This is a genomic window from Gordonia sp. SMJS1 (genome assembly GCF_029866425.1).
GTDB classification, from domain to species: domain Bacteria; phylum Actinomycetota; class Actinomycetes; order Mycobacteriales; family Mycobacteriaceae; genus Gordonia; species Gordonia hongkongensis.
The window spans coordinates 4890011-5005353 of record NZ_CP123381.1; the positions used below are offsets into that span (position 1 = coordinate 4890011).

The 115343-nt window shown below is 68.0% G+C and carries 98 protein-coding genes and 8 pseudogenes (2 of these 106 running past the window's edge); 41 read left to right on the forward strand and 65 right to left on the reverse strand.

Annotated elements, in window-relative coordinates:
• Together QAD21_RS22145 and QAD21_RS22150 are read left to right on the forward strand one after the other, a co-directional pair.
• Positions 1-593, forward strand: the 3' portion of a protein-coding gene (locus QAD21_RS22145) for an ATP-binding cassette domain-containing protein (protein ID WP_065630304.1). It extends 442 nt beyond the left edge of the window; only the last 593 of its 1035 coding nucleotides appear in the window; its start codon lies beyond the left edge, outside the window; it ends in the stop codon at positions 591-593.
• Entirely contained in the window at positions 593-1438 is an 846-nt protein-coding gene (locus tag QAD21_RS22150; protein WP_058252273.1) for an ABC transporter permease, read from the forward strand. Before QAD21_RS22145 ends, QAD21_RS22150 begins: the two co-directional genes overlap by 1 nt.
• A 36-nt stretch (positions 1439-1474) precedes the next feature.
• Here QAD21_RS22150 and QAD21_RS22155 read toward each other — a convergent pair whose 3' ends face one another.
• Positions 1475-2638, reverse strand: coding sequence for an ROK family protein (locus tag QAD21_RS22155; protein ID WP_068971425.1), 1164 nt, complete (start codon positions 2636-2638; stop codon positions 1475-1477).
• Between the two features lie 677 nt (positions 2639-3315).
• Here QAD21_RS22155 and QAD21_RS22160 point away from each other — a divergent pair.
• Positions 3316-4392 carry a sigma-70 family RNA polymerase sigma factor gene (locus QAD21_RS22160; RefSeq protein ID WP_065630303.1) on the forward strand — a complete coding sequence of 359 codons (1077 nt, stop codon included), beginning with the start codon at positions 3316-3318 and terminating at the stop codon, positions 4390-4392.
• A 27-nt stretch (positions 4393-4419) separates the two neighbouring features.
• Here QAD21_RS22160 and QAD21_RS22165 read toward each other — a convergent pair whose 3' ends face one another.
• Positions 4420-4836 (reverse strand): glyoxalase, encoded by a 417-nt coding sequence (locus tag QAD21_RS22165; RefSeq protein WP_065630302.1) that lies wholly within the window; start codon positions 4834-4836, stop codon positions 4420-4422.
• 83 nt (positions 4837-4919) lie between these two features.
• Here QAD21_RS22165 and QAD21_RS22170 point away from each other — a divergent pair, with 83 nt between their 5' ends.
• On the forward strand, positions 4920-5630 hold the full coding sequence (locus QAD21_RS22170) for a histidine phosphatase family protein (RefSeq protein WP_068971415.1): 711 nt from the start codon (positions 4920-4922) through the stop codon (positions 5628-5630).
• 240 nt (positions 5631-5870) lie between these two features.
• Here QAD21_RS22170 and QAD21_RS22175 read toward each other — a convergent pair whose 3' ends face one another.
• From QAD21_RS22175 to QAD21_RS22195, 5 genes are all read right to left on the reverse strand, one after another.
• Positions 5871-6617: an SDR family oxidoreductase gene (locus tag QAD21_RS22175; RefSeq protein WP_280360265.1), complete on the reverse strand. Its 747-nt coding sequence runs from the start codon at positions 6615-6617 to the stop codon at positions 5871-5873.
• Positions 6618-6677: 60 nt separating this feature from the next.
• Positions 6678-7694, reverse strand: a complete 1017-nt coding sequence (locus tag QAD21_RS22180) for a phosphotransferase family protein (RefSeq protein WP_280360266.1) — start codon at positions 7692-7694, stop codon at positions 6678-6680.
• A complete protein-coding gene (locus QAD21_RS22185; protein WP_280360267.1) occupies positions 7691-8923 on the reverse strand; it encodes an acyl-CoA dehydrogenase family protein in 1233 nt (410 codons plus the stop codon). Before QAD21_RS22185 ends, QAD21_RS22180 begins: the two co-directional genes overlap by 4 nt.
• A gap of 133 nt (positions 8924-9056) precedes the next feature.
• The gene (locus tag QAD21_RS22190) at positions 9057-9704 is read right to left on the reverse strand and encodes a TetR/AcrR family transcriptional regulator (RefSeq protein WP_171011686.1); all 648 of its coding nucleotides are present in this window, start codon (positions 9702-9704) and stop codon (positions 9057-9059) included.
• Positions 9705-9732: 28 nt separating this feature from the next.
• Positions 9733-10434: a TetR/AcrR family transcriptional regulator gene (locus QAD21_RS22195; protein ID WP_058252281.1), complete on the reverse strand. Its 702-nt coding sequence runs from the start codon at positions 10432-10434 to the stop codon at positions 9733-9735.
• 86 nt (positions 10435-10520) lie between these two features.
• Here QAD21_RS22195 and QAD21_RS22200 point away from each other — a divergent pair, with 86 nt between their 5' ends.
• Entirely contained in the window at positions 10521-11474 is a 954-nt protein-coding gene (locus QAD21_RS22200) for an oxygenase MpaB family protein (protein WP_165629426.1), read from the forward strand.
• Between the two features lie 102 nt (positions 11475-11576).
• Here the strand turns inward: QAD21_RS22200 and QAD21_RS22205 are convergent.
• Positions 11577-12857: pseudogene (locus QAD21_RS22205) on the reverse strand (alpha-hydroxy-acid oxidizing protein).
• A 58-nt stretch (positions 12858-12915) separates the two neighbouring features.
• Positions 12916-13209 (reverse strand): hypothetical protein, encoded by a 294-nt coding sequence (locus tag QAD21_RS22210; protein WP_205333657.1) that lies wholly within the window; start codon positions 13207-13209, stop codon positions 12916-12918.
• A 105-nt stretch (positions 13210-13314) separates the two neighbouring features.
• Here QAD21_RS22210 and QAD21_RS22215 point away from each other — a divergent pair, with 105 nt between their 5' ends.
• Genes QAD21_RS22215 through crtI (QAD21_RS22235) form a run of 5 tightly spaced genes read left to right on the forward strand, consistent with a single transcriptional unit; the run spans position 13315 to position 18661 of the window.
• Complete coding sequence (locus QAD21_RS22215) at positions 13315-14457, forward strand: polyprenyl synthetase family protein (RefSeq protein ID WP_165629425.1); 1143 nt, start codon at positions 13315-13317, stop codon at positions 14455-14457.
• Complete coding sequence (locus QAD21_RS22220) at positions 14454-15170, forward strand: monooxygenase (RefSeq protein ID WP_165629424.1); 717 nt, start codon at positions 14454-14456, stop codon at positions 15168-15170. The genes QAD21_RS22215 and QAD21_RS22220 overlap by 4 nt, the downstream gene beginning before the upstream one ends.
• Complete coding sequence (locus QAD21_RS22225; protein ID WP_165629423.1) at positions 15167-16048, forward strand: carotenoid biosynthesis protein; 882 nt, start codon at positions 15167-15169, stop codon at positions 16046-16048. The genes QAD21_RS22220 and QAD21_RS22225 overlap by 4 nt, the downstream gene beginning before the upstream one ends.
• On the forward strand, positions 16035-17168 hold the full coding sequence (locus QAD21_RS22230) for a glycosyltransferase (RefSeq protein WP_165629422.1): 1134 nt from the start codon (positions 16035-16037) through the stop codon (positions 17166-17168). Before QAD21_RS22225 ends, QAD21_RS22230 begins: the two co-directional genes overlap by 14 nt.
• Complete coding sequence (gene crtI / locus QAD21_RS22235) at positions 17165-18661, forward strand: phytoene desaturase family protein (RefSeq protein WP_165629421.1); 1497 nt, start codon at positions 17165-17167, stop codon at positions 18659-18661. Before QAD21_RS22230 ends, crtI (QAD21_RS22235) begins: the two co-directional genes overlap by 4 nt.
• A 26-nt stretch (positions 18662-18687) precedes the next feature.
• On the opposite strand, the gene QAD21_RS22240 is transcribed toward crtI (QAD21_RS22235), so the two are convergent.
• The 8 genes from QAD21_RS22240 to QAD21_RS22275 all read right to left on the reverse strand — a co-directional run bounded on the left by QAD21_RS22240 (position 18688) and on the right by QAD21_RS22275 (position 25895).
• On the reverse strand, positions 18688-19137 hold the full coding sequence (locus QAD21_RS22240) for a nitroreductase/quinone reductase family protein (RefSeq protein ID WP_165629420.1): 450 nt from the start codon (positions 19135-19137) through the stop codon (positions 18688-18690).
• A 384-nt stretch (positions 19138-19521) separates the two neighbouring features.
• Complete coding sequence (gene crtI / locus QAD21_RS22245; RefSeq protein WP_137810709.1) at positions 19522-21126, reverse strand: phytoene desaturase family protein; 1605 nt, start codon at positions 21124-21126, stop codon at positions 19522-19524.
• Positions 21123-22061 carry a squalene/phytoene synthase family protein gene (locus QAD21_RS22250; protein WP_068970297.1) on the reverse strand — a complete coding sequence of 313 codons (939 nt, stop codon included), beginning with the start codon at positions 22059-22061 and terminating at the stop codon, positions 21123-21125. Before QAD21_RS22250 ends, crtI (QAD21_RS22245) begins: the two co-directional genes overlap by 4 nt.
• A 44-nt stretch (positions 22062-22105) precedes the next feature.
• The gene (idi, locus tag QAD21_RS22255; RefSeq protein WP_165629419.1) at positions 22106-22675 is read right to left on the reverse strand and encodes an isopentenyl-diphosphate Delta-isomerase; all 570 of its coding nucleotides are present in this window, start codon (positions 22673-22675) and stop codon (positions 22106-22108) included.
• A 98-nt stretch (positions 22676-22773) separates the two neighbouring features.
• Entirely contained in the window at positions 22774-23517 is a 744-nt protein-coding gene (locus tag QAD21_RS22260) for a CDP-alcohol phosphatidyltransferase family protein (RefSeq protein WP_165629418.1), read from the reverse strand.
• On the reverse strand, positions 23501-24367 hold the full coding sequence (locus QAD21_RS22265) for a YhjD/YihY/BrkB family envelope integrity protein (protein ID WP_058252292.1): 867 nt from the start codon (positions 24365-24367) through the stop codon (positions 23501-23503). Before QAD21_RS22265 ends, QAD21_RS22260 begins: the two co-directional genes overlap by 17 nt.
• 208 nt (positions 24368-24575) lie before the next feature.
• Positions 24576-25202: a LysE/ArgO family amino acid transporter gene (locus tag QAD21_RS22270; RefSeq protein WP_165629417.1), complete on the reverse strand. Its 627-nt coding sequence runs from the start codon at positions 25200-25202 to the stop codon at positions 24576-24578.
• Positions 25203-25271: 69 nt separating this feature from the next.
• Positions 25272-25895, reverse strand: coding sequence for a TetR/AcrR family transcriptional regulator (locus tag QAD21_RS22275; RefSeq protein WP_165629416.1), 624 nt, complete (start codon positions 25893-25895; stop codon positions 25272-25274).
• A gap of 93 nt (positions 25896-25988) precedes the next feature.
• Between QAD21_RS22275 and QAD21_RS22280 the strand changes: the two genes are divergently transcribed.
• Positions 25989-27050, forward strand: coding sequence for an ABC transporter permease (locus QAD21_RS22280; RefSeq protein WP_165629415.1), 1062 nt, complete (start codon positions 25989-25991; stop codon positions 27048-27050).
• A 58-nt stretch (positions 27051-27108) separates the two neighbouring features.
• Positions 27109-27999: pseudogene (locus QAD21_RS22285) on the forward strand (LysR family transcriptional regulator ArgP); the annotation flags it as partial.
• Positions 28000-28080: 81 nt separating this feature from the next.
• Here the strand turns inward: QAD21_RS22285 and QAD21_RS22290 are convergent.
• From QAD21_RS22290 to QAD21_RS22300, 3 genes and pseudogenes are all read right to left on the reverse strand, one after another.
• Entirely contained in the window at positions 28081-29328 is a 1248-nt protein-coding gene (locus tag QAD21_RS22290) for a hypothetical protein (protein WP_165629413.1), read from the reverse strand.
• Positions 29329-29441: 113 nt separating this feature from the next.
• Positions 29442-30774 (reverse strand): annotated as a pseudogene (locus tag QAD21_RS22295) (MFS transporter).
• 71 nt (positions 30775-30845) lie between these two features.
• Positions 30846-31856 (reverse strand): Ku protein, encoded by a 1011-nt coding sequence (locus tag QAD21_RS22300; RefSeq protein WP_165629411.1) that lies wholly within the window; start codon positions 31854-31856, stop codon positions 30846-30848.
• 72 nt (positions 31857-31928) lie between these two features.
• Between QAD21_RS22300 and QAD21_RS22305 the strand changes: the two genes are divergently transcribed.
• The 3 genes from QAD21_RS22305 to QAD21_RS22315 all read left to right on the forward strand — a co-directional run bounded on the left by QAD21_RS22305 (position 31929) and on the right by QAD21_RS22315 (position 35920).
• Positions 31929-34298, forward strand: a complete 2370-nt coding sequence (locus QAD21_RS22305; protein ID WP_277243555.1) for an ATP-dependent DNA ligase — start codon at positions 31929-31931, stop codon at positions 34296-34298.
• 33 nt (positions 34299-34331) lie between these two features.
• Complete coding sequence (locus tag QAD21_RS22310; protein ID WP_165629409.1) at positions 34332-35087, forward strand: dienelactone hydrolase family protein; 756 nt, start codon at positions 34332-34334, stop codon at positions 35085-35087.
• A 146-nt stretch (positions 35088-35233) separates the two neighbouring features.
• Positions 35234-35920 (forward strand): hemerythrin domain-containing protein, encoded by a 687-nt coding sequence (locus QAD21_RS22315; RefSeq protein WP_068970287.1) that lies wholly within the window; start codon positions 35234-35236, stop codon positions 35918-35920.
• On the opposite strand, the gene QAD21_RS22320 is transcribed toward QAD21_RS22315, so the two are convergent.
• Genes QAD21_RS22320 through QAD21_RS22335 form a run of 4 tightly spaced genes read right to left on the reverse strand, consistent with a single transcriptional unit; the run spans position 35898 to position 42311 of the window.
• Positions 35898-39212, reverse strand: a complete 3315-nt coding sequence (locus tag QAD21_RS22320; RefSeq protein WP_068970286.1) for a BTAD domain-containing putative transcriptional regulator — start codon at positions 39210-39212, stop codon at positions 35898-35900. The two genes, QAD21_RS22315 and QAD21_RS22320, sit on opposite strands and share 23 nt — an antisense overlap.
• A gap of 32 nt (positions 39213-39244) precedes the next feature.
• Positions 39245-40114: a DUF998 domain-containing protein gene (locus QAD21_RS22325; protein ID WP_205333660.1), complete on the reverse strand. Its 870-nt coding sequence runs from the start codon at positions 40112-40114 to the stop codon at positions 39245-39247.
• Complete coding sequence (locus tag QAD21_RS22330; RefSeq protein WP_068969815.1) at positions 40111-41814, reverse strand: MDR family MFS transporter; 1704 nt, start codon at positions 41812-41814, stop codon at positions 40111-40113. The genes QAD21_RS22325 and QAD21_RS22330 overlap by 4 nt, the downstream gene beginning before the upstream one ends.
• On the reverse strand, positions 41811-42311 hold the full coding sequence (locus QAD21_RS22335) for a MarR family transcriptional regulator (RefSeq protein WP_058252302.1): 501 nt from the start codon (positions 42309-42311) through the stop codon (positions 41811-41813). The genes QAD21_RS22330 and QAD21_RS22335 overlap by 4 nt, the downstream gene beginning before the upstream one ends.
• 359 nt (positions 42312-42670) lie before the next feature.
• Here QAD21_RS22335 and QAD21_RS22340 point away from each other — a divergent pair, with 359 nt between their 5' ends.
• The gene (locus tag QAD21_RS22340) at positions 42671-43423 is read left to right on the forward strand and encodes a metallophosphoesterase (protein WP_068969814.1); all 753 of its coding nucleotides are present in this window, start codon (positions 42671-42673) and stop codon (positions 43421-43423) included.
• 120 nt (positions 43424-43543) lie between these two features.
• On the opposite strand, the gene QAD21_RS22345 is transcribed toward QAD21_RS22340, so the two are convergent.
• Positions 43544-44368, reverse strand: coding sequence for an alpha/beta hydrolase (locus QAD21_RS22345; protein ID WP_068969813.1), 825 nt, complete (start codon positions 44366-44368; stop codon positions 43544-43546).
• A gap of 78 nt (positions 44369-44446) precedes the next feature.
• Here QAD21_RS22345 and QAD21_RS22350 point away from each other — a divergent pair, with 78 nt between their 5' ends.
• Entirely contained in the window at positions 44447-45022 is a 576-nt protein-coding gene (locus QAD21_RS22350; RefSeq protein WP_058252305.1) for a TetR/AcrR family transcriptional regulator, read from the forward strand.
• Positions 45023-45132: 110 nt separating this feature from the next.
• On the opposite strand, the gene QAD21_RS22355 is transcribed toward QAD21_RS22350, so the two are convergent.
• From QAD21_RS22355 to QAD21_RS22390, 8 genes are all read right to left on the reverse strand, one after another.
• Entirely contained in the window at positions 45133-46122 is a 990-nt protein-coding gene (locus QAD21_RS22355; protein ID WP_068969812.1) for a YdcF family protein, read from the reverse strand.
• 116 nt (positions 46123-46238) lie between these two features.
• Positions 46239-46697 (reverse strand): DoxX family protein, encoded by a 459-nt coding sequence (locus tag QAD21_RS22360; protein ID WP_068969811.1) that lies wholly within the window; start codon positions 46695-46697, stop codon positions 46239-46241.
• A 118-nt stretch (positions 46698-46815) separates the two neighbouring features.
• Positions 46816-48207: an HNH endonuclease signature motif containing protein gene (locus QAD21_RS22365; RefSeq protein ID WP_277243559.1), complete on the reverse strand. Its 1392-nt coding sequence runs from the start codon at positions 48205-48207 to the stop codon at positions 46816-46818.
• 217 nt (positions 48208-48424) lie between these two features.
• Complete coding sequence (locus QAD21_RS22370; protein ID WP_068971055.1) at positions 48425-48859, reverse strand: nitroreductase family deazaflavin-dependent oxidoreductase; 435 nt, start codon at positions 48857-48859, stop codon at positions 48425-48427.
• Between the two features lie 175 nt (positions 48860-49034).
• A complete protein-coding gene (locus QAD21_RS22375) occupies positions 49035-50561 on the reverse strand; it encodes an NAD(P)(+) transhydrogenase (Re/Si-specific) subunit beta (RefSeq protein WP_068971056.1) in 1527 nt (508 codons plus the stop codon).
• A 20-nt stretch (positions 50562-50581) separates the two neighbouring features.
• Entirely contained in the window at positions 50582-50887 is a 306-nt protein-coding gene (locus QAD21_RS22380; protein WP_058253806.1) for an NAD(P) transhydrogenase subunit alpha, read from the reverse strand.
• The gene (locus tag QAD21_RS22385) at positions 50887-51975 is read right to left on the reverse strand and encodes a Re/Si-specific NAD(P)(+) transhydrogenase subunit alpha (protein WP_058253805.1); all 1089 of its coding nucleotides are present in this window, start codon (positions 51973-51975) and stop codon (positions 50887-50889) included. The genes QAD21_RS22380 and QAD21_RS22385 overlap by 1 nt, the downstream gene beginning before the upstream one ends.
• Before the next feature lie 352 nt (positions 51976-52327).
• A complete protein-coding gene (locus QAD21_RS22390; RefSeq protein WP_068971057.1) occupies positions 52328-53911 on the reverse strand; it encodes a molybdopterin-dependent oxidoreductase in 1584 nt (527 codons plus the stop codon).
• 140 nt (positions 53912-54051) lie between these two features.
• Here QAD21_RS22390 and QAD21_RS22395 point away from each other — a divergent pair, with 140 nt between their 5' ends.
• Entirely contained in the window at positions 54052-55524 is a 1473-nt protein-coding gene (locus QAD21_RS22395; protein WP_068971058.1) for an FAD-binding protein, read from the forward strand.
• 86 nt (positions 55525-55610) lie between these two features.
• On the opposite strand, the gene QAD21_RS22400 is transcribed toward QAD21_RS22395, so the two are convergent.
• The 6 genes from QAD21_RS22400 to nadB all read right to left on the reverse strand — a co-directional run bounded on the left by QAD21_RS22400 (position 55611) and on the right by nadB (position 62550).
• Positions 55611-57899 carry a heavy metal translocating P-type ATPase gene (locus QAD21_RS22400; RefSeq protein WP_068971059.1) on the reverse strand — a complete coding sequence of 763 codons (2289 nt, stop codon included), beginning with the start codon at positions 57897-57899 and terminating at the stop codon, positions 55611-55613.
• A gap of 180 nt (positions 57900-58079) precedes the next feature.
• Positions 58080-58286, reverse strand: coding sequence for a cation transporter (locus QAD21_RS22405; protein ID WP_010843166.1), 207 nt, complete (start codon positions 58284-58286; stop codon positions 58080-58082).
• Between the two features lie 52 nt (positions 58287-58338).
• Positions 58339-58632 (reverse strand): metal-sensitive transcriptional regulator, encoded by a 294-nt coding sequence (locus QAD21_RS22410; protein WP_004020389.1) that lies wholly within the window; start codon positions 58630-58632, stop codon positions 58339-58341.
• A 166-nt stretch (positions 58633-58798) separates the two neighbouring features.
• On the reverse strand, positions 58799-59629 hold the full coding sequence (locus QAD21_RS22415) for a hypothetical protein (RefSeq protein ID WP_068971061.1): 831 nt from the start codon (positions 59627-59629) through the stop codon (positions 58799-58801).
• Between the two features lie 179 nt (positions 59630-59808).
• Positions 59809-60846 carry an alpha/beta hydrolase gene (locus QAD21_RS22420; protein WP_068971062.1) on the reverse strand — a complete coding sequence of 346 codons (1038 nt, stop codon included), beginning with the start codon at positions 60844-60846 and terminating at the stop codon, positions 59809-59811.
• A 54-nt stretch (positions 60847-60900) separates the two neighbouring features.
• A complete protein-coding gene (nadB, locus tag QAD21_RS22425; RefSeq protein WP_068971063.1) occupies positions 60901-62550 on the reverse strand; it encodes an L-aspartate oxidase in 1650 nt (549 codons plus the stop codon).
• Positions 62551-62745: 195 nt separating this feature from the next.
• On the opposite strand from nadB, the pseudogene QAD21_RS22430 reads away from it, so the two are divergent.
• A pseudogene (locus QAD21_RS22430) lies at positions 62746-64270 on the forward strand (FAD-dependent oxidoreductase).
• A 44-nt stretch (positions 64271-64314) separates the two neighbouring features.
• Here the strand turns inward: QAD21_RS22430 and QAD21_RS22435 are convergent.
• Positions 64315-65163 (reverse strand): SDR family NAD(P)-dependent oxidoreductase, encoded by an 849-nt coding sequence (locus tag QAD21_RS22435; RefSeq protein ID WP_083229381.1) that lies wholly within the window; start codon positions 65161-65163, stop codon positions 64315-64317.
• A gap of 298 nt (positions 65164-65461) precedes the next feature.
• On the opposite strand from QAD21_RS22435, the pseudogene QAD21_RS22440 reads away from it, so the two are divergent.
• From QAD21_RS22440 to QAD21_RS22450, 3 genes and pseudogenes are all read left to right on the forward strand, one after another.
• Positions 65462-67061: pseudogene (locus tag QAD21_RS22440) on the forward strand (NAD(P)/FAD-dependent oxidoreductase).
• A 15-nt stretch (positions 67062-67076) separates the two neighbouring features.
• Positions 67077-67511: an SRPBCC family protein gene (locus tag QAD21_RS22445; protein ID WP_058253794.1), complete on the forward strand. Its 435-nt coding sequence runs from the start codon at positions 67077-67079 to the stop codon at positions 67509-67511.
• A gap of 39 nt (positions 67512-67550) precedes the next feature.
• Positions 67551-68156: an NAD(P)H-dependent oxidoreductase gene (locus QAD21_RS22450; protein WP_058253793.1), complete on the forward strand. Its 606-nt coding sequence runs from the start codon at positions 67551-67553 to the stop codon at positions 68154-68156.
• A gap of 59 nt (positions 68157-68215) precedes the next feature.
• Here QAD21_RS22450 and QAD21_RS22455 read toward each other — a convergent pair whose 3' ends face one another.
• The 5 genes from QAD21_RS22455 to QAD21_RS22470 all read right to left on the reverse strand — a co-directional run bounded on the left by QAD21_RS22455 (position 68216) and on the right by QAD21_RS22470 (position 72028).
• Positions 68216-69322 carry a hypothetical protein gene (locus QAD21_RS22455; RefSeq protein ID WP_280360268.1) on the reverse strand — a complete coding sequence of 369 codons (1107 nt, stop codon included), beginning with the start codon at positions 69320-69322 and terminating at the stop codon, positions 68216-68218.
• 33 nt (positions 69323-69355) lie between these two features.
• Positions 69356-69565: a hypothetical protein gene (locus tag QAD21_RS22460; RefSeq protein ID WP_058253814.1), complete on the reverse strand. Its 210-nt coding sequence runs from the start codon at positions 69563-69565 to the stop codon at positions 69356-69358.
• A gap of 87 nt (positions 69566-69652) precedes the next feature.
• Entirely contained in the window at positions 69653-69754 is a 102-nt protein-coding gene (locus QAD21_RS25420; protein ID WP_311199286.1) for a DUF6766 family protein, read from the reverse strand.
• 10 nt (positions 69755-69764) lie between these two features.
• Positions 69765-70898 (reverse strand): hypothetical protein, encoded by a 1134-nt coding sequence (locus tag QAD21_RS22465; protein ID WP_259935408.1) that lies wholly within the window; start codon positions 70896-70898, stop codon positions 69765-69767.
• Positions 70899-70984: 86 nt separating this feature from the next.
• Entirely contained in the window at positions 70985-72028 is a 1044-nt protein-coding gene (locus QAD21_RS22470; protein ID WP_280360269.1) for an NAD(P)-dependent alcohol dehydrogenase, read from the reverse strand.
• 196 nt (positions 72029-72224) lie between these two features.
• On the opposite strand from QAD21_RS22470, the gene QAD21_RS22475 reads away from it, so the two are divergent.
• Together QAD21_RS22475 and QAD21_RS22480 are read left to right on the forward strand one after the other, a co-directional pair.
• Positions 72225-73592, forward strand: a complete 1368-nt coding sequence (locus tag QAD21_RS22475; RefSeq protein WP_280360270.1) for an AarF/UbiB family protein — start codon at positions 72225-72227, stop codon at positions 73590-73592.
• A 99-nt stretch (positions 73593-73691) separates the two neighbouring features.
• Positions 73692-75044: a DUF3068 domain-containing protein gene (locus QAD21_RS22480; protein WP_065630252.1), complete on the forward strand. Its 1353-nt coding sequence runs from the start codon at positions 73692-73694 to the stop codon at positions 75042-75044.
• 870 nt (positions 75045-75914) lie between these two features.
• Here the strand turns inward: QAD21_RS22480 and QAD21_RS22485 are convergent.
• On the reverse strand, positions 75915-76880 hold the full coding sequence (locus QAD21_RS22485) for an alpha/beta hydrolase family protein (RefSeq protein ID WP_065632259.1): 966 nt from the start codon (positions 76878-76880) through the stop codon (positions 75915-75917).
• 439 nt (positions 76881-77319) lie between these two features.
• On the opposite strand from QAD21_RS22485, the gene QAD21_RS22490 reads away from it, so the two are divergent.
• From QAD21_RS22490 to QAD21_RS22515, 6 genes are all read left to right on the forward strand, one after another.
• Positions 77320-78798, forward strand: coding sequence for an amidase family protein (locus QAD21_RS22490; protein WP_280361842.1), 1479 nt, complete (start codon positions 77320-77322; stop codon positions 78796-78798).
• A 75-nt stretch (positions 78799-78873) separates the two neighbouring features.
• Positions 78874-80547 carry an FAD-binding dehydrogenase gene (locus tag QAD21_RS22495; RefSeq protein WP_280360271.1) on the forward strand — a complete coding sequence of 558 codons (1674 nt, stop codon included), beginning with the start codon at positions 78874-78876 and terminating at the stop codon, positions 80545-80547.
• Positions 80548-80645: 98 nt separating this feature from the next.
• The gene (locus QAD21_RS22500) at positions 80646-81650 is read left to right on the forward strand and encodes a Dyp-type peroxidase (protein WP_280360272.1); all 1005 of its coding nucleotides are present in this window, start codon (positions 80646-80648) and stop codon (positions 81648-81650) included.
• A gap of 58 nt (positions 81651-81708) precedes the next feature.
• Positions 81709-82518, forward strand: coding sequence for a family 1 encapsulin nanocompartment shell protein (locus tag QAD21_RS22505; RefSeq protein WP_058253785.1), 810 nt, complete (start codon positions 81709-81711; stop codon positions 82516-82518).
• Between the two features lie 171 nt (positions 82519-82689).
• Positions 82690-84423: an ABC transporter ATP-binding protein gene (locus QAD21_RS22510; protein ID WP_280360273.1), complete on the forward strand. Its 1734-nt coding sequence runs from the start codon at positions 82690-82692 to the stop codon at positions 84421-84423.
• Positions 84420-86339, forward strand: a complete 1920-nt coding sequence (locus QAD21_RS22515; protein ID WP_280360274.1) for an ABC transporter ATP-binding protein — start codon at positions 84420-84422, stop codon at positions 86337-86339. The genes QAD21_RS22510 and QAD21_RS22515 overlap by 4 nt, the downstream gene beginning before the upstream one ends.
• 369 nt (positions 86340-86708) lie before the next feature.
• Here the strand turns inward: QAD21_RS22515 and QAD21_RS22520 are convergent, their stop codons facing one another.
• Positions 86709-87281, reverse strand: coding sequence for a YdeI/OmpD-associated family protein (locus QAD21_RS22520; protein ID WP_280360275.1), 573 nt, complete (start codon positions 87279-87281; stop codon positions 86709-86711).
• A 45-nt stretch (positions 87282-87326) separates the two neighbouring features.
• Here QAD21_RS22520 and QAD21_RS22525 point away from each other — a divergent pair.
• Positions 87327-88024 (forward strand): annotated as a pseudogene (locus QAD21_RS22525) (hypothetical protein).
• 14 nt (positions 88025-88038) lie between these two features.
• On the opposite strand, the gene QAD21_RS22530 reads toward QAD21_RS22525, so the two are convergent.
• The 3 genes from QAD21_RS22530 to rnhA all read right to left on the reverse strand — a co-directional run bounded on the left by QAD21_RS22530 (position 88039) and on the right by rnhA (position 90237).
• Positions 88039-88830, reverse strand: coding sequence for an SDR family oxidoreductase (locus QAD21_RS22530; protein ID WP_065629429.1), 792 nt, complete (start codon positions 88828-88830; stop codon positions 88039-88041).
• Between the two features lie 76 nt (positions 88831-88906).
• Complete coding sequence (locus QAD21_RS22535) at positions 88907-89818, reverse strand: D-isomer specific 2-hydroxyacid dehydrogenase family protein (protein WP_065629430.1); 912 nt, start codon at positions 89816-89818, stop codon at positions 88907-88909.
• Positions 89815-90237: a ribonuclease HI gene (gene rnhA, locus QAD21_RS22540; RefSeq protein WP_280361844.1), complete on the reverse strand. Its 423-nt coding sequence runs from the start codon at positions 90235-90237 to the stop codon at positions 89815-89817. Before rnhA ends, QAD21_RS22535 begins: the two co-directional genes overlap by 4 nt.
• A gap of 130 nt (positions 90238-90367) precedes the next feature.
• Here rnhA and QAD21_RS22545 point away from each other — a divergent pair, with 130 nt between their 5' ends.
• From QAD21_RS22545 to QAD21_RS22555, 3 genes are all read left to right on the forward strand, one after another.
• The gene (locus QAD21_RS22545; RefSeq protein ID WP_280360276.1) at positions 90368-91135 is read left to right on the forward strand and encodes a methyltransferase domain-containing protein; all 768 of its coding nucleotides are present in this window, start codon (positions 90368-90370) and stop codon (positions 91133-91135) included.
• Between the two features lie 200 nt (positions 91136-91335).
• Positions 91336-92625, forward strand: a complete 1290-nt coding sequence (locus QAD21_RS22550; protein WP_280360277.1) for a DUF4185 domain-containing protein — start codon at positions 91336-91338, stop codon at positions 92623-92625.
• On the forward strand, positions 92622-93149 hold the full coding sequence (locus tag QAD21_RS22555) for a DUF1697 domain-containing protein (protein ID WP_068971456.1): 528 nt from the start codon (positions 92622-92624) through the stop codon (positions 93147-93149). Before QAD21_RS22550 ends, QAD21_RS22555 begins: the two co-directional genes overlap by 4 nt.
• 284 nt (positions 93150-93433) lie before the next feature.
• On the opposite strand, the gene QAD21_RS22560 is transcribed toward QAD21_RS22555, so the two are convergent.
• From QAD21_RS22560 to QAD21_RS22575, 4 genes and pseudogenes are all read right to left on the reverse strand, one after another.
• Entirely contained in the window at positions 93434-93910 is a 477-nt protein-coding gene (locus tag QAD21_RS22560; protein ID WP_065629435.1) for a hypothetical protein, read from the reverse strand.
• Between the two features lie 13 nt (positions 93911-93923).
• On the reverse strand, positions 93924-95195 hold the full coding sequence (locus QAD21_RS22565) for an acyl-CoA dehydrogenase family protein (RefSeq protein WP_137811003.1): 1272 nt from the start codon (positions 95193-95195) through the stop codon (positions 93924-93926).
• Positions 95196-95232: 37 nt separating this feature from the next.
• Positions 95233-96633: a phosphotransferase family protein gene (locus QAD21_RS22570; RefSeq protein ID WP_137811004.1), complete on the reverse strand. Its 1401-nt coding sequence runs from the start codon at positions 96631-96633 to the stop codon at positions 95233-95235.
• Positions 96634-96736: 103 nt separating this feature from the next.
• Positions 96737-96976, reverse strand: a pseudogene (locus QAD21_RS22575) (DUF4440 domain-containing protein); the annotation flags it as partial.
• On the opposite strand from QAD21_RS22575, the gene QAD21_RS22580 reads away from it, so the two are divergent.
• Positions 96966-97337, forward strand: coding sequence for a LysR family transcriptional regulator substrate-binding protein (locus tag QAD21_RS22580; RefSeq protein ID WP_223258956.1), 372 nt, complete (start codon positions 96966-96968; stop codon positions 97335-97337). The pseudogene QAD21_RS22575 and the gene QAD21_RS22580 sit on opposite strands and share 11 nt — an antisense overlap.
• A gap of 105 nt (positions 97338-97442) precedes the next feature.
• Here the strand turns inward: QAD21_RS22580 and QAD21_RS22585 are convergent, their stop codons facing one another.
• Positions 97443-98519 (reverse strand): IS110 family transposase, encoded by a 1077-nt coding sequence (locus QAD21_RS22585; protein ID WP_068971204.1) that lies wholly within the window; start codon positions 98517-98519, stop codon positions 97443-97445.
• 557 nt (positions 98520-99076) lie between these two features.
• On the opposite strand from QAD21_RS22585, the pseudogene QAD21_RS22590 reads away from it, so the two are divergent.
• Positions 99077-100295 (forward strand): annotated as a pseudogene (locus QAD21_RS22590) (IS110 family transposase).
• A gap of 81 nt (positions 100296-100376) precedes the next feature.
• Here QAD21_RS22590 and QAD21_RS22595 read toward each other — a convergent pair.
• From QAD21_RS22595 to QAD21_RS22605, 3 genes are read right to left on the reverse strand one after another with little or no spacing between them, the layout of a single operon-like run.
• Positions 100377-101162: a hypothetical protein gene (locus QAD21_RS22595; protein WP_068971664.1), complete on the reverse strand. Its 786-nt coding sequence runs from the start codon at positions 101160-101162 to the stop codon at positions 100377-100379.
• Between the two features lie 16 nt (positions 101163-101178).
• Complete coding sequence (locus tag QAD21_RS22600) at positions 101179-101604, reverse strand: CoA-binding protein (RefSeq protein WP_058252786.1); 426 nt, start codon at positions 101602-101604, stop codon at positions 101179-101181.
• Positions 101605-101632: 28 nt separating this feature from the next.
• A complete protein-coding gene (locus QAD21_RS22605) occupies positions 101633-102220 on the reverse strand; it encodes a TetR/AcrR family transcriptional regulator (RefSeq protein WP_068971665.1) in 588 nt (195 codons plus the stop codon).
• Between the two features lie 117 nt (positions 102221-102337).
• Here QAD21_RS22605 and QAD21_RS22610 point away from each other — a divergent pair, with 117 nt between their 5' ends.
• Both QAD21_RS22610 and QAD21_RS22615 read left to right on the forward strand, forming a co-directional pair.
• Positions 102338-103471, forward strand: coding sequence for a phosphotransferase family protein (locus tag QAD21_RS22610; RefSeq protein ID WP_065629442.1), 1134 nt, complete (start codon positions 102338-102340; stop codon positions 103469-103471).
• Between the two features lie 4 nt (positions 103472-103475).
• Entirely contained in the window at positions 103476-104621 is a 1146-nt protein-coding gene (locus tag QAD21_RS22615) for a hypothetical protein (protein WP_065629443.1), read from the forward strand.
• 7 nt (positions 104622-104628) lie between these two features.
• Here QAD21_RS22615 and QAD21_RS22620 read toward each other — a convergent pair whose 3' ends face one another.
• From QAD21_RS22620 to QAD21_RS22635, 4 genes are read right to left on the reverse strand one after another with little or no spacing between them, the layout of a single operon-like run.
• Complete coding sequence (locus QAD21_RS22620; RefSeq protein ID WP_065629444.1) at positions 104629-105297, reverse strand: response regulator transcription factor; 669 nt, start codon at positions 105295-105297, stop codon at positions 104629-104631.
• Entirely contained in the window at positions 105294-106790 is a 1497-nt protein-coding gene (locus QAD21_RS22625) for an ATP-binding protein (RefSeq protein WP_254661167.1), read from the reverse strand. Before QAD21_RS22625 ends, QAD21_RS22620 begins: the two co-directional genes overlap by 4 nt.
• 34 nt (positions 106791-106824) lie before the next feature.
• Positions 106825-107232, reverse strand: coding sequence for a hypothetical protein (locus tag QAD21_RS22630; RefSeq protein WP_254661168.1), 408 nt, complete (start codon positions 107230-107232; stop codon positions 106825-106827).
• 57 nt (positions 107233-107289) lie between these two features.
• Positions 107290-108393: an alpha/beta hydrolase gene (locus QAD21_RS22635; protein WP_083207253.1), complete on the reverse strand. Its 1104-nt coding sequence runs from the start codon at positions 108391-108393 to the stop codon at positions 107290-107292.
• A 153-nt stretch (positions 108394-108546) separates the two neighbouring features.
• Here QAD21_RS22635 and QAD21_RS22640 point away from each other — a divergent pair, with 153 nt between their 5' ends.
• Complete coding sequence (locus tag QAD21_RS22640) at positions 108547-109116, forward strand: type 1 glutamine amidotransferase domain-containing protein (protein WP_058252794.1); 570 nt, start codon at positions 108547-108549, stop codon at positions 109114-109116.
• A gap of 17 nt (positions 109117-109133) precedes the next feature.
• On the opposite strand, the gene QAD21_RS22645 is transcribed toward QAD21_RS22640, so the two are convergent.
• Positions 109134-109745, reverse strand: a complete 612-nt coding sequence (locus QAD21_RS22645) for a maleylpyruvate isomerase family mycothiol-dependent enzyme (protein ID WP_065629448.1) — start codon at positions 109743-109745, stop codon at positions 109134-109136.
• Position 109746: 1 nt separating this feature from the next.
• Complete coding sequence (locus QAD21_RS22650) at positions 109747-111741, reverse strand: oligopeptide transporter, OPT family (RefSeq protein ID WP_065629512.1); 1995 nt, start codon at positions 111739-111741, stop codon at positions 109747-109749.
• A 247-nt stretch (positions 111742-111988) separates the two neighbouring features.
• Here QAD21_RS22650 and QAD21_RS22655 point away from each other — a divergent pair, with 247 nt between their 5' ends.
• Positions 111989-112627, forward strand: a complete 639-nt coding sequence (locus QAD21_RS22655; RefSeq protein ID WP_058252797.1) for a TetR/AcrR family transcriptional regulator — start codon at positions 111989-111991, stop codon at positions 112625-112627.
• Here the strand turns inward: QAD21_RS22655 and QAD21_RS22660 are convergent, their stop codons facing one another.
• Positions 112628-114229: a GMC oxidoreductase gene (locus QAD21_RS22660; RefSeq protein ID WP_065629449.1), complete on the reverse strand. Its 1602-nt coding sequence runs from the start codon at positions 114227-114229 to the stop codon at positions 112628-112630.
• A gap of 433 nt (positions 114230-114662) precedes the next feature.
• Between QAD21_RS22660 and QAD21_RS22665 the strand changes: the two genes are divergently transcribed.
• On the forward strand, positions 114663-115343 hold the 5' portion of the coding sequence (locus QAD21_RS22665) for an SDR family oxidoreductase (RefSeq protein WP_065629450.1). 156 nt of this gene lie beyond the right edge of the window; only the first 681 of its 837 coding nucleotides appear in the window; its start codon is at positions 114663-114665; the stop codon falls past the right edge of the window.

The window sequence follows — 115343 nt, forward strand, 5'->3', positions numbered from 1 at the left end:
AGGTCAAGTCCTACTCCGGCGGAATGCGCCGCCGACTCGACCTCGCGGTCAGCCTGCTGGCCACGCCACCGGTGCTGTTCCTCGACGAGCCGACCACCGGCCTCGACCCGCGCAGCCGTTCCGAACTCTGGGACGTCCTGCGCGATCTGGTCGCCGACGGAACCACGTTGCTGCTCACCACGCAGTATCTCGAGGAGGCCGACCAACTCGCCGACGACATCGTCGTCATCGACAAGGGCACCATCATCGCGCACGGCACGTCACTGCAGCTCAAGGAGCAGGCCGGTTCGGCCAGCCTGGTGCTGACCGTCTCGCACGCCGACGACCTGACGGCCGCCGAGTCGCTGTTGCGCAAGAACGGGGCGGAGGTGTTCGTCGACGTGGCGGCCCGCCGGCTCACGACAGCCGCGGCCGGCCTGGGCGACCTGCCCCGCGTCGCCGCCTGGTTCGACGAGAGTGGCATCTCCGTCGACGACTTCGGACTCTCCCGGCCGAGCCTCGACGACGTCTTCCTCTCCCTCACCGGCCACCGCGCCGAGGAGTCGAGCAACACCGACGACACCGACAACACCACCGACGAGGAGCGTTCCTGATGACCACCACGGCACAGACCCACGCTGTGGTCGCGGACAAGCCGCGGATCCACCCCACCACGATCTGGCAACAGGCCTGGATCATGGTGAAGCGCAACATGATCCACACCAAACGGATGCCGGAGATGCTCTCCGACGTGACCATTCAGCCGATCATGTTCGTGCTGCTGTTCGCGTACGTGTTCGGCGCGTCGATCCAGACCGACTCGGCGTCGTACAAGGAGTTCCTGCTCCCGGGCATCATGGGTCAGACGATCGTGTTCACCGCGTTCATCGTGTCCACGGGTATCACCGCCGACCTCGAGAAGGGCATCATCGACCGGTTCCGGTCACTGCCCATCCAACGATCGTCGGTGCTGATCGGCCGCAGTATCGCCAGCCTGCTCCACAGTTCGATCGGCATCGTCGTCATGGCCGTGACCGGCCTGGCCATCGGCTGGCGGATCCGGGGCTCGTTCGGTGAGGCGGTCCTCGCATTCGCGCTGCTCCTGCTCTTCGGCTTCGCGATGATCTGGTTCGGCATCCTCATCGGTTCGTGGCTGCGGACGGTCGAGGCCGTCAACGGCTTCATGTTCTCGGTCCTCTTCCCGATCACGTTCCTGTCGAACGCGTTCGTCCCGACCGAGCCGATGCCCACCTGGCTCCGGACGATCGCCGAATGGAACCCGATGTCGTCACTGGTCCAGGCATTGCGTGTGCTGTGGGGTAACGGCCCGGCATTCGGTCCGGATGCGGCTCTCCCGCTGCAATATCCGGTCCTCGCCACCCTGATCTGGACGGTCGCGCTGACGCTCATCTTCGCGCCGTTCGCGCTGCGCGCCTACAACAAGCGAACCTCGGATTAGACCACCACCCGACCGAGGTTCGTCGACGCGACCCGCTCAGGCAGTCAACGTGATTGCTTGCAGCGGGTCGCTGTATATCGCGTCGAGAGACACCGCGCCGGCGGCCTGCTGCTGCACGGTCGCTCCCGAATGTGACACGCGCACATCCCGTTTGCTCACGATCGAGGTCTCGCGCACGGCCTTCGCGACCGTCGGCAGGCCGGCCGCGTAATCGGTGAACGCCTGTCCGCCGAGGATGATGTGATCGGGATTGAAGATGTCGGCGATCAGTCCGACCGTACGTCCGAGCACCTCCGCCCGCTCCTCGAGCAGACGACGTGCCGTCACGTCACCGTTGCGGGCCAGCGCATGGACATCCTCGACGTCGGTTACCGAGAGGCCAAGAGCTCGAGCCGCTTCCACGACCCCGGTGTCGCTGACCGCGGGCTCCAGGCGCCCCGTCCGGTTCGGGTCGAGCAAAGTGGTCGATCCGGTCGGGAAGTGACCGATCACCGGCGGTCCCGCGGTCGGCGTGTGCACGGTCCCGCCGACGCTGAACGCGATGCCGAGCATCTCGCGCGCGTAGAAGTACAGGAAGCTCGACTGCTGGTCGTCGGGGTTGAGCACGAGCTCGGCGGCCGCCATGGCCTCGACGTGGGACGCAACCGACACCGGCAGTCCGACGGCCTCGGCGATCGTCCGGCCGACCGGCGCGCCCTCCCAGCCGAGTCGGGGGTGGTCGACGATGCCGCCCTCGGCCACACGGCCACCGAGCGCGACACCGACCCACAGCACCCGCCGGCCCGTCCAGCGCTCGGCGAAACGCCGTGCGCTGACACCGATGGCGGTGAGTGCTTCTTCCGGTGAAACGGCATGCGGGGTAGGGATCTGGATGGCCCCGACGACACGATGCAGCAGGTCATGGGTGGTGATCGCGGTGACCTTGTATCCGATGTGGATACCGAGGGTGAGGAACTCGGAGATGTTGACCTCGAAAGGCAACCGCGGCCGCCCGATGGCGCCCGAGGGCGCAAGGTCGGCCCGTTCGCGGATCAATCCCGCCTTCAACAGCGCACTGACCTGGCGATTGACCGTGGAGATGCTGAGCCCGGTGCGCTCGGCCGCATCGTCGCGGAACAGCGGGCCGGACAACCGGGCGGCCCGGAGGACGAGCGCCGCGGGTTTGGTCGACAACTCCAGGCGCGGCGTTGCGACGTGCACCCGCTGGTCCCCCTTCACTGGTCCGCGTCGGTCGGCGACCGGACCCGGGGTCCGAGTCGGCGGTACGGAAGTCAACGGTACGGGCTGGCGCGTGCCCTGAGGAGCACGACGCACCGCGCGGGTGACCGGCTGACGCCGGACAGGAGAGGCGGGGGCGTTGCGCAGGGTACGGGTGGAGAGTTCGGGCAGTGTGGCGGTCATGATCGTCCTCGTCGAAAGACCCCGCGGATCGCGGGGCGGAAGCCGGAAGCTGGTGCTCTGAGAAGAGACTCGAGAAGCGACGCCCCGGGGAGGAGATTGACTCGGCGGGGTCGGTCAGCGCATTCGACGACAACAACAGAGAACGCGTGCAAGCGGCAGACGACAGCCCAGCGCGGTGGTCACGTAGGTGACCTCCGTGAGCCTGTGGTCGGCACTTGTCATGCGGATCAAGCTAGCAACGCGGCCCCGTACCGGCAAGCCCGTCCGACCCCTGGTCACGGGCACCGACGACCGGTCGCACACGCGTCCACCGGCGAGAATAGGCCCGTGGCGCGACGCGGACACGGGTTGCACTCACCCTGATCCGAACTCGTTCGACGTCCGGTCGCTCGACCTGCGACCCGATGGAGAAGCGGACCGTGGTCGGCTTGGCCACTCGGGTCGAGGCTGTCGGTGCACCCCGGTAGATTGTGAGCATGACCACAACCAGCCCCGCGGCTGAGTCCAGCGCCGCGACCGACGCCGAGTTCCTCGAGGTCAGCGAGCCTTTTCGACGTGAGATCATCGCGCACTGCTACCGCATGACCGGATCCCACCACGATGCGGAAGACCTTGCCCAGGAGACCTTTCTCCGCGCATGGAAGGGCTATGCGAAGTTCGACCACCGGGCGTCCGTGCGCACGTGGTTGCACAAGATCGCGACCAACACGTGTCTGACCGCTCTGCAGAGTTCACAACGACGCCCCCTCCCCTCCGGCCTCGGTGGCGACGCCTTCGACCCGACCGACGACCTGCTGCAGAACCACGAGGTGCCCTGGCTCGAGCCGTATGCCGGCACCACCGACGACATCGCGCCCGGTGACGACGCGGACCCCGCGTACGTGGTCGGCGCGCGCGAGTCGGTACGACTGGCGTTCATCGCGGCACTGCAGCATCTACCCGAACGGCAACGCGCAGTCCTCATCCTGCGCGACGTGCTGCAGTGGCGCGCCGCCGAGGTCGCCGACACCATCGGTGTCACCACCGCCACCGTGAACAGTTTGCTGCAGCGGGCCCGCGAGCAGGTCAAGACCGCACGCCCGCAGCAGGATTCGGTCGGAGTCGATGCCGCGACGACACTCGACGACGCCGCGAAACGGGAGCTGCTGGCCCGCTACGTGTCGGCCTTTGAACGCTACGACGTCGACGCGATGGTGGAGCTCTTCACCGACAAGGCGATCTGGGAGATGCCGCCGTTCACCGGCTGGTACCAGGGCGCAGAGAACATCGGAACCCTCATCCGTCGCAACTGTCCGGCCGAGAAGGCGGGCGATCAGATCATGCTGCCCACCACAGCCAACGGGCAGCCGGCCTACGGGCTGTACATGCGCGAACCGGACGGTGTCCACCGACCGTTCCAGCTCCAGGTACTTGAGATCGACCCGCAGACAGCCAAGGTCAGCCATGTCGTCGCCTTCTTCAGCGACGACATGGAGAGCGATTTCGCACGCTTCGGTCTGCCGGCGACCCCGTACGACGCACCGGAACGCACGACGCCGAGCCCCTGGCACTGAGACCGTCCGGTTCTCGCGCGGCGCCGATCAGTCGTCCGCGGTCTGCGGGATCTGCGAAGGGTCCATCCACACGATCTCCCAGGCATGACCGTCCGGGTCGCAGAAACTGCGGCAGTACATGAAGCCCAGGTCCTCCGCTGCGCGGAGTTCCCGGCCGCCGCAACCGAGTGCCGCTTCGGCGAGCCGGTCGGCGTGTGCGCGGCTGTCCGCGGAAATGGCCAGCAACGACTCGCGGCCCTGCAGTGGGTCGGCGACTGCGGTGGCCGCGTAGCCGGCGAATCGTCGTCGCTGCATGAGCACGACCATCGCCGAGTCGTTGATCTTCATGCACGCGCTCCCGACGTCGCAGAAGATCTCGTCGAAGTGGAAGCCGAGCGATCCGAAGAACCGACGAGACCGCGCGACGTCTACGACGGGCAGGTTGACGAACAGCATCGGCGTCACGGGCGCACTCCAGACATCTCGGGGTTGCTGATACTGACCGGCCCGACGCCTCGAACTCATCGAAGCCGACATAGGGTGCAGGAATGGGTGTGATCTATCTGGTTCGTCATGGTCAGGCGAACGCATTGGCGTACGGCATCGCCGACGCCACCGACGATCTGAGCAACGGACCCGGCGGTCTCACCACGGCCGGGGCCACACAGGCCGCGCTGTCCGGTGGATTCCTGGCCGGGCAGATCGGCACCTTCACCGCAGCCGCCAGTGGCGACCTCCCGCGCCAGCAACAGACGCTGAGCGGCGTGCTGGGGGCTTTCGACACCGATCAACCTCAGCCGCACGTCGACCCGGGGTGGAACGAGTACTCACTGCCCGCACTGGTCGGCGAGGCCACGCCGGAGATGTATCGCGACGGCCGCAGCTACCAGGAACAGCTCGACAAGGGGCTCGCGGCCTGGATAGCGGCCGGCGAGCACGACGCAGCTCCCGGCCTCGACGGCGGCCCCGCCGAGAGCTACCCCCAGTTCAAGGCGCGCGTCTCCGACGCGGCCGCCCGCGCCACCGAGCTCGCCGGGTCGGGTCAGACGGTGCTCGTGGTGTCCTCGGCCGGCACCATCACCCAGTGGATCGCCCAGTTGTGGGGCATCCCCGACGAGACCTGGCCGGCGATGGCCCGCACGATGGTCAACGCGTCGATCAGCAAACTGATCGTCGGCCGCAGCGGCGTCTCGGTGGTGTCGTTCAACGAGCACGGTCACCTCTCCGACCGCGACGGCGGGATCGCGACCTTCCGGTAGCCCTTCGAGGCTCGCTTCGCTCGCACCTCAGTATCCGCGGCCTGGCGGCCGTGGTGGATCACGAAAGAACACTCCGCAGCATCCACATCTCTGCTCCCTGAGGTGCGAGCGAAGCGAGCCACGAAGGGCTTCGCAACGTGTCTCACCAGGCCCTTCGTGGCTCGTCGCTAACGCTCCTCGCAACTCAGGGATCAGGGGTTTGAGGATCTTTCGGATTAGGGAGCAGGGGCAGGTCCGAGCCTAGGCCCGGTGCAGGTTCTCGCCAGGACGGGTGATGACGACATTCGGAAGAACCGCGTACCGCGACAACTGGGTGATCGAGTGGGCGATCACCGCGATGTCGTCGGCCGTGATCATCTCGTCGGCGGGAATGCGGTCTTTGAGCCAGTCGGTCATGTCGGTGTTGACGTAGCCCGGCGCGATCGTCGTCGCGCTGACACCGCTGCGTGACTCCTCGAGATTGAACGTCTCGCACAACGAGATGAGCGCCGCCTTGGTGGCACCGTAGGCGGACAGCTCCGGCTCCGGATAGACGCCGGTGATCGACGCCTCGGCAATGACTTTCGCGGCCCCATGGGCCTCTGCGGTGGCGCGCAGGGCGGGCAGCGCGGACTGAAGGAGGATGTAGGGAGCGCGGGCATTCACTTCATACAGCCGGTCGAATCGCTTCACCGGGAGGTCGGCGATCGCACCCTTCGAGCCCATCCCGGCGTTGACGATCAGCGCGTCGAACCGCCCGAATGCCTCCGCATGAGCCGTACCGAGCGCGCTGATGGCGTCGGCGTCGGTCATGTCGGCGGGGACGACCTCCACCCGCCCGGCGCCACGCTCGAGAAGCTCGGCCGCCTTTTTCTCCAACGCTTCTCGACCACGGGCACTGATGGTGAGGTCCCAGCCGTCGGCGGCGAACCGGTCGGCGATGGCCGCACCGATCCCCCTCGACGCCCCGGTCACCAGCGCAGAACGGTTGTTGCCCGATTCACTCATTGCCTACCCTCTGTGGATGCGCGCACCGCGCGACTGTGTTCTGTTGACGCCGTTGCTCGATCAGCTGATGTGGCGTAGGCCGTCGGCGATGAACGCCGCCGTCGCCTCGGCAGCCTTTTCGGCGCCGTCTCCCGAGGACGCCCCCGAGAGTGCGCGGTAGGTGATCCCCTCGGCGATCACGCCGAGCTTCAGGTTCGCCAACCCCAGGTAGAAGTCCCAGTCACCCAGGTCGACACCCGTTGCGGTCGAATACTTCTGAGCGATCTCGTCGACCGACGCATAACGGTCACTGGTCCAGGCCGCGGAGAAGCCGAGAACCTGGTCGAAGGCGCCGGTGCGGTAGACGCACATCAGCGCGACATCGGTGAGCGGATCTCCGAGGGTCGACATCTCCCAGTCGACGACCGCCGCGATCCGGGCCGGATCGTCGGCGTCGATGATCGTGTTGTCGACCCGGAAGTCACCGTGCACCACCGACTCTCGCGCCTGCTCCGGAACTCGCGCGGCGAGCGCGTCGACGAGACGCTCGACGTCGGGGAGTTCTCGTGTCTTCACGTGCCCCCACTGCCGCGCCCACAGTTTCACCTGGCGGGCGGCGAAACCCGTGGGCCGACCGAACTCGCCGAGCCCGACCTCGCGATAGTCCACCGCGTGCAGGTCGGCCAACGTCTGCACCAAGGCATCGAGATTGCGGGCGACCTCGTCGTCTGAGTAGGCGTCGAGGTCTTCCGCGGTCCGGACGACGCGGCCGTCCACGAACTCCACCACGGTGCACGGCGCACCGATGACCGAGCCGTCGGCGTCGAAAGCGACGGTCCGCGCAACCGGGACCGACGTCGACTGCAGCGCACTCGTGACCGCCCATTCACGGCCCATGTCGTGAGCCGACGGCGTCAGTCCGCCGGTCGGCGGTCGGCGCGCCACCCACGTGGTCACGCCGTCGGTGACCGTGTAGGTGAGATTGGACTTGCCGCCGCTGATGAGGTCGATGGTCATCTCACCTGCGGGCTCGACCCCGTTGTCGATCAGCAACCGGCGCAGGCGATCCTGGTCGAGCGCTGCATCCGTGGCGGTCATCGGGCACCCGCCGATGCCTTCGCCTCGAGCGCCTGCTGGGCCTTCTTCGCACGCCCGACGGCGCGACGGGCGATCGCCCACCGGTGGACCTCGGACGGGCCGTCGTAGATGCGGAACGGCCGGAGTTCCTGCGACAGGCGGGCCAGCGGGAGGTCGGCGGACACACCGAGCCCGCCACACATCTGGATGCTGCGATCGGCGATCCGCGAATACGCTTCGGCAGCAAAGGTCTTCGCGATCGATGTCTCGTCCGACGCGTGGTTGCCCAGATCGAGCTCGTGGCAGGCCTTCAGCAGCAACGCGCGAGTGGCGGCGAGGTCGATCTCGTTGTCGGCGACGAGTTGTTGGATCATGCCCAGATCTCCGAGGCGGCCACCGAATCCCTCACGGCGTGAGACATAGTCGACGGCGACGTCCTGGCAGCGCTTCGCCGAGCCGAGCCAGCGCATCACGTGGGTCATGCGAGCCGGCCCGAGCCGGACCTGCGCGTAGCGATAACCCTCGTTCACCTCGCCGAGGATGTCCTCGTCGGGAACGAAGAGGTCGGTGAAGGTCACCTCGCAGTGACCGCCGATCATCGACCTGTCGATAGTGTTGATGTGGCGCCCGACGGTCAACCCGGGCGCATCGGCGGGCGCGAGGAACATGGTTGCGCCGCCGCGGTCACCGGGCGCGCCCGAGGTCCGCGCCATGATGATGAAGAAGCCCGCACCGTCGGCGCCGGTGATGAAGTGCTTGTCGCCGTTGATCTTCCAGCCGCCGTCCACACGGACGGCCTCCGTGCGCAGCGCGTTGGGATCCGAACCGGCGCCCGGAGCCGGTTCGGTCATCGCGAACGCTGAACGGACATCTCCAGCGGCCAGCGGGGCGAGGTACTTCTGCCGCTGATCCTCGCTCGCGATGTGCGCGAGCATGTGCACGTTGCCCTCGTCCGGCGCACCGATGTGCAGCGCGATCGGACCGAACGTCGAATACCCGGCCGCCTCGAACACCGGCGCGCGGTCACACATGTTGAGACCGAGTCCGCCGTACTCGACCGGGGCATGCGGGCCGAAGACCCCTGCCTCCTTGGCCTTGGCGTTCATCTCGCGACGGATGTCGTCACCACCGGCCGCCGTGATGTCACCGGCCGCCTCGTCCTCGATGGGCAGGACGTAGTCGCGGACGAAGGCCTCGGTCTTCGCGACGACGTCGAGCACGTCGTCGTCGTGCCGCAGGTCTATGGGCATGGCGACTCCTTAACGCATGAGCAGGGTGGGGATCCCCGAACACCGACCGATCGATCGCTCGGCGTTGCATACCTTGCCAGGCGATACCCGCCGGGTCAAGCGGCCCAGCAGACGGCGCCCTGCGCGACGGCCGTCAGGGTGTGCGATACCCGACCAGCGCGCGGGCCATCTGGAGATTGCGCGCGATGAGTTCGTCCGGACCCAGCAGACCGTCGAGCTTGAACCAGGTGGACACCCCGACGCACATGGTGGCCACGGCACGCGCCGCATCTTTCGGATACTCGGTGGTGAACTCACCCGTTTCGACGCCCGCGAAGACGATCACGTCGACCATCCGCTGCTGGCGGTCCCGGTGTCCGATGTAGGTGGGCCGGTAGTTGTCGTCGAGGCTGCGGATCTCGGTGGAACCGACGAACGCCTGCTCGCGGCGATACATGTGGAACCGCAGAAGCGACTCGACAACGGCGTCGAACTGCCGGATCGGCTCGGGACCTGCCTCGACGATCGCGGCCTCCGAGCGTGCCAGGAGGTCGGTCATTGTCCGTTCGAGAAGCCCCTGCAGCAACGACTGCTTCGACGGGTAGTGGTGATAGAGCCCTGGCACCGACAGATTGGCCCGCGCGGCGATCTCCCGGACCGAGGTCCCGTGGTAGCCCTGTTCGGCGAACGCCGCCAGCGCCGCCGCCAACGGGACCGGCAGTTCGGGCTCGCCGTAATCCCGCCAGCCGCCCAGTGGCCGCGTCGCCGGACGGATGTCTGCTTCGCCGGTTCCGCCACTCATGCCATCAAACATATCCCGACATGCGGACCTACTCCGCATCGCCGGTGCGACGCGAGAGACTCTTCTCGAGCATCTCGGCGGGTGAGACGAGCAGCGCGATGCTCAGATCCACCACGTCGGCCTTGCCGAGTTCGACCTCACCCTCGAGCCACGCCGCGAGCAACCGGCTGAGTCCGCCGACCTGGTAGTGCGCAACGCCGACCGCTGCCGCCGGCCCGACGTGGACGTCGAGAATCGCCGACGTGCTCTGCAGGGTGAGGCCGGCGAACAGCGTCGTCGACTCCATCCGCTTGGCCGCGATCACCGGACTCAACAGCGCCTGCGAGAAGAGCAGCCTGCCTTTGCGGCGGTCCGCGTCGATGACGTCGACGATCGCCGACACCGCACCGGCGACCTTCGCACGCATGCTGGCCCCCTCGGAGAAGGCTGCCAGACTGGCTTGCGCGATCTCTTCGATGACCTCGTCGTACATGACGCCGACCAGCTGATCGACGGATTCGAAGCTCTCGTAGAAGTAGCGCGCCGTGAGGCCTGCCTGCCGACACACGCCGCGTACGGTCACCGCGCCCACGTCATCGGCGCCGAGCAGGTCCAACCCTGCATCGATGAGGGCTGATCGACGCCGCGCGACCCGGGTGTCGCCGCCCTCGCCGCCGTAGGCCCGAAGCGTGCCGGCCGCGTCGGAGTCCGCACCGGATCGGCTGTCCGGGGTCGATGGTGCTCGTCCCATGATTCCTATCTTGACACCCCGGTAAGTTACGTGTGTCATAAAACGGGAAACAGACGTTTCCAGAATTCGAGCAGGAGGGGTGTTCGATGGCAACGGAGCCTATCACCAGTGGAAGTTCGGCACTGTCAGCACAACCGGTGACGGATGTGACCGCCGAAGTGCAGGAGTTTCTCACCGCGGAGCGCCCCGACACCGAGTTCCTCCCCTCCTCCGCCCGTATGTCCGGCGCAGAGCTCGACGCGCTCCCCACCAGCGACCTCGATCCGCTCGGCATCGGCGTGATCGCCGGCGCCGCGAACGTGATCATGCAGCTCAGCCTCCCCGCCGTCGGGTACGGCGTGTACGAGAGCCGCGTGGATTCGGGAAACCTGTTCAAGCATCCGATGAAGCGCGGTCGTACCACGCTGAGTTACCTCGCCGTCGCCGGACTCGGTAGCGCCAAGGACAGAAAGGCCTACCGCAAGGCCATCGGCAAGGCCCACGCGCAGGTCCGTTCGACCGCCGACAGCCCGGTGAAGTACAACGCCTTCGATCCGAAGCTGCAGTTGTGGGTCGCCGCGTGTCTGTACCGAGGCACCGAGGACGTCCATCGCATCTTCGGCGGGGTCACCGAGGTGACCGACGAGCGCTACCAGGCCGGCGCCGTTCTGGGCACGACGCTGCAGGTCCCCCGCGAGATGTGGCCCGCCACCCGCGAGGATTTCGAGACCTACTGGAACGACACGGTCGAGACGCTCGAGATCGACGACACCATCCGCGAGTACCTGATGTCGATCGCGCGCGCCGAGTTCCTCGGCCCGGTGATCTCGCGGCTCCTCGGCTGGCATTTCGAGATCATGGCCATCGGCTTCCTGCCGGAGAACTTCCGCCGCAAGATGCGCGTCCAGCTCTCGCCGTGGCAGGAGCTGTACTTCGACAAGCACAACGCGGTCCTGCGCGCGATCATCACGCGGGCCCCGAAGTGGGTGCGCGCATTCCCGTTCAACGTCCTGCTCGCCGACGTCCGCTGGCGCATGCGCACCGGGCGGCCCCTGGTCTGACCCTTCGAGGCTCGTCGCTCCGCTCCTCGCACCTCAGGGAGCAGGAGTTATTGGCTTCTTTCGATTAGGGAGCAGTGGGTCGCTTCTCTCGGATCAGACGGCCTACAGCCGGCGCAGCGCCTCGCGGTCGAGGTCGGCGACGTCGGTGTGCCCGGACAGTCCGAGCGTGAGGTCCAGTTCGGCGATGATGTCGGCGACCGCGTCGCGGGCACCGTCGGCTCCCGCGAGCGCCAGGCCGTACATATGCGGTCGTCCGATGCAGGCGGCGTCGGCCCCGAGGGCGAGCGCCTTGAACACGTCGGAACCGGTGTAGATCCCGGAGTCGACGAGGACCTTGATGCGACCGTCGACGACCGGCGCGATGGCGTCGAGGGCGTCGATCGTGCTGATCGCGCCGTCGACCTGCCGACCGCCGTGGTTGGAGACGATGATGCCGTCCACCCCGGCGTCCACGGCACGACGCGCATCGTCGGGGTGCAGCACGCCCTTCAGCACGATCGGAAGAGCGGTGCGGGCGCGCAGGCCGGCAAGATCGTCCCAGTTCAGCGACGGTCGCGAGTAGATGTCGAGGAAGGTCTGCACCGCGGCACGCGGTTGCGGCGACCGCAGGTTCTGCAGGAACCGGCCCGGGGCGTTGCGGGTGATGGAGAAGAGGGTGGCGATCGCGCCGAGGGAGATCTCCGGACGTTCGTCAGCAGCGCCACGTAGCCGTTCGGCGACGATGTCGACGAACCTGCGGTCGGACGTGTACTGGGCGATGCCCTCACCCTGCGCGAACGGCAGCGAACCCAGGTTCAGGTCCTGCGGCCGCCACCCGAGCATCGTCGTGTCCAGGGTGACGACGACGGCCTCGGCGCGGATGGCCGCCGCGCGCTTTAGGAGACTGTCGACGAGGTCGTCGTCGGTGGACCAGTACAGCTGGAACCAGCGCGGCGCCCCGGCGCTCGTGTCGTCCATCGCGGCCGCGACGTCTTCCATCGAGACGCTCGCCTGATTCGACAAGATGTAGGGGACACCGAGTTCCGCGGCCGCACGGCCGATGAGGGCGTCGGCGTCGGGTGCGGCGAGCGAACCGGCGCCGACCGGCGCGAACAACACCGGCGCCGGGATGCGGCGACCGAACAATTCGACCCCGAGGTTGCGCTGCGAGACATCCCGCAGGATGCGCGGCACGATCGCCCAGCGGTCGAGTGCCGCGCGGTTGGCGGCCATGGTGCGTCCCTCACCGGCGCCACCGCCGATGTACGCCCACGCACGCGCCGACATCGCACGTCTCGCGCGTCGCTCGAGCTCGGCGAAATCCGTTTATACACGCGGCTTTCGCCGGTGCACCCCGGCCGTGTAGATCTCGTTCTGCCGTGCGCGCCCGTAACCTGCGGTCATGGGTGGAGATGGTAACGCCGGCGACCGGTGACCGGCCGTCAACGGCGGATCGTGCCGCTCAGCGTGTGGCGACGGCGGTGGCGCCGGCCGCGGCGACCGTCACGGCCGCGACCGACGGCCACGCGCCGATCTTCTTCGCCAGCGGGTGCGAGCCGCCGAACGCCGCCAGGTAACCGGCCAGCAGACCGCCCGCGACCGCGGGGCCCTTCGTCGACGCCCACCGGCGAGTGCACCAGGCACCGGCCGTGCCGAGCACGACTCCGCCCAGTTCGCGTCGCCCGCTGTAGCGCGCGACCGCGAAACCACCGACGAGACCGACTGCCACCACGGGCACCGTTGCATCCACAGCCATGGGTCTCACGCTACCGGTACCGCGGCCGTCACCCATCCGCTCGCGATCGCGGCTCCGAAGACGGGGTAACCGACCGCTCCCCCCGGACTTTCGAAGGGCTCCGTCATGACACCGACCGCCGAGATGACCGACTCGTCGGCGCCGCCTGCACAGTCGGCATCCCCGGCTCCCGATCTGCACCCGATCAGCGCCTCGACGACGGATCTCGAACTCGTCGAAGAGTTGCTGGCGGCGCACTTTCGCCGCCACGCCACCACCTTGCAGCAGGTCGGCGGGGAATTGACGCCGGCGATCGACGTCCTCTCGGCGCGGATCGGCGGAGGTAAACGCCTGCGCGCGTCGTTCTGCCTCTGGGGCGCCCGAGGCGCCGCCGGGGGCCGGAACGTCGCGGGCATCGTCGAGATGGCGGCCGCCATCGAACTGTTCCATCTCGCCGCCCTCGTGCACGACGACGTGATGGATGACAGCGACGTCCGGCGCGGCCTGCCCACCGTGCATCGGCATTTCGCCGACGATCATCTGCGCGCGCGACGCCGTGGGGACGCCGAGCGCCATGGCACCGCCGTCGCGATCCTCGTCGGCGACATGTGCCTGTCCTGGTCCGACGACCTCGCCGCTGCCGCGGTGGACGACGTGTCCGCGGACATCCGACGCGCGGTCCGCGACACCTGGTCGGTGATGCGCGACGAGGCCTACGCGGGCCAGTACCTGGACATGCTGAGTCAGACCGAGGACACCACCGACGCCGATCGCACGGCTCGCGTGCTGCGCTACAAGAGTGCGCGGTACACGATCGGTCAGCCGCTGCGGCTGGGCGGCACGCTCGCGGGTGCCTCGTCGGCGCTCCTCGAGGCATACGATCGGATCGGCATCACCGCCGGCGAGGCCTTCCAGCTCCGCGACGACATCCTGGGCGTCTTCGGCGACGAGAAGGTCACCGGCAAACCCGCCATCGACGACCTACGGGAAGGCAAGCGCACGATGCTCATCGCGGCGGCCGAGGAATCGGCGGGACGGATGGAGCGCCGCGTGCTCGCCGACGGTCTCGGCAATCCGGACCTCGACGCCGACGGTGCCGCGCGGATGCGTGAGGTCCTGTACTCCACCGGCGCCGTCGAACGAGTGGAACAGCGTATCGCCGACCTGCACGCGGAAGCGCTCGGCATCGTCGACGCCGCTCCGATGGACCCGGCGAGCCGGCACGCACTGACCGCCCTCATCGAACGTTGCGTGTGGCGGCGCGCATGACCGCTCCCGCCGGGCCGACGGTCGAACTCCGCGTCTGGGGTGTCGACCGTGTGCTACCGGCGCTCGGCCGGATGTCGTCGGGTCGACGGGTGCTGCGCCGTACCCCCGGTCTGCGTTTCGCCAAACTGCTGGGCACCGGCACCGCACGCACTTTCACCCTCGAGAGCGCCGACCTGAGACACTGGGCCGCGCTGACGGTATGGCACGACGCCGACGCTGCTTCGGCCGCAAGCGATTCCGTCGTGTTTCGTCGATGGCGGGAGTCCAGCACGGAGGAACTCCGGATCACCATGCGACCACTTCGGTCGAAGGGCCGATGGTCGCGCGTCGACCCGTTCGAGACGGTGCGATCGTCGATAGACCACGACGCGTCCGGACCGGATTGGACGGGCCCGGTCGCCGCGTTGACCCGGGCACGCCTCCGGCCCACGAAGATGGCATCGTTCTGGCGTGCCGTCCCGCCGGTGGCGACGGAACTCGCCGGGGCACAGGGCAATCGATTGGCCCTCGGCGTCGGCGAGCTCCCGCTCGGGGTGCAGGGCACGTTCTCGATCTGGGATTCGGCGCAGGACCTCACCGGCTTCGCCTACCGCTCCCCCGCACATCTGTCGGCGGTTCGGCGGACCGCACCGTCGCGCTGGTATGCCGAGGAATTGTTCGCCCGCTTGGCCGTCACCGAGGTCGTCGGCACGTATGAGGGGAGACCGGCGTGAGTCTCCTGGACGGCTCCACTTCGCACCGATCGGACCAATCGTCGCGATCGCGACGAACCGACGGCACCGCGCCCTGGAACCGCGGCCTGGTCACCCTGGCGTGGATCCTGCTGGCCGCGACGATCGGCGTCCAGATCGCGTTTCCGCTGACCGGTGGCGGCACCCTGCCGCTGACCGTCGCGAGCGTGCTGCTCCTGGCGTCGGCCTCGCTCGTCCACGTCGCCGCAACCCGCGGCGCCGCCGCCGCGGTCGCCCTCGCGGTGGTGGCCGGCGGTGGCGGGCTGATCGCCGAATCCGTCGGTGTGAGCACCGGGTTCCCGTTCGGCACATACGAGTACACCGACGGGCTGGGGCTGAAGGTCCTCGGCGTGCCGGTCCTGGTCCCGCTGGCCTGGATCATGATGTCGTGGCCCGCGCTGGTCGTGACCCGACGACTCGTCCGTGCGGTGGGGATCGCCGGACGGTGGGTTCGGCCCGCCACCGCCGTCGTGGGTGCGTATGCACTCACGGCGTGGGATGTGTTCCTCGATCCGCAAATGGTCGACCAGGGCAACTGGGTGTGGCGGTACCCGACGCCGTCGCTGCCCGGGGTCGCCGACATCCCGCTGACGAATTTCGCGGGCTGGCTGCTGGTCTCGTTTCTCATCGTCGGCGTGCTCGACCTCCTGATCCGCCGCGACGATCCCGACGCGACCGGATCTTCCGGGATGGACGCCGTGCCCATCACCGCATACCTGTGGACCTACTTCTCCTCGGTGATGGCGCACGCGGTGTTCTTCGGCCGTCCGTCCGTCGCCCTCACCGGCGGTCTCCTCATGGGTGTCATCGCCATCCCGCTGCTCGTCGTCGAGATCAGGGGTCGCCGTGCGGGTGTCTGACCTGCTGCGGCCGCTGGTCGCGACGGGAACCGCGCTGTCGCTGGCGTCGCTGGCCCTGACCCTCGACAACGCCCGCCGGGTCCGTCGGCCCGATCTCGCCGACATCCCGGCGCCGGAACCACTGTCGGTTCTCATCCCGATGCGCGACGAGGCGCACAACGCCGAACGCTGCCTACTGGCCGTCCTCGAGGCGGCGGATCGCTGGCCAGGACCGGCCCGAATCCACGTGCTCGACGACGGCTCGGCGGATGGAACCGACGCCGTGCTCGCCCGCCTGGCCTCGATGGACGACCGGGTTCGTGTCCACCCCGGCTCGGCGCCTCCTCCCGGGTGGCTCGGAAAGACCTGGGCCTGCGCCCAACTCGCGGAGAAGGCGTTCCCCGGCGGGGTCCACGTCTTCCTCGACGCGGACGTCGTGGTCGAGCCCCACGCGTTCACCTCATCGTTCGCCTTGCTCCGCAACGCCGGACTCGATCTGGTGAGCCCGTACCCCCGGCAGGTCGCGGTCGGCGCGGGCGAGCGACTGGTGCAACCGCTGCTGCAGTGGTCCTGGCTGAGCACCCTGCCCCTCGGTCTCGCCGAGCGCTCACCGCGCGAATCCCTCACCGCCGCAAACGGTCAGTTCCTGGTCGTCGATGCCGCGATGTATCGTCGTGCCGGCGGTCACGAGGCGGTGCACGACGTGGTCCTCGAGGACATCGCCCTGTTGCGCGCCGTCAAGGCGGCCGGCGGTCGCGGCGTCGTGGCCGAGGGAAGCGACGTCGCCACCTGCCGTATGTACCGCGGCTGGGACGAGGTCCGCGCGGGTTACCGCAAGTCGCTGTGGTCGGCCTTCGGGTCGCCGGGCGGGACGCTGGGCGTCACCGGTCTGCTGTGCCTGATGTACGTACTCCCCGCGGCAGCAGCGCTGTTCGGCTCCCGGACGGGTCTCGTCGGATACCTGGCCGGGGTGGCCTCACGGGTGGTGTCCGCACGCTGCACCGGCGGACGCGGATGGCCGGACGCCTTCGCCCATCCGCTCTCCGTCCTCGTCTTCACCGGTCTCGCAGTCGATTCGACCCTGGCCCGACAGCGCGGCGACCTGCAATGGAAGGGGCGCCCCATCGAGGTCCGTCGATGACACGGGTCCTGGTGATCGGCGCGGGCGTCGGCGGACTCTCCGTCGCGATGCGCCTCGCCGCGACCGGCCACGACGTCACCGTTCTCGAGCAATTCGACGATGTGGGCGGCAAACTCGGTGTCATCGAGCACGACGGGTTCGTGTTCGACACCGGGCCGTCGCTCGTCACGATGCCGCACGTCTTCGAAGAACTCTTCGACACCACCGGATCGTCGATCCACGACCATCTGACCCTCGAACGACTCCCCGTCGCCGCGCACTACCGCTTCCCGGACGGCACCGAACTGGACATGCCGGGAAGGCTCGACGACATCCCCGCCGCCCTCGACGCCGCACTGGGGCATGGGCGAGGCGCCCAGTGGTCATCGTTTCTGGAACGCGCACAACGTGTCTGGGACGTCACACACGAACCCTTCCTGGAATCGCCGATGAGCATCCGCACGATGATCGGCGGAATCGCCACGCCGTCGGATGTGCGGACCGTCGCGCCATGGAGAACGCTGCGCGGACTCGGCGAGGATTACCTCGACGACCCGCGCCTGCGGATGCTGCTGGACCGCTACGCGACCTACACCGGTTCCGACCCGCGCCGCGCGCCGGCGGCGCTCGCGTCCGTGCCGTGGTCCGAGCAGGCGTTCGGATCATGGTATGTACGAGGCGGATTGGGCCGCATCGCCACCGCGATGCACGACCGTCTCATCGAACTCGGCGGGCGAGTCGAGCTCGGTGTCGAGGTCGACCGGATCTCCGTGGACCACACCGGCCGGGCCGATGGCGTGGTGCTGTCCGACGGAAGCCGGCGCCCAGCCGATCTGGTCGTCGCGAACGCCGACGCCCAGCAGGTCTACGACCGTCTCGTACCGCGTCGCGCCGCGCGTCGGCCCGCGGCGCTGCTGCGACGGACGACGCCGTCGCTGTCCGGGTTCGTCCTCCTCCTCGCCCTCGACCATCCGCCCGCTGCGCCGCACCACCAGGTGCTGTTCGCCGAGGACTACGACGAGGAGTTCGACGCGGTCTTCGGATTCCGCGGCTCACCGCGTCCGGTCGCGCGACCGACCGTGTACATCTCGGCTCCCGCCGATCCCGAGATCGTGCCCGCCCCGGGAACCGGGGCGTGGTTCGTGCTGGTGAACGCACCCCGCCACGACCCCGAGCACGGCGTCGACTGGGACGCCAACGGGCTGGCGAACTCCTACGCCGACCGGATCCTCGACGTGATGGCCGACCGTGGGCTCGATGTGACCGGACGGGTCCGTCACCGTCTCATCGTCTCGCCCGCCGACCTCGAACGCCGGACCAGGACGCCAGGTGGCTCGATCTACGGATCGTCGTCGAACGGACCCCGCTCGGCGTTCCTCCGGCCGTCGAACACCTCACCGGTACCGGGCCTCTACCTCGTCGGCGGGTCGTCGCATCCCGGCGGCGGTCTGCCGCTTGTCGTCATGTCGGCGAAGATCGTGGCGGAGCTGATCGGTCCGGCCGTGAGTCACTGACCGATAGGCCTTGCTCATCGGAGCCGTCAGCGCGGATCGATCCGAAACACGGCGCATCGGCCCGCCGCGGCAGCGAAGGCTTCCGGGGTCACGTCGTCGACGACTCCCGCGTCCTTCATCATCTTCGGGCCGTCGGTGCCCGCCAGCTCCGGCCAGGCGCGTAGCACCGGAACGGCCTGATCGGCCGAGAGTTCGACGAGGCGGACGTCGCTCATCGTGCCTCCAACCGACAGCTGGGCACGTCCCTCGGCCGCTCGGACGTTGCGTGCCCAGTCCGCCCCGGGAAAGCCCTCGAGAAGGTAGCGCTCGCCGCTCAGGTCGATCACGGTGAGCGGCGTCCGTCGCGGCTTGCCGGTGCGCCGTCCGGCGACGACGAGAACTGGTAGCTGCTTCATCCCGCCGAGCCGCTGCAGCAGCAGGAACAGCTTGTTCATCGGCTTGAGCCAGCGTGGCGCGGTGTGCTGGGTTTTCGGCATCGTCGGCTCGCTTCTGAGCGTCACTTCGTGCACTGCGGTTTTCCCGTACACCGTACGGTGATCGAGCACCTGCTTCAATCACCATCGCCACGATGCGATCAGCGAGTCGTGGGACCTGGAAGCGTCAGATCAGACCCGGTCGCGATAGCTGTACGCATGTCCACCCAGCGACGCCGTCACGACCGCCACCGGAACACGGGAGGCCTGGAGGTTCCGGCGCTCTTCGGGGGTCAGGTGCTGACGAGACCACGTCCATCGCGGGCCGCGCCACCATGCATTCGTCCGTGAGTTCTCCATTTCACCGGTACCTTTCGCGCCGCTCGCTGTGAGCCCTGTCACGCGACCATACCCGGATGATCTGCGTTCCAAACCTTCCGGCGCAGGTCAGCGTGTCGCGACCGGCATCGGCCCCACCGACCGGTCGCCGCGGAGCTTCTTCCGGATGAGTTCGGCGCTGATGAGGCACATCGGCAGGCCGATGCCGGGACGGGTGCTCGACCCGGCGTAGTAGAGCCCGTCGACCTTGCGTGACCGGTTCGTCGAGCGCAGGAACGCGCTCTGCCGCAGCGTGTGCGCCGGGCCGAGGGCTCCGCCACACCACGAGTTGACCGAGTCGACGAAGTCCGCGGGGCCGATGGTGCGGCGGACGACGACACGATCGGCGAGATCGGGAACACCTGCCCACTGTCCGATCATCGCGATGGCCCGGTCGGTCACCTTCTCGATGTCGGGGTCGCCGCCGCCGTCCACGCCGCCGTGGCCGAGACCCGGGTCGGGCGGGACGGGCACCAGGATGAAGAGGTTCTCCGAGCCGGACGGCGCGACCGACGGGTCGGTGGCCGACGGCTTGCACACATAGAGCGACGCCGGGTCCGGTACGCGCGTGGGACTCTCGAAGATGGCGTCGAAGTTGGTCTTCCAGTCCTCGGTGAAGAACAGGGAGTGATGCGCCAACTCGGGAATCTCACCGCGTACGCCGAGGAGTGCGAGCACCGCCCCCGGGCCGGAGGTGGCGCGGTCCCAGTACCGTTCGGGGAAGGTCTGGAGTTCCCGGGGCAGCAACCGAGTCTCGAGATGGTGCAGATCGGTGGCACCGATCACGATGTCCGCGACCAGTTCTCGCGGTATACCGTCGGCTCCTTCGACGCGGACGCCGGCCACCTCGGCGCGACGACGCGACGGCGTGGACCGTTTCCCCGCGCGTTCCCGCGTGAGGATGGCGGTCGCGGCCGTGCCGGTGGAGATGCGTACGCCCCGTTCCCGCGCAACCCGCTCCAGCGCGTCGACCAGGGTGGTGAAGCCGCCGTTGGGGTACCGCACACCGTCGGCGAGGTCGAGCCAGCTCATCAGGTGATACATCGCAGGGGTGCGCTCGGGCGAGGAACCGAGGAACACCGCCGGATACCCGAGGACCTGGCGGAGCCGGCGGTCGGTGAAGCGGGCCGCGATGTAGGACTGCAGCGAGGTCGTCAGCAGCGTGACAAGCGTTTTCGCGTGCCGCAACACCGGCAGGCCGAGGAAGGCACGTGGCGAGTCGAAGCTGGTGTACAGGAACCGTTCCACGGCAAGGTCATACGCCTGCCTGCCGGTGCGCAGATAGTCGTCGAGTGCGGCTCCCGCGCCGGGCTCGATCTCGTCGAAGAGCGCACGGTTCCGGTCCTGGTCACCGAACACGTCGATCGGCTTCTCGTCGGACCCGTTGTCGTCGAAGAACACTCGGTAACCGGGGTCGAGGCGGACGAGATCGAGCTGCTCGGCGGTCGACGTCCCGAGCATCTCGAAGAAATGGTCGAACACCTCCGGCATCAACCACCACGACGGACCGGTGTCGAAGCGGAACCCGTCGCGATCCCAGGTACCGGCCCGACCACCGAGGTCGTCGTTCTTCTCCACGAGTTCGACGTCGTGCCCGTCGTGGGCGAGGAGGGCGGCGGTGGCCAGGCCGGCGACTCCGCCACCGATGACGACGACGCGTCGGGACTCGCTCATACGTTGCTCTTCCTTCTGTTCAGACCGGCGGCGTCGGCACATGCGGGTCGCGGCATGCCGCGGCGGGCGACGGCGGCCGCCGCGATCTTCGCCTTGCCGGCGTTCGGGACGCGGACGCGGGTACGGCGGGCCTCGGTGGCCGACGACTCGCGAAGGCGGGCGGTCAGCTCGGCGAACAGGTCGTGCGCGGTGCACACCGCGACGCGGCTGCTCGCCGGCAGGTGCGGGATGGCGGCCGCAGCGGCGGTCAGGTCGAGGTCGATGTCGTCCAGCCAGAGCGACCAGGCGGAGTCCGCCGGATCGTCGGGATCGAGGCCGACCAGGTAGCGCCGCCCCAACCCGTCGCTGTCCTCGCCGAAGTCGCGGAGGAAGTTGATCTTCTGGAAGGCCGCGCCCAGCCGTTGGGCGCCGGGTGCGAGCTGGTCGTACCGGGCGGCGGATTTCGGCTCGTCGGCGAGGAACGCCCGCAGGCACATCAGACCGACCACCTCGGCCGAGCCGTAGATGTAGGTGGCCAGCGACTCGAAGTCGTGCTGGACCTGAGTCAGATCGCTGCGCATCGAGTCGAAGAACGGGCCGACCAGATCAAGATCGATGCCGACCCGGCGGGCGGTCTGCGCGAAGGCGTGGACGACGAGGTTGCTGCTCGACCCGGTGACGAGCGCGACGCTGGTCTGCTCCTCGAGCTGGTCGAGTTCATTGCTGCGGTCGACGAGCCCCTGCTCCGGGCGCGGGGCGTCGACGATCTCGTCGGCCACCCGCACGAGCGCGTAGATGTTCTGGACGTCGCGCCGAATCCGCGGCGTGAGCAGACGCGAAGCGAGTCCGAACGAACTCGAGTAGGACCTGATCACCATCGCCGCGCAGGCTTCCGCGACCTCGTCGTATCGCCGGTGAGGTGGGATCACTTGAGTATGACCGGGAATGTGCATCATCCGACCGCTCCTCGACCTGGTGACTGAACGCCAATTGCCTGACGTCATGAATTCGACACCCGAGACATCACCGGATGGGTGTCGTACACAGAACCCGGGTCGTCGGACGGCAGCTGCTGCACCTGCTCGACGAACCACGGACTGACCGCCCACGGGGTGTTCGCGACGAGCGACCACACGTCGGCGACGTCGGCCCAGGCGTGCTCGGCGACCTCATCGGGATCCGGTCGAAGTGTTCCCAGCGGACGTGCGACGAACACCGGGCAGATCTCGTTCTCCACGATGCCGCTCGCGTCGACCGCCCGGTACCGGAAGTCCGGCAGGATGCAGCGGACATCGGCCACCTCGATACCGAGCTCGCGCCGGGCATACCGGTGCACGGCGTCGACGACGTCCTCGCCGGGGCGCGGATGACCGCAGAACGAGTTGGTCCACACCCCGGGCCAGCTGCGCTTGGACAACGCCCGGCGTGTCATGAGGATGCGGCCGTCGACGACGAGATGGCACGAAAAGGCGAAGTGCAGCGGGGTGTCCGGTCCGTGCACCCCCTCGCGGTCGGCGGTGCCGCACGGGCGGCCGTCGGCGTCGGCGAGAACCACCGAGTCGTTCGTCATCGAGATTTCCTCATCGCATCAGGATCGGGCGAGCTGCGCTTCGCACCATTGTTCGTCACCGGTGCGCGGTCCGGATGGGAGCCGCCCGCGACGAGAACTCATCCGAGCCGTCGGGTCTGCCTCCGCACCGCGATCCCCAACTGGACCGTCCCGATCAACGCCAGTGCCGCGCCGATCGCCGCGATGAACAGGGCCAGGCCGGACGCGACGGCTGAACTCAGTCCCGCGCACCACCACGAACCCGCACTCACCGTTGCGACGACCGCCAGTATCACCCGCGACGGCCGCTCCCACACGGTGACTGTGCCTGGCCCCTTCATGCCCACCGCCTGCGCCGTGGCGCGGGTGATCTCGAGGATGAGGGTGAGCACCGCGATCGTCGCGCCGAGCCATGGCGGTGCACCCACGACCACCACGATGCCGACGAGCATCACGTCCGAGAACCGGTCCGCCACCGAGTCGTTGATACGTCCCCACCGCGAGGCCGTTCCGGTCTGGGCCGCGATGGCACCATCGATCCCGTCGAGGAGCGCGGCCAGGACGATGACGAGTGCGGCGAGCAGCGGCCACCAGTCGCCGAGAATGGTCAGACACAACGCGATCGCGGTGGCGATGACTCCGAGAGCAGTCACGGTGTTCGGCGTGAGGCCCAGTCGGGCCAACGGTCGCGCACAGGCGTGGCTGACGAGCACCCAGTTCCGGACCCAGAAACTCGCGCGCGGATCGAGCCCTCCGTGGAGCCTCGACCACGAGTCGAGTGCCTCGTCCCTGGCGCTCGCCGTCCGCTCCGCACCCGACGCCGCCGTGAGGCTCCGGCCCGCTCGCTCAGGCTCCGCGGACACGTCCCCTCCTCTGCTTCTCGATCGCCTGCCCGAACGCCCATCCGATGATGACGATGACGTGCGCGACGTACAGCCACAAACCGACCGCCACCACCCCGCCGATCACCCGGAGACCGCCGTACGGGATCCCGACATCGATCGGAAGGGACAGGAACAGCAGGAAGCCCTGGGTGAATCCGGCGATGAACGACGCGGTGCCGAGAGCGCTGGCCGCCGCCACCCCGAGTGATGGCTCACCGGGCGTCACCTTCCAGTACACCCAGGTCAGGGCCACCGTGACCAGCATCCACACGACGATGAACTCGACCACGATCCGGACCACGAGGTCGCCGAAACCACCCGTTCCGCCTCCCTCGGGCGCAAACGTCGTGAGTGTGCCCGCGACGCCGACGACCACATACGCCAGTGGCGGCACGACGACCACCAATCCCAGCACCCAGATCCGAGACCGCCATCCCGTGAACCGGTCCTCGCGCGGATACAACGTCATACACGCGCGGCGAAGACCCTCGCCGTAGAACGACGCCGGGAACAGCAACACCAGTGCGCCCATCAGCGTCAGTCCGGTACCGACCGCGACGGCCTCGTCGAACACGCCACGGCCGCCCATGGCCGGTGGGATGAGGACGCGCAGCTCCGCCAGGGACTCCTCGGCGGACGGGCCGCGGAGCCAGGTCGTCGACCAGATCCCCAGCAGCGCCCACGGCACGACGGCGATCGCCGCGAAGTAGGTGAGGGTGGCAGCAGCCGCGGCGAGGTCGCCGCGGCCCAGTACATGGCGCACATCGGTCACCAACGCACGCACGTCGAACGTCGTCGTCTGCTCGCGGATCGTGGTGTCGCGAGTCACCGTCGGGGCCGATCGGCGCGGTGTCACCCCTCCGGGATACCCGAAACACCCCACTCGCGCCGCAGCAGTGTCCGATCTGAGTCCTCGGTGACTCCACCGTGATCACCTTGTCGCATCCACCGCGGTCCTGCACCTGTCCGGCTGCCGGGGGATCCCGGGTGACGACACCGGTCACCGACGAGCGCCCCGCACATGCTCGGAATGCGTGTCAGATCGACGCGAACAGCGCGATCGCCATCCCCAGCATGATGACCGCGACCACCGCGTCGAGCATCTTCCACGCCCGCGGACTCGCGAAGAATCCGGACAGTCTCCGAGCTCCGCCGCCGAGCGCGGTGAACCACAGGACACTCGCGATGCAGGCACCGAAGGCGAACGCCCACTTGCCGTTTCCGTGGCCGTTGGCGATGGCACCCATGGTGATGACCGTGTCGAGGTAGACGTGCGGGTTGAGCCAGGTCAGAGCCAGGGCCGTACCCACCGCCACCCAGCGGCCGGTGGACTCGGCCCCGATCTCGTCGGTGGCGGCTGCGATGGCCTCGTCACTGCGCACACAGCGTCTGGCGGCCATGACGCCCAACGCCCCGACATACAGTCCGCCGGCCGCTTTCGCGAACGTCACCACCTCCGGGTGCGCGGCGACGAGCGCGCCGAGGCCGGCCACCCCTGCCACGATGAGTACGACGTCGGAGAGGGCGCAGACCGCCACGATCTGACCGGTGTGCCTGCGGGCGACGCCCTGACGCAGCACGAAGACGTTCTGGGGTCCGATGGCGATGATCAGACCGGCGCCGGTGAGGAGCCCGGCAAGTGTCGGTACGAGGTAGGCGGTCACCGGGACGACGCTAGGGCGACACGTCCCGGTCAGTACAGCGAAACTTTTTCACGAATGAACAGTTGAACTTCAGATTGTGGACATTTCGTCGCCCAGTCCGATGCCACGTAGAACTGCGCACAAGGCCTCGATGTAGTCGGTGACATCAAGGTCACCGACCAGGCCCTGCTGAACGACCACCCCCTGCATCGCCGAGACCATCACCTGCGCGAGCACCGCAGGCTCCGCGGGCAATTCGTGGCCCGCGGCCCGCCAGGCCGTCAGCACGCGTTCGAAGACGCCCCGCAGTCCACGGATGATGTCGCGCACGGTCTCGCGCAGCTCCGGGTTGTTGGCGGCCTCACCCCATACCGTCAGGACCATCCGGAAGCCGTCGGTCATCGGCGCGATCTCCAGCAGGACCCGTTCGGCCAGTGCGCGTACAACCGCCTCAGGCGACGGGGGTTGCTCTACCGGGTCGTCGAAGCTGCTGATCCCCGACTCGTAGGCGGCGAAGATCGACCGCGCAACGGCGGCGATCAGTTCTTCTTTCGACGAGTAGTACGAGTAGACGGCACCCGCACTGAGCCCGGATTCCCGGATCACGTCAGACATCGACGCACGGTGGAACCCCTTGTCGACGAAGCATCGGCGAGCGGCGGCGAGGATCTGCCGGCTTCTTTCGAGCTTGCGTTCGTCGCTGATCTTGGGCATGCCGACAGTCTAAAACGAATATTCGTTCTTGATTCCTCGCGGCTCTCCGCGCATACTCAGAAAAACGAAGATTCGTTCTTTTTAGGAGTGGTCATGAGCACTGAACTGCACTCGACAGATTCGCGCGATCGGGCGCCCATTGCGACCGCGGAGGCCGACGGTGCGCCCCCGACCGGGCGGGCACCCAGTTGGCGCCTCGTGGCGGTGATGGCGCTGCTGATCCCGACGTTCGTGATCGCGATCGCCGCGATGTTCGTGTCACTGGCCGTCGATCCCGAGCCGCATCAAGCCCCACTGGGTCTCGTCGCACCGCCGCCCGCGGCACAGGCGATCGAGACGGCGCTCGCCGACCGGGCCGGTGAAGACGCCTTCGCCGTCGAACGATTCGCCGACACCGAGGACGCGCGTGCCGCCATCGAACGGCGCGACCTGGTCGGCGCGATCGCGGTCGGGCCCGGCGGGGTCACGGTGCTGACCGCGGAGGCGGGTTCGCCGGTGCTGGCGCAGGTCGTCGCCGGGGTCGGGAACGGCATCGCCACCGCCCAGCGTGTACCGGTCGCCGTCGAATCCGTGGTCCCCACTCCCGAGACAGATGCCCGCGGAACGGGTTTCGCCGCCGGACTGTTGCCGTTGCTGATCGCCGGCATGGCGCTCGGCGGGGCGGCCGCGATCGGGTTGCGCGGCCGAGCCGCCATGCAGGCGACGCTGGCGGTCCTGGGGCCGCTCGTGGCCGGGTTCGGTTTCGCGGCGACGTGGTCATGGCTGGGCGTCATCGACGGTGGTATCGGCCCCGTCGGACTCGCCGCAGCCCTGATGATCGGAGCGATCACCTGGTTCACGGTTGGTGCGGGCAGCCTGCTCGGCCCCGCCGGGGTCGGGGTGTCCGCGCTGGTGATGGTGCTGATCTCCAACCCGCTGTCGGGGCTGGCATCGTCGCCGTACCTGTTGCCCGCGCCGTGGGGAACGATCGGCCAGTGGTTGCCGCCCGGCGCCGGCGGCACGCTGCTCCGTTCGGTCGCGTATTTCCCGGCGGCGAGCATCACCGGACAGGTCGCCGTTCTCCTCGGGTGGATTGCCGTCGGCGCCGCGCTCCTCGCACTCGGCGTGGTGCGCGGACGGCGGGCCGACTCCGCGGGCGACACCGTCCCCGCCTGATCCGGCCGGCGGTGGTGTGTCTCGCCTGTCCGGCGGGACACACCACTAACCTCGGCTCGTGGACATCAGTCAGGAAGGCCTGCGCACGCTGGCCGCGGTCCTGCGCGAGGGCACCTTCGACGCCGCGGCCACCGCCCTGCACATCACCCCGTCGGCGGTGAGCCAGCGGATCAAGGCGCTGGAGTCCGCTGCCGGGCGGGTACTCCTCCGGCGGACCAAGCCGGCGACGGCCACACCCGATGGCGAGGTGCTGGTGCGGTTGGCCAAGCAGTGGGAACTACTGCTCGCCGAGACCCGCGCCGAGTTCGTGGGCGCGCCCGACGACGACGATCTGCCGCTGGTCGAACGTCCCCGTGTCCATCTCCCGGTCGCGACGAATGCCGACTCGCTCGCGACCTGGTTACTGCCCGTGCTCGCGCGATTCCACCGGGAGCACGCGGTGGCGGTCGAGGTCTTCCGAGACGACGAAACCCGCAGCAGCACCCTGCTCCGCACCGGCGACGTGCTCGCCGCGGTGACCTCGGAACCACTCGCGATCCGCGGGTGCGCACTGCAGTCGCTCGGCACGATGCGCTATCTGCCGGTCGCCACACCGGAATTCATCGACACATGGCTACCCGACGGGCCCGATGCCGATGCACTGGCCCGGGCCCCGATGGTGCAGTTCGACCGCAACGATCACATCCAGCGGAACATCTCGGCCGCCCTCGCCGGCCGGCCCGTCGACCCGCCCGCGGTCTACATCCCGGCGTCGACCGAATACCACCGCGCCGTCACGCTCGGCATCGGCTGGGGCGCCGTCCCGGTCGTCCAGATCGCGGACGCCCTCGACACCGGTCGCGTCCGCCTCATCGCCGACCACCACATCGACGTCCCGCTGTACTGGCAGCACTGGAAGCTGAGTTCGCCTCTGCTGCAAACACTCACGACGAGCGTCGTCGACGGCGCGCGCGGGTTCTCCAGCACTGATCGCGCTCGACTCGTCGCCGTCCACGACGGGCAGACCCAGCTGTGGACGAATCGGACGTTGTCACACGCCTGCGGTCGACGGTGTTCCCGCGACCGCCGGGCTGTCGTCGACCGTGCGCCGGCCCCGAACGACAGCGACGCCGAGAACGCCCACAGCGACCACGAGGCAGGCGATCACGTAGGGGAGACTCCCGATCGGTGTGTTGTCGGCGGTGATTCCGTCCTCGGCGTCGAGGTAGGCGGGCAGCGCGGTGCACCACAGTACGAGGTGCACCCCGAGGAACAGGACCGGGAACACGACGAGGAAGGGCCGAGCGCTGCGGGCGTCGTCGACGCCCAGCGTCGGGTCGCTGCGCATGCGTCGCCATTGCACGTACAGAAGGGTCAGTCCGATGCCCCACACCAGGGCCATCTCTCCCCAGTAGACGACGGTCTGCGCGTCGTGATTCGCGTTCTCGTCGCGGCCGAACAGCGCCGTCGGAATGGACAGCAGTGGCATGCTGACGACGGCCACAACACCGGACACTACGACGCGCCAGGTCAACGACCATCCACGCGGGGCGCGTCCGTGGGAGGTCGGGATCTGCACCAAGCGCACCGCGACGTAGACGAGAACCGCGAACGAGACGGTCGCGAACAGCCAGACGCTCCCCCACGGCACCGCGGCCAGTGTGGGCTCCGCGGCGGGATTGCCGAGCTCGTCGGGGGCGATGCCCTGGGCTCGGAGCTGGGCGAGGGTGTCGCGATAATACGGCGCGTCGACGTTCCACGCCCACCACTTGAGCTGCGGGCCGAGCTGGTCGAAGATCTCGTAGAAGGTCTGGAACACCAGGGCCAGAACGAGCGAGCCGCGCAGCGCGGAGCGCTTCGACCCGTCGAAGAAGCCCCACGCCCGCACGATCTCGTAGGCGACCTGGCTCACGGCCGGATAGAACGCGACAATGTACAACGGCAGCCGGTCGTACATGAACATGACCGTGAACACGTTGTGGGAGAACATGAATCCCATCGCCTCTTCGGCGTGGAACCAGTTCGGGAAGTACAGCGGCGGCTCGATCACGAACAGGTAGACCAACGATCCGATCCACACCGTCAGGTTGGTGGGGTCGCCGTCGCGACGCAGTCGGCGGATCGCGTGGATCAGCGCGAGGACGGCACCGAGGATGATCGTGACCTCGAGGACCGGTTGCGTCCAGTGCTCGAGGTCGGCCGGATTCCGGATCGTGACAATCGGATTCGCGCCCTCGCACTCGAACCCCAGGTAGCCGGTGATGATCGACGGGACGTCACCCGGCGTGCAGACCGCCATCGTCTCCGCCTCCTGCAATGGCTGCGCTCCGGCGCCGATCCGCCGAGCCCACTCCGCTACGTCACGTCATGCCTGTGAATGATGTGTCACCGTAGTATGTGCTCCAGGTCACGTCAACGGACCGCGGCGGAGTCGACCAACTTCGGATTCGACTCGTCGACAAGGGGGTTCTCGATCTCGTCGCGCCACATGCCGGCCGCGAAGTAGAACGCCCACGCGATCGGCACCGGGAGCAACCCGGCCAGCACGAACGTGGCGGTCAGGCCGATCGCCGACGAGACCGGGGCGGCGATCGCCATCGACACCGGCATCAGCGCGACCGATACGAAGAAGTCGAGACTGGCGATGCGACCCAACAGTGCCGGCGGCACCCGACGCTGTAAGAGCGTTCCCCACAGCACCATCGGGCCGTCGAAGAGGATGCCCATGGTCACACCGGCGGCGACGAACATCCACGTCGAATCGGCGAGACCCATCAGTACCAGCGGCAGGCTGGAGAACGCCCACAGTGAGAACATGACGGTGAGGTACCGGCGCGGCATCGGGATCGAGGCAAATACCAGTGACGCCGCAGCCGCACCGAGTCCGAATCCGGCAAGCACCCAGGCGTGCTGGGTCGCGCCGCCGTCGACGCGCTCACGTAATGCGAACGGGACGAGCACCTCGATGGGGCCGAGCGTCGCCAATACCAAAACGCAGGCGAAAAGCAGCGTGCCCCACAGCCACGGGGTCCGGGCCATGTAGACGAAACCTTCGGCCAGGTCGCCGACGATCCGGCGGGCACCCGCACCCTCGACGACCTCCGGCGCGTCCTCGCCCGTCTCGCCGAACCGGCGCGCGGTGACCGCGGCCATCCCGAGATAGCAGACACTCGACAGGATCGCGGCGACCGCCGCCATCAACACCGCGGGCCCGGGCCCAGGCACCGATGACGGCGCCGGCGACCATCGGGCCGACTGCCTGGAAGACGACCGGGCGGAAGAAGCCCTCGATCCCGTTGGCCGCCTGCAGCTCCGACGGTGCGACGACGCCGGGCAGCAGCGCCGAATAGGCCGGGTAGTACATCCCGGTGGTGATGCCGCCCAGCAGGGAGGCCACCACCACGTGCCAGAGTTGCAGCACGCCCGCGATCGAGGCCAGACCGATCGCGCCGAACGCGACCATCTTCGCGACCTCGAGGCCGATCATGATGTGGCGCTGCGAAATACGGTCGGCGAGCACGCCACCGGCCAGCGTGGAGACGAGCATTCCCACCGCGGCCACGCCAGTTGCCAGCGACACCTGACCCGGCCCGCCGCCGAGCGCGATGATCTGCCAGATCACCGCGATCGTCCACACGCCGTCGGCGAACATGGCGAGGATCAGTCCGGACGCGAGCAGCCGGTACTGCCGACGCGCGAACGGCAGCAGCGCGCGGGGCAGACGGGAGTCGGCGGCGGAGGTCACCCTTCGAGCTTGCCCGAACCCGCTGGGGTGGTGCCAACCCTTTTCGGACCGCTGTTGTCCGGCGGTGCGGGTCAGCTCGCCTTGCGCGAGGACTTCTTGGCGGGCGCCTTCTTGGCTGTGGACTTGCTCCCGGACTCGCCGGACCCCGAGCTGCCCGAGGAGGTCTTCTTCGCCGTCGACCTGGAAGCGGTCTTCTTGGCCGGCGCCTTCTTCGCGGTCGTCTTCGCCGCAGCCTTCTTGGCCGGTGCCTTCTTGGCCGCGGTGTCCTTCGAGTCCGAATCCTTCGAATCCGATCCCCCGCGGTCCTTCACCGATGCGCGCAGCGCGGCAAGGAGATCGGCGACGTCGGAGTCCTCGGTGTCCTTGTCTTCGTCGTCGGATTCGGGGAACGCCTCGCCACCCTCGGACTTCGCCTCGATGAGCTTCGTCAGCTCGTTCTGATAGGTGTCCTCGAACTCGGAGGGGTCGTAGTCCGATGCCATCGACTCGATCAGCGAGGCCGCCATCTGCAGTTCCTGATCGCGGATCTCGGTGTCGTCGTCGAGGAAGCCGAAGTCGGGTTTGCGGACCTCGTCGGGCCACAGCAGCGTCTGCAGCGTCATCACCCCGTCGACGACGCGCAGCGCGGCCACGCGTGTCCGGTTGCGCAGGGTGAAGGAGGCGATCGCGAGCCGGTCCGTCTCCTCCAGCGCCTTGGCCAGCAGGACGTAGGCCTTCGGCGACTTCGACGACGGTTCGAGGTAGTAGGGCTTGTCGAAGTAGATCGGATCGACCTGCTCGGCGGGTACGAACTCCAGGATCGAGATCTCGGGACTCTTCTGCACCGGCAGCGAGGCGAGGTCTTCTTTGGTGAGGATCACGGTCTCGCCGGACTCGGATTCGTAGGCGTTGGCGATGTCGCCGTAGTCGACTTCGGTGTCGGTGCCCTCGCGCACGCGGCGATAACGGATGCGGGTTCCGTCCGACGAGTCGACCTGATACGACTTCCGGTCGTGACTCTCGGTCGCGGAATAGACCTTGACCGGCACGTTGACCAGGCCAAAGCTGAGGTCGCCCTTCCAGATCGAGCGCATGAGGGCCATTCTGCCAGGGATCCGGGCCGGATGGCGGCAAGCTGCGCGACGTTCTGACCGGCGTTGTGGACAATGGGACGCATGGCAGGCGGCGAGACACTGGAGGTCGACGGTCGGCGGATCTCGATCACCAATCTCTCGAAGGTGCTCTATCCGGCGACGGGGACGCGGAAGTTCGAGGTCATCGACTACTACTCGCGGATCGCCGATGTCCTCCTCCCCCACGTACGCAACCGCCTCATCACCCGTAAGCGGTGGCCCAACGGCGTCGAGTCGACCCCGTTCTTCGAGAAGAACGTTCCCGAGAGCGCACCTGACTGGATCCGACGCCACGGCATCCAGCACAGCGAGCGGGTCATCAACTATGCGATGGCCGACGACCGCGCCACGCTGGTCTGGCTCGCGCAGATGGCCGTGCTCGAGATCCACACGCCGCAGTGGCGGCTTCCCATGGGGCCCGACGGCGCGCCGATGGCCAACCGCATCGTGTTCGACCTCGATCCCGGTCCGCGGGTGCCGCTGCACCGGACCGCGGAGGTGGCGTGCGAGATCCGCAACTGGCTCGGCGGTGCGACGACGTACCCGGTGACCAGCGGCGGCAAGGGCATCCACCTCTACGCGCGGCTCCCGAAGCCCGTGACGTCGGATGCGGCGCGCAAGGTGGCGCAGGAGGTCGCCAACGAGTTCGCCCGTCAGCACAGTGATTTCATCACCGCCAAGATGTCCAAATCGCTGCGCGACGACAAGGTCTTCATCGACTGGAGCCAGAACACCGCCGCCAAGACCACTCTCGCGCCGTACTCGATGCGCGGACGCGAGCAGCCGTGGGTGGCCGCGCCGCGCACCTGGGAGGAGATGGAGGACCCCGGACTCTCCCAACTGCTCTACACCGAGGTGCTGGAACGCGTCGAGGAATTCGGCGATCTCCTCGACGGCCTGGACGATCCCTACGACGACGAGCCGGAGGTCGTCGTCGAGCCCGCGGCGGGACAGGTCATCAACCTGAAGGAGTACCGGCGCAAGCGCGACCAGTCGAAGACACCCGAACCCTTCGGCGACGAAGCGCATCGACATCGCATCGAAGCCGAGAGCTCTGCTGCAGAACCTGATTCCTCGGATACGCAGACCGAGAGGGCACCGATCTTCGTGATCCAGGAGCACCACGCCCGTCGGTTGCACTACGACTTCCGACTGGAACACGACGGGGTCCTGGTGTCGTGGGCCGTACCGAAGAACCTGCCCACCGACCCCGACCAGAACCGGCTCGCAGTGCAGACCGAGGACCACCCGATGGACTACGCCGAGTTCGAGGGCGACATCCCGGCGGGCGAATACGGCGGCGGTCACGTGTCCATCTGGGACAGGGGCACATTCGAGCTCGAGAAGTGGCGGGACAAAGAGGTCATCGTCCGCCTCCATGGCGAGCGCGTGCAGGGACGGTACGCCTTGATCCGGACCGGCGAGAAGAACTGGCTCGCCCACCTGATGAGCGACGAACCGCGTCCGATCGTCCCCGACAGCCTCACCGACCCGCGCCCGATGCTCGCGACCGACGAGTCGATCGACGGACTCAACGGTCGAGACTGGGCATTCGAGGGCAAATGGGACGGATATCGGCTCCTCATCCGTTCGGTCGGCGGCGAGTTCCGGCTCACCTCCCGATCGGGTATCGACATGACCGCCGACTTCCCCGAACTCGCCGGCCTCGCAGATGATCTCGGTCTGATGGATGTGGTGCTCGACGGTGAGGTCGTCGCGATCGACTCGTCGGGCCGCACCAATTTCACGCTGCTGACCTCGCGTCGGCACACCGACGAGCCGTATTCGTTGCGGTTACACCTGTTCGACATCCTGTTCCTGAACGGCTCGTCGTTACTGCGCAAGCCGTGGTCGGTTCGACGCGAACTCCTCGAGGAGCTGGCGCCCGCGTTCCGCAACTCCGCCTTCGTCGAAGTGCCTCCGCTGCTCCCCGGACCGGGATCGGCCGCCGTCGAATACAGCCGTGACCACAACCTGGAAGGTGTTGTCGCCAAACGCCGCAACTCGGTGTATCAGCAGGGACGTCGGTCGACCACCTGGCTGAAACACAAGAACTGGAGCGACATCGAGGTCGTGGTCGGCGGATATCGGCCGGGCCGCGGCAACCGCGCGCACACCATCGGTTCCCTGCTCATCGGTTTGCCCGAGGAGACCGGACTCCGCTACGTCGGTCGCGTGGGAACCGGCTTCACCGACGCACAGTTGCGTTCGCTTGCAGAGGAACTCGGACCGTTGGAGATCTCGCGGTCGCCCTTCCTGGACAAACTCGACCGGCCCGTCGAGTCCAGCGCGGTGTGGGTCCTGCCGAAGATCGTCGGCGAGGTCCGGTTCATGGACTGGACGACGGCCGGGCATCTGCGGCATCCCAGCTGGCGGGGGATCCGGAGGGACAAACTGCCCGGTGATCTGTGACCCGGGGCGTGAACCGAGCAGAGGAGCGTGGACATGACGGGTGAGACGATCACCATCTCGGCGGCCGACGGAGAGACCGAAGCCTATGTGGCACGGCCCGATTCATCCGGGACGTCTTCGGGAGTCCTGTTCCTCACCGATGTGATCGGCCTACGACCTCGCATCGAGGCCATGGCCGACCGCATCGCGTCCTGGGGTTACGTCGTGCTGGTGCCGCACCTGTTCCACCGGTACGGGTCCGCGGCCGAGTGGGCGCCCACCGAGGATCTGCTGTTGCCCGAGGCGCGGACCGCATTCTTCCGATCCGCGATGCCGCGGGCACGGACCCTCACGCCCGACGCGGTACGGCCCGACCTCGTCGCCTACCTGGATGCGCTGCAGTCGCTGCCGGGCGTCGCACCCGGACGTGTCGGTGTCACGGGCTACTGCATGGGTGGCCGGCTTGCGCTGAACATCGCCGCCGCCCGGCCCGACGACGTCGCCGCGGTCGGCATGTTCCACACCGGCGGCCTCGTCACCGACGACCACGACAGTCCGCACCTGCATCTCGTCGGCATCGACGCGTTCGTCCTCGCCATCCACGCCGACAAGGACTCATCACTGCCCGCGATGGCGGTCGCGCAGTTCGAGCACGCCCTGACCGGTGGGGGCGTGGCGCACTCGGCGACCGTCTATCCCGGTGCGCCGCACGGGTATACGATGTCCGATCTGGCGGCGTATCACCACGAGGCCTGCGAACATCACTTCGATGAGCTCAAGGCTCTCTTCCGGCGGACGTTGTCGGGGTGAGGTGGGTCCGCTCCGACCCCCGGTGAGTCCGATCGTGCGATCGTCGGACAGGTACCGCGGGCCCCGCAAGGCGACTACAAGTCGCCTGTAAGTCGGGCGGCGCACAGTGGCCGCAACCAGCCACCACAAGCCGCCAGGAGACACCCGTGACCAGCCGACCTTCCCCCCGCACCGCCACCGCACCGACCACCCCCGATCTCACCGGCATGAAGCTCGCCCACCGCGGCATGCTCGACGACACGCGCCGCTTCGCCGACATCCTCGGCCGCATCGCCGGTGGTGAACCGTGTGATGATCGCCGCCGCCGAGCCATCGGCGACTATCTCGACCAGTTGTGCGCGTCCATCCATCATCACCACACCATCGAGGACGAGGTGGTTTGGCCGATCCTCACCGCATCCGCCGGCGCGGCCGTCGACGTCCACGATCTGGAAGATGATCACACCCAGCTCGATGCGCTGCTCGCGACACTGCAGGCTCGCACCGCAGCCTTCACATCCGCGAAAGCCGATCACCGTGACGCAGCGAACGAGCTCGCCGCGACCCTCGGCGACGTTCACCAGCTACTCGGTGAGCACATCGCCGACGAAGAAAAGGTCGTGTTCCCGATCGTCGCCCGCTACGTGAGTGTGGCGGATTGGGACCGAGTGGAGAATGCTGCCCGAAGCGGCGCGAGCATGCGGTTCGAGGCACCGAGAATGATGCGGCACGCAGATGAGCGCGAGCTGGCGAAGATGAAGCGCGAGGCGGGACCGGTCATCCGGGCCGTGCTCACACTGCTCGTTCGCAGCTTCGACAAGCGCGAGGCCATCATCGCCGGCCCAGTTCGGTGAGGCCGGCTCGCACCGTGTTCTGCACCTCCACGGCCATTCGACGGTGGGCGGTCGCGGCGGCCGTGTCACCGAGGAGGTCGGCGAGCTCGGCGAGCACCGCGTCCATCGGACCGAATGCGACAGATCCCGAGTTCAGGCCGGCAATCGTGCCCGACCAACGCCGCAGTTCGTCGTAGAGCACGGCCGCGGCCTCGGTCATCTCGAGCCGGACGAGGGCGCGGGCGTGGAAGACCGACATCGCGGTCCAGTAGAAGTCGCGGCTGATCGGAGGCGCGGTGCGGGCGACGCGGCGCGCCTGCTCGACATGACCGGCGTCCAGCAGCGCGACCACGTACACCCAGGAGATCATCTGCGGGGCAACATTGTTGATCGCGGCGAGGGGTTCGGTGAGATGTGCGAGCGAACCGCGGAACCACCCGACCACCATCTCGCCGACCAGACCGATCTCCGCCGAGTTGATCGCGCCCGCCGCCTGCAGTCGCGCGGTGAGGTCGCGGTACTCGCGCTCTGCCTGGTCGATGTCGCCACCGAGCACCTCCAGGACCGCCGAGAACGCCGACAAGACGACGACGAGTTCGCCCGCGCGCCCGCTGGAGGCCGACCGTAGACCTTGTTGGGCTCGCGCGACGGCGCCGGGCAGGTCGACCCGCGCGGCCCGCGCCAGGAACGAGAAGAAGTGTGCGGCCGCCTGATAGGCCAGCACTCCGGACTCGTCTGCCACTCGGTCGAATTCGTCGGTGAACGCCGGCAGTTCTGCGCTGAGATCCGGCCCGAGGGCGGTGTACACACGCGCATTCCACGCCGCGCAACGGACTTCGGGGTCCGCGTGCCCGTTCGCGGCCTCCACGGCCTGGGCGGCCAGTTCGATGGCGCGGCGGTCGTCGATGCCCTCGAGTTCGAAGACCAGCGACACCAACAGGTAGACCCGGTCCTCACCGGTGGCGCGACCCAGCGCGCTCGTCATCGCGGCGATCAACTCCGTGTCGGCGATCCGCTGACGGCGTGTCGTCCAGATGACCGGCGCCCGCCAACACGTCAGCGCGGCCATGACCAGATCGTCGTCACCCAGTTCTCGAGCTGTCGCGATCGCCTGACCACGGCGCGCGCGGGCCTCACCGGTGTCGTCGCCGCGGAACGCCAGTGCCGTCACCAGGTGGGTCAACGCCACGACGAACGCGGACCGATCGGCCGCGTCGGCGGTCGCCGCGGCATGTCCGGCCATCTCATGCAGACGCACGGCGGACCGCCACAGGTCTGCCGAGTCCGCCGTGAATTCGGTGCCGAACCTCGCGACGGCAGCGACCGTCACCAGCTCGAGGGCGCGTTCGACCGTGTCGGGGACGGCGCCGAGAGCCGCGTGGTGTGCCAGCTCGTCCGGATCGACGCCTGGGGTCTGCTCGAGATACAGCACGATCTGCCAGTGCGATCGCCGCTTCCGCAGCGCGGGGATGCTGTCGTACACGGCGTCGCGCACGAGAACGTGGTTGAAGTGCACCGCTTCGATGTCTGCGGTCAGCAATCCGGCGGCGACGGCCGTGTCGATCGCGTCGAGCACGAGTTCCTCGGCGGTGGCGTCGGGATTCCTGTTCCACAGGGTGAGTACGCCATCGATCGGCGCACGGCGCCCGAAAAGCGCGGCCAGGCGTAAGACGGTCGCGACTTCGGCAGGTAGCCGTTCGATCCGCTGCATCAGCACGCTGGTGACGCCACGGGGGATCGCGGCGGCAGCCGCCGAGAATCCGCGGGAGGCGACGAGCTTGGCCAGCTCACGCACGAAGAGCGGATTGCCGTCGGTCCTCGTGCGCAACAGCTCGAGCAGCGGGGTGTCCACGGATTCCAGTCCCACCGACGCCGCGAGTTCGCGGATACCGTTCTCCGACAGACCCTTCAGCTCGATGTGTTCGGCGGTCACCGCAGCGAGAGATGCCGTGGTCGCGAGCAGGTCCACACCGGCTTCCGATGCCCGGTAGGTGACCACCACGAGCACCGGAGACCGGGCCATCCAGGTCACCAGTTGCCGAAGGACCTGCAGCGTGGCGCCATCGGCGCGGTGTGCGTCGTCGAGCACGAGGACCGTCCCCGGTGCGTCGGAGTGCGAACCGCAGGCTTCCATCACCCGCCGGGCGATGTCGAACGAATTGTCCAATCCCTCGTCCGACGTCAGATCGCCACGAAACTTCGCCTGCTGCAGTATCTCTCGCCACGCCCAGGCTGTCGGGGCGCCGTCGACCTCGGGGCAGTGTCCAATCGCCCCGGCCCAGCCGGCGGCGCCCAGACGTGCGACGAGTGAATCCGCGAACGTGCTCTTGCCGCCGCCGGCCTCCGCGCTCACCCATACGACGCGCAGACCGGTCGCGCTCGCGGCCTCGGCGTGACCGAGCAGTGCCGCGAGTTCGTTCTCCCGTCCGGCGGGTTCGCGACGACCCGCCGACGCGGTGACGGGCGGCACGCTCGGCGGTTTCGGCGTCTCCGGCACCGGCGGTGCGACCGGCGCCGCCAGGGTGGGCGCCTGCTGCAGGATGTCGCGTTCGAGCAGCTGGATCGGCGGTCCTGGATCCACTCCGAGTTCGTCGGCGAGATACGACCGCAGCCGGCGCAGCGTCGCCAGGGCGTCTGCCTGCCGCCCCAGTCGGTACTGCGCCAGCGCGAGCAACCGGAAGTACTCTTCGCGGGCCGGTTGGTCGTCGCACTCCGCAGCCAGCACCTGCGCCACCTCCGCCGCGCGTCCGTGGTCGACCGCCAGTGAGGCCCACTGCTCGATCGCCGACCGGCGTACATCGTGGAGTCGGGCGACTTCGGGCTGTGCCCAGCCCTCACCCGAACAGGCGCCGTAGGGATCGCCGCGCCACATCCGCAGCGCGCCATCCAGCTCGCGAAGCCTCGAGGCGGGATCGTCCGCGTCGCCGCCGACGGTGACGACGGCCTCGAATTCCCAGACGTCGACGCTCGGACGGGGTAGCCGTAACGCATAACCCGGTTGCTCACTGACGAGCACGGTCGCCGGAGCGCGGGGCGGGCGAGACGGTTCGATGACGCGTCGCAGATTGGACACCTGCACCTGGAGGCCCGCCAGTGCCTTCGGCGGTGGTTCCCCGTTCCACAGATCGTCGATCAACCGATCCGTGGACACCACCCGACCGCGGCCGGCCACCAAGCGGGCCAAGACCGCCCGTTGCCGGCGCGGGCCCAGGTCGACCACCTCGGAATCGAGTTCGCAGGAGATGGGACCCAGCACCGAGATCCGGAGCGTCGAACCGGCACCACCGGCCGGACGCCCATCCCGAACCCCCATACCCACCCGATCCTCTCGTCGTCGACGTCAGACTATCGCTGCTGCTGGTCTCGCGTGCCGTTCACGGCGCCCCACTCCGTGCCGGTGAACCCACCCGGCGCAACGACGACGTGTTCCGCCTCCGGGGTCCGATCAACGCCCCGCGAACCGACCACGGCCCACCCCCAGAGCACCATCCACACACTCATGCCGCCGACCTGGATGCGCTGGGCGAGTCCGAGCCGGTAGTCGCCGACCAGGTTGTCCGCCAACAGCATCCAGACCGTGGCGAGCGCGACGATGACGAGCACTGCGTTCCCGACCCACCGGAGCATCGGCCATACGGGACCGTCCGGTGTGGTGCGTACCGCCGAGACGCCGGCGGCGACCATGACGGTGAAGATGGCGAACACCGCGACCGTACTGGTGAGCGCGTGGATGTGATGCAGTTGCGGGAGCAGTCCGCTCGGTTCGCGCGGGCACCCGGGGTCGACTCCCGGAATGCACTCGATCGGGAGCAGGGCGTCGGCGATGGTCGCCGCGCCGAACACCGCCAGTGCGAGAACGGCGGTGGTCGCTGTACGGTCGCGAAACACCGACGTCGCGTCCCCCTCCCGCTGGCCGAGCCTGTCGAGGTCACCAGGTGGCTTCGACTCGGCGCCTCGCTCCGCTCGGTGCCGGCTCAACCAGCGGGGGAAAGGCGGTCGCGGGACGAGCAATAGCAGTGCCGCGACGAGTGCGCAGACCCCGGTGGTCACGTCCCCGACCACGTAGATGTCGCGGTGGGGACGGTTCGCGGCGTCCAGCTCGCTGAGGAACGTGCGCATCGGGTCCAGCGAGTCCGCCCACGCGAACTCCAGCACCCACGACGAATAGCACAGGCCCGCAACGGCGATCAGGATGCCCGCGAGCGATCTCCTCACGACGCGGGTGACGACTCCGGTGCGCCGATCGGCCGTCCCTGACGCAGCGGGAGTTCCTTCCAGGTGACCGTTCCGATGATCGCGAGCAGCGCGACGATCGACACCGCCAGGAACACCCGGTCCATCGAGTCGGCGAACCCCTCCTTGATGGGTTGGGCCAGTTCGGCCGGCAGCTTCTCGATGACCGAGGTGTCACTCATGACACTGTCCGACGATCCGGTCGCGGCGCCGGGATTCTGAGCGGCCGCGATGAGCGACTGCCCGAATGCGCTGACCTGCGGGTCGCTGCTCTGCGAGGCCTCCACGACCGCCGCGCGGTACTCGGGTTGGGCTGCCGCCGCGACCATCTCGTCCTTGATGTTCGGCCCCATGAAGGAGAACAACAGCGAGAAGAAGACCGCGACACCGAGCGTTCCACCGATCTGACGGAAGAAGGTGGCGGTGCCGGTGGAGAGTCCCATGTCCTTGGGCGGCAGGATGTTCTGCATCGCCAGGGTTATCGGCTGCATCAGGTTGCCGAGCCCGAAGCCGAGGAGCGCGGCCATCAGCATGACCAGGTAGAGCGGCGTCTCGGTGCCCACCAGGTGCAGCAGGAAAGTGCCCGCGGTGATCAGCACGGCGCCGACGACCGTGAAGATCTTGTAGCGTCCGGTGCGCGAGATCAGCTGGCCCGACAGGATCGAACCGGCCATCAGACCGAGCACCATCGGCAGCATCTGGAGGCCGGCGATCATGGGGCTCGATCCGCGGAGGACCTGGAAGTACTGCGGCAGCATCGAGATTCCACCGAACATGACGGCGCCGATGATGACCGAGATGATGATGCCCTGGCTGAACACCCGGTTGGTGAACACGCGCAACGGGATGAGGGCGTCGTCGCCCATGCGGTGCTCGATCCAGATGAACGCGGCGATGCCGACGACGCCGATCCCGTAGCAGAGGAACGACAGTCCGGAGGTCCATCCCCACTGGCGCCCCTGTTCGGCGACGATGAGCAGCGGAGCCACGGCGACGGCGAGTGCCGTCGCCCCCCAGTAGTCGGTGCGCCCGCCGACGCCCTTCTGCTGGTCGTAGTTGAGCACCTTGTAGACCACGAACAGCGCGACGAGTCCGATCGGCACGTTGACCAGGAACACCCAACGCCAACCGGACACCCAGAGGATCGTCTCCTGGCCGGCGAACAGACCGCCGAGGACCGGGCCGAGGACGCTGGAGGTGCCGAACACGGCGAGGAAGTAGCCCTGGTATTTGGCGCGTTCCCGCGGCGGGACGATGTCGCCGATGGTCGTCAGTGCGAGGGTCATCAAGCCGCCCGCGCCGAGCCCCTGGAAGGCGCGGAACGCGGCGAGTTGATACATCGACGACGCGATCGTGCACAGCAGCGAACCGACGATGAAGATCGAGATCGCCAGCAGGAAGAACGGTTTCCGGCCGTGGAGATCGGACAGCTTGCCGTACAAGGGGGTCACGATCGTCGCGGTGACGAGGTAGGCCGTGGTCACCCAGGCCTGCAGGTCATACCCTTGCAGATCGTCGGCGATGGTCCGGATCGCCGTCGACACGATGGTCTGGTCGAGGGCGGCGAGGAACATGCCCAGCATGAGTCCGGCCAGGATGGTCAGGATCTGGCGATGGGTCAGTCCGGCGCCGGCGACCTCCTCGTCGTGGTTCACCGTGTCGGCGGCCGAAGAGTCTGTCACTGTCGTCCTTTCGGGTCATTCGCATCTGTGTCCGGGCTGCGGTCCGGGCACGCCGGATGTAGGGCTGCGTCGGCGGCATCGACGAACCGCCCGAGAAGTGTCACGAGGGTGTGGAGTTCGTCGTCGGTCCAGTCGGCCATGACATCGGCCATGGCGGCGCGACGCATCTCGCGCATGGCCACGACGCGATCCCGTCCGGCGGCGGTGATGACGAGCATGGTAGCGCGCCCGTCGTCCGGGTCCGCCTCGCGGCGGATCAGGCCGTGCTCCACGAGCTGAGCCACATGCCGACTCACCGTCGACGGGTCGGCATTCATCGTCTCGGCGAGGTCGCGCGATCGCATCGACCGTCGCGCGAGCGGGAAGAGTGCCTTGAACGCCGCGGCCTCGAACTCGCCCTCACGCGTACGGAACGTCGTGTGGACCGCCCGTTCGCGGATGCGGACGAAGCGCAGAAGGGTCTCGAAGAGGTCGTCGATCGCGTGTTGATCGAGCACTGTCCTCACCGCCTACCCGAGAAGTTTTACTTGCTCTTTGCAATTAGTTGCAGAGCGCAACTAACACCGCTCGCCAGTGTGCGCGCGAACTCGGGAGAATGCAAACAGCGCCGAAGTCTTGCATCGACGGAGACAAAAGACGGTCGCCGACCTGCCAGGTCGGGGGTTGGCAGGTCGGCGACTCATCATCGATGTCGCTCGCCGGCCGCTGTGCGTTACAGGGGAGCCGGCACCCGAGCGGGCTGAACCACACCGACGTCATGGGAGTGCGTTGCGCCTCGCGGCCCTGAGGCGATGCGTCGTCGGACCCTGCCTGCGGTTAGCCTCGTGGGAGTCAGGAACCGTGACAGGAGCTCTTCGTGTTCGTTGTCGCCCACATCAGCGACCTGCATTTCAACGGGACGCGGTTCAATCGGGCCCGTATCCAGTCGACGTTGAGCTATATCAACGCCCGCGCCGCCGGGATCGACGTCCTGCTGGTCACCGGCGACATCGCCGATGAAGGTGCCGCGAGCGAGTACCGAGAGGCGTACGGGGTGCTCGAGAGCCCACTGCCGATGCTCATCACCGCAGGCAACCACGACGTCCGGGAACCGTTCAGCGCGGCCCTGATCGGCACCGAGACCTCTGGTCCGATCAATCACGCGCGGACGGTGCGCGGGCGCGACGGCTCCGACGTCCTCTTCCTGATGTGCGACAGCTCGATACCCGGACGCAACGACGGTCGTCTCGACGACGCGACCATCTCCTGGCTGTCGGACCGGCTCACCGCTACGTCCGTGACGACACCGGTGTTCATCGCCTTTCACCATCCGCCGGTCGACCTGCTGATGCCGTTCATGGACTCGATCCGCCAGCGTGACGAGGGCCGTCTCGCCGCCCTGGTGGATCAGCACCCGAACATCGTCGCGTTCCTGTGTGGACACGCCCACACCCCGGCGGTGACCACGTTCGCCGACCGCCCGCTGTGCATCGCACCGGGTGTGTCGTCGACACTGAACCTGCCGTTCGAAGGCCGGGAGGTCGTCAACCGCGGTCAGCCGCCGGGGATCGCGTTCCATCTCTATGACGACGAGCGTTTCGTCACCCACTTCCGATCGGTGATGTTCTGACATTCAGGACGGTGCCGGCAATCGGCCGTCGCGCTTCGGCGCTCGGCAACGAGAGGCAGGCGAGCTACATCGTCGGCAACATCGCGCAACCGGTATCGCCACCGGCGGGGCGACGACGCGTCATCTGACGAACCCGCGCAGCAGATCGGCCATCGCCTCCGGCTGGTCTTCCGGGATGAGAGTCCACGAATCGTCGACGACGACCTTGGATGCGTTCGGGAAGAGCTCGACGAGGCGGTCCGCATGCTCAAGGGGCATCATCCGGTCTTCCCTTGCCCAGACCACGAGCACCGGGCGATCGAACCGCCGCATCATGTCCGACAGTTCGAGCAGCCTCCGGCGGGAGGGCGCGCCCGTGGCGAATTTGACCAGATCCCTTCTGATCGATGCGTTTTCGACAGCGGGGCGGAACCACTCGTCGAACAGCGAGTCCGGAATCCCCGACTTCGTCAGCGCGCCATACGCCCGTGTGCTGTGCCGGAAGAATCGAGTGCCCAGCATCCGGGTGAGAATCCACCCGCCGCCGCACACTCGGCACAACAGCGCCGCGGGGCGCGCCGGCTCGGGAGGATAGTTGTCGAAAGCCGTGCACGATGCCAACACCAACCTCCCAACGCGCTTGTCCCGGCCTTGGGAGATCACGAACTGACCACCGCCCCAGTCGCTCAGGACGAGCGTCACGTCATCGAGGTCGAGGGCATCGAGAAAGTCGGCAAGGATCGATGCCACACCCGTCTCGGTGAGGTCCGCGTCGGCGTGCATCGGCTCCGTGTGCGCCCCCATCGGGAGCGTCGGTGTGATGCAACGGAATTCGGCAAGCAGCGGGATCACCTTGCGCCACTGCCGCCCGTCCATCAGCAACCCGTGGCCGAGTACCAGGATCGGCCCGGGACCGCCGGTGTCTTCGTAGGAGATGGAGCCGGCCGGCACGTCAACTGTGGGCACGTCGCCTCCTAGATAGATCGTTCTACTTAGAAGCAAGATAGGCTGGCATCGGCACGATGCGCAAGGGATGGAGACGTCATGGCAGATTCCGCTACTCGCGACCGGATCCTGGAGGCAGCCGCAGAGCTGTACCGGCGGCAGGGCATGCCGGCCACCGGCATCAAACAGATCTCGGCGGCGGCTGAAGCGCCCTACGGTTCGATCTACCATCACTTCCCCGGCGGCAAGGAAGCGATCAGCGTCGAGGTCATCCGACGCGAAGGGTTGCGCTACGGCGCGTTCGTCGGCGCCCAGCTGGAGACGACCGACCCCCTGACCGGCATCCCGACGCTGTTCGAGAACGCCGGAAAACTGTTGGAGTCGCAGGACTACAGCGAGGCCTGCTCCATCGAGACCATCGCACTGGAGGTGGCGAGTACCAACGAGCGTCTCAGGCTGGAATCCGCCGAGGTTTTCGAGAGCTGGTTGACCGGCCTCGCAACGTGGTTCGGACAACTCGAGATCACCGAGCCGGAGCGTCGACGGCTGGCGTTGATCACCCTGACCGCGCTGGAAGGTGCGTTCGTTCTGTGCCGCACCCTGCGCTCCATCGAACCGATCGTCGTCGCCGGGCACGGCGTGCAGGCGGCCGTGCAGGCGGCCGTCGGGTCGTAGCAACAGACCGACGATGCACAGCCGCGCTTCTGCTGCAAGCTGTGAAACCGCAGGGCCAGCACCATGTCACCCCACCGAACTCGAGCGCGCGGTGCGGCGAGATCGGCCCGTCAGGCCGACGATCCCGCCTTCAGGAGCTCTTGGAGGATCCGCCCACCGATTTCCGGGATCAGTCCGGGACCGGTCTCCGGCAGGTTCTGCGGCAGCAGCCCGGGCTCATGGGTCGCCGGGATACGCGCGGTCCGAGTGGCCTCCACACGTATGCCGGTCTGCTGCGCCTTGGCCAGCGGGGTCCGGTACTTCTCCAGGTCCGTCGCGGTGGTGAGAGTCCCGACGACGCGCAAGCCCATGGCACCGAAGTCCGCCGCCCCGCGCCGGATGTGGCTGGGCGACGTGACGAGAACGATGTCCCGGATTCCCTGTGCGCGCAGGATCTCGGCGGTGTTCTGCGCATTGGCCACCGTCGACCCGGACTTGTCCTCGACGAGGATCCGGTCCGCACCGACACCGTTGTCCACGAGCCAGGTCCGCATCGCGGCTGCTTCGGTGATGCCCTTCTTCGGCACCCCTCCGGTGACGACGATCGGCGCGGACGTCGTGAGCTCCGACTGAGCCTTGCCGGCGGACACCCGGTTGACGAGCTCCGGCGCCATCTTCCCGTTCGCATTGAGCCCGAATCCGAGCACGACGATAGCCACCCGACCGGATACCGGCTTCGGCGTGGTGTCGGGCACGATCTGTGCAGCGGTCGAGACGCCCGAGATGATGTTGCGGGCCGTTGTCGCCAGGGACGGATTCATCATCGACAACCGGTTCAGGGCCGAGCGTCCCGCGACGACGTCGTCGACCTGGTCCGACCAGATCGCTTGCAGTGCAAGCGCGTCGGTATCGGCCGGCGCCACCGCGAGGACCTGCTGGAGAAGATCGAGTCCGCCCGCGACGTCACCTCCGGCGAACTTCGACTGCGCGCTGTTGTACAGGCCGGCCGGGTCCATCGCGGAGGCCGTCGTCACAACCGAGGCGTCCGGTCCGGGCAACGTCCCGACCGCCACCCCGCCGAGAGCGGCCACCGCGATCGTCGCCGCAGCCGCCAGTCTCATTCGCTTCACTCTGGTCACACCAGTCACTCGCGTAACGAGTACGAGAGATGCACAACGACCCCGCACCCGTCCGATCCCAGATCGGTAACGGGTGCGGGGCCGGTCAGCGGCGAAGCTCAGCGCTTCAGGCCGGCCACCTTCAGCAACTCCGGGCGGCGCAGGGCCAGACCGATCCACATCAGCACGCCGAGGTAGACCGCGAACAGGACCGTGTCGAACAGCGGTGCCTCGATCCTCATGTTGGCGGTGACCGCGCCTCCGAGGTAGGCCGTGATCCCGAGGGCGCCGAGGACTGCGGTGCGCGGGATGGCGTAGACGACCAGGCACACGAGCAACACGACACCCATCACGATGGCCTGATCGGCGGGGAAGCCGAGCTCCCGCGTGCCGTCGATCACCGCTTGCGGACGCGCGAGTTTGCCTGCGACGTCGAACGCCAGGAAGGCGCCGACGAGTACGCTGATGACGATTCCTGTTGTGCGACGCCAGTTCCGACGCGTCGGTTGCGCCTCGTCGGACGCGGGGCTCGTGGTCGTCGGCGCGGCGGCGCCCTTGGTGGTGCTGTTGCGGCTCATGATGTTCTCCTGGCGGCTCGTGCGAGTGTGTTGTGCAGGGATAGACATGCCTGCTCGTCAGAACTCATCGCGGGGCCGCGCATTCTGGCTTCAGAAGTAGCGCGACAACGATCGACGACTACGCCGCCGACATCGCGAGATCGACGCGAGAAGACCTGCTTTCCTTCCACTCCCAGACGGCGTAGAGCACCTCGGTGGTGTAACCCAAATCCATCCGGCCCCCACCGATCGGCACAGTCGCGTCGATACCTATGGCAGGGTTTGGTTGCCACCCCGACGGTTTCGACGTCGGCGGCGCCACCTCGATCTCGGCGCCGTCGGGTCGATGAAACGTGAACCGCTGCTTCCCATGCGCGGTGATCGCAAACTCGCCCCGATGCAACGACCGATGACACGACCCACACAACAAGATCAGATTGTCCGGATCCGTCCCCCCACCCGCCGACCAGAACACCACATGATGGGCATGCAGATGACGCGTACGCCCACACCCCGGCACCTGACAACACCGATCCCGCACGAACAACGCCCGCACCAACGCCTTGTTCGGCGCCCGCTTCCGACGCCCCACCCCCAACAACGCCAGCTTGCCGAGTTGCCCGGGCACCCGGCGACTCGCCACATCCCGCGTCGACGCCCCGCACCGGGCTTCGTCCACCTCGGCCTCCGACAACGCCGGACCGTCATCGAGATGAGCCGACTCCACCCCGTCACCGGCATGAATCAGGATCTCCGCACCCGGCGCAAGACCGGGCATCGCGATCCCGTCATGCACCATGTCAGCCATCGCCACCACCGCCGGCGCAACATTCGACGGCACCTGCCGCCACAGATCCCGACGCCGAGACGGAACCACCTCCGAATCCTCAGGTGCCGAACCGGCGTCAGTGTTCCGCGGAACACTCTCCACAGTGGGCAGATCCGGGTCATCGCAGGTCCGGGTGCGTTCATACTCCGCCCGCACCGTCCCAGCAAGGAACCGCGCACCATCCAACGGACTCAACGTCAATGACACCGACAACGACCCGTCATCGTTCCACTTCCACCGGCCCCTCGACTCCACCGGCGGCCGGCTTTCGTCTTCGACGCCACAGTTGCGGTCGACCTGGCCCATCGCCCGCACCGCCCGATCCAACTGACTCGCCGTCGCCGACAACGCCAGATTCACCAACTCCTGCTCACGTTCAGGCGTAGCCACCCGTGTCAGGGCGCGGACCTTCGAATACGTCAGCCGGCCTTCGCGAAACGCGGTGCGGATCGCCGGCAATTCTCGTAACGCTTTGGCGACCCTCAACTGCTCATGCGCCGTTCGCGGTGCTATGCCGGCCTTCCACGACAACCAGTGCGCCAGTGAATGAATCCCCGGCCCCCGCCACGACTCCCGCCCATCCAGTTCCGCTATCAGTTCAAGGAAGTTCGCTGTCAGCGCCGTGATCTGCGCGGCATACCCCAGCACCCGAGCCTCGAGCACCTCATCCGACAACGACTCAGGATCCGCACCATCGAACATCGACGACACATCTCCACCGGAACGAAAAGCACTGACCCCCACAGCAACCCCCAGAACCGAACGAGAAGTACAGCAACAAGATATCGCCGGGCACCGACAATCTTTCGGGACTCAATCCGAGGTCACCAGGGTTCCGCGGAACACTCTCGAGTTGCCCGTTGACCGCGCCGACCTGCTGGCGCGCCCAGCTCCTACCGCCCCCGTTTCGGACCATCGATCACGAACGCGCGACGAGCCTCACGAGCGGATACTCACGCGACGACTTCTTTTGATACTTCGCGTATCGCGGCTGCGCCTCGACCACCGTGTTCCACGCGATCTCCCGCTCAGCAGCGTCGAGTACGACCGGCGTCACCGGCACCGGGGCCTCCCCGTGCCGCTCGACCGACACGCCATCGGGATGGGCGGTCAGGTTGGCGAACCAGTCCGGATTCCGCTTGCCGCCGCCCGATGCGACGACCAGCCAGTCGTCGCCGTCGGGGAACCAGCTGAGTGGTGTCTCGCGCACGAGACCTGAGCGTCGACCGGTCGTGCGTAGAATGAGCATCTCCATCCCCCACATCGATCCGGACTTCTTGCGGATGCGGGCGACGGTGCGCTCGTTGGTCTTTCGCTGGTACCAGAGCGACAGGGACCGAAGTGACAGAGACATGTTTTCCTCCGTTGAGATCAGGCGATGCACCGACAGTACGACGATGGCGCAGCCGGCGGCTTCTCGATTCCTGCTCGATGGGTGTGCCCGGGCTGCGCAACAGCGCCGTGTGGGAAACGGCGAGGCCCCGGCAACCAGAACGGTTGCCGGGGCCTCGGGGAGAAACGTGAAAACGCTAGAGCGCCTTGAGTTCCTCGATGACGCTGTCGACGCTCTTCTTGGCGTCGCCGAAGAGCATGCTGGTGCCGTCGGCGAAGAACAGCGGGTTCTCGATGCCGGCGTAACCCGAACTCATCGACCGCTTGAGCACGATGGTCGATCGCGCCTCGTCGACGTTGAGGATCGGCATCCCGTGGATCGGGCTGCTCGGGTCGTTGCGCGCCGCGGGGTTGGTGACGTCGTTGGCGCCGATGACGATGGCAACGTCGGTCCGGCTGAACTCACCGTTGATGTCGTCCATTTCCTTCATCGAGTCGTACTCGACGTCGGCCTCGGCGAGCAGCACGTTCATGTGACCGGGCATGCGACCGGCGACCGGGTGGATCGCGTATTTGACCTCGACACCCTTGGCCTCCAACAGCTTCGCCATCTCCTTGACCGCGTGCTGGGCCTGCGCCACGGCCAGACCGTAACCCGGGACGACGATGACCTGGTTGGCGTACGCCATCTGGATCGCGGCGTCGGCAGCCGAGGTCGCCTTGACCGTGCCGCCGGCCGAACCCGGGCCGCCCGCGGCAGCAGCATCGCCGCCACCGAACGAACCGAACACGATCGCCGGGATCGACCGGTTCATCGCCTTGGCCATGAGGTTGGTCAGGATCGAACCCGAGGCGCCGACGATCATGCCGGCCACGATCAGAGCCGTGTTGTCCAGCGCGATACCCGCGGCCGCAGCCGACAGACCGGTCATCGCATTGAGCAGTGAGATGACCACCGGCATGTCCGCACCACCGATGGGGAACACCACGAACAGACCCATCACGCCCGCGGCGACCAGGACCCCGACCATCCACCAGACACTCGCGCCGCCACCGTTGGAGGCGTCGACACCGAGGTAGATCGCCAGCCCCAGCGCCACGATCAGCAGCACGATGTTGGCGGCCTGGAACAGCTTCGCGTTGGAGACGAAGGTCTTCTCCAGCCCCTTGGGCATGATCTCCTGCAGCTTCGCGAAGGCCACCAGCGATCCCCAGAACGAGACCGACCCGATGATCGCGGCGATCAGCGAACCGATCACCAGCGGCGACGCCGGTTCGACGTTGTGGAACGACGAGAACCCGGAGGTCTCGATGAACTCGGCCCACGCGATCAGCGCAACGGTGCCACCACCGACGCCGTTGAACAGCGCCACCAGCTGCGGCATGGCCGTCATCTTGGTCTTGAGTGCGGGCGGGATTCCCAGCGCCACACCGAGAATCAGACCGACGGCGATGAGCACCCAGTTGATCGTGGGCACGCCCTCGGTGGAGTGCCCGTCGGAACCGACCGCCCCCTCGTTCCACACGTAGAGCAGCGTCGCGGCAACCGCCAGACCCATGCCCACGGCGGCGATCCAGTTGCCACGCACCGCGGTCTTCGGTCCGGTCAGACCCATCAGACCGTAGATGAACAGGGAGAACGAGACGATGTAGAGCGCGGTCACCAGGTAGCCGACGCCCTCACTCGGGGTGTGCGCGCCCGCCGCGAGTACCAGCTGTGACACAGAAGTCTCTGGGGAGCCGTTCACTTGGCCACCTCTTTCTTACCCTTGAACATGCCCAGCATCCGGTCGGTGACCGCGAAGCCACCGATGACGTTGAGCGTGCCGAACACCAGCGCGACGAACGCGATGATGCGCACACCCCAGCCGGCGTCGGCGGGCAACTTGCCCAGCACGACCAGTGCGCCCAACACGACGATGCCGTGAATGGCGTTGGTGCCCGACATCAACGGGGTGTGCAGGGTGTTGGGGACCTTGGAGATGACAGCGAAGCCGACGAACCCGGCGAGCACCAGGATCGCGAGATTCGCGAGAAGACCGGCATACATCAGGCAGACACCTCCTGCTCGGTACGGGTGACACACGCGGCCGCGACGACCTCGTCGTCGAAATCCGGTGTGATGGAGCCGTTGTCGTCGAGCATCAGCTCGATCAGCGCCAGCAGGTTCTTCGAGTACAGCTCGCTGGCATGCTCGGGCATCGTGGCAGGCAGGTTCAGCGGTGCGGCGATGGTGACGTCGTGTTTGACGACGGTCTGACCCGGCTCGGTCAGCTCACAGTTTCCGCCGGTCTCACCGGCGAGGTCGACGACGACACTGCCCGGCTTCATACCCTCGACCGCAGCCGCGGTCACCAGGCGCGGAGCCGGACGACCCGGCACCAGCGCAGTGGTGATCACCACGTCGAAACCCTTGATCGCGTCTTCGAGGGCCTGCTGCTGCTGTGCTCGCTCGTCGTCGGTGAGCTCACGGGCGTACCCGCCCTCACCGGCGGCGTCGATGCCCAGATCGAGCCACTGCGCGCCGACCGAACGGACCTGCTCGGCGACCTCGGGACGCACGTCGTAACCGGTGGTCCGCGCACCCAGACGCTTGGCCGTGGCCAAGGCCTGCAGCCCGGCCACACCGACACCCAGGACCAGCACCGTCGCCGGCTTCACCGTGCCGGCCGCCGTGGTCAGCATCGGGAAGAACCGCGTCGACACATCCGCGGCCACCACGACCGACTTGTAACCTGCGACATTCGCCTGCGAACTCAGCGCGTCCATCACCTGGGCGCGCGAGATACGCGGAATGGCTTCCACCGCGTACGCCTCCACGCCTGCTTCCCGCAACGTGGCGATCTGATTGTCGGCGTTGCGCGGCGCGAGAAAGCCGATCAGCTTCTGCCCGCTCCGCAGCTTCGCGATCTCCGCATCCGACGGCGGCGACACCCTCAGGACCACATCGGACCCATATGGATCGCCGATCGTCGCACCGGCCTCGGTGTACGCCTCGTCGGGGATCAGGGCGCCGAGACCGGCCCCCGACTCCACCACGACGGGCACACCCTTGCCCACCAGCGCGGCGACGACCTTCGGGACCAGCGCCACCCGGCGCTCTCCCTCGGCCGTCTCGCGCACGACACCCACTGTCATCTATCTCACCTGTCTGGTCCGGCGCCATCGAGCAGCGCCGCGGTTCGGCGCCAGGACTCGGCGCGTCTTGTCAACGAGGTGACCCGCTTCCAGATCGTGCAGCTCCGCCATGTGTGGGCGCAGCGGACGACCTGACGCAGGTCACGAGGTGCTCGGATGGGACAGGATGGCTGTCACCCGGCTCACATAAAGGTGCGATGAACATAACATGCGCTCTCAGCGACAGCTCAGGTGAGTCAGATACCTCACTCCACCCTTGACGCTGCGGTTTTCGCCATTTCTGGACACATGTCTGTACAGGTGTCGTCCCGCCGGCCTGCTGAGTCTTTCCGGCCTCGGGCTCCGTACCGCCTCAGACGATGGTGTAGGTGCGGTCGTCGAGTCCGCTCGCGCCGTCGGGTGCCGGTGCCTGATAGCGCTCGATCTGCGGCTTGCCCTGCTTGTCGATCGCCCGGCACTCGAGGGTGTGGTTGCCCTTGGTCGCCTGCCAGGCGAACCGCCATTGCCGCCACGTGTCGATGCTGTACTCCGTCGTCAACTCCGCGGGTTGCCATGGCCCCTGGTCGACGCGCACCTCGACGCGCTCGACGCCCGTGTGCTGGGCCCATGCGGTGCCGGCCACGACGACCTCCCCGGCCGGATGCTCGGTGCCATCGGCCGGACGGTCGAAGCGCGACGCCATCTTGATCGGGCCGAGCGCTGACCACCCGCGGGTCGTCCAGTAGGCCTTGGCCTCGGAGAACCGCGTGATCTCCCAGTCGATGACCCATTTGGTCGCCGAGACGTACCCGTACAGTCCCGGCACCACCTGCCGGACCGGGTATCCGTGCTCGAGGGGAAGCGGCGAGCCGTTCATCCCGACGGCGAGAAGCGCGTCGCGCCCGTCGGTGACCGTCGAAATCGGAGTGCCGCAAGTCCATCCGTCCACGCTCGTGGACAGCAGCATGTCCGCCCCGGGCCTCACCCCGGCGAGGTCGAGGACCTCGCGCATCGGCACCCCCAGCCACTTGGCGTTGCCGACGAGATCGCCGCCGACCTCGTTCGACACGCAGGCGAGCGTGATGATCCGCTCGGTCATCGGCATGGCGAGCAGGTCATCCCAGGACAGGGTCACCTCACGGTCGACGTCACCGTGGATTCGCAGTCGCCACTCGTCGGTCGTGAGCGTCGGAACCTGCAACGCGGTGTCGATGCGGTAGAAGTCGGCGTTGCTGGTCATGAACGGGGTTGCACCCGAGAGCTCGAGCTGCGCACCGGCCGGGATCGGCGGCGCCTGGCTCGCCGCACGCGGCAACAGCACTCGGGCACGGTCGGCGACGACGCCCGCAGTGTCGGCGAGCACTCGCCGGGCCACGACACCGACGACCACCGCGGCGGCCGCGATACCGCCGGCGGTGAGCACGAAGCGGCGCGAGAAACCCGACCGCACAGCCGATGTGGGCTCGTCGCCCGCGGCGTCGGGATCCGCCTCGGGGGACTCCGCCCCCTTGGGACGTAGCTGCGCGATGAGGACGCGCAGCACGACGATCCCGACGACGCCGGCGATGATCGACGGCAGTGCGTGCGTCCAACCGGCATCGGGACGGTTGAGTGCGGCCAGCATCCCGACCACCCCGAAAGCTCCGATGATCACCGAGCCGAGTGGAGGTCGTCGTCGTTCGAGGTATCCGCATGCCGCCGCGAGTACCGCGATGATGATGCCCATCCCGATGAACAGTGCGAGCTTGTCGTTGACGCCGAACGTCTCGATGGCCCACTTGCGTACGGCCTCGGGCGAATGGTCGACGACCGACGATCCGACCGCGAAGTACGGGGAGGAGTCGGGCGAGATCGGGACGGCGGCCAGTTCGCCCGCGGCGAGAGCCGCGCCGACGGCTACCACGCCCGCCAGCGCAGGAGCCGGCGAGGATGCGTGACGCGTCGTGATGGAGGCCATATCCCTTGGTACCGGAGAACCCTGTGAATATGCCGTGTATCTGATGGTCCGAGACCGGCCGGTGACCACCGACGGCACCCCGTCGACGAATCGTTACCAAGACTAGAACAGGTTCTAGTTTGTCCGCTAATCTGAGCGGCATGGCTACCAGCACCGAGATCCCCGAGACCGTCGCAGTCGATTCGGTGAGCGAGTTCTCCGACGAGGTCGACGTCGTCGTGATCGGATTCGGCATCGCCGGCGGATGCGCCGCCGCCGAGGCCGCTGCCAACGGCGCGCGTGTGCTGTTGCTCGAGCGCGCCGCCGCGCCCGGCGGCACCACCTCGCTCTCCGGTGGGTTCTTCTACCTCGGCGGCGGGACCGCAGTACAGCAGGCCACGGGCCAGGACGACTCCGTCGAGGAGATGGAGAAGTACCTCACCGCCGTGTCGATCGAACCCGAGGCCGACAAGATCCACGCCTACTGCGTCGACAGCGTCGATCACTTCAACTGGCTCGAAGGGCTCGGCTTCACCTTCGAGCGCAGCTTCTATCCGGAGAAGGCCGTGATCCAGCCCGGCACCGAGGGACTGATGTTCACCGGCAACGAGAAGGTCTGGCCGTTCAAGAACCAGGCCGTCCCCGCACCGCGCGGCCACAAGGTCCCGGTCCCCGGGGAGACCGGGGGCGCGAAGCTGGTCATCGATCTGCTCGTCACCCGCCTCGATGAGCTGGGTGCCGAGGTCCGGTACGAGACCGGCGCCCGCCAGTTGGTCGTCGACGAGCAGGGTGCGGTCGTCGGCGTGATGTGGAAGACGCCCGACGCCGAGGGCGTCATACGCGCGGACTCGGTGATCATCGCCGCCGGCGGTTTCGTGATGAACCCCGACATGGTCGCCGAACACACCCCGCATCTCGCCGAGAAGCCGTTCGTGCTCGGCAACACCTACGACGACGGCCTCGGCCTGCGCATGGGCCGATCGGTCGGCGCCGCACTGAAATACATGGACAAGGCGTTCATCACCGCGCCGATCTACCCGCCCGCCAGCATGGTCATGGGCGTCATCGTGAACAAATTCGGCGAGCGGTTCGTCACCGAGGACTCCTACCATGCGCGGACATCGGGATTCGTTCTCGAGCAGCCGGATTCGGTGGCTTATCTCATCGTCAACGAGTCGCACATGAACGAGAAGCAGAACTACCTGGTCCCGTTGATCGACGGCTGGGAGACCATCGAGGAGATGGAGCGGGACCTCGGAATCCCCGAGGGCAAGCTGCAGGCGACCATGGCCCGCTACAACGAGAACGCCGCGAAGAAGGAAGACCCCGACTTCCACAAGGCACCCGAGTTCCTCGAGCCCCAGGACACCGGACCGTGGGCGGCATACGACCTGTCGCTCGGCAAGGCGATGTACGCCGGGTTCACCATGGGCGGTATGGCGACGTCACTCGACGGCGAGGTGCTCGACGAGTCGGGCACCGTCATCCCTGGGCTCTACGCCGCCGGGGCCAGTGCCACCAACATCGCGCAGGACTGCAAGGGATACTGCAGCGGAACGCAATTGGGCGAGGGCTCCTACTTCGGCCGGCGCGCCGGGCGGCACGCAGCGGCGCGGGTCGCCACCAGCGCCTGACGGTCGGGCACCCGATCGAAAACCGCCCGCCGGCGGACCACAGACGACGAAGAGTCGTCGGCGTCGCCGGCGAGGGCGGTTTCCACTCAGCGCCGCGGCGTGAACCCGCGGAGTCGCAGGCTGTTGCCGACGACGAACACCGACGAGAGCGCCATGGCCGCGCCGGCGATCATGGGATTCAGCATCCCGGCGGCGGCGAGAGGAATGGCCGCGACGTTGTACCCGAAGGCCCAGAACAGGTTTCCCTTGATGGTGCCGAGGGTTCGACGCGCCAGAGCAATGGCATCGGCCACCGCGCGCAGGTCACCGCTCACGATCGTCAGATCGCTGGCGGCCATCGCGACGTCGGTGCCGGTACCCATCGCGAGGCCGAGATCCGCCTGCGCGAGCGCCGCGGCGTCGTTGATCCCGTCCCCGACCATCGCCACCACGTGGCCCTGCTCCTGCAGTTCGGCGATGACCTCGAGCTTCCGCTTCGGACTGACCCCGGCGGTGACGTCGTCGATGCCGACGCTCGACGCCACGGCCCGGGCGGCGCCCTCGTTGTCGCCGGTGAGCAACATCGGAGTCAGACCCAGTCGCCGGAACTCGGAGATCGCCGCGGCCGATGAGGGTTTGACCTGGTCCGCCACCACGAGAACCGCGACGGGAACAGGTTGTCCGGCAGGTTCTTCGGAGGAATGCTCAGCGATCAGGACGACGACCGCGGTTGCGCCGTCGGACTCCGCGACGACCACCGCATCGTCGAGCGACGGTGGTAGCGGCGCGTCGATCGTGTTCGGCGACACCACTGTCACGAACCGGTCGCCGACGATCCCGGCGACACCGGCGCCCTGCGTGGACACGAAATCTCGGACGCGGGCGTCGATGTGGTCGCGTCCCGCGTCGACGATGGCCGCCGCGATCGGGTGTTCCGATCCCGACTCCACCGATGCCGCCCAGCCCAGGACCTGTTCGCGCGCATAGCCGTCGGCCACGGTGATCCCGGACAGCGACATCTCACCCGTCGTCACGGTGCCGGTCTTGTCCAGCACGATCGTGTCGACGCGTCGCGTCGATTCCAACACCTCCGGGCCCTTCAGCAGGATGCCCAGCTGTGCCCCTCGCCCGGTACCGACCATCAGGGCCGTCGGAGTGGCGAGTCCGAGCGCGCACGGGCACGCGATGATGAGGACCGCGACGGCGGCGGTGAACGCGAAGGTCACATCGCCACCGGCGAAGTCGGTCGTGGACGCCACGCCGAGCCAGAAGCCCAGGGTCGCAAGCGAGATCGCGATCACGATCGGGACGAACACCGACGAGATCCGGTCGGCCAGTCGCTGGACGTCGGCCTTGCCCTCTTGCGCCGCCGTCACCATGCGGGCCATCTGGGCGAGCGCGGTGTCGGAACCGACAGCGGTCGCACGCACGACGAGCAGACCGCTGGTGTTGACGGTCGCGCCGACCACCGAGTCGCCGGAGGTGACCTCGACCGGTACGGATTCGCCGGACACCATCGACGCGTCGACCGCCGACGCACCGTCGACGACGACTCCGTCGGTGGCGATCTTCTCACCGGGCCGGACCACGAACTCGTCGCCGACCGCCAACTGCGCGATGGGGATTCGGGACTCGGCACCGTCGGACCGTCGGACGACGACGTCCTTGGCCCCAAGGTCCATCAGCGCGGCGAGTGCGTCACCGGCCCGCCGCTTGGCGCGCTTCTCGAAATAGCGGCCGGCCAGTAGGAAGGTCGTGACGCCGGCCGCGGCCTCGAGGTAGATGTGCGACGATCCGTCGGTCCGCTGGGGCAGCAGGTCGAATCCGTGGGTGAGCCCGGGCGTGCCCGCGGTGCCGAGGAACAGCGCGTACAGCGACCATCCGAACGCCGCGAGGGTGCCGACGGACACGAGGGTGTCCATCGTCGTGGCGCCGTGGCGCAGGTTGATCCACGCTGCGCGGTGGAACGGGTAGGCCCCCCACACGACGACCGGCGCGGCGAGCGTCAGGGACAACCACTGCCAGTACGTGAACTGGAGCGCCGGGATCATCGCGAGCGCGATCACCGGCACCGAGAGGATCGCGGAGACGATCAGGCGCTGCCGGAGACCGTCCAATTCGGGATCGCCGGACCCCGCTCCCGGGTGTTCCGGAGCGTAGGCCGACGAATCGGGCACGATCGGCGATGCGTCGTAGCCGGCCGCGCGGACCACCTCGACGAGGTCGCCGGGCGCCAGACCCGCAGGTACCTCGACGTGGGCACGTTCGGTCGCGTAGTTCACCGACGCGGTCACACCGTCGATCTTGTTGAGCTTGCGCTCGATGCGGTTGGCGCAGGACGCGCAGGTCATGCCGGTGATGTCGAGGTCGACCAGTTGTCCGGTACTCGCGGTCATGGGTGACCACCTTCATGCGGGTCGGATGTCGGTTCGCCGGTGACGACGCCGTGTGACGGTGCGTCGTGAGTCACCGGCTCCACGTCGGGCCCCACGCACGCCCGACGCCGAACGCGATCACGAAGACCGCGATCAGCGCGACGACGTAGGCCAGGGGCCCGGTGGCAACGGATCTCATGGTCAGACCAGTGCGTAGCCGGCTTCGGTGACGGCGGCCGCGACCTCGTCTCGACCGAGTTCACGGTCGGCCGCGACCCGCACCGAGCCGTCGTCGACGGTGACCTCGACACTGGTCACGCCCGGCAGCGCCTCGATCTCCTCGCGAACGGACGCGGCACAGTGGCCGCAGGTCATGCCGGTGACGGTGTAGGTGCTGGTGGTGCTCATGCGGATACTCCTCGGATCGTCGAAGTCAACGGGGATGGATCAGGAAGGACGGTCAGGACTTGACCAGGCGGGTGATCGCGGCCATGGCCTCGTCGACCTTGGCCTTGCCGGCCTCGTCGCTCTCCTGCGCGGCATGCACGACGCAGTGAGCCATGTGCTCTTCGAGGAGCCCGAGGCTGACCGCTTGCAGCGCCTTGGTCATCGCCGACACCTGCGTCAGGATGTCGATGCAGTAGGTGTCTTCCTCCACCATCCGCTGCAGACCTCGCGCCTGACCTTCGATGCGCTTCAGGCGGCGCAGATAGTCGTCCTTCCGGCCGATGTAGCCGTGCTGGTGCTCGTCCATGATCTCTCCCGTCCGGATACCCCTCAAGGGTATGCCCGACCAGGTATACCACCGCCGACCCCGAAACGGTACCCCCCTACCGTATGTGGAAAGAACCCGTTGCGCTCGGAGCGAGCCCAACTACTGCTCCCTGAGAACCAGCGGTGTCGTGGTGTTTCGGATGCCCCTACGAGCGGAGTGCTGCGGCCAATTTCGCCAGGGCGGCAGCGACCTCGTCGAGCGCGTCCCCGATGGCGGCAACACGCGCCGCGTCGAATCCCGGAGCGGTGGGGTCGTCGGGCACGGCCGGGACGTTCCCCGGCGCGATGCCCGTCGTCTCCGAACCCGGGACACGGACCGACGGGCCGGCCGGGCCGCTGCCTGCCTGTCCGCCGAACGATCTGCCGGGGTCCGGCGCCGGCGAGTAGGCGACGGCGTAGCCGTCGGTCCGGTGGCGTCGGCCGTGGTAGTCCTCGGCGGCCAGCGGCTCGGCATTGGTCGACCGGCGTCCGCCGCGATACTCGTTCGGTTCGGGCTCGGCCGCCGGGTGTTGCGTCGGCAGGGCAGCCGGGTGCGAGTCGGGCAGGCGGTGCGAACCCATCCGTGACGAACCCATCTGCGGCGGCTGACGCAGCGGGTCGACGGCGTGATCAGGCGCGACGGTCTGCGGGTTGGAAGCGCTCGCGCCGGTCATCACCGACGGTGCGTGGCCGTTGCTGCGCGCATAGAAGTGCGGGCCGCCGTGCCCGGCGAAGAACACGCACCCGGCGCCCTCCGGGGACGGGACCGGGCACGGATTGCGTTCGATGAGCGACTGCGCGCGGTCGTCGAAGTCGTTCCACTCGAGCCACAACCGGCGGTCGTGCCGCGGGTGGGTGCTCGCGTCGGTGGCGTGATTACCCCGATGGCCGATCGCCAGACGGCATTGCAGCAACCAATCGGAGTCACCCGACAGCCCCAGCGCCGCGCGTTCGGTCGGCCGGCACACCACCGTCGACCAACAGCCTTCGCCGTTCATACGGACTCCCCTTCATGCCTTGCATCGCCGCGAGATCTTCGCGCGACCACACCCGTGTGGAGCGCACGGTCGTCTTCTCGTACCCGTCGGCTTCCTGCCGCCCGGTGGCAAGCCCCCCCGGCATGCGCTTCTGCGGTGGCCCTCCCCCGGTGGCCACGGTGTGGTGAAGATCCCGCGGGTCAGTGTACGAAGCGGGCCGGTCCGGTGCCACCCTCTTGGCCCCGCGCGTCCGAACCGAGGAACGCGAGGATCCTCGCGTTCACCTCGTCCGGCTGGTCGAGGTGCAGGAAATGGCCCGCCCCGGCGACGACCGCGGCCGCACTGCCCGCCGGCAACACCTCGCGGACCGTGTCCGCAAGACGCGACTGCATGCACCCGTCGTCTGCACCATGCAAATACAATGTGGGAGAACGTGGTTCGCCCAGCCAGTCGTTCCGCAACGCGGCGTACCGAGGATGGGTCCGCAGCCTGCGGAGTGCGCGGTAGTACCCGAGCGCAGCTGTCCGATGGGCACGTGTGGGCAGCGCCGCGAGCGCGTGGTCGACGTCCAGTCGGTGGTCGGGCCGGACAGGAGTCGCCGCCGAATCGAGCCGCCAGCGGCGCCACAGGAGCGGGATGAGGCGGTCGAGAGTCCGTTCGGGCAACCACGGCAGCTGATTGAACGCGATGTACCAGCTCATCACCGCCTGACGCGCGAGCGTCTTGACGCCGTCGACCCCACCGCCGATCGAGCGCCGGACCGCCGGAACCGGCGGGACCGACATCGAGATCACCCGCGCGTACGGATTGTCGTCGCGGTGCGCCACCGCGTTCGCCGTCATCGCGCCCCAGTCGTGCCCGATCAGGACGGCGTCGGGGCCGGCTCCGACCGCGCGATGAACCGCCAGCGCATCGTAGGCCAGCGCCGCAACGTGAAAGTCGTTGTCCTCCGGTATCTCCGACGGTGCGTAACCGCGTGTGAACGGGGCGACCACGCGGTACCCGGCGCCGGCGAGTTCGGGCCCGAGGTGCCGCCACGTCCATGCCGAGTCGGGAAATCCGTGCAGGCACACGGCCACCGGACCGGCCGCGGGACCCCACGCGAGCGCATGCAGGGTGATGTGTCCGAGCTCGAGGGTGATTCGTTCCGGGCCCCCGGGAACAGGGGCGCGGGAATCCGGGTCGTCGCGATCGGGGCCGCTCTGGGGCCCCGAACCGTCTGCGGAGATCTGGGTCATCGGGGTCAATCTATCTCCGACAGCACCCCGGAGGCGTCGACTTGACCGGTCCGCTCAGCCGGGCAGGCTCACGGGACGGGCCTCCCGCAATTCGCCGTCGACGATCCGGAACACCCGCGACTCCGCCACGTCGGCGGTCAACGGGTAATCCGTGCGGACATGCGCTCCGCGGGATTCGGTACGCGCGGCAGCGGCGGCGACGACCGCGGACGCGGTGAGCGTGAGTGCCGCGTCCTCGATGTCGCGTACCGAGTCGGCCGTCCGACGCGGCGCGGCGGCGAGCGTCGCGGCGACTTCGGCGAGACCGGCAGCCGACCGTCGTAGCGCGACATGACGCGTCATCATGTTCTGGAGCTGTTCGCGGTCCAGGACGGGGACCGGCTGCTCGGCCTTCAGTTCGGCGCGTTCGGGGACCTGGATCTCGCGACGCGCGACTGCCACGGCGGCCGCGCGACGGCCCATCACCAGGCCTTCCAGCAGGCTGTTCGATGCCAGCCGATTGGCGCCGTGCAGCCCGGTCCGCGCGACTTCGCCGGCCGCGAGCAACCCGTCGACCGCGGTGCGGGACGACTCGTCGGTCACGACCCCGCCGCACAGATAGTGCGCGCCGGGGACGACCGGGATCCGTCCGGACGCGGGGTCGAGGCCGGCCGCGCGGACACCTGCGGTCACCGTCGGGAAGCGTGTCTCGAAGTCGCCGACGTCGGCGATGTCGAGATACACGCACGGGTGCCCGGTGAGCTCGATCGCGGTCTGCACCGCGTCGGCCACCACGTCGCGGGGAGCGAGATCGCCCATCGGGTGGACGCCCGCGGTGACCGACCGGCCGTCGACGTCGACGAGCCGTCCGCCCTCACCGCGCACCGCCTCGCTGATGAGGGTCCGCCGACCCCGCGCGCCCGCGGTGTAGAGCATCGTCGGGTGGAACTGGATGAACTCGAGATCGGCCACCTGCGCCCCGGCGCGCAGTGCCAGCGCGATGCCGTCGCAGGTGGCGCCCGCCGGATTCGTGGTGGCAGCGTACAGGTGCCCCGCCCCGCCGGTCGCGAGGAGCACGGTCGGGGCGAGGACCGACGTGAAACGCCCGTCGCGCAGGCACGCGACACCGACCGCCCGGCCGTCGTCGAGGTGGATCGCGGTGGCAATCGTGTCGTCGAGGAACCGGATCGGCGGCACGTCCCCGCCGGCGGTCTGCCGGACGGCCTCGTGCAGCGCGCGCTGGATCGCGGCCCCGGTCGCGTCGCCGCCGGCGTGGATGATGCGCCGGCGGGTGTGGCCGCCCTCACGGGTGCGCAGGAGCAGACCGTCGGCGTCCCGGTCGAATTCGGCACCCCAGTCGATGAGGGCCGACACCGAGTCCCAGCCGTCGGCGAGGATGAGGCCCGACGCCGCGGCATCGGTGAGACCGCCACCGGCGGCGACCGTGTCGGCGAGGTGGCGGTCAACGGAATCGGCGTTGTCCGAGCTTCCCGTCTCCGCGCCGGGCATCACGACCGCGACACCACCCTGCGCGTAAAACGTGGACGTGGGTTGCTCCGCATTCGTCACGTCCCAGCCCGGCCCCTTGTTGAGCACGACGACCTGGAGCCCCTCGTGGGCGGCCCACAGCGCCGCCGTCAGTCCGGCGATTCCGGCACCCACCACCACGAGGTCGGCGCGGACCGTCTCCGCGGTCCCGGTCAGTCCGCGAGTGAACCCGCTCATGTCAACCGCCTCTCGCCGCGGCTCAGGGTGCCGCCGGCCCTCCGGGCAACACCCCGGATGTGTTTTCGATTCCCAGTCGAAAACCCTACCCTGCGATTGCGCCACCCGAAATGCTCGGCGGCCCGCCGGCTCCGATGTTTGATCGTCTCCGGCCCCGATGTTTGAGCGCCTCCGGCAAGGGCAAACCCGGTCAGCATGAAAACCCTCTGGTTCGACCCCGCAGGTGAGGCAGCCCCCGAGTACCTGCCCGATGTCCGCCCGGAGACGATGCCCATCGACGTCGTCGACAGATTCGACCAGGTCATCGTCGGAGGTGGCATCACCGGTCTGACGACCGGCCTGCTGCTGGCCGCGCGGCCAGTCGGTCGCGGTCCTCGAAGCCCGGCACATGGGCGCCGCGGCGACCGGCCACACCACCGGCAAGCTCTCGCTGCTCCAGGGCACTCGACTGTCGTCGATCGCGAGCCGCCACGGCCACTCGGCCGTACAGGACTACGTCGAGGCCAACCGCGAGGGACAGGCCTGGTTGCGCCACTATCTCGAACACCGCGGCCTGCAGGTCGACGAACGTGCGGCCCTCACCTTCGCCGCCACCGCGTCCGGCGCGAAGTCGGTGGAGAAGGAGTTCGAAGCCTGCCGCGCTCATGACCTGCCCGTCGAACACGTCGACTGCCCCGAGCTGCCCTTCGACGTCCGCACTGCCATTCGCCTCGACGGTCAGGCCCAGATCGACCCGATGGTCGTGCTCCGTGCCCTGACCGACGACCTGCGCGCACACGGCGGCCACTTCTACGAGGGCGTCCGTGTGCAGGGCCTCCGCCACGGCTCACCGAACGTCCTCTCGACCGACGCCGGTGACGTCCGTGCCGACTCGGTGGTCATCGCCACCGGACAGCCCTTCCTCGACCGCGGCGGCTACTTCGCCCGGGTCCATCCGCAGCGGTCCTACGCCGCGGCGTTCACCGTCGACGGGGACATCCCCGGCGAGATGTACCTCGGCTCCGACAACCCGTCGGTCTCACTGCGGACGGTCTCCCGGCCCGGTTACGACCACGAACTGCTCATGGTCGGTGGCTTCGGACACGAGGTGGGCCGGACGAAGTCCGAGCGACAGCATGTCCTCGACCTGATCAGCTGGACCCAGAAGCACTTCCCCTCGGCACAGATGGTCGCGCGCTGGTCGGCCCAGGACTACACGACGATCGACGAATTGCCCTATGTCGGACCGATTCTGCCCGGCGTCGACTCGGTGCAGGTGGCGACCGGCTTCGCCAAATGGGGCCTGACCAACGGTGTCGCCGCGGCGCTTGCGATGACGGGTCGCATCCTCGGATCCGAACCACAGTGGTCGACGACCCTGCGCCCGTGGCGCACGACCGAGATCAGCCGCCCCGGTTCACTGGCCTCGGCGGTGTCGGCCAACGCGCAGGTCGCGGGATACATGGCCGCCGGCTACCTGTCGCTGCTGAAGCCGACCGACGGCGCACCGAAGGAAGGCGACGGCAGCGTCGGGCGGTCCGGCGTGAAGCCCGAGGGCGTGTGCACCGTGCAGGGCCAGACGCGGTCCGTCGCGCCACTGTGCACGCACCTCTACGGCGTGCTGCGGTGGAACGACGCCGAGCAGTCCTGGGACTGCCCGCTGCACGGTTCGCGATTCAGCCACACCGGCGAGGTCCTCGAAGGTCCGGCCACCCGGAACCTGGCCTCGCACAACGACTGAGCGGGACACAGCGGACCGTCGTCGGCCGACGACGGTTTGCCTTGTCAGGTCCGGACGACGGCCGGCGCCGAACCGGCAAGCGCGGCCTCGCCCAGCATGCGTCGGAACACCGGACCGGTCAGCGTCGCGATCGGGCGCTGCACTGCTCCGGCCAGGACGCGGACACCGACGTCGAGTGCTCGCGCGTCGAGGCCGACCGGTATGCGGTCCCGGCCGTCGAGGACCCCGTGCAGGATCGCCGCTGCCGCGGCATCGGGCCGCGTACCGGGCAGGCGGCGGTTGAACCCCCGCGTCACGAACTCCCGAACCCCGGGCGTCACGTACAGCACGCGGGCGGCGATCTCGGTGTGCACGACGCCGGGATGAACACTGTGCACGCGGACGTCGGACCCTTCGGCACGAAGCTGTAGCTGGATGGTCTCGGAGTAGCCGCGCGCGGCGAACTTCGAGGCGGAGTACGCCGACTGCGTGGGGCAACCGAGGAATCCGAAGGCGCTGGAGGTGTTCACGATCGACCCGCCGCCGGCCGCCTGTAGATGAGGGAGGAACGCCACGGTGCCGTTCACGACGCCGCCGAGGTTCACGGCCATGATCCGCCGCGCGTAATCGTCGTCCTCCTCGAGAACGCCCGCCACCATCGTGATCCCGGCATTGTTGAACACCATGGCCGGCGGGCCGGACCGGCCGACGACGGCGTCGGCATACGCGGTCATCGCATCGGCGTCGGACACATCGACCTCGTCGAGATGCACCCGGGCACCGGCGTCGCACAACCGCACCGTCTCCTGCGCGGCCGGAAGGTCGATATCGCTCAGGAACACCTCGACACCCGCACGATCGAATCGCCGCGCGAGTGCCCGGCCCATGCCCGCCCCGGCACCGGTGATCACCACCGGCCGCCCGGCGCAGCGCCGACGAAGCCGGTCATCGGAGACCTGCGGATGCCACAGCCGCGCGGGCGGAAACGCCAGGTCCAGGCGCAGCGACCGGAGTTCAGACCAGTTCGTCACCCGTGCGGACTACCCGCTTGCCACGGCGCTACACATCCCTCAGAATCGCCGGGCACGGCTGCGCCTCTTCGTCGGCGTTTACGGTCGGGGGCCGCGGGTAACCCGCGCACCGGACAGCGCGGCGTACCGGCTCGGAGCACACCGGCCGGGTGAGATCGATACGGACGAGGGGAGTCGACCGTTGAGTGTGTCGGATGCAGTGGTCGTCGGGGCCGGCCACAACGGGCTCATCGCCGCGATCCGGCTCGCCGATGCGGGCTGGGATGTCACGCTCCTCGAAGCGCAGCCCGAGGTCGGCGGCGCGGTCCGGAGCGCCGAGATCACCCCCGGATACGTCACCGACCTGTTCAGCGCCTTCTATCCACTCGCGGTGGCGTCGCCGGTCTTCGCCGACCTCGACCTCGCCGATCACGGTCTGGAGTGGAGCCGCGCACCGCTGGCCTTCGGCCACCCCGCCGGGCCCGACGACGTCAACGCGCCCGTCGTCTTCCCCGATGCCGCGGACACCGCCGCGCACCTGGCCACCTTCGACGAGCGTGACCGGCGCGCCTGGCTCGACCTGGTCGAGCAGTGGCAGCAACTCCGGCCCGCGATTCTCGACACCCTGTTCGGTCCGTTCCCCCCGGTCCGCGCGCTGTTGTCGCTCCTCCGCTCGCTCGGCACGGCCGACGCCCTGCGCCTGGCCCGGTTCCTGATCCTGCCGGCCGATCAGATGGTGCGTGAACTGTTCCACAGCGAGAAATCCGGTCTGCTCATCATCGGCAACTCCCTGCACGCCGACATCCCGCTCAGCGCACCCGGCAGCGGGTTGATGGGGTACCTGCTGACCATGCTCGGCCAGGACACCGGTTATCCCGTACCCGTGGGCGGGGCGAGCGCGCTGCCCGCGGCCCTTCGACGCCGCGCCGAGAGCGCCGGGGTGACCGTCCTCTGCGACACCCGCGTCACACGGATCGACGTCCAGGGCGGGCGGGCCACCGGGGTGGTGGACAGCACCGGCCGCCGATGGCCGGCGAAGCGCGCCGTGCTCGCCGACGTGGCAGCGCCCACGCTCTACACCGAGCTGCTGTCGGCCGACGACGTGCCCGCGCGCGTCCTCGACGACCTGCGGACCTTCACCTGGGACACCCCGGTGGTCAAGGTGAACTACGCCCTGCGTGAGAAGATCCCATGGCGGAGTAACAATCTCAGCGGAGCCGGCACCATCCACCTCGGCGCCGACGCACGCAACATCGCCTACGGGACCGCCGACATCGAAACCGGCCGTGTCCCGGAGCATCCGTTCCTGCTCTTCGGACAGATGACCACCGCGGACCCGGGCCGGTCCCCCGCGGGCACCGAAAGCGCTTGGTCCTACAGCCATCTCCGCGCGGGTGACCGACGACGAGGCGGCCCAGTTGCTGGCCCGCAGGATGGACGCCGTGCTCGAAGCCCACGCTCCCGGTGTCTCCGACCTCATCGTGGGACGGCACGTCCAGACCCCACACGACCTGCAGGCCGCCGACGCCAATCTGGTCCACGGAACAGTCAACGGTGGCACGGCACAACTGTTCCAGCAGTTGATCTTCCGTCCGACGCCGAACCTCGGCGGTGCGTCGACGCCGGTGGATCGCCTCTACCTGGCGGGGTCGGGAGCGCACCCCGGTGGCGGCGTCCACGGCGCCTGTGGCAACAATGCCGCGCGCGCTGCCCTCGCCTCGGACGGGTTCCGCGGATTCCCGCGAAGAGTGTTCGACCGCAACGTCATCCGACGACTGACCAAGACCGACAACAACCACTGAACGGAGCAGCGGAGCATGAACCGAGTCGAACGTCATACGAGTGCCACACCGGCGCAGGTCTGGTCGGTGCTGTCCAACGGCTGGCTGTACGCCTCGTGGGTCGTCGGGGCCTCGCGGATCCGCAACGTCGACCACACGTGGCCGCAACCCGGATCGAAGATCTATCACTCGGCGGGGGTGTGGCCGGCCCTGCTCAACGACGAGACAGAATCCGTGGAGTCGAAGGCCGGGCTTCTCGAATTGTCGGCCGCCGGGTGGCCTTTCGGTCGCGCACGAATCCGCATGACGATCGAGAAGGACGGTGACGGTTCCCTCATCGGCATGGAGGAGTTCGTGGAGACCCCGCCGCTGAGATGGATTCCGCCGACCATCCAGGAAACCGTCATGTCACCGCGCCTCAACGAATGCCTGAAACGGCTGGCGATGCTCGCCGAGAACCACGCGGGCTGACAGGGTTGCAACCGGGTCGGTGCGGGTACGCCTTGTGGCATGACCACAGCACTCGCCATCAACTGCACCCTCAAACCCTCTCCTGCCGAATCGAGCAGCGAGCTCATCGCCCGACACATCCTGGACGCACTCGCCGAGCAGGGCGTGACCGGGGACATCGTCCGGGCGGTGGATTTCGACATCCGGCCGGGAGTCGAACGAGACATGGGCGACGGTGACGAGTGGCCCGCGCTTTTCGAACGGGTTGCCGCCGCCGACATCCTGGTGATCGCGACCCCGACGTGGCTTGGCCACATGTCCAGCGTCACCCAGCGTGTTCTCGAACGTCTCGATGCCGAGATCTCCGAGACCGACGACGCCGGCCGCCCCGGCATGTTGGGCAAGGTGGCGATGTGCGGTGTCGTCGGCAACGAGGACGGCGCCCACAAGATCATCGCCGACGTCTTCGGCGCGCTCAACGACATCGGGTTCACGATCCCCGGACAGGGCAACACCTACTGGAACGACGAAGCCATGGGCGGCCGCGACTACAAGGACCTCGACTCGGTTCCCGACCCCGTCGACTCCGCCACCCATGCCGCCGCCCGAAACGCGGCACACCTAGCTCGACTGCTGTCGCAGAACAGCTTTCCGCCGTACGAGTGAGCAGCGGATCTACCGGACGACCTTGATCGTCTGCAGATCGTTGCCTGATGTCCTGCGGCTCAGGCCTTCTCGTCGTCCGCGAGATGACCGGCGTCCTCGGCAGCCTGGCGGCGCAGTCGCTCCCGGTATCCGTAGGTGGCCCGCAGGACGTCGTCGTAGCTGTCGGCACTGGAACCGAGGGCGCCGGCGAAGATCCCCATCGACGTCGCCAGCCATGCCAGGTACACGTAATTGCGTAACCCCACCGGATATCCGAGCTGCGAGGCGAGGAAGTCCTCCTCGATGACGATGAGCGCCGCCGTCAGTGTCGCCAGGAACAGCCCGGCGTACAGCACCACCGCACTGAACACGACGGTGCACACCGTCGCCATGTTGTAGAGGCGCGCACGCGGTTTCGCGGTGACCGTCACCCGTTCCCACAGGCGATTGTTGACGATGAGCCACAGCGAGGCGAGCACCAACGACAGCAGGGTGATGGCGGCGAGACGCCACGCACTCAGCGCATTGGCCATCGACCAGATCGTGGAGAAGAAGATGCCGAACGACGCCGCTGCGGCGGCTGCGGCGGTCATGCCGGTGAGGGTCGGGATCAGCCGCCACGGCCGATTTCCCCGAACCATTCCGGCCATCAACTTCAGACGACGCGAATAACCCTCGGCGCACACGTATTTGGTGTCGCCGTCACTGATGACGACGATGCCGCGCTGCCGCTCGAACTCGCGCATGGACCCCTCCCCGGTCACCGCCTCGGCGATGGTCGAGATCAAGGTTCGCAGGGCTCGCCGGGGAGCGGGTCCGAGAGCTGGGAGCGAGACGACGGCGGCGTTGCGTTCGCGGTCGAGTTCGGCCAGCACCACGAGATTTCGTGGACTGCGCTCGTTGCCGTCGGCGTCCCGCGGCTTGTACAGCCGCGGCATCTCGGTGACGAACACGATCACCTCGTCGGCCGAGTCATCCGTGCCCCAGACGGTCTCCAGATCACCGCGCGGCGTCATCTGCAGTGTGGTGTCCCTCGTGACGGTGTGTCCGCGGTACTCCAGTGACAGTTCGTCGGCGATCTGCTCGAAGCGGTCCTCACCGCGCTCTATCAGAGCGGCCGGAAGCCCGTGTTCGGCGACGATCCGCAGCGCTCCGGCGCGCCGCGGATCGTCGTTCTCGGTGGTCATGTGCGTCTCTGCCGTCATGATCAGGCGGGGGCCTCAGTCCGGCGGCTCGGACTCCCCCGCCGCAGGGGAGTCCGGGTTGTCCTCGTCGTCGCGGGCGGTGGCGGCGGAAGGGTCCACCTGCTCGTCCGTGTCGGGTTCGTCGACGGTCCGCTCCTCGAGTTCGTCGACCTTGCGTCGAGCATCATCCGGCGTCGCCTCGGGCGTGCCGGTTTCGGCTGGTTCCATGGGCAATTCCTCAGACATCAGATTCATCGATCCTTCGGTCGGTGTCTCGCGATGGAGCCTCTGTCGCATGTCCGTTTTCCCGGTGACGGCAAGACGTAAACGCGATCACGCCCCGGTCGCCAGATGTGGATCGGCCACCGGCTCGGACTCGGCCGAACCGCGTTGACGCAGAACGACCGACAAGACGACGATCGCCGCCACCAGCACTCACCCCGTCTCAGTCGTCGGCGGACGTCCTCGGCGCATAGCGAAGGACCGCTCCGATCCCGTCGCGCGGGGCAACGCGCTCGTCGATCCGGACCAGATCGGCGCCGGTGAGAACCGCCGCCACCGGCAGGGCCTCGTCGGCACGCAGCGTACGTTCCGGGGCCAGGCCCAGCTCAGAGAGGTTCTCCGCCGTCGGCGCGATCGTGGCGAGGCCCCCCGCGGCGTCTCCGCCGTCGAAGACCGTCGCATCGCCGAGGTCGCCGATGATCAGCGTCTCGACCTCGCCGTTACGCAACGCCCCGCACACGGCCGTCAGTCCTTCGACCGCGACGGCCGGGCGATGCCCGAGTCCTGCCTGCAGACTCTCCGCCGCGTCGGCCATCGTGCGATTCTGGCGCAGCTCGAGTTCGGTGGTCACCGCCTTGCGGACGTCGTCGTCGGCGATGCCGCTGTCCCGGGCGCCGAGTTGGAGGTCGACCAGTCGCTCGGCGAGCCGCTCGGGAGCCGTTGAACGCAGATCCGACATCGACGAGAGCTCACCGATCACGAACACGAGCTCGGGGTTGTCCGAGTCGACGATCGCGGTCAGCCGGTCGGCGATCTGACGAATGTTCTTGCGGTTCTGCTCGTCGCTGCGCTGCTGCGGGTCCCCATACCCGGGCGATTCCGCACCGGCGGCGTGGTGGATCGGATAGCCCTCTCCCTCAACGCTTTCGCGCATCAACGAGGATCCGCCGGCTTCGAAGAGCTCGATGTCGGCGCCGGCGTGATCGACCGCGGCGATCACGTGTCTCGGGGCACTCGTGCCGTGTTCGACCAGCGGAACCAGGTAGGGCACCGGCGAATACCGTGCCACGGATGTGACCGGTGGTCGGATGAGGTGTTGGTCGAGGAGGACACCGTCGGGGCCGGCGATCACCGCACGGCCACTGGGCCCGACGGCCGGCGCCCCGTCGAGCAGGGCATTGCCGATCGACTCCACCACCGCCGCGTCGGCCCCCGCCGACTCGAGTTCCTCCCGCAGGGCTCGCCACCGGAGTTCCATCGTGTGGGCGGCGTCCTCGGTGTTGTGCGAGTCGTCGATGTAGATGGTGGCGAACGGACCGGTTGCAGTTGCCAGCTCGCGGAATCGGGTCGAATTCATGCGCGGCCTCCTTGCCTGTCGTCGGGGCACGTCGACTCCCTCGACGGGTGCCCACCGGATTCAGGCCGCAAACATGACGCACACCCCTACAGCGTCGAGGTGTCGATCACGAAGCGGTAGCGCACATCCGACGCCACGACGCGGTCGTAGGCCTCGTTGATCCGGTCGGCGGAGATCACCTCGATCTCGGCGCCGATGCCGTGCTCGGCGGAGAAGTCCAGCATCTCCTGGGTCTGCGCGATGCCGCCGATCATCGAACCCGCGAAACTGCGCCGCTTGCCGATCAGCGCGCCCGCCGGGACCTCGATCGGATGTTCGGGGAGACCGAGTTCCACGAGTGTGCCGTCGAGGGCGAGCATGCCCAGGTACTTGCCGATCGGAAGATTCGCCGACACGGTGTTCAGGATCAGGTCGAAGGTGCTGCGGAGTTCCCGGAAGGTCTGCGGGTCGCTGGTCGCGTGATAGTGGTCGGCGCCGAGCCGCAGACCGTCCTCCATCTTCTTCAGCGACTGGGACACCACGGTCACCTCCGCACCCAGTGCGTGCGCGATCTTCACGCCCACGTGGCCGAGCCCGCCGAGTCCGACGATCGCGACCTTCTTGCCGGGTCCCGCGCCCCAGTGCCGCAGCGGTGAGTAGAGGGTGATGCCCGCACACAACAACGGTGCGGCCTCGTCGAGTGCGATGCCGTCCGGAATCCGGAGGACGTAGTTCTCGTCGACGACGATCGAGGTGCTGTAGCCGCCGTGCGTCGGCGACCCGTCGCGTCCGACGGCGTTGTAGGTCCCCACGTTGCCTCGCTCGCAGTACTGCTCCTCGCCGAGGCGGCACGGTTCGCACTCACGGCACGAGTCGACGAAACAACCCACGCCGACCCGGTCACCCACGGCATACCGGGTGACGGACTCGCCGACGGCCGCGACCGTCCCGGCGATCTCGTGGCCGGGGACCACCGGGAACCTCGTCCCGCCCCACTCGTCGCGCGCCGTGTGGATGTCGGAATGACAGATCCCGGCGAACGCGATGTCGATCGACACGTCGTTCGGACCGAGATCACGCCGCTCGATGGTGGTCGGTTCGAGCGGGCGATCGGCTGCCGGCGCGATGTAGGCGTTGACCGTGGTGGGCATGCAGACTCCTCGGTACACATTCGATGGGTGGCAGGTGGGGTGGTGCGCGACGCACCGACGACACACGAACAGATGCGGGCTGATGCATGTGTCCGACGCCGCCAGTGTGCCCCGCGCGGGCCCTCGTTGCCATAACGGCACGTCGCGGCGTCGCGGGCACTGGATCCGCCGCCGATGATCGTTACAATGACCGACGGTGACGATCAACAGCTCAGTCGACGACGGTCAGCGCACGCAGTTGCACCCGGTGTCCCCGATCGCCGAGCTCACGCGATTCGGGACGACCACCGCTCACGCGGCTGCGGGCGTCGGACGCTTCGTCCTCCACACGGCAGGCGACGCTTTACGGGGTCGCCCACCCGGCGCCGCCCGCGTCGCGCACGAGATCCGGACCACGTTCGAACACCTGGGTCCGACCTACGTGAAGCTCGGCCAGCTCATCGCCTCGAGTCCCGGCGTTTTCTCCGAATCGATGTCCACCGAGTTCGAATCGCTCCTGGACCGCGTGAAACCCGCCGACCCCGCGCTCATGCGTGCACAGTTCATCGCCGAACTGGGCCGGGCACCCGAGGAAGTCTTCGCCACGTTCGATCCGGTGCCCATCGCGTCCGCGTCGATCGCCCAGGTGCACACCGCGACCCTGCAGGGCGGCGAGGAGGTGGTCGTCAAGATCCAGCGTCCGGGCATCGCCGACCGCCTGGCGCCCGACGTCGCGATCCTCGAACGCCTCGCCGGCCTCGTCGAGATCTCCGAGTACGGGCGGATGCTCAGCGCGCGGCACGTGGTCGAGGACTTCGCGGCCGGCCTCGACGCCGAACTGGACTTCCGCATCGAGGCCGACACCATGCGCGAGTGGTTCGCCTGCCTGCAGCCGGGCCCGTACGGCGACCGAGTCCGCGTGCCGCACGTCTACGACGACTTCACGACGCAGCGCGTGCTGACCATGGAACGAATCAACGCCATCCGCATCGACGACGTCGCGGCCGTACGCGCCGCAGGCCACGACGGAGTCGCGCTGTGCCGCAACCTCCTGCTGTCCCTGCTGGACTCGGCATTCCACGGCGGGTTGTTCCATGGGGACCTGCACGCCGGGAACGTCCTCGTCGACGACGCGGGCAAGCTGGTCCTCCTCGATTTCGGCATCGTCGGGCGTTTCACCCCGCGCACCCGGCGCATACTCCGCCAGCTCGTCGTCGACCTCGTGGTCCGCGGGGACTACGAGTCCGCCGGCCGGGCGATCTTCCTCCTCGGCGCCGTCCACAAGCCGGGTTCGACGTCGCAGGGCGCGGAGGACATCAAGAAGGTGACGACTCCGTTGTCGACCACCGACCTCGGTTCGATGTCATACACCGACCTCGGGCGGCAACTCGCCGCCGTCGCCAAGGCCCACGACGCACGGCTCCCGCGTGAACTCGTCCTCGTGGGTAAGCAGTTGCTGTACGTCGAGAAGTACACGAAACTGCTGGCGCCCCGGTGGAAGGCCATGTCCGACAAGGAGATCTACGGCTACATGGCCGGCATCCTGAAGGAGGCCGAACGCGATCGTCGAGCCGCCCAGGGCTGACTCCCCGCCGCGGATCCCGGCATGTCGGACCGACTGTGGCCAACTGTGGCACACGCGACAGTTAGGGTGGGAGCGATCAGCTGATTCCAGGAGTCACACATGAGACGTTTTGTGCCGGCAGTGCTGGCCTTCTTCGGCGCTGCGTGTATCGCGGCGGCCATCGCCATTCCGCTCTACCTCGTGCCGCAGTTGAAGGTGGTTCCGCTCGATCTGGACATCACCTCCGACGCGACCACGGTGGCGGCGGACGGTTCGACCGGAGAGCGCTTCCCGGCGGTGATCTTCGACCGTTGCTCGGTGTCCGAGGATCGTGCCCGCACTCTCGAGGCGCATCTCACCCAGCAGCGACGCTCGATCATCATCGAACCGTCGGACAGCCGCCAGGCGAGCCTGCAGTCGGCGCAGACCGTGCGCATCGACCGCCTGCGCGACGCCGAGGGAACCGAGACCGAACCCAGCTTCGCGGCTGCGGGCGAGACCCGCACCTGTGAGGACGGTCTGCTGACCGCGACCATCGACCGCGTGTCGGTGAACCGCAAGACCTCGGCACCCAACGGGGCGGTCAGCTCGCTGCAGCTCGAGGCGGTCCCCGAGGGCGGCAACGTCAACGACGTGTCGGTCGCCATCGACAACCGCACCGGATACCAGTACAAGTTCGGTTTCGACGTGCAGCAGCGCGACTACCCGTACTACGACCTCAACACCCGCCAGGACTGCGCGGCCAAGTTCGAGGGCGAGGAGACCATCGACGGGATCAACACGTATCACTTCGTGTGTGATGTCCCGGAGACCGATCTCTCCAACCTCCCCAACGCGCAGGGTGAAGCAGCTCTGGGCACGATGCTGACGATGCCTGCCCGCTGGTGGGGCATCACCGGGCGCGGAGTGCGGGCGAACGACCCGATCACGATGCACCGGTACGCCGCCGCGACCCGCCACGTGTGGGTCGAGCCGGAGACCGGGACCATCGTCGACGGTCGTGAGGACCAGCACCAGTACTTCAAGTCGCCCGACCAGAGCGACGCCACCCCGGAAGCGGTGCGCGAGTTCCGGATGGACGCCCTGAAGGGCACCTTCAAGTGGACCGACGACACCGTCTCCAACCAGGCGAGCAAGGCCAGCGGCTACGTCGACCAGCTCAAGGTCGGCGGCTTCTGGGTGCCGATCATCCTCGGCATCGTCGGGGTGATCCTGCTGATCGCCGCCGCGCTGCTGCTCTTCCGCGGACGCCGCGACGACAACCGGGTCGATGACACCCCGCCGCCGACGACACCGCCCGCCGACGAGCGCGACACCACGCTGATCAAGCGCGACGCACCGCCGGCCGGTGCAGCACCCGCGAGCGCCAACCCGTGGGAGCGGCCGACCGAGCAGATCCCCAAGGTCGGTGACACGCCGCCGCCCGACGACTCGGCCACGCGCACCTTCCGCAAGCAGCCGCCGCCCGAATAAGCAGCGACGCAACGACCACCGCGGGCGCATCCGGTACCACCGGATTCGCCCGCGGTGTTGTGTTTGGGGTTGAGGGGCGGTGACACACACCTCCGCACCCCGGCCCACCCAAGTGACCTCGACAGACGCGCGGGCACGCTACGCGTGCACGAGCTGCTCGGCCAGCAGGGGTTGCGCGGGCACGCTACGCGTGCACGAGCTGCTCGGCCAGCAGAGGTGCGAGCCCACCCCCGCGGGTTGAGCCGGCACCGAGCGCAGCGAGGCGCCGAGTCGAAGCCCCTCCGCAACCAGTCCTACCCAAGTGACCTCGACGGACGCGCGGGCACGCTACGCGTGCACGAGCTGCTCGGCCAGCAGGGGTTGCGCGGGCACGCTACGCGTGCACGAGCTGCTCGGCCAGCAGAGGTGCGAGCCCACCCCCGCGGGTTGAGCCGGCACCGAGCGCAGCGAGGCGCCGAGTCGAAGCCCCTCCGCAACCAGTCCTACCCAAGTGACCTCGACGGACGCGCGGGCACGCTACGCGTGCACGAGCTGCTCGGCCAGCAGGGGTTGCGCGGGCACGCTACGCGTGCACGAGCTGCTCGGCCAGCAGAGGTGCGAGCCCACCCCCGCGGGTTGAGCCGGCACCGAGCGCAGCGAGGCGCCGAGTCGAAGCCCCTCCGCAACCAGTCCTACCCAAGTGACCTCGACGGACGCGCGGGCACGCTACGCGTGCACGAGCTGCTCGGCCAGCAGGGGTTGCGCGGGCACGCTACGCGTGCACGAGCTGCTCGGCCAGCAGGGGTTGCGCGCGGGTCCGAGTTGGTCGGCCAGCAGACACAACAAGGGCCGGTGACCCGAAGGTCACCGGCCCTTGTCAGAGGGTCTGACTCAGAAGAAGGCGGGGCGGAAGGTCTTGGCCCACGACTCCTTGAAGGTGCTCTGCCAGTAGTCCCACCAGTGCGCACCGTCCGGGGTGATCCGGGTGGTGAGCTTGACGCCCGGGACGAGCGCGAGGCGGCCGATGTAGAGCTGGCTGGAGGTCGACGCGGCGACCTCGAGCGGGATCATCTGCGCGAACTTGACGGGGTCGAAGTTGGCGCTGGCCGGGTTGACCGACGAGTCGTACTTGCTGCCGACACCGCTACCGGACGAGACGTAGACGTTCTTGCCCGCCAGGTTGCCCGCGCTCAGGAACGGGTCGTTCTGGAACCAGGTGCCCGCGGGGTAGAAGCCCCACATGTTGAACGGGTTGCCGCCGACCTCCGCGACCGAGGCCATGATGCCCTGGGTGAAGCCCGGCATGGTGACCGTCGGGTAGCCGCTGTAGGACGCGACCGCCTTGTAGAAGTTCGGGTGGCGCGATGCGAGGTTCAGCGCTGAGGTGCCCGACATCGAGAGTCCGGCGATGCCGTTGCGACGGCTGTCGCTGCCGTGACGCGCAGCCATGTACCGCGGCAGTTCGCGGGTCAGGAACGTCTCCCACTTGTTGACACCCAGCTTGGGATCGGGGGTCTGCCAGTCGGTGTAGAAGCTGCCTGCGCCACCGAACGGGATGGCGACGTTGGTGCCCTTGCCGGCCATGTAGCGGGCGACGTCGGTGTTGATCAGCCAGCCGCTGTTGTTGTTCGGGGCACGGAGTCCGTCGAGCAGGTACAGCGTCGGCTTGGGTCCGCCGCCGCCGGCCGAGACGATGCACACGGGCACGGTCCGGTTCATGGCGTTCGAGCGGACGTACTCGACATTGCAACCGTTGGCCGCGGAGGCCTCCGGCGGAGCTGCGACCAGCGTCGCACCCGACACGGCCACGAGAGCCACGAGTCCGGCGACGAGGCGCTTACGGGCGCGTGTCAGCATTCGTCAGTTTTCCTTTGGATCACCACGGCCGGAGCCGGCCGCTTGCGGGTCTTGCCTACCGGGTACTACTGCGGGCTTGCATACGGAGTCGTACGTAGGGGGATTGTATTGGTCCCCCCGGGCAGCGGTACCCGTCGTGCTGAAGTGTAACGGCACGATAACGCGTCGGCAAAGGCGAGAGCGAGTCCTGTGATGACATCTTTTGGTGGTGCACGTCACAGCACTCGCCGTTGAACAGCTCATTTCGTACATAGGCGGCGCATGTGGCGAATTCTTCATCTGTTCGGGCCACACATCCTCGATCTTCCCGTTACCGGTTTGCCGGGCAACGGTGACCGTCCGATTCTCCGGTGACGGGCCGGGCGCCCGGGCCGGCCGAGGCCATCGACGTCAAGTCCGCTCGGCCCGCTCCCCGAACAACTAGGGTCGGGACGTGCACATGGGCGAGTATCTGTCCGCGGACGCGACCACCCTGGCCGGTCACGTGGCCTCCGGCGAGGTGACCGCCGCCGAACTCCTCGACCTCGCACGAGCCCGCGCAGACGCGGTCAATCCGTCGCTCAACGCCATCGTGATCCGCATGGACGCCGAAGCCGACGCCCGCGTCCGCAGTGACCTCACCGGGCCTTTCGCCGGCGTCCCGTTCCTCATCAAGGACCTCGCGCAGGACTTCCGCGGGTATCCGACGACCCGCGGCTCGCGGGCCCTCGCGACACACCTCGCTCGCGAACACTCCTTCGGCGTCCACCGGTTCCTCGACGCCGGCCTCGTCGTCTTCGGCAAGACGAACACCCCCGAGTTCGGCGCGAAGGCGATCACCGAACCCACCCTGTGGGGTCCCGCGCGCAATCCGTGGGACCTCGACGTGACCCCCGGCGGATCGTCGGGCGGCAGTGCGGCTGCGGTGGCCGCCGGGATCGTACCGGCGGCCGGGGCGAGCGACGGCGGCGGTTCCATCCGCATCCCGGCCGCATGCACCGGGTTGTTCGGGCTCAAGAGCTCGCGTGGCCTGATGCCGTTCGGTCCGCAGACCGGCGAACCGCTGTTCGGGATGGGCGTCGAAGGTGTGGTGACGCGGACCGTCCGCGACGCCGCCGCACTGTACGACGCCCTGATCGGACCGACGCCGTCGTCGACGTACCCGGCACCGCTGCACACCGAGAGCTACAGCGCCCGGATCACCACCCCGCCCCGGTTGCTGCGAATCGGTTACACCACGACGTCGGCGATCAACGCGAATCCGCACCCGGAGGCCGTCGCCGCGGTCGAGCACGCGGCCTCGATCCTGGCCGAACTCGGCCACCAGGTAGAGGAGGTCGATCCGCCGCACGACGACGCCGCCCTCGCCCGCGATTTCCTCGACATCTGGTTCGCCAAGTGCGCCGCCCAGGTCGACGAGGTCCGACGCCTCACCGGTGCTCCCGACTCCCACTTCGAGGCCGACACCCTGACCCTGGCGGAACTGGGCCGGGCCGCCGGCGTCGTCCCGTTGTTCACCGCGCTCGACCACATCAACGACCACGTCCTTGCCCTCGACCGCTTCCATCAGACCCACGACCTGCTCCTGACGCCCACCCTCGCGGTACCGCCGCCGCGGGTCGGGTCGATGACCACGCCGCCGGCCCTCCAGCGGGCGTCGCGGCTCGCCTCCCGCGCGCGGTCCGGCCGCGCGATCTCCCGCCTGGGGATCGTCGACAAGCTCATCTACGAGAGCCTCGGCTGGGTGCCGTACACGCAGCTCGCCAACCTCACGGGCCGGCCGGCGATGAGCGTGCCGCTGCACTGGACCGACGCCGGCCTCCCGCTCGGCGTGCAGTTCGTCGGACGACTCGGCGCCGACGGCGATCTCCTCGCGCTCGCGGCGGGCCTCGAAGCCGCTGCGCCGTGGTTCCACCGGTACGCCGACATCGCGCTGTAGTACGGGACTAATCTCGTCTGCGAGTACACATGTCCCGGGACCAGCCCGGTCATGGCGGCGGTGTGAGGAGATGCGGTGGCGGAGCACGGGGCCGACGCGGTGGTCGTCGGTGCGGGACTGGCGGGTCTCGTGGCGACATACGAACTCACCAAGGCCGGACGCCGCGTCGTCGTGGTCGACCAGGAGAACCGCAACAACCTTGGCGCGCAAGCTTTCTGGTCGCTGGGCGGGTTGTTCATGGTGGACACGCCGGAGCAGCGTCGGCTGGGCATCAGGGACTCCGCGGATCTCGCCCTGCAGGACTGGATGGGGTCGGCCGGTTTCGACCGTGACGACGAGGACTACTGGCCCCGCCAGTGGGCCCGCGCCTACGTGGACTTCGCCGCCACCGAGAAACGGCAGTACCTCCACGACCTCGGTCTCCGCATCACCCCGATCGTCGGCTGGGCCGAACGCGGCGGCGGGTTCGCCGACGGCCACGGCAACTCGGTGCCCCGCTTCCACCTCACCTGGGGAACCGGACCCGAGGTCGTGCGGGTCTTCGCCGAGCCGGTCCTGGAGGCGGAGAAGCGTGGGCTCGTCGAGTTCCGGTTCCGGCATCGCGTCGACGAACTCATCGTCGAGGACGGTGCCGCCATCGGCGTGCGGGGTGCCACGCTAGCCCCGACCGACATCGAGCGCGGCCAGGCGTCGAACCGGGATGTCATCGGCGACTTCGAGATCCGCGCCGGATCGGTCATCGTCACGTCGGGCGGCATCGGCCACAATCATGACCTGATCCGCAAGAACTGGCCCGTCGACCGTCTCGGCCCCGCGCCGGAGACGATGATCTCGGGCGTCCCGGCACACGTGGACGGCAGGATGCTGGAAATCAGCGAGACCGCCGGCGCGAACATCGTCAACCGTGACCGGATGTGGCATTACACCGAGGGCATCCACAACTGGGACCCGATCTGGCCCGACCACGCGATCCGCATCATCCCCGGCCCGTCGTCGCTGTGGCTCGACGCCAACGGCAATCGCCTCGCGCCGCCGAACTTCCCCGGCTTCGACACCATCTCGACGATGAAGGCGATCCTGGCGGCCGGTCACGACTACTCGTGGTTCGTCCTCACCCAGACGATCGTGGAGAAGGAGTTCATGCTGTCGGGTTCGGAGCAGAACCCCGACATCACCGCGAAGGACGTCAGGCTGGCCGCGAAGACCCGGCTGGCGAAGGGCGCCGCGGGACCGGTCGACGCCTTCGTGCGCAACGGCGTCGACTTCGTGGTCGCCGACAACCTCCCGGAACTGGTGGCCGGGATGAACAAGATCGCCCGCGGCCCCGAACTCGACCTAGCACACCTCGAACGCATCATCTCCGCACGCGACGCCGAGATCGGCAACAAGTTCTCCAAGGACGCGCAGCTGATGGCGATCACCAATGCCCGACAGTTCGTCGGCGACAAGATCGTTCGGGTCGCCAAGCCGCATCGACTGCTCGATCCCGAGCACGGCCCGCTGATCGCGGTCCGGCTCAACATCCTGACCCGCAAGACACTGGGCGGGCTCGAGACCAACCTCGACTCCCAGGTCCTGCGGCCGGACGGCAGCGCCTTCGACGGCCTGTTCGCCGCCGGCGAGGTCGCGGGCTTCGGCGGCGGTGGAGTTCACGGGTACAACGCACTCGAGGGAACGTTCCTCGGTGGATGCATCTTCTCCGGCCGCGCCGCCGGCCGGGCGGTGGCGCGGGCCACAGCGCCCCACTGACCGGTCACCGGCCATCGTCGAAAAGGGTTGCCTGCCCTATACATTCGCGGCACGATCTGCTGCCCCACGGTATGTACGCATGGGCTAGGGTGTTCAGCGTGCCGGTGCCCCAGACGATCCTGACGCGGAAGACGAAGTCGGCGATCTTCCTCGTCTTCACCATCGACGACGGCGGTGGAGACGCGGTTCGCGCTGCGCTGGAAGACATCCCCGGCCTGAACAACGCGGTGTCCTCGCGTGCTCCCGAGGCAGCACTGGCCGGGATCGTGTCGATCGGTTCCGCGGCGTGGGACCGCCTGTTCACCGGCCCGCGACCGCGTTCGCTGCGTCCGTTCGTCCCCTACGAGGGCGAGGTCCACACCGCCCCGGCGACGCCCGCCGATCTGCTCGTGCACATCAAGTCCGACGACATGGGCCTGTGCTACGAACTCGGCGCCAAGATCACCGAGGCATTCGGGGACGCGGTCACCGTCGTCGACGAAGTGCACGGGTTCCGCTACTTCGACCTGCGCGACCTCATCGGCTTCGTCGACGGCACCGAGAACCCGATCGGACAGGCGGCGATCGACGCGATCACCGTCGGCGGGGAGGACCCGGACTTCGAGGGCGGCAGCTACGTCGCCATCCAGCGCTACGTACACGACCTGTCGTCGTGGAACGACCTGAGCACCGAGGAGCAGGAAGCCGCGATCGGGCGCACCAAGCTCGACAACGTCGAGATGGCCGACGACGTGAAGCCCCCGAACTCCCACATCGCGCTGAACGTCGTCGAGGACGAGAACGGCGAAGAGATCGACGTCGTGCGGGACAACATGCCGTACGGCGACGTCTCGGGTGCCGGTGTCAACGGCACGTTCTACATCGCCTACTCGGCAGCGCCCGACGTCACCGAGGAGATGCTGCGCAAGATGTTCATCGGCGACCCGCCCGGCACCTACGACCGCCTCCTCGACTTCACCACCGCGGTCACCGGGGCCCAGTTCTTCACCCCGACACTCGACTTCCTCGAAGACCTGCCACCCGCGCCCGACGCCGCACCCACCGTGTCCCCGACCCCGACGACCCGTTCCGACGGCTCGCTGGGCATCGGGTCACTGCACTGACGACACCCGCCATCCGACCACCGCATCCGCCACAATCCGGCCGCACCAGGAGGACACCATGAACAACCTGCATCGCGAACTCGCACCGATCTCCGACGCGGCCTGGGCGGAGATCGAAGAGGAGGCGACCCGATCCTTCAAGCGCAACGTCGCGGGCCGTCGCCTCGTCGACGTGACCGGGCCGCTCGGCTCCGACACCGCATCGGTGACGCTCGGACATCGCACCAAGATCGACTCACCGTCGCAGGGGATCACCGCCTTCCAGCGTCGCACCCAGTCGCTGGTCGAACTCAAGGTCCCGTTCACGGTGTCCCGCGAGGCCATCGACGACGTCGACCGCGGCGCCAAGGACTCCGACTGGGACCCGGTCGTGGAAGCCGCGCGCGAACTGGCGCTGGCCGAGGACCGGGCGATCTTCGAGGGCTACGCCGCGGCGTCGATCACCGGCATCCGGGCCGAGGCCGCCGCCACCCCCATCCCGCTGCCCGCCGACGTGCGCGACTACCCGGAGGCGGTCAGCCAGGCGCTGAGCACACTGCGCCTGGCGTCGGTCGACGGTCCGTACGCGGTGGCCCTGTCGGCCGAGGCCTACACCCAGGTCAACGAGACGTCGAACCACGGCTACCCGATCCTCGAACACATCCAGCGCCTGTTCACCGGCGACATCGTGTGGGCGCCCGCGATCAGCGGCGCGTTCGTGATGAGCACCCGCGGCGGCGACTTCGAACTGACCATCGGCCAGGACGTGTCGATCGGCTACGACTCACACGACGCCGACGTGGTGAACCTGTACTTCCAGGAGTCGTTCACCTTCCTCACCCACACCGCCGAGGCAGCCGTCGCGCTGACCGAGCCGCCGACCGTCTGAGCAGCTGCCCACGGTCCCCGCCTGCACGGATTCCCGGTGGGCAGATACTCGGCGGCGTCCGTTGCGAGCGGCAACTAGTCTGGCGCAGGTGATCGCAGTGAACTCCGGCCGGCTCTCGCTCCCGGCGCCTACCGTTGCCTTCGGCCCGCTCGCTTCGCTCCCGGCGCCTAGATGCTGACCCGACTCGTCCGCACCTACCTCTCCCGGTACCGCATCAACGTCGCGCTCGTCATCGTGCTGCAACTGCTGGCGACCATCGCGATGCTGTACCTGCCGAGCCTCAACGCCGACATCATCGACAACGGCGTCGCCCGCGGGGACACCGGTTACATCCTGCGCATCGGCGGCTGGATGCTGCTGGTGAGCGTCGCCCAGATCATCGTGACGGTGACCGCGCAGTACTTCGGCGCGCGCGCCGCGCTCGGGGTCGGGCGTGACATCCGGGGCGACCTCCTGCATCGGGTGAACTCGTTCTCCGCACGCGAGGTCGGCACGTTCGGTGCGCCGTCGCTGATCACCCGCACCACCAACGACGTCCAGCAGGTGCAGCTGCTCATCGTGATGAGCAGCGCGATCCTGGTGATGGCGCCGATCATGTGCATCGGCGGGATCGTCATGGGTGTCCGGGAGGCGCCGGCCCTGTCCTGGGTCATCGCCATCGCGGTGCCCATCCTCGGGGTGTCGATGGGGGCCATCATCGCGAAGATGATCCCCGGCTTCCGGGCGATGCAGGAACGGATCGACAACGTCAACCGCGTCCTGCGCGAACAGATCACCGGCATCCGGGTCGTGCGGGCGTTCGTGCGAGAAGACTACGAACGCAAACGGTTCGCGGTCGCCAACGACCACCTCGCCGATGCGACCCTGCACGTCGGCCGGTTGATGGCCCTGATGTTCCCGGTCGTCATGGTGATCACCAACGTCACCATCGTCGCGGTGATCTGGTTCGGCGGGCACGCGGTCTCCGACGGTTCGCTGGAGATCGGCGCACTGACCGCGGTGATGAGCTATGTGATGCAGATCCTGATGTCGGTGATGATGGCGTCGTTCCTGGCGATGATGGCCCCGCGCGCGGCGGTCTGCGCCGAACGCATCTCCGAGGTCCTCGCCACCGACACCTCGGTCCATCCGCCGAGTGAACCGATCGGTTTCGCCACCCACCCCGGCACGGTGGAGTTCGATGCCGCCGAGTTCCGCTATCCCGGCGCCGACGACCCGGTGTTGAGCGGCATCGACTTCCGCGTCGAGCCGGGCACCACTACTGCGATCGTCGGCTCGACGGGGTCGGGCAAGACCACCCTCGTCGGGCTGGTGCCGCGGCTGATCGACACGACTTCCGGCGCGGTCCGGGTCGGCGGCACCGACGTCAAGCGACTCGATCCCGACGAGCTCCGGTCGGTCGTCGGGCTGGTGCCCCAGCGGCCGTACCTGTTCTCGGGAACCATCCGCTCGAACCTGCTGCACGGCAAGGCCGACGCCACCGACGACGAGATCTGGGAGGCGCTGCGCATCGCGCAGGCGGAGGACTTCGTGTCCGCGATGCCCGACGGCCTGGACACCAAGGTGTCCCAGGGCGGGACGACCGTCTCCGGCGGGCAGCGGCAGCGCCTGGCGATCGCACGCGCCCTCATCCGGCGGCCCGCGATCTACCTCTTCGACGACTCGTTCTCCGCGCTCGACCTGACCACCGATGCGCGGCTGCGCGCCGCACTGCGCCCCGCCACCCGCGACGCCGCGGTCATCGTCGTGGCGCAACGCATCTCGACCATCGTCGACGCCGAGCAGATCGTCGTGCTCGATCGCGGCCGGGTCGTCGGGCTCGGTACCCACGACGAGCTGCGGCAGTCGTGCCCGACCTATGCCGAGATCGTCGAATCGCAGATGGCGATGGAGGAGCGCTCATGACCCGGCCCGGAGGCCCGCCGATGGCGGCCGGACCCGAATCCAAGCCTCGCTCGTTCTGGCCGTCGGTCAAACGCGTTGTCGCACAACTTGCGTCGTATCGACTGCTGATGACGGTCACCCTCGCGTCGCTGGTCGGCTCGGTCGTGCTGATCGCGATCGCGCCCCGCGTGCTGGGTTACGCCACCGACCTCGTCTTCGACGGCGTGATCGGCCGCACCCTGCCCGAGGGGCTCACCAAAGAGCAGGCGGTGGCCGGGCTCCGCGAGAGCGGTGACGACACGTTCGCCGACATGGTCTCGTCGATGAACGTGACCCCCGGCGTCGGAGTGGATTTCGGCGCCGTGGGTCGCGTGCTGCTGATCACCCTCGTGCTGTACGTGGTGTCCTCGGCGCTCGCCTGGCTCGCCGGGTACCTGCTCAACATCGTCGTCGTCGGCACCATCCGCCGGCTCCGCGACGACGTCGAGGCCAAGGTGCATCGGCTGCCGCTGCGCTACTACGACACGATGCCGCGCGGCGAGCTGTTGAGCCGGGTGACCAACGATCTCGACAACCTGTCACAGAGCATGCAACAGACCATCTCCCAGTTCGCCAACTCGGTGCTGACGGTGATCGCGCTGCTCATCATGATGATCTGGATCTCGCCGCTGCTGGCGCTCATCGCGGTGGCCACGGTGCCGCTGGCGATCATCGCGACCGGCATCATCGCGAAGCGTTCGAAGCCGCACTTCTCGGCCCAGTGGTCGTCGACGGGCGCGCTCAATGCTCAGGTCGAGGAGGCCTTCACCGGCCACGAGCTGGTGACCGCCTTCGGCCGTCAGCGCGAGATCGAGGCGACCTTCGACGAACGCAATGAGAAACTGTACGAGTCGAGTTGGCGCGCGCAGTTCATCTCCGGCGTCATCATGCCGACGATCATGTTCCTGGGAAACCTCAACTACGTGGCGGTCGCGGTCGTCGGTGGTCTGCGCGTGGCGTCGGGCTCGCTGAGTCTCGGTGAGGTGCAGGCGTTCATCCAGTACTCGCGGCAGTTCACGCAGCCGCTGACGCAGATCGGTTCGATGATCAACCTGATGCAGAGCGGTGTCGCCTCCGCCGAGCGGATCTTCGACATCCTCGACGCCGACGAGCAGTCGCCCGACGCCGCGAATCCGAAGACGCCCGCCGAGGACAAGGGACTCATCGAGTTCGACGACGTCTCCTTCCGGTACGTCGAGGACAAGCCGCTCATCGAGAACCTCAGTCTGGTCGCGCGTCCCGGGCACATGGTCGCGATCGTCGGCCCGACCGGCGCGGGCAAGACCACCCTGGTCAACCTGATCATGCGGTTCTACGACGTCGATTCCGGTGTCATCCGGGTCGACGGCGTCGACTCGACGGACATGACGCGCGACGACCTACGCGAGCGCACCGGCATGGTGCTGCAGGACTCGTGGCTCTTCGGCGGCACGATCTACGACAACATCGCCTACGGCGACCCCACCGCCTCGCGAGAAGAGGTGCTCGACGCCGCCCGGATGAGTCACGTCCACCACTTCGTGCGGACCCTCCCCGACGGCTATGACACCGTGCTCGACGACGAGGGCGGTGGCGTCAGTGCCGGTGAGCGGCAGCTCATCACGATCGCGCGGGCCTTCCTCGCCCGGCCCACGATCCTCATCCTCGACGAGGCGACGAGCTCGGTCGACACCCGCACCGAGCTGCTCATCCAGAAGGCGATGGCGAATCTGCGGTCGGATCGCACGAGTTTCGTCATCGCGCACCGACTCTCCACGGTGCGCGACGCCGACGTCATCGTCGTCATGGAGGACGGGCACATCGTCGAGCAGGGCAACCACGACGAACTGCTCGCGGCCCGCGGCGCCTACTGCCGGCTGTACGAAAGCCAGTTCACCGGGGCCATCGAGGCGGGCTGAGACCCTTCGTGACGCTCGCAAGCTCGCTCCTCAGGGAGCACAAGAAGGCTCGCTTCGCTCGCACCTTAGGGAGCAGGAAAAGCGCGTCCCCACCCCGCTCCCTAATCCGAGAGCGCCACACACCCATTGGTCCCTGAGGTGCGAGGAGCGATAGCGACGAGCCACGAAGGGCCTGGTAAGGCACCTTGCGAGCCCCTTCGTGGCTCGCTGCGCTCGCACCTCAGGGAGCACAAGTAGGCTCGCTTCGCTCGCGCCTTAGGGAGCACAAGTAGGCTCGCTTCGCTCGTACCTCAGGGAGCAAGAAAAGCGCGTCCCCCACCCCGCTCCCTGAGGAGCGCCCGGAGCTTGCGGAGGGCGCGCCACGAAGGGTCACGCCGGCCGCTCGTTGCGCGCCGCCCGTTCGACGATGGTGGCGATGCGTTTGGTCTTGGTCTCCGGCCGCTTCGCCAGGGCGAGCTGCGACAGTCCGAACTTGCGCGCGCTGGGCGGGAACGCGTCCCAGTTGGCCCGGGCGACCGGGTCGGCGTCGAGGGCGGCGGCGAGTTCGGGGGATTCGATGAGCGCCTCGGCGTCGTCGAACAGCGTCCACAGGCCGCGGGCCTGAGCGTCGTCGATGACGGCCTGGCCGGCGGGCTGGATGCGGCCGGCGGCCGCGAGGTCGGCGACCCGCGCCTTGTTCGACGCCGACCATCCGCTGTTGCGACCGCGCCGGGTGAACCACATGCCGCGGCGGTCGGAGTCGATGACGCGGGTGTGACCGTCTATCCACCCCCAGCACAGCGCTTCGCGCACGCACTCGTCGTAGTCGAGCGGTTCCCGGCCCGAACCCTTGCGCCAGAACACAAGCCACACCCCCGGCGAGGTCTCATGGTTGTCGCGCAACCACTCTCGCCAGGCCTCGACGGTGTCGAGGCTGAGCTTCGGCGCGTCCGGGTCGGCCATGTGTTCACCCTAATGACCTCGACCTTCTCTCGGTACAGTTGAGCCGTGAACGAGATCGTCGACTTCGCCGAGAGCTACTGGTGGCTGATCTTCCCGGTCGGCGCGGTCGTCGGCGGGTGGGCCGGTTCGATCGGCAAGTACAACGAGAAGCGACGCAAGGACAAGATCGAGCTCGCCCGGATCAAGGCGAACGCCCAGACCGAGCAGCTGAAGCTCACGACGACCTCGGCAGACCAGTTACGCCGGGTCCGCAAGCAGCACGACGCGCTCAACGAGAAGTGGTTCGCCTACGAACTCGATCTCGCGACTCTGATCGAGTTCCCGCTGATGACCGACATGCGCGAACCGTTGACGCTGGCCTTCCACCGGGCCCGGTCCGCGCGGATGATCTACGGCCCGAATCGGATTCCGCCGCCGTCGGCACGGCCGAGACCTCCATGTCGCCAGCCGACTTCGCCGAGTACCGCGATGCGGTCGGCGACTACGCCGCCGCCTTCGACGCCGCCGAGCGAGAGGCGCGGCGTCGCAAGCAGACCGGGTTCTCCCCAATCGAACGCGAGGCGCTCGATCGGGCGCGCAAACTCATCAACGTCGCCGCCGACACCGGCGCCACGCCGGCCGAGAGGCAGGCCGCCTACAAGAAGGTCCGTGCCGAGCTCGACGGCATCATCGACGTTCCCCGGGTGGCGGCCGCACATCTCGAACAGCAGATCGCCGGCGCGCTGGAGCGCGGCTCGGACTGAACGTTCCGGGTCGATCAGAGGTCCGGGATCGGGAGATCCAGGTTGGGCGCGATGATTCCGCCGTCGACCTCGAGGATCTTGCCGGTGACGTACGCACCGGCGGGCGACGCCAGGTAGAGCGCCGCCGCGGCGATGTCCTCCGGATCACCGAGGCGGTGCAACGGCGTGGAGGTCTCGACCTCGGTGCGCATCCCTTCGTCGCCGGCGACGATCTCCAGCGCCGAGGTCAGGATGGCACCCGGCGCGATGCCGTTGACCCTGATCTTCGGGTTCAGATCCATCGCCGCGATGCGGGTGTAGTGCGCGAGAGCGGCTTTCGCGGTGCCGTAGGCGGCATAGGCGCGTCCGGGCACGCGGCCGACCGCGGAGGTGATGTTGATGATCGACCCTTGGCCCGTGGTCGCGAGGATCTGCTTGGCGCCGGCGACGACCAGCGCGTGCGCGTTGCCGACGTTGAAGTCGAAGGCGTCCCGGAGGTGTTTGGGACTGGTGTCGAACAGCGGCCGCGGCATGGCACCGCCGACGTTGTTGACCACGGTGTCGAGGCGGCCGAACGCGTCGACGGCGGTCTGGGCGAGTGCCGCCGCGGCGTCGGGATCGGCGAGGTCGACGGCGACGGCGTGCGCCCGTCGGCCGGCCGCACGGATCCGGTCGGCGACCTGCGCGAGGTCGGACTCACTGCGGGCCGCGATCACCACGTCGCCGCCTGCCTCGGCGAAGGCGACCGCGATCGCCGCCCCGAGTCCCCGGCTCGCGCCGGTCACGATGGCCACCTGGTCGTCTATCCGGAATCTATCGAGAATCACCCGTTGACCATGCCACGGCGAGGCACGAAACGAGAACGTGTTCTAGAAATCGGCTGAAACCGGCAGGTCACCGGGCTCAGTAGTCGCGGTTCGTGGTCACCACGGACAGGAGTTCCTCATTCGCGACGAATCGGCGCAGGTTCTCGGCGACCCACGGCGCGAGCTCGCGCGTCAGCCCCGATGCCGGGTTGGCGACGTGCGGGGTGATGATCACGTTCGGAAGCGACCAGAGTGGATGGTCGTCGGCGGGCGGTTCCGGATCGGTCACGTCGAGCGCCGCCCCCGCGATCTGCCCGTCGACCAGCGCGCGGTGCAGCGCCTCCTCGTCGACAAGGGGCCCGCGCGCGACGTTCACCACCCACGCGTGTGCGGGTAGTGCGGCGAGGCTCTCGGCGTTGATCATGTGCCGCGTCTCCGGCGTCGACGGCGCGGCCAGCACGACGTGGTCGAACGTCCCCCACAGCTGATCCAACTCATTCGACTGCCGGACCTCGTGCGCGCCGGGCACCTCGCGCCCGGACCGGTTCACCGCGACGACGCGAGCGCCACATGTCCGAAGACGCGGAGCGAGGGAGGCGCCGATCCCGCCGGCTCCGACGATGGCGACCGTGGAACCGTGCAGCGACCGGACCGCGGTGTCGATCCGCTCCTTGTCCCAGTGGCGGAGGACGGCGGTGTTGATCTGCCGGAGCCCGGCGAGGAGCAGAGCCAGTGCGTGTTCGGCGACGTTCTCGGCATAGAAGCCGGACGCATTGGTCCAGATCCGACGGTCGTCGAGTACGTCGGCGGCGACGAAATCCTCGATCCCCGCGGTCTTGAGGGCCACCCATTCGACGGCGTCCGGCAGTTCCGGGAACTCCCCGGGCGGCCCGATCCACACCAGCACCCGGGCGTCGTCGAGACCGACGATCCGGCCGCCCGCACCTTCGATCGCGGCGACCAGATGCTCGTCGCGGACGGGTTCGACGGCCACCGCCACCGGCGTCATCGGGCCACCGATCGAGCCGCGGTGGTCGCGAGTTCGTCGGCGATCTCGTTGAAGTGATCGCCGGCATGCCCCTTGACCCAGCGCCACTCCACCTTGTGACGCTTCTCTTCCTCGACCAGACGACGCCAGAGATCGGCGTTCTTGACCGGCTTGCGATCCTTGGTCTTCCAGCCGTTGGCCTGCCAGCCGTTGACCCACTTCATGATGCCGTTGCGCACGTAGGTCGAATCGGTGTAGATGATGACGGTCGACGGCCTGGTCAGTGCCGCCAGACCCTCGATGGCGGCCGTGAGCTCCATCTTGTTGTTCGTCGTGTCCGGCTCGGACCCGGAGATCCGCTTCTCGGTGCCCTTGTAGCGGAGCACCGCGCCCCAGCCACCCGGGCCCGGGTTGCCCAGGCAGGCACCGTCGGTCGAGATCTCGACGACGGCCGAGCGGCCGCCGGATCTGCGGAGGAGCCATCGGTTGCCTGGTTCGCGGAAGCTGTCACGCAGGGAAGCCTACGGCAGCCGCGACCCCCGATCGCAGGCTCACGGTTAGGGTGGAGTCATGGTTGTGTGGGACCCGACACGCTATCTGCAGTTCGCCGACGTCCGTGCGCGTCCGTTTCTCGACCTCATCGCACAGATCCCGACCAACCCGCTGTCGGTGATCGACCTGGGTTGCGGACCGGGTCATCTCACCAAGCACCTGCGGGCACGCTGGCCGTCGGCGGAGATCCTGGGCATCGACGATTCGGCGGAGATGGTCGATCGCGCGATCCGCGACAACACCGATCCGCATGCCAACTACGACGCCGCCGACGTCTCGCAGTGGACGCCTCACCGGCCGGTCGACCTGATGATCTCCAACGCGATGTTCCAGTGGGTGCCCGACCACCTCGACGTCATCGACCGACTGCTCGACCACGTCACCGACGGAGGCGCGTTCGCTCTGCAGGTACCCAACAACACGGACTCCCCCACCCACTCCGCCCTCGCCGATCTCGCCGCGACCGAGCCGTACCTGGGGGCCTTCGGCGACCTGCGGGCGCTCCCTCGACTCGACGCCGAGATGTACCTCGAGTTCTTCGCCGACCGCGGTTACCACGCCGACGCCTGGGAAACGACCTACTTCCACGTGCTCGACGGCCAGGACCCGGTGTTCGACTGGATGTCCGGCACCGGCGCCCGCCCGTACATGCAGGCGCTGTCCGACGAACTCCGGGTGCAGTTCGTCGCCGATCTCAAGCAACGCCTCGCCGAGGCCTATCCCCGACGCGAATGGGGCACGGTCCTGCCCTTCCGCCGCACGTTCGCGGTGGCCACCCGCCGCTGATTCGCTGGGCGCCGCGATCCAGATCCCAGAGAAACAACTCCCCCACTACTCCCTTCAGTGTCAGGCTTGTGGAGCCGGAGGATGGCTCGCAAGCTCGCTCCTCCCGGGTCACGCACCGGCTTCGGTTCGGCATCGACGCTTCTCCCAGCTGACACTTCTGCAACACTGACACCACCTGTCATCTCCCAGGGGGTACATCCATGCCTCGACGCAGCCGGATTCGTCTGCGCCCGGTCCGCCGCGTGCTCGCAGCCGTCGCGATCGTCGCCCTCACGGGCGGCCTGCTCGCCGCTGTGTCCGCACCCGCCGAAGCCGCGGTCTGCAACGCCACCGGCATCACCGGGGGCGATGTCGGCAGCACCGGCAGTTCGGGGTCCAGCGAGCTCGGCTGGGGCAGTCTCGACTTCGGCAGCTATCGGGCGGATGGGAAGAAGCCGCAGGGCCCGCTCCCGAAGCTCACCGGCGCCAGCAAGGCCATCTCCTGGGTGACCGGTCCCCGAAGTCCCGCCCGCACCGACACCCGTTTCGGCATCACCGCGACCGACGTCGGCGTGCCGTGGGACAACGGCTCCGGTCAGATCCTGATGGCCTTCGGTGACACCTGGGGCCGATGCGCGGGGCAGATGGCCTGGAAGCACAACACGATGCTGCGCAGTGACGCGGCTTCGGACCTCGCCAAGGGAATCCGATTCCCGAACGCCGTACCCGGATCGGTCCGGTCGGGCGCCTCGGTGACACCGGCCCACCCGACGTGGGCGCAACCCATGTTCAACGCGGTCGGGGTGCGCAACATCGAGGTCGGGCGGATTCCCACCGGCGGGATCTCGATCAACGGCACGCAGTTCGTCAGTTTCATGTCGATCCACCGGTGGCTTGGCCCAGGCCGCTGGAACACCAACTATTCGGGAATCGCCTTGTCGCACAACAACGGTCAGACCTGGACCGTCGACAGCAACACCCTTCGCTGGAATGCCGATCTGACGGTCCCCGGCGTGCCCCAGGTGAAGCGTGGCCACAACCGGTTCCAGATGGGCGCCTTTCTCCGGAGTGGCGAGTACATCTATCAGTACGGCACCCCGAACGGGCGTTTCGGCTCTGCTCACGTGGCCCGTTTCCGCCCCGCCGACATCCTGAACCTCGACCGGTACCAGTACTTTCGCGGCGGCACGGGCTGGTCGTCGAATCCGGCCGAGGCCACGCCGATCGTCGCCGGCCCGGTCAGCGAGATGTCCGTGGCGTACAACGCATTCCTCGGCCGGTTCATCATGCTGACCGAGCGATCGGGGACGATCGTGATGCGCACGTCGCCGTCACCCGTGGGTCCGTGGAGCGGCGAGCGGGTGCTCGTCTCGCACAAGCAGTCCAGCGGTCTGTACACGCCCTACATCCACCCTCGATCGTCGGGTAGGGACCTCTACTTCGTCGTCTCCCGGTGGGACGACTACAACGTGATGCTGATTCGGACCGACCTGTCGAAGGTACGTTCGTGAGCCGGCGCATCGTGCTGATCCGCGCGGTGAACGTCGGCGGCGCGAAACTACCCATGGCCGAATTACGTGATATGGCAGCCGATCTCGGGGCAACGGAGGTCTCGACCTACATCGCGTCGGGGAACCTGATCTGTTCGCCGCCCGCCGACCCCGAGCGGTTCGACCGCGCGCTCGAGACCGCGCTGCAGGATCGCTACGGCTGGTTCCGGGAGGTCATCAGCCGCTCGCCCGAACAGGTCCGGGCCGCGCTCGAGGCGCATCCGTTCGACGTCGTCGACGACAAATACTCCTACGTGTACTTCCTGACCGGCGAACCGGCGCGCGACAAGGTGGCCGCGTTCGAACGCATGGACTTCGGCGACGATGTGGTCCGCGTCCTCGGGTCCGACCTGCACATCCGCTACGCCGACGGGGCCGGACGATCGACCCTGACCGCACCGGTCATCGCGCGCGGCCTGGGGGTACAGGGCACCGGCCGTAACCTGCGGACCGTGCGCACACTGCTGGAACTCGCCGGCCCCTGAGTGTCGCCCGGTGGCCGGGCTCCCGGCACGGGCGTAGCGTCGGAGAAGTCATCAGGACGAACCAAGCGAACCGCGAACGAGACATTCGCGTCGAGAGGAGTCCGCACATGAGTCAACCGGTCCCGCCGCCCCCACCTCCGCCCGAGCCCGTGCCTGCGCCCGAGCCCATCCCGGAGCCGCCGCCGGAGCCGCCGATTCCCGTTCCGACCCCGCCGCCGGCTCCCGACCCACAGCCGGCTCCCCCGCAGCCGGACCCGCCGCCACGGCCGACGGTGATCTGACCGTCAGCCGCGCGACAGCACTCGGGCGACGCGGTCGAGGTCGGCGAGCTGTTCCTCGCGGGGGGCCTCCCACAGCTTCTTCGGCAGCTTCTCGAGGTCCTTGATCCCGGCTTCGGCTCGGTCGAGGGTTTCGGTCGCCTCCTCGCCACCGAGGTCCACCGATGCGATGAGCCGGTCGTCGAGTTCGAAGACCGCGTCGTCGAGGCGGTTGCGTGCCGCGACGAGTTCGTCGTCGTGCGGGATCGCCGGGTTGGCATGCACGTCGGCGATCGCGTATCGAATGCGCCGATGCAGCAGTGCTTCCCGGGTGTTGTCGGTGGCCCAGCTCTCCGGCGCCCGACCCGGTCGGCCGGGAATCAGGTCGGTGGATCGGGCGAAGGTGCGCACCCGTTTGTCCGAGTCGTACGCGAACCAGGCGGCACCGCCGAGGATGAACAGGGCAACCACCACGGTGGCCACGATGATGATGACCGCGATCATGTGGTCAGCCTACTCAGGACGACTGCACTCCCTTGGGCGCCTTTCCCGACATGAAACCGAACAGGTATCCGGCGACGCGTCGCATCTGGATCTCGTCGGCACCTTCGGTGATCCGGTAGCGCCGATGGTGCCGGTAGATGTGCTCGAACGGCTCGTGCCGCGAGTATCCGCGTCCGCCGAACACCTGCATCGCCTGGTCGGCGGCATCGCAGCACAGCCGGTTCGCCTGGTAGTTGCACATGGAGACCTCGGCCGACGCGGCGAACGGCCCGTAGGTGTCCATCTTCCAGGCGGTTTCGCGGATCAGCGCCCGGATCATCGCGCACCGGGTGTGCAGGTCGACGAGCGGGAACTGGATCGCCTGGTTCGTCGAGAGCTTCTTGCCGAACGGCGCGCGCTCGTTGGCGTAGGCCACCGCACGGTCGACGCAGTGCTGGGCGGCACCGAGACTGGAGGCCGCCTGCCGGATGCGGTTCTCGTTGAAGAAGTGCTGCACGACCTGCAGGCCGGCTCCCTCCGCCCCGAACACCGCGGAGTTCGGCACCCGGACGTCCCGCAGCGTGATGTGCGCGTGGTCGGTGGGCATGTTGAACGTCCAGAGATATTCCTCCACGGCGAAACCCGGATCCTGCGGGTCGACGAGGAACGCCGTGATGCCGCGGGCCTCGCCCGGTTCGCCGCTGGTGCGGGCGAAGATGATGTCGCGATGGGCGGCGTGGATACCGGTGTTCCACGTCTTCTCGCCGTTGATGATCCAGTCGTCGCCGTCGCGGACGGCGGTCGTCTCCATCCACGTGGCGTCGGAGCCGTGGTCGGGTTCGGTTATGCCGAAGGCGAAGAACTTCGTACCCGCGGCCAGGCCCTCCACCCATTCCTCCCGCTGCTCGGGTGTGCCGTACTCGAGCATGAGGAGCAGCCCGATGTTGTTGCCGACGATGGCGTGCTCGTTCTGCAGATCGCAGTGCAGCCCCAGACCTTTCGACGCCAGGTGCTCGCGGATGATCGCCATCGCCAGGTTCGATCCGTCCCGACCACCGAACTCGGACGGGAAGGGGTAGCGGAAGTGGCCGGCCGCATCCGCGCGTCGTCTCGCCTCTCCCAGAAGAGCTTCCCACTCCTTGTTCGGCAAACCACCACGCTCCCAGTCTGTTCGGGAGTCCTCGCGCCGATGGTCGAAGAAGCGGATGTTGTCGTCGGTCTGCTCGAGGGGAATGATCTCCGCCTCGATGAAGGCATCGAGTTCGGCAAGATAGTCGGTCAGCGACTCGGGCAGTGCGAAGTCCACGATGAACCCCTCTCGGTTGGGATCGGATGTCCGGCGGTCACGGGTGAGGGACCGCGAAGTACTTGGGGTTGGCGACCAGGAGTCGCGCCCGCACGTCGGCGACAACGGCGTCACGGACCTTCGGGTCGGTGCCGTCGAGTTCGCCGGAACGCAGGGCCTCGCACAGCGCGTGCTGATCAGTGACCCCGAGCGCACTCAGACGTTGCGCGCTCGCTTCGGCGTCCCGTGCACCGGTGAGCATCTGTCGACGCACGACGTCGACGACGTTGCCGGCCACTCTCGTATGGAAACGCACCTGCGGCGACAGGTCTGCCTGTACCGCGTCGGACCGCAGGAATTCGGTGAGCGCCTCGAGTAGTTCGACTGCAGTCGGTGAACCGTAGAGATCGTTGTCCGGTTCCTCGCCCGGCGCCTCGGCCAGCGGATCGGGTACCGGTCCCGGCGACACGAGACCCAGGTCGAGCAGTGCGTCGAACTCCTGCTCGGCACTTCGGCGTCCGATCGCGGCCAGTTCGACGGATCGTTCGACGCCATCGAGGTGCCGGGCGGCCTGCACCGCGCAGATCAGTCCCCACTTGACGGTGGCGTAGAGCTCCCACCAGCGCAGGGCTTGTTCGGTGGGACGCCAACCCGCCTCGCGCGCATAGGCGTCGAGGAGCGAGGTCCGGTCACCCATCCCGGCCACGGGCGTCGACCCTCCGAAACGCCACGCCTTCGCACATAGCCAACCGAGGTCCTCGACGGGATCGCCGAGGTGCACCAGTTCCCAATCCAGAACCGCAGCAACTCCTTCGGCGTCGACGAGCAGATTTCCCAGCCGGAAGTCGCCATGCACGAGCGTGTGCCGTGGTGACGGTTCGGGCCGGTTGTCCGTGAGCCACTGGGTGGCCAGCACCAGGCCGGCCGGCATCGCATCGAACTCGCGTGGGAACAGGTCCCGCAAACCGTCGATCGGATCGCCGAGATCACCGAGACCGGGCGTCTGTGCGACGTCTATCCGGTGGATACGTGCGAGGATCTCGCCGCACTGATCGACGAATCCGGCGCGCGCACCCTCGTAGGCATCGTCTCGCAGAATGCGCCGCGGGATGGATTCTCCGTCGATGAAATTCATTGCCAGATAGGGGAATCCCAGCGCGTTGTCGTCCTCGTCGAATCCGGCGTCGAGGATCTCCGGCACCGGCACCCCGGCGTCGGCGGCGGCACGCAGGACCTGCGCCTCGGCCCGCAGTCCGCCGTCGTCGGTTGCAGCGGGAACCGCGCGGATGATGATCGGCTCGACCTGCCCGGTTCCGTCGACGAGGGTGGCCGCGTACGTCGCCCTGCTCGCGCCCGCCGGCAGGAGTCTCGCGCCCTCGACCGAGAGCGTGCCGCCACGCTTGTCGGCGAGGCGGGACGCGATCTTCGCGGCGACACCGTCCGCTTCCGGTACTCCCACGCCCGATCCGTCCCTTCGCACCGTCGCCCGGCGGATGTAACCGCCACCACAGCGAAGCTAGCACGGGATCTGAATCCGGCCTCAGAAATCCAGGCCCGGAGTCTCAGGACTTCGGTGCCTGGAACTCCGGTTGGTCGATGATCCGCACCCACGATCCGTCGGCCTGCCGCGCCACCACCTGCGCGCGGGCGCCTGCACCATCACGGGGTGGAGTCGACGTGAGTGCGAGATCGTCCCCGAATACCAGGGTCGGCAACGGCGGTTCCGGCGCGAAGGTCGGCCGGTGCGCCAAGACCGATGCCCAGAGATCCCGGATCGCGGCCCGTCCGCGCGTGACCTCACCGCGCCGGCCCCGGGGCCGCACCGTCGATCTCGCCTCGCTGCGCGACCGATCGCTCATCTGCCTGCCCCGCGGCGCGGGTATCCGAAGCGTGTTCGACGCGGCGGCCTCGGTCGCCGGAGGAGCCATCCGACCCGCGATCGAGGCCTCGTCGCCGGACGCCATCATCGAGTTGGTCTGCAGCGGAATGGGAGTCGGCATTCTCAGCGAGTCGATCGCCGCGGCCGACGACCGCGTGGTCGGGGTGCCGATCCGGGATGTCGATGCCACCGCACATCTGGGATTGCTCTGGAGGCCGGGAAACTCCGCTGCTGCAGCACGGTTCGTCGAAATTGCCCGGAACGCGTTCGGGAAGAACGGTTGACCTTGTTGCTCGGGGAGCGGTGGCTCAGCATATCCCCCGCTCCCTGAGGTGCGAGCTTGCGAGCCCGACCTCTGCTCCCTGAGGTGCGAGCGAAGCGAGAGGGTCCTATAGCTTGTCAAGTGCTCCGAGGTCAGTGGTGAGGTCGCGGAACACTTCGCGGGCGATGTAGCGCTTGAGGCAGCGGAGGATGTCTTTCTTCGTTTTGTGTTCGGCGGAACGTCGCTCGACGTAGGCGCGGGTGGGGGCGTGGGATTTCATGCGTCCGACCGCGATCATGTGCAGAGCACTGTTGGCTTGCCGGTCCCCGCCCCGGTTGAGTCGGTGACGGCTGGTTTTGCCTGAGGATGCCGGTAACGGGGCGGCGCCGACGAGTTTGGCGAACCGTGCCTCGGTGCCCATCCGCTCGACGTTGTCACCGGCGGTGATCACCAGGCGGGCGGCGGTGATCGGCCCGATCTGCGGGCGCGAGAGCAGGGTGGGTACCAGCTTGCTCAGCAGTCGTGTGAGTTCGCGGGCCAAAGACCGGGCTTGTTGTTGGGCGAGTCGGTGTCGGTCGAGCAGCGACCGCGCAGCGCGCACGAACGCCGCGGCCGGCCCGGACAGATCAGCTTTCTCGGCTGGTACCGGCAAGTCTTTGATGAATGCTGCCCGCTTGGCGATGGTGCGGGCCTGGCGCGCTTGATCGGCGTACTCGGCTGGTGCGGTGGTACACAGGTCACGGATCTGGTTACCGATGCGGGTGGCTTCCTCGACGGCCGAAGCCCTTGCCACGGTGAGCATCCGAACAGATTCGACCGCGCCGCGGGTGTCTTTGGCCACCGCGGTCGCGCGGCCGGTGATGACTGCCATCGCTGCGGCGTAGGCATCGAGTTGATCGGTCTTACCGTGGGCGTAGCGGCGCGGCAGATCGGGGGTGTTGACCTCGATCACTCGCACCCCTTCGGCGGTGAGCATCCGGGTCAACCCGGCCCCGTAGGAGGCGCTCGATTCCACTGCGGCATCCTCGACGCGGCCGAAGCCACACGCCCACTGCCACAACTGGGTGTAGCCGGCGGTGGTGGTCGGGAACTCGCGATCGGCCAGCGGGCGGCCGTCGATGGCGACGATCGCGGCGTGGTGGGTCTGTTGATGGGTGTCGACTCCGAGTACGACCACTTGCGTGGTCACTGCTGTCTCAGCCATTCTGGCGGTGTCTCCTTCACTGCGGTGGTGGATGACCTCACCGGGGCGGGTGGACAGGACAGTGAAGAGTCACGGCCTACCAGCCAGACAGGGTCCTAATCAGGTCACACCCGCCCCGGTCCTCACAGGTCACTTGGTGCAGGTGATCGACCGGAGTTCCGGGCCGACACATCTCGCCCATGACAGCACCGTCAGCCACGAAGTAAGTCAGACCCAAACCCGGTCAACCACCCACACCCATTCTCACTGCCACGAAGGGCTTCGCAACGTGTCTCACCAGACCCTAATGGGGGTGGATCGGCGTCCTGCAGGGGATGCTGGTTTGTGTGAGCCTTCCCGGCCGGTGACCACTCCGAGACCCTGAAACGGTGTCGGATTTCTACACGAAGACCGTGGCCCGGCCGGGTAAGGATCACCCGCTAGAACGCTTCTGGGATGTCGTGCCCCCTGAACCATGTGGGGTGAGCACTGATCCATTAGGCCGCGTCAAGGGTGATCACCCCAAGGTTCACACCGACGATCGATCGAGACGACCGAAGACGAGGTGAACGACCGACATGATCTGTGTGGGCAACGACTGGGCGTCGGATCATCACGACGTGTGCGTGATGGATGAACACGGCACCACCCTGGCCACCCGCCGACTACCCGAGAACGCGGCCGGCGTGACGGCGATGCATGACCTGCTCGCCCGGTTCGCCCACGACCCCTCTGAGGTGGTGGTGGGGATCGAAACCGATCACGGCATGTGGGTCGCCGCCCTGGTCGCCGCGGGCTATCAGGTGTATGCGATCAACCCGTTGTCGGTGTCGCGGTACCGCGACCGCCACCATGTCGGGGGCACCAAATCCGATAAGGCTGACGCGAAAACGCTGGCTGATCTGGTGCGGACCGACCGGCACAATCATCGATTGGTCGCCGCCGACACCGTCGAGGTCAAGGCGATCACGGTGATGGCCCGTACGCATCAGAATCTGGTGTGGGCGCGCTCAGCACAACAGAACGTGTTGCGCGCTCAACTGGGCGCCTACTATCCGGCCGCGGTCGATGCCTTCGGCGGCGACCTCGCCCACAAAGACTGCCTGGCGGTGTTGCGTCGCGCTCCCACCCCACGACAGGGAGCGGCACTGACGGTCGCGGCGATCCGATCAGCTCTGAAAAAGGGTGGCCGCCAACGCAATACCGATACCCGTGCCCGCGAGATCCAGCAGGCCCTGCGTGGGGGCGGTCATCTGAGCGCACCGGAGGCACTTACCGCAGCGTATGCGGCGACCGTGACCGTGACGGTGAACATGCTGACGACGCTCAACACCCAAATTGATCAACTGGAAACCAGTATGGCCCAGTCTTTTAGAGCGCATCGCCGACGCCGAGATCTACCTGTCCATGCCCGGAGTCGGTGACATCACCGGCGCCCGGATGCTTGGCGAGTTCGGGGACGACCCCGAACGCTATGCCACCGCCAAGTCTCGCAGAAACTATGCCGGCACCTCACCACGGACCATCGCCTCAGGCAAAGGGCACGTCGTGCTGGCCCGCCATATCCGCAACACCCGCCTCAACGCCGCCGCCATGGCGATGGCGCAAAGCGCGCTGACCGGCAGTCCCGGCGCCCGCGTCTACTACGACAGCCTGCGAGATCAGAAGAAGTCCCACCCCCAAGCCTTGCGTGCGCTCGCCAACCGGCTCATCGGCATCCTCCACGGCTGCCTCAAACACCGCACCCTCTACAACGAACACACCGCCTGGAACCACCGCGCCAACCTCGCCGCTTGACACCTTGCACCCCTGGGATGTCTTCGTGGCTCGTCGCTATCGCTCCTCACACCTCAGGGAGCAATGGGTCGCTTCTTTCGATCAGGGAGCAGGCGGCGGCGTACCCGGAGCCGCGGCCGTCGTCTTGTCTCCCGGCGCACCGGCCACCAGACTCGTGGGGTCGGTGGGCTTGCCCGCGATGAGGTCGCCGATGCTCAGACCCCAACGGCCCCAACGGTCGTCGAATCTCTTCGCGCGGGCCCGCGCTTTCTCCGTCTTCGCCGGTGCGTACCGCCGGCGCGCCCACGCCGAGTGCGGTCGGGCCAGCCGGATGGCACCGGCCCAGGCGAACACCGGGATGAAGACGCCGACGATGGCGGTGGAGAACTTGCCCTTGAGCACGCACAGGATCGCGCAGGCGACATTGATCGGCACGGTGGCCACCAGCGCGACGGGACCGATCTCCACGTCCGCGTCGTCGAGCGGGTTGAACCCGAGGACCGCCATGCCCAGCGCGGCCACCGTCAGCGCCACCACCTGAACCGAGAGCTGGCCCTCCGGTGACCAATACACGTCCTGAAGGCGCAGGATCAGTGCGAACTCGTCGAGCACCAGTGAGGCGCCGACACCGATCAACACCGCACTGATCTGCGCACCGGGCGACGCCCCGTTGACACCCACCGAGAGGAAGGCGCCGACGATCGTCAGGATCAGACCGGGCACCATGTGGTGCACGTGCACGCCGTCTGAGACGTTGTTGCGGAAGGGGCCCTTGCCCGCCCGGATGAGTCGGGTGATCACCCGCGTGACGATGAACGTGATGACGAACGACGCGAACAGCAGGAACAGCGGCAGTCGCTGATGCGTGAGCTCGTCGAGGAAGTTCACCGGGTCACCGTCGGCGTCAGCCGGGGACGATACCGGTGCGGCGCTGCTCGATGATCAGGCAGCGGTCCTCGACGTACAGCAGACCCGCATCCTCGGCGATCGCCCGCGCCTCCGCCGAGATGATCCCGAGCTGCAGCCAGAGCGCGGTCGCGCCGGCGGCGACGGCCGCCCGGGCGACGTCGGCGCACTCGGGTCCCGGGCGGAACACGTCGACGAGGCCGACCTGTTCCGGGATGTCGGCCAGGGTGCGGTACACCTTCTCCCCGACGATCTCGTCGGCCGCGGGGTTCACCGGAATGATCCGCCAGCCACGGTTCTTCATGTACGCCGGTACCTCGTTGGCGGCCTTCGACGGATTGGCGCTGGCACCGACCACGGTGATCGCGTCGTAGGTGGACAGGATCTGCTCGACGACATCGTCGGTGTTGCTCGGGGCGGTCATCCCACGAGTGTAGGTGGGTGCGGGCGAGTCACCGGAGAACTCCGTGCACGACGATCGCGCTCAGCTGATCGGCCCACGCGGCCTCGAAGTCGCGATTGTCGAGCAACAGCGCATGCAGCATCGCCGCCCCGCCGACGACCTCGATTAGCCGATCCGGATCGACATCGGGATGCACCTCGCCGCGATCGACGGCGACCACCAACCGATCACGCAACGCGCCGAACACCTCCGCGAACCCGGCGTGCACACGCGCCGCCAGCTCGGGTTCGGCAGCCATGTCCGAGATGAGACCGGGCAACGCCGCGCGGGTCACGGGACTGGCGAACAGGTCACGCGCCGCCGCGACCATGATGCGGATGTCGGCGGCGACCTCACCGCTGGACGGTGGCAGCCGCATCATCCGGGAGAACGCGACGTCATGCACCAGCTCTGCCTTTCCCGTCCAGCGACGGTAGAGCGCGGTCTTCGTGGTGCCCGCGCGTTCGGCGATCGCGGCCATGGTGAGCTTGCGGTATCCGACATCGACGAGCAGTTCGGCGGCGGCGTCGAGCACCGCGGAGTCGATCCGCAGGTCGCGCGGTCGGCCCGAGACCGACTCCCCCGTCCCAGCACTCATCACTCGCCGACTTCCCTTCGAAAATTTTCGCCAAGTCGCTGCGGGCCGCCCGACCGTTCTGCTGTCATAACGCTACTCACCGTAGCGAATCTCTCGCTGCCGAACACAGGGGGTGCCATGGCCACCGAGCCCGCCGTCGAGCAGGTCGACCATCTGCAGCGTTCGAGCCGGGACAACACCTCTGTCCCGGACACGCTCGCGCGTTGGCTCACCGAGCAGGACGACACTCCCGACGACACCCCCGCCGTCACGGTCGCGGCGGGCGGCGACAGCAACGGCATGTCGTCGGAGACCATCCCCGTCTCCGTGTCGTGGCCCGGCGAGCCCACCCGGCACTGGGTGATGCGGATGGCGCCGTCGACCACCGACGTCCCCGTGTTCCGTTCCTACCGAATGGATTACCAGTACGAGACGATGCGCTTGATCGCCCGGCTCAGCGACGTCCCGGTCCCGGCCGTGCACCACCTCGAACCGACCGGCTCGCTGCTGGGAGCCCCGTTCTTCCTCATGGACCGGTGCGAGGGCGAAGTCCCACCCGATGTCATGCCGTACACGTTCGGCGACAACTGGTTCGGGGACGCCGCCGAGTACGATCGCCGGCGGGCCCAGGAGTCCGCGGTCGGCGTGATCGCCGCCCTGCACTCGATCCCCGACGCGGCCCGGCAGTTCGACTTCCTCTCCGACGACCTACCCGCCGGTGACACTCCCCTCGCTCGTCTGCTCGCCTGGTTGCGGGACTGGTACGACTTCTCGGTCGAGGGGATCGGCCGCTCGCCTCTCGTCGAGCGGGCGCTCGCCTGGCTCGCCGACAACTTCCCCGACGATGCCGCGAACGCCGAACCGGTGCTGTCCTGGGGAGATTCGCGCATCGGGAACATGATGTTCGTCGACTTCACCCCGACGGCGGTGCTCGACTGGGAGATGGCGCGCACCGGTCCCCGCGAACTGGACATCGCCTGGGTGATCTTCGCACACCGGGTCTTCCAAGAGCTCGCGACGATGGCCGGCCTTCCCGGACTGCCGGACCTGCTCCGCGAGAACGACGTCCGCGACACCTACCGCGAGCTCACCGGAGTCGAGTTGGGCGACCTGCGCTGGTTCTACGTCCATGCCGCGGTCCAGTGGTGCTGTGTCTTCATGCGGACCGGCGCCCGCCGCGTGCACTTCGGCGAACTCGAACGTCCCGATGACGTCGACGGCACCCTGTTCTACCACCGACCACTGCTCGAACGACTCCTCGAGGAGGACTGACCACATGAGCCGACGCGGCCTGGGGCCGATGGACGAGTATCCCATTCACCAACTGCCACAGCCGATCGCCTGGCCGGGCAACAGCGATCGCAACTTCTACGACCGCGCGTACCTCAACGCCCACGACCGCAGCGGCACCATCTTCCTCATCACCGGCATCGGTTACTACCCCAACCTGGGTGTGAAGGACGCGTTCGTGCTGATCCGGCGGCGCAACCCGGACGGCACCGACACCCAGACCGCGGTGCACCTCAGCGACGCGATCGACGACAACCGGCTCGAGCAGCGCGTCGGCAACTATCGGCTGAGCATCGAGAACCCGCTGCGCGCGCTGCACCTGACGCTGGAGGAGACCGAGGGCATCGCCCTGGATCTCCACTGGGAGGGCCTGTTCGACGCACTGCTCGAGCAGCCGCACGTGATGAGGCAAGGCGCGAAGGTCACCCTCGACGCGCAGCGGTTCGCGCAGGTCGGCAGCTGGCGTGGTTCGATCACCGTCGATGGCGAGCACATCGTCGTCGACCCGTCGACCTGGATCGGCACCCGCGACCGTTCGTGGGGAATCCGGCCGGTCGGCGAGCCCGAGCCGGCGGGGCGGCCGGCGGATCCACCGTTCGAGGGCATGTGGTGGCTGTACGTCCCCATCGCCTTCGACGACTTCCAGCTCGTCCTCATCATCCAGGAGGACCCCGACGGTTACCGCACACTCAACGACTGCTCGCGCGTGTGGAAAGACGGCCGCGTCGAACAGCTGGGCTGGCCGAACGTCTCGATCCATTACGCCGCGGGCACCCGGGTACCCACCGGTGCAACGATTTCCACGACCGGGGCAGGGGGTTCCTCGGTGACGCTGCAGGTGGAGTCCCTGCTGCCCGTTCCCATTCATGTGGGCGGCGGTTACGGCGGTGACCCCGACTGGACCCACGGCGTCTGGCGCGGAACGGACTTCACCGAACGCCGCACCTACGACATGACCAGTGCCGAGATCGTCGGTCGCATGCCGTTCGGCGTGATCGACCACGTCGGACGCGCCGAATGCCAGGAGTCCGACGGCACCACCCGCACCGGCTGGGGACTCTTCGAGCACGGGGCACTCGGCCGGCACGACCCCTCCGGGTTCGCCGACTGGCTCAGTGTCGCACCAGGGTGAGAAGCGGCTAGTTCGACGCGCGCAGCCGATACCCCATGCCGCGCACCGTCTCCAACCGGTGAGAACCGATCTTGTTCCGCAGGGCGCGCACGTAGACGTCGACCACATTCGAGGCCGGGTCGAAGTCGTAACCCCAGACATGGCCGAGGATCTGTTCGCGCGAGAGCACCTGATCGGGGTGACGCAGGAACACCTCCAGTAGTGCGAACTCACGCGCGGTGAGGTCGAACGTCTCCGCACCCACCCGGGCGCGCCTGGACTTCAGATCCAACCGAAGATCCCCGGCGGACAACAGGTTCTCCGACGCGACGGCCGAGTCGTCGACGAGTCGTAGCCGGATGCGGGCGAGCAGTTCGGCGAATTGGAAGGGCTTGGTCATGTAGTCGTTGGCACCGCCCTCGAGGCCGTTGACCGTGTCGCTCACGCTGTCCCGGGCGGTGAGTACCACGACCGGCGTCGTGATCCCCTCGCCGCGCATGGAATACAGGACATCGAAGCCATCCATCGCCGGGAGACCGATGTCGAGGACGACCATGTCGAAACCACCGCTGCGCACAGCCTCGAGCGCGGACAAGCCGTCGGACACGTGCTCGGTGCTGTAACCGGCCGCACGCAGTCCGTTGCCGATGAACGAGGCGATCCGCGCGTCGTCCTCGGCGATCAGAACCCGGCTCATCGCCGCTCTCCTTCTGCTGGCACCGACGGCGCTGCATCGGCGTAGGGGGTCGTGTCGGGAACCGGGACGTCGATGCCGAACGTGGCGCCGTGCCCGGGAATGCTACGTACCCAGGCGATTCCGTGATGGGCGTCGGCGATGGCCCGCACGATCGCCAGTCCCAGCCCGGCGCCGGCCGCGTGCTGAGGCGCCGACGCCGACTGCCCGCGCTGGAACCGCTCGAAGATCCGCGCCGCGTCCTCCTGCTCGACCCCCGGACCGTCGTCGGTGATCCAGATCGACAGGTGTCGCTGCGCTCCGACGCCGGCGAAGCGTGAGCCCAGCTGGATGACCGAACCGGCACGGGTGTGCCGAACCGCGTTGGAGGCGTACTGCAGCATCGCCTGGGTGATCCGGTCGTGATCCACCTCGCACGGGCCCTCGGCGACCTCCATGAGCAACCACTGCCGGTCACCGAGCGGTTGCACCTTGGACTCGATGTCGAGCATCAGCTGAGCCGCGTCGGTCGGCCTGGCCACCACGAAGTCGGGTTGCTCCGACTTCGCCAGCATGAGCAGATCGCCGACGATGCGGCCCATCCGCCCCAGCTCGCTGTCCACGAGATCGAGGGTCTTGCGCCTCTCCTCCGGATCGTCGGGCAACAACTCGAGATGGCCGCGCACGACCGTGATCGGGGTCCGCAGTTCATGTCCGGCGTCGTCGACGAACTGCCGCTGCGTCGTGTAGGCATCCTCGATACGGTCCAGCATCGCGTTGAAGGTCTGGGCCAGCGCGGCCACGTCGTCGCGGCCGATGACCGGGACCCGTGCGGTGAGATCGTTCTCGCTGATCTCCGCGGCGACCATCCGCACACTGCGGACCGGCGCCAGGATCCGGCCCGCGACCAGATACGCCACGCCGGTGGTGACGATCATCCCGGCCAGCCCGACGATCGCCAGCACCCGCATCGTGCGGTCGACCAGTTCCCGGCCCGGGTCGGTGTAGATGCCGACGATGAAGGTCCCCGGCTGCGACGCGCCCGACGCCGGGTCGGCCGAGCCACCGACGGGCGTCAGATCCACCTTGCCCCAGCGGATCTCACCATGCGCAGTCAACAAGACCCCGGCCGCCCCGCTCTGCGCCCGCAGTTCGTCGAGGACGCGACGCCCCTCGCCCGGGGCCGGCCAGGCGTTGCCCGGCAGTTCGAGGATCTCGGTGTCGCCGACGACGCCGGCCATGACCTCGCCCTCACCGGCCGACTGCCGCGACAGGAACACCTCGAGCAGTCGCGACACCGAGGTGAACGGTTCCGTCGTCGTCGGATCGACCCCCTCGGACGCGAACGTCCGGAACTCGCTCGCCTCCTGCGCGACGTAGTTGTTCACCCGGGTGTCGACGTCACGGAGCAACAGGTTGCGCGTCACCACGAACACCACCACCAGCAGCAGGAACGTGGTGAGCATGATCCAGGCCGTGATACGCCAGCGCGCCGAGAGCGCGGGGCGCTGACGCACACCCGCACTCTCGGCTAATTTCGCTGTCGCGTCGTCAGTCGTCCTGGCCGTCATCGATGTCATCGTCCCAGTCGTCGTCCTGGTCGTCCCAGTCGTCGTTGTCGTCCCGGCCGTTGTCGTCCCAGTCGTCATCACAGTCGTCGTCGCGATGGGCCGCGTTGACGTCGCACCAGTCGTCGTCGTCCGAACCCAGGTTCGGTGGGACGGCCCGCTGCACCGGTGCGCCGGCCGGGACCTGGGGAACCGGGGCCGCGGCCGGGGTCTGCACCTGCGGCGACTGCGCGGGAGCAGTCTTGGCCTCCGGCGTCTGGGACACGTCCACGGAGACGGCGTCGGAGGCCAGGCTGGGCTCGGGTGAACGGATGAGGAAGAAGCTGGCGGTCACGACGGCAACCGCGAGCGCACCGAGGGCGATGGTGGCGAGTACTCGTGAGAAGTTCATGTCAACGACTCTGACGGACGCCGGTGAGCCGTCCATGAGTCGAAGATGAAGGTTTTTTCATCTACGAACTGCGTGCACCGACGTCAGGAACTCGTCGATGCGTGGCCACGTCTGCTCGACCGCAGCGGACCCGGCGATCAAACCCAGATGGCTGGTCTCCACCGTGGTGAACTCGACGCGCGGCGCCCCGGAAAGCAGCCCCACCCCATGGTGGGCGGCGGCCCAGCTGACGATCGCGTCGCGGTGACTGCCGAACAGCGCGACCGGTACCGCGACCTCGGCGAGGTCGACGACCCGTCCGCCGAAGTCGAGCACCCCGTCGGCGAGTTCGCCGCGCATGATGAAGTTCTCCCACATCTGCTCGGACACCTTGCCCGGATAGCCGGGCATCGTCTCCTGGAAACGGTCGATGGCCTTCATCCGGGTCAGCGCGTCGGTGTCGTCGGCGTTGCGCAGGATGTAGCCCGGCTTCTTGAGTTCGCGCTGCCAGGCCGTGCCTCGATAGGCGAGGCGGACCAGCGGCGCGGGGATCCCGCCGAGCGCTCGCAGCGCCAGTGTCACCGGCGCGGTGCCGACCGGTTTCATCAGCGTCTTGACCAGCGGATACGGCGGGACTTTGGAGTAATCGAGAGGCGTGCCGACCGCGACGACCGACGCCACCGGCAGGTCCGGGTTCGCGGCAGCGGTCAACAGGCTGATGGTCCCGCCGATACTCCACGCGAGGAGGTCGATCTCCGCGGAATCCCGCGACGTTCCGGCGGCCGGGTCATCGGCGTTGCCGTAGAAGTCTGCGACGGTCGCGGCGACGGCCCCGGGGACGATGTCGTCGAAGAAGTCGGCGAACCCGAGGTGTCGGTCGGCGCGGGTCATGTCGCCGAAGTCGAGTACGTACGGAACCCGGCCGGTCGACAGGAGGAACTGCACCACCGACAGCCCGTCGGCGAGGTCGTAGCACGATGTGGACACCGCGAGCGGCGGGATCAGCAGCACCGGTCGCCGTCCCGTGCCGACGGCTGCGATCACCTCGTCGTCGGTGCCGTACCGCCGCAGCGTGCGGTGCGGTCCGTCGGCGACCACCGTGTGCGGCGTCTCGTGGGACTCGCCGATCTGTCCACCACGTGCCAGATGGACCAGCGTCGCGACGCCGTCGAAACCACCCACCACTACCTCCCAGTCGTCGTCCGGGGACATTCAACACACCCCGCCCGGGTCATGCCCGGGCGGGGTGTGACCGTTTGGTGCACGACGCCCGCGGGTACCGGATCCGACGAGGCGCCGATGCCGTAGTCGGCGCGTACAAGGAGGTACACGGCCATGGCCGAAGAACTGAACGGCACCACCATCGCTTTCCTCGTCGCCCAGGAGGGCGCCGAGCAGGTCGAACTCACCGAACCGTGGAAGTCGGTCGAGGCGTGCGGCGGCAAGCCCGTCCTGGTGTCCACCGACTCCGGCACGGTGCAGGCGTTCAACCACCTCGACAAGGCCGACACCTTCCCCGTCGACACCCCTCTCGAGGACGCCCGCGTGATGGACTTCGACGCGCTGGTCCTGCCGGGCGGTGTCGCGAACCCGGATTTCCTGCGAACCTCGGAGCCCGCCGTCCGCTTCGTGCGCAGCTTCTTCGATGCCGGCAAGCCGGTCGCGGCCATCTGCCACGCGCCCTGGACCCTGATCGAGGCCGACGTTGTCCGCGGCCGCACCCTCACGTCGTTCCCGAGTGTGCGCACCGACGTCATCAACGCCGGCGGCACCTGGGTCGACGAGGAGGTCGTGACATGCCGCGACGGGGACAACGTGCTGATCACCAGCCGCAAGCCCGACGACCTCGCCGCCTTCAACGCCGCGATCGTCGCCGAGTTCGCGCGCACGAATGTCGCGAGCTGACCGCCCCGTCGGGGACGTCAGACGACGGACAACGGTGCAGATTCCCTGCCGGTCAGGGTGAGCAACGCCTGCTCGCCCTGACCGGTGAGCAGTGCGGTGGCGGCCGCCGTCGACAGCGCTGACGCCAGCACCTCGGCCGGCAGCGGGAGATCGGAACCGATCGCCCGCGAGATGTCGAGACCGTGCACCGCGAGTTCGAAGGTCCGGGTGGGCAGGTAATCGGACAGCATGATGCCGCCGAACGGCGTCGTCAGGGGCCGGTCCCCCGTTCCCGCAAGGGCGTCGACGGCCTGTGCGCGCCGCTCCCGGACCCCGGCGCGCGGATCGTTCCCCAGGGACAGCCCGGCGTCCACTCCTCGCTGTCGGACCGACGCGGGGTCTCCGTAACCGCGGATCGATGCGAAATAGGCCGCGGTCGAGGTCAATTCGACATCACCACCGGGCTCGGCCAGGTAGGTGACGACCGTCGTCAGCGATCTGCTCGCGTGTCCGACGAGCGATCGCAACGACCATTCGCCGAGACCGGGTCCGTCCCAGCGATCGTCGGCGATCAGGTCCACCAACCGCGTCAGATGCTCGGCACCGGCCGTGAAGTCGTCGATCGCACGTGCCAGTATTCCCTCTGCCATCTCAGTCCTTCGGAGTGCCGGCGGTCGTCGACGACGTCCCGCTCGCGGTCGCTATCTTGCGGACACGGTCGTAGAGGAGGGCGATGGTCGCGGCGAACACGATGACGCCGAGGATCTGTGCCCAGGTCCCGAAGCCGTCGCCGACGATCGCCAGCGCCGAGTCGTCGCCCGTGGCCGCCACGATGCCGGCGAAGACCACGCCGAAGAGCGCCTCGCCGACGATCAGGCCGGTGGCCAGCAGGACACCCATCCTCTTCTTGTGTTCCACTGCGCCGCCGCTGCGTTCGGCCCAGCGGTTGTAGTAGTGACCGATGAAGGCGCCGATCGGGATGATCAGGACCACCGACATCGGCAGGTACATGCCCATCCCGACAGCCAGCGGCGGCAGCCGGAAACGCCCTGCGCGACCGAGGAGTTCGTCGATAACGATCACCACCGCGCCGATCAGGGCGCCGATTCCGACGAGTCCCCAGTTCAGGTCCGCCCCGAGGACACCTTGCGCGAGGGTCGTCAGCAGCCCGGCCTGCGGTGCCGCGAGCGCGTCCTCGGTGGCACCCGGCGCGCCGACGAACCCGAAGGCCTCGTACATCAGCTGCAGGATCGGCGGGATCACGGCCGACCCGAACAGCACGCCGATGATCAGCGCCACCTGCTGTTTCCACGGTGTCGCCCCGACGAGCTGACCGGTCTTGAGGTCCTGCAGGTTGTCATTGGAGATGGTCGCGACGCCGAAGACGACCGCGGCGGTGAACAGCGTGTAGGCGATGAGCGCGTCGGTCTGCGAGTCGTCCGCCGGCCCGAAGGTCAGCTTCACGAGCAGTGCGGCGATGAGAACCACCAGGATGCCCACGCCGGAGATGGGGCTGTTCGACGACCCGATCAGGCCCGCCATGTACCCGCACACCGACGCGACCGCCAGTCCGATGACGAACACGAAGACGATGCTGACCACGATGATCCCGGTGGCACTGCCCTCCAGAACCGTGTCGCGCACGAAGTCCCACAACAGGATTCCGATCGGGATGAGCAGCACGAGGATGCTGCCGCCGACGATGTTGATCGGCATGTCCCGCTCGGTGATGTCGACCGTGACCCCCTCCCGACGCGATCGCGAGGAGACCATGGCCGCCCGGATTCCCCGCACGATCGGACCGATGACCTTGATCAGCGTCCAGACGGCCGCGATGGCGATCGCCCCGGCCCCGATGAGTCGCACGTCGTTGGCGAAGATCGAGCTGACGGCGTCGCCGAAATCCTCCCCCGCCGTGCGCCCCTGGGTCTCGATGGGCAGCAGTACGACGTAGGAGATCACCACCCCGACGAGCATGGCGATGCCCACGGTGATCCCGACGAGATGGCCGATGCCGATCAGCGACATCGACAACCCGGCACTGAACAACGTTCCGCCCGTGCCGATCCTGATCGTCGTCGAGATCGAATCGCTGAGGACCTGGAGTTTGGTGAGCAGGGCGAAACCGGCCGACGCGAGCGAACCGATGACGATCGTGCGCAGGCCGGCCTTGTTCTCCGCGGCACCGCCCGCGGAATCGCCGACCTTTAGTACCTCTGCTGCCGCAACGCCTTCCGGGTAGGGCAGGTCGGAGCCGGTGACCAGCGCGCGTCGTAGCGGGATCGAGTACATGACGCCGAGGATTCCGCCGATCGCGCACACCGCCACCGTGATCCAGTACGGGAAGCCCGTCCACCATCCGATGATGACCAGACCGGGTATGACGAAGATGATCGCCGACAGCGTGCCGGCGGCGGACGCGATCGTCTGGACGATGTTGTTCTCGACCACCGAGTGGTTGGCGAAGTACCGCAGAATGCTCATCGAGATGACGGCGGCCGGGATCGCGGTGGCGAACGTGAGGCCCACCTTGAGTCCGAGGTACACGTTGGCGGCCGTGAAGACCAGCGTGATGATGCCACCGAGGACGGCACCTCGGAGCGTCAGTTCTCGCAGGTTCGCCGTGGCCGGAGGCGCAGTCGCCATCTGGTCCCTCCCAACAGTCGGGTCCTGCGACCGGCGGTCGGTCGGACGGTGGATCATCCGGGCATTCGTCGATCCACCTTAGGCCCGGATGACCACTCGCGCTGCGACTTCCCGCGCAGCCGGGGTCGGTTCGCGTGTCGCGTCGACGCACCTCCGTACGGCACTGACCGCTTTGCGGTGTTTCGGCGAGTCGGACACGGCCACCATCCCGGCGTCTCGATCGGCGACGGTAGGGCATCATCGATCCATGAGCGAAGGGAAGACGGAGCAGTCTGCCCGCACCCGTGCGCTGCTCATCGAGGCGGCCGAGAAACTGATCGCCCTGAACGGGGTCGCGGCCGTGTCCAGTCGCCAGATCAGCAAGGCGGCCGGTCAGGGCAACAACTATGCCGTCGGCCATCACTTCGGTTCCAAGGACGATCTCCTCCGCGCCACCCTGACGTCGCACAACGTCCCGATCGAGCGGCTTCGCCAGAAATGCCTGTCGGAGGTCGGACCCGACCCCGGGGTCCGCGACTGGCTCCGCTGCCTCGTCGGGCCCGAGGTCGAGTACCTCGCACAGATCGGTGCGCCGAGCTACTTCGCCCGGTTCTTCGCCCAGGTGTCGAGCGATCCGTCCGCGACCGCCCTGCTCTACGAGGAGACCGCGCGATCGGAGGTCCTCATGACAATCCTCGACCGGTTCTACGCCACCCTGCCGACCTTTCCCGACGACGTGCTCGAAGTGCGCAACAACCTGACGCGCCACATGATCGTCAACGCGCTCGCCGACATCGAACGGGCCGCCGAGGACGGCGGGACTCGAACAGCCCCATGGGAGCACGAGCGCGACCTGGTCGTCGATGCGCTGACCGGGATGTGGCTCGCGCCGGCCGCCTCCCGGTGATCAGATGACCGTGCCGACATCCCGGGCGACGATCCGGTCGAGAGCGCGCTCGGCGACCGCCGCGATGGTCATCGACGGATTGCAGGCCGCGGTGTTGCCCGGCATGAGTGCGCCGTCGATGACGTAGAGCCCGCGCTGGCCGTGGACGCGTCCCTCGAGGTCGCACACCGCACCCATGTTGGCCCCGCCGAGCGCGTGCCAGGTCGAGGGGAACACCGCATTGGTGTCCGTCAGGACGGCGTCGGGTCCGGCGATCCGGCGCACGGTCCGGTCGATGTGCTTGGTCTGGATCTCCGAATCGCCCTCGTGTGGCCAGCGGATCACCGAATCTCCGATCGCCGAGTCGTAGGAGATGACGCCGCGGCCCGAGCTCACCCCGAAACCGACCATCATCGTGGTGCCGGCGTACACGGGTAGTGGCGGCAGCGATGCCTGGATGACGGTGAACGCGCTCTTCGGATCGCTCCAGTTGGGGCTGCCGAAGACCACCGGTCCGCCCTGTACCGTCCCGAAGTCGATACTGGGGCTGGTCCAGGTGTAGATCCGGTCGGCGTTGGTGCCCCATCCGTGCCCCACCCCGTCGGGCAGGCCCGGCACGGTTCCGGTCGCGCGCGCCTTCACCAACAGCTTGGTCGTGTTCACGCTGCCCGCCGACAGGATGAGTGTCCCTGCGATCAGTTCGTTGTGCTCCAACACTTTCCCGGACTCGTCGGTGCGTTCGACCTCGAGGGACCATCGGCCGTCGGGTCGGCGGGCGACCTGCCGCACGGTGTGCAGGGTTCGGACCTGAACCCGCCCGGTCGCCTCGGCCTCGCGGATATAGGTGACGTCGACACTGTGCTTGCCACCGTTGTTCACGCCGATGGCGCCGTCGCCGTTGGTGTAGGCGGGCTTCATCTCGCCACGCAGCTCGGCCGCGGCATACCCCCAGTCGATCGGCATCGGGATCTTCTGCAGCGGAAGGCCCTCGGCCCGAACTCGTTTCGCGAACTGTCGCGGTGCCAGGTATTGCGGGGAACGCACCACCGAGTCGGGCGCCACCGCGACCTTCAGCATCCGCGCGACCCGCGGGTAGTGCACACGGTTCATCAGTTGCCAGTCGAGTGCGTTCGGGAAGTGCTCGTTGAACACCGACTCGCTCGGTTGCAGTGTCATGCCCTGGTAGACAAGGGAACCACCGCCGAGGCCGGCCGGGCAGAGTGCGGTCATGTTGACGCCCGCGACCGACTCGAACAGTCCCACATAGGGTTCGACGCTCAGCGGCTTGCCGAAGAGGTTCGGGGTCGACTCGTGCCACAGGATCCGCTTGTCCGGACTCGACGCACGCGGGAAGGTCTCCGAGTTCGGACCCGTCGGCCACCGCCGGCCCCGCTCGAGCAACAGGACCGGCACGCCGGCCTGCGCGAGCCGGAGCGCCGCGACGCCACCGCCGAATCCCGAGCCGACGATCACCACCCGATGCTCTTCGCGTGTCCGCCGGATCCGTCGCGATGGATCTCCTGACGCCGGTCCGGCTCCGGTGACGGCCGCGGCCGCCGAACCCGCCGCGGTCATCGCCGCCGCTCGCAGGAAGGTACGTCTGGTCGGTGATACCCCGGTCATGGTTCTCCTGTCGTTCGGCGCGAGATGGCGCCGGGTGCTTGGTGATTCGGCAGCTCGAGAGACGGTGGAGACCGTGGTCGCGGGTCGAGGACGCCGCGTGGGACGGACCGGGGCGTGGCCGTCGCGACACAGGATTTGTCATGGACGACCTGTGTGTCAAGGGCCACTTCGGTGACCAGTGGTGATCGGGGACATCGCCGACGCAACCCTTGACAAGCCCTTCAGTCATGTGACTGAATCGTCGCGGGCGTGGGTAGGGCCGCCATCGGTGTACGGCCGATGCGCGGGCGTGAGTGCGGCGCGCCGCGCTCGCGTGGACCTGGTCGGGATCGTGGCCGAGTGCCGAAGAGCGAAGAGAGGACGGGGAGTTCGCCGAGCAGGCGGCAACGGAACGCTAGGATGACGCGACCATTTGTCGCGGGCGGGGAGTTGCATGTCTGATCATCTGCAGGGCAAGACCATCATCATCACCGGCGCCGGAGGCGGTTTCGGCAAGGTGATCGCGGAGATGTGCGCGGCACAGGGCGCTCACATCGTCGGTGTGGACATCGACGCCGACGGGCTCACCGCGGTCGCCGACGGCATCACCGCCACCGGCGGGTCGGCTGTCGCACACGTCGCCGACGTCACCGACATGGACCAGATGAAGGGCGCCGCGGCGGCGGCCGTCGACCGGTTCGGTGCGATCGACGTGATCGTCAACAACGCCGGGGTGATGCCGCTGGCGTTCTTCGCCGACCACGAGCGGGCCTGGGAGAAGTGGCACCGGGCCATCGACATCAACATCAAGGGCGTCGTGAACGGCATCTCGGCGGTGTACGACCAGATGATCGCGCAGGGCCGGGGTCAGGTGGTCAACATCGCGTCGATCTACGGCAACGGCGGCTTCGAGGGCTCGGGTGTCTACAGCGCGACCAAGGCCGCCGTGACGATGCTGTCGGACTCCTTACGCATCGAGGCCAAGGGCAAGATCAAGGTGACGACGGTCAAACCGACCGGCGTGGCCGGCACCAACCTGGCGAGCTGGATCGTCAACGACCGCGCGATCCGCGGGATCGTCGGGCAACGTGCGGCGTCGTACCGCGAGCACATCACGGAGCTGATGCAGGGCACG

What these genes read in the sequence shown, in the direction of transcription:
- QAD21_RS22150 (WP_058252273.1), top strand. Translation starts at nt 593, where the DNA reads ATGACCACCACGGCACAGACCCACGCTGTGGTCGCGGACAAGCCGCGG.
- QAD21_RS22160 (WP_065630303.1), top strand. Translation starts at nt 3,316, where the DNA reads ATGACCACAACCAGCCCCGCGGCTGAGTCCAGCGCCGCGACCGACGCC.
- QAD21_RS22170 (WP_068971415.1), top strand. Translation starts at nt 4,920, where the DNA reads ATGGGTGTGATCTATCTGGTTCGTCATGGTCAGGCGAACGCATTGGCG.
- QAD21_RS22175 (WP_280360265.1), bottom strand. Translation starts at nt 6,617, where the DNA reads ATGAGTGAATCGGGCAACAACCGTTCTGCGCTGGTGACCGGGGCGTCG.
- QAD21_RS22180 (WP_280360266.1), bottom strand. Translation starts at nt 7,694, where the DNA reads ATGACCGCCACGGATGCAGCGCTCGACCAGGATCGCCTGCGCCGGTTG.
- QAD21_RS22185 (WP_280360267.1), bottom strand. Translation starts at nt 8,923, where the DNA reads ATGCCCATAGACCTGCGGCACGACGACGACGTGCTCGACGTCGTCGCG.
- QAD21_RS22190 (WP_171011686.1), bottom strand. Translation starts at nt 9,704, where the DNA reads ATGAGTGGCGGAACCGGCGAAGCAGACATCCGTCCGGCGACGCGGCCA.
- QAD21_RS22195 (WP_058252281.1), bottom strand. Translation starts at nt 10,434, where the DNA reads ATGGGACGAGCACCATCGACCCCGGACAGCCGATCCGGTGCGGACTCC.
- QAD21_RS22200 (WP_165629426.1), top strand. Translation starts at nt 10,521, where the DNA reads ATGGCAACGGAGCCTATCACCAGTGGAAGTTCGGCACTGTCAGCACAA.
- QAD21_RS22210 (WP_205333657.1), bottom strand. Translation starts at nt 13,209, where the DNA reads ATGGCTGTGGATGCAACGGTGCCCGTGGTGGCAGTCGGTCTCGTCGGT.
- QAD21_RS22215 (WP_165629425.1), top strand. Translation starts at nt 13,315, where the DNA reads ATGACACCGACCGCCGAGATGACCGACTCGTCGGCGCCGCCTGCACAG.
- QAD21_RS22220 (WP_165629424.1), top strand. Translation starts at nt 14,454, where the DNA reads ATGACCGCTCCCGCCGGGCCGACGGTCGAACTCCGCGTCTGGGGTGTC.
- crtI (WP_165629421.1), top strand. Translation starts at nt 17,165, where the DNA reads ATGACACGGGTCCTGGTGATCGGCGCGGGCGTCGGCGGACTCTCCGTC.
- QAD21_RS22240 (WP_165629420.1), bottom strand. Translation starts at nt 19,137, where the DNA reads ATGCCGAAAACCCAGCACACCGCGCCACGCTGGCTCAAGCCGATGAAC.
- crtI (WP_137810709.1), bottom strand. Translation starts at nt 21,126, where the DNA reads ATGAGCGAGTCCCGACGCGTCGTCGTCATCGGTGGCGGAGTCGCCGGC.
- QAD21_RS22250 (WP_068970297.1), bottom strand. Translation starts at nt 22,061, where the DNA reads ATGATGCACATTCCCGGTCATACTCAAGTGATCCCACCTCACCGGCGA.
- idi (WP_165629419.1), bottom strand. Translation starts at nt 22,675, where the DNA reads ATGACGAACGACTCGGTGGTTCTCGCCGACGCCGACGGCCGCCCGTGC.
- QAD21_RS22275 (WP_165629416.1), bottom strand. Translation starts at nt 25,895, where the DNA reads ATGCCCAAGATCAGCGACGAACGCAAGCTCGAAAGAAGCCGGCAGATC.
- QAD21_RS22280 (WP_165629415.1), top strand. Translation starts at nt 25,989, where the DNA reads ATGAGCACTGAACTGCACTCGACAGATTCGCGCGATCGGGCGCCCATT.
- QAD21_RS22290 (WP_165629413.1), bottom strand. Translation starts at nt 29,328, where the DNA reads ATGGCGGTCTGCACGCCGGGTGACGTCCCGTCGATCATCACCGGCTAC.
- QAD21_RS22300 (WP_165629411.1), bottom strand. Translation starts at nt 31,856, where the DNA reads ATGGCCCTCATGCGCTCGATCTGGAAGGGCGACCTCAGCTTTGGCCTG.
- QAD21_RS22305 (WP_277243555.1), top strand. Translation starts at nt 31,929, where the DNA reads ATGGCAGGCGGCGAGACACTGGAGGTCGACGGTCGGCGGATCTCGATC.
- QAD21_RS22310 (WP_165629409.1), top strand. Translation starts at nt 34,332, where the DNA reads ATGACGGGTGAGACGATCACCATCTCGGCGGCCGACGGAGAGACCGAA.
- QAD21_RS22320 (WP_068970286.1), bottom strand. Translation starts at nt 39,212, where the DNA reads ATGGGGGTTCGGGATGGGCGTCCGGCCGGTGGTGCCGGTTCGACGCTC.
- QAD21_RS22350 (WP_058252305.1), top strand. Translation starts at nt 44,447, where the DNA reads ATGGCAGATTCCGCTACTCGCGACCGGATCCTGGAGGCAGCCGCAGAG.
- QAD21_RS22355 (WP_068969812.1), bottom strand. Translation starts at nt 46,122, where the DNA reads ATGAGACTGGCGGCTGCGGCGACGATCGCGGTGGCCGCTCTCGGCGGG.
- QAD21_RS22360 (WP_068969811.1), bottom strand. Translation starts at nt 46,697, where the DNA reads ATGAGCCGCAACAGCACCACCAAGGGCGCCGCCGCGCCGACGACCACG.
- QAD21_RS22365 (WP_277243559.1), bottom strand. Translation starts at nt 48,207, where the DNA reads ATGTTCGATGGTGCGGATCCTGAGTCGTTGTCGGATGAGGTGCTCGAG.
- QAD21_RS22370 (WP_068971055.1), bottom strand. Translation starts at nt 48,859, where the DNA reads ATGTCTCTGTCACTTCGGTCCCTGTCGCTCTGGTACCAGCGAAAGACC.
- QAD21_RS22380 (WP_058253806.1), bottom strand. Translation starts at nt 50,887, where the DNA reads ATGTATGCCGGTCTTCTCGCGAATCTCGCGATCCTGGTGCTCGCCGGG.
- QAD21_RS22385 (WP_058253805.1), bottom strand. Translation starts at nt 51,975, where the DNA reads ATGACAGTGGGTGTCGTGCGCGAGACGGCCGAGGGAGAGCGCCGGGTG.
- QAD21_RS22390 (WP_068971057.1), bottom strand. Translation starts at nt 53,911, where the DNA reads ATGGCCTCCATCACGACGCGTCACGCATCCTCGCCGGCTCCTGCGCTG.
- QAD21_RS22395 (WP_068971058.1), top strand. Translation starts at nt 54,052, where the DNA reads ATGGCTACCAGCACCGAGATCCCCGAGACCGTCGCAGTCGATTCGGTG.
- QAD21_RS22400 (WP_068971059.1), bottom strand. Translation starts at nt 57,899, where the DNA reads ATGACCGCGAGTACCGGACAACTGGTCGACCTCGACATCACCGGCATG.
- QAD21_RS22405 (WP_010843166.1), bottom strand. Translation starts at nt 58,286, where the DNA reads ATGAGCACCACCAGCACCTACACCGTCACCGGCATGACCTGCGGCCAC.
- QAD21_RS22410 (WP_004020389.1), bottom strand. Translation starts at nt 58,632, where the DNA reads ATGGACGAGCACCAGCACGGCTACATCGGCCGGAAGGACGACTATCTG.
- QAD21_RS22415 (WP_068971061.1), bottom strand. Translation starts at nt 59,629, where the DNA reads ATGAACGGCGAAGGCTGTTGGTCGACGGTGGTGTGCCGGCCGACCGAA.
- QAD21_RS22420 (WP_068971062.1), bottom strand. Translation starts at nt 60,846, where the DNA reads ATGACCCAGATCTCCGCAGACGGTTCGGGGCCCCAGAGCGGCCCCGAT.
- nadB (WP_068971063.1), bottom strand. Translation starts at nt 62,550, where the DNA reads ATGAGCGGGTTCACTCGCGGACTGACCGGGACCGCGGAGACGGTCCGC.
- QAD21_RS22445 (WP_058253794.1), top strand. Translation starts at nt 67,077, where the DNA reads ATGAACCGAGTCGAACGTCATACGAGTGCCACACCGGCGCAGGTCTGG.
- QAD21_RS22450 (WP_058253793.1), top strand. Translation starts at nt 67,551, where the DNA reads ATGACCACAGCACTCGCCATCAACTGCACCCTCAAACCCTCTCCTGCC.
- QAD21_RS22455 (WP_280360268.1), bottom strand. Translation starts at nt 69,322, where the DNA reads ATGACCACCGAGAACGACGATCCGCGGCGCGCCGGAGCGCTGCGGATC.
- QAD21_RS22460 (WP_058253814.1), bottom strand. Translation starts at nt 69,565, where the DNA reads ATGTCTGAGGAATTGCCCATGGAACCAGCCGAAACCGGCACGCCCGAG.
- QAD21_RS22465 (WP_259935408.1), bottom strand. Translation starts at nt 70,898, where the DNA reads ATGAATTCGACCCGATTCCGCGAGCTGGCAACTGCAACCGGTCCGTTC.
- QAD21_RS22470 (WP_280360269.1), bottom strand. Translation starts at nt 72,028, where the DNA reads ATGCCCACCACGGTCAACGCCTACATCGCGCCGGCAGCCGATCGCCCG.
- QAD21_RS22480 (WP_065630252.1), top strand. Translation starts at nt 73,692, where the DNA reads ATGAGACGTTTTGTGCCGGCAGTGCTGGCCTTCTTCGGCGCTGCGTGT.
- QAD21_RS22485 (WP_065632259.1), bottom strand. Translation starts at nt 76,880, where the DNA reads ATGCTGACACGCGCCCGTAAGCGCCTCGTCGCCGGACTCGTGGCTCTC.
- QAD21_RS22490 (WP_280361842.1), top strand. Translation starts at nt 77,320, where the DNA reads ATGGGCGAGTATCTGTCCGCGGACGCGACCACCCTGGCCGGTCACGTG.
- QAD21_RS22505 (WP_058253785.1), top strand. Translation starts at nt 81,709, where the DNA reads ATGAACAACCTGCATCGCGAACTCGCACCGATCTCCGACGCGGCCTGG.
- QAD21_RS22510 (WP_280360273.1), top strand. Translation starts at nt 82,690, where the DNA reads ATGCTGACCCGACTCGTCCGCACCTACCTCTCCCGGTACCGCATCAAC.
- QAD21_RS22515 (WP_280360274.1), top strand. Translation starts at nt 84,420, where the DNA reads ATGACCCGGCCCGGAGGCCCGCCGATGGCGGCCGGACCCGAATCCAAG.
- QAD21_RS22520 (WP_280360275.1), bottom strand. Translation starts at nt 87,281, where the DNA reads ATGGCCGACCCGGACGCGCCGAAGCTCAGCCTCGACACCGTCGAGGCC.
- QAD21_RS22535 (WP_065629430.1), bottom strand. Translation starts at nt 89,818, where the DNA reads ATGACGCCGGTGGCGGTGGCCGTCGAACCCGTCCGCGACGAGCATCTG.
- QAD21_RS22545 (WP_280360276.1), top strand. Translation starts at nt 90,368, where the DNA reads ATGGTTGTGTGGGACCCGACACGCTATCTGCAGTTCGCCGACGTCCGT.
- QAD21_RS22550 (WP_280360277.1), top strand. Translation starts at nt 91,336, where the DNA reads ATGCCTCGACGCAGCCGGATTCGTCTGCGCCCGGTCCGCCGCGTGCTC.
- QAD21_RS22560 (WP_065629435.1), bottom strand. Translation starts at nt 93,910, where the DNA reads ATGATCGCGGTCATCATCATCGTGGCCACCGTGGTGGTTGCCCTGTTC.
- QAD21_RS22585 (WP_068971204.1), bottom strand. Translation starts at nt 98,519, where the DNA reads ATGGCTGAGACAGCAGTGACCACGCAAGTGGTCGTACTCGGAGTCGAC.
- QAD21_RS22600 (WP_058252786.1), bottom strand. Translation starts at nt 101,604, where the DNA reads ATGACCGCCCCGAGCAACACCGACGATGTCGTCGAGCAGATCCTGTCC.
- QAD21_RS22605 (WP_068971665.1), bottom strand. Translation starts at nt 102,220, where the DNA reads ATGAGTGCTGGGACGGGGGAGTCGGTCTCGGGCCGACCGCGCGACCTG.
- QAD21_RS22610 (WP_065629442.1), top strand. Translation starts at nt 102,338, where the DNA reads ATGGCCACCGAGCCCGCCGTCGAGCAGGTCGACCATCTGCAGCGTTCG.
- QAD21_RS22615 (WP_065629443.1), top strand. Translation starts at nt 103,476, where the DNA reads ATGAGCCGACGCGGCCTGGGGCCGATGGACGAGTATCCCATTCACCAA.
- QAD21_RS22620 (WP_065629444.1), bottom strand. Translation starts at nt 105,297, where the DNA reads ATGAGCCGGGTTCTGATCGCCGAGGACGACGCGCGGATCGCCTCGTTC.
- QAD21_RS22630 (WP_254661168.1), bottom strand. Translation starts at nt 107,232, where the DNA reads ATGAACTTCTCACGAGTACTCGCCACCATCGCCCTCGGTGCGCTCGCG.
- QAD21_RS22640 (WP_058252794.1), top strand. Translation starts at nt 108,547, where the DNA reads ATGGCCGAAGAACTGAACGGCACCACCATCGCTTTCCTCGTCGCCCAG.
- QAD21_RS22645 (WP_065629448.1), bottom strand. Translation starts at nt 109,745, where the DNA reads ATGGCAGAGGGAATACTGGCACGTGCGATCGACGACTTCACGGCCGGT.
- QAD21_RS22650 (WP_065629512.1), bottom strand. Translation starts at nt 111,741, where the DNA reads ATGGCGACTGCGCCTCCGGCCACGGCGAACCTGCGAGAACTGACGCTC.
- QAD21_RS22655 (WP_058252797.1), top strand. Translation starts at nt 111,989, where the DNA reads ATGAGCGAAGGGAAGACGGAGCAGTCTGCCCGCACCCGTGCGCTGCTC.
- QAD21_RS22660 (WP_065629449.1), bottom strand. Translation starts at nt 114,229, where the DNA reads ATGACCGGGGTATCACCGACCAGACGTACCTTCCTGCGAGCGGCGGCG.